At 69.3% G+C, this 115343-nt stretch carries 97 protein-coding genes and 1 tRNA gene (1 of these 98 running past the window's edge); 71 read left to right on the top strand and 27 right to left on the bottom strand.

Going from position 1 to position 115343, the window contains the following annotated elements; genetic code table 11:
* The 15 genes from ASD23_RS08185 to ASD23_RS08115 form a co-directional block, all read left to right on the top strand.
* Positions 1 to 1318: the 3' portion of a DUF885 domain-containing protein gene (locus ASD23_RS08185; RefSeq protein WP_056009242.1), read on the top strand. 359 nt of this gene lie to the left of the window's left edge; the window shows 1318 of its 1677 coding nt (coding positions 360-1677); its start codon lies off the left edge, out of view; its stop codon occupies positions 1316 to 1318.
* 37 nt (positions 1319 to 1355) lie between these two features.
* On the top strand, positions 1356 to 2354 hold the full coding sequence (locus tag ASD23_RS08180) for an epimerase (protein ID WP_056009240.1): 999 nt from the start codon (positions 1356 to 1358) through the stop codon (positions 2352 to 2354).
* A gap of 145 nt (positions 2355 to 2499) precedes the next feature.
* The gene (rpsA, locus tag ASD23_RS08175; protein WP_056009238.1) at positions 2500 to 3951 is read left to right on the top strand and encodes a 30S ribosomal protein S1; all 1452 of its coding nucleotides are present in this window, start codon (positions 2500 to 2502) and stop codon (positions 3949 to 3951) included.
* A 170-nt stretch (positions 3952 to 4121) separates the two neighbouring features.
* Positions 4122 to 4736, top strand: coding sequence for a dephospho-CoA kinase (gene coaE, locus ASD23_RS08170; RefSeq protein WP_056009235.1), 615 nt, complete (start codon positions 4122 to 4124; stop codon positions 4734 to 4736).
* Positions 4737 to 4805: 69 nt separating this feature from the next.
* A complete protein-coding gene (gene uvrB, locus ASD23_RS08165) occupies positions 4806 to 6872 on the top strand; it encodes an excinuclease ABC subunit UvrB (RefSeq protein WP_056009233.1) in 2067 nt (688 codons plus the stop codon).
* Positions 6873 to 6955: 83 nt separating this feature from the next.
* Complete coding sequence (uvrA, locus tag ASD23_RS08160) at positions 6956 to 9847, top strand: excinuclease ABC subunit UvrA (RefSeq protein WP_056009231.1); 2892 nt, start codon at positions 6956 to 6958, stop codon at positions 9845 to 9847.
* A gap of 4 nt (positions 9848 to 9851) precedes the next feature.
* Entirely contained in the window at positions 9852 to 11807 is a 1956-nt protein-coding gene (gene uvrC / locus ASD23_RS08155) for an excinuclease ABC subunit UvrC (protein ID WP_056009229.1), read from the top strand.
* A 37-nt stretch (positions 11808 to 11844) separates the two neighbouring features.
* The gene (gene rapZ / locus ASD23_RS08150; protein ID WP_056009227.1) at positions 11845 to 12720 is read left to right on the top strand and encodes an RNase adapter RapZ; all 876 of its coding nucleotides are present in this window, start codon (positions 11845 to 11847) and stop codon (positions 12718 to 12720) included.
* Between the two features lie 37 nt (positions 12721 to 12757).
* On the top strand, positions 12758 to 13738 hold the full coding sequence (whiA, locus tag ASD23_RS08145; protein ID WP_056009225.1) for a DNA-binding protein WhiA: 981 nt from the start codon (positions 12758 to 12760) through the stop codon (positions 13736 to 13738).
* Positions 13739 to 13931: 193 nt separating this feature from the next.
* A complete protein-coding gene (locus tag ASD23_RS08140) occupies positions 13932 to 14558 on the top strand; it encodes a superoxide dismutase (protein WP_056009223.1) in 627 nt (208 codons plus the stop codon).
* Positions 14559 to 14654: 96 nt separating this feature from the next.
* On the top strand, positions 14655 to 15659 hold the full coding sequence (gap, locus tag ASD23_RS08135) for a type I glyceraldehyde-3-phosphate dehydrogenase (RefSeq protein WP_056009221.1): 1005 nt from the start codon (positions 14655 to 14657) through the stop codon (positions 15657 to 15659).
* A gap of 11 nt (positions 15660 to 15670) precedes the next feature.
* Positions 15671 to 16885 (top strand): phosphoglycerate kinase, encoded by a 1215-nt coding sequence (locus ASD23_RS08130; protein ID WP_056009219.1) that lies wholly within the window; start codon positions 15671 to 15673, stop codon positions 16883 to 16885.
* Positions 16876 to 17664: a triose-phosphate isomerase gene (tpiA, locus tag ASD23_RS08125; RefSeq protein WP_056009217.1), complete on the top strand. Its 789-nt coding sequence runs from the start codon at positions 16876 to 16878 to the stop codon at positions 17662 to 17664. Before ASD23_RS08130 ends, tpiA begins: the two co-directional genes overlap by 10 nt.
* A 104-nt stretch (positions 17665 to 17768) precedes the next feature.
* Entirely contained in the window at positions 17769 to 18020 is a 252-nt protein-coding gene (gene secG / locus ASD23_RS08120; protein ID WP_056009215.1) for a preprotein translocase subunit SecG, read from the top strand.
* A gap of 11 nt (positions 18021 to 18031) precedes the next feature.
* Positions 18032 to 18397: an RNA polymerase-binding protein RbpA gene (locus tag ASD23_RS08115; protein WP_056009211.1), complete on the top strand. Its 366-nt coding sequence runs from the start codon at positions 18032 to 18034 to the stop codon at positions 18395 to 18397.
* 72 nt (positions 18398 to 18469) lie between these two features.
* Here the strand turns inward: ASD23_RS08115 and pgl are convergent, their stop codons facing one another.
* Genes pgl through tkt form a run of 6 tightly spaced genes read right to left on the bottom strand, consistent with a single transcriptional unit; the run spans position 18470 to position 26579 of the window.
* Positions 18470 to 19240 (bottom strand): 6-phosphogluconolactonase, encoded by a 771-nt coding sequence (gene pgl / locus ASD23_RS08110; RefSeq protein WP_056009210.1) that lies wholly within the window; start codon positions 19238 to 19240, stop codon positions 18470 to 18472.
* Positions 19237 to 20196 (bottom strand): glucose-6-phosphate dehydrogenase assembly protein OpcA, encoded by a 960-nt coding sequence (locus ASD23_RS08105; protein ID WP_056009208.1) that lies wholly within the window; start codon positions 20194 to 20196, stop codon positions 19237 to 19239. Before ASD23_RS08105 ends, pgl begins: the two co-directional genes overlap by 4 nt.
* A complete protein-coding gene (zwf, locus tag ASD23_RS08100; protein ID WP_056009206.1) occupies positions 20193 to 21734 on the bottom strand; it encodes a glucose-6-phosphate dehydrogenase in 1542 nt (513 codons plus the stop codon). Before zwf ends, ASD23_RS08105 begins: the two co-directional genes overlap by 4 nt.
* Before the next feature lie 14 nt (positions 21735 to 21748).
* Complete coding sequence (locus ASD23_RS08095) at positions 21749 to 23353, bottom strand: glucose-6-phosphate isomerase (protein ID WP_056009204.1); 1605 nt, start codon at positions 23351 to 23353, stop codon at positions 21749 to 21751.
* Complete coding sequence (gene tal, locus ASD23_RS08090) at positions 23350 to 24459, bottom strand: transaldolase (protein WP_056009202.1); 1110 nt, start codon at positions 24457 to 24459, stop codon at positions 23350 to 23352. Before tal ends, ASD23_RS08095 begins: the two co-directional genes overlap by 4 nt.
* A gap of 26 nt (positions 24460 to 24485) precedes the next feature.
* Positions 24486 to 26579 carry a transketolase gene (gene tkt / locus ASD23_RS08085; protein WP_056009200.1) on the bottom strand — a complete coding sequence of 698 codons (2094 nt, stop codon included), beginning with the start codon at positions 26577 to 26579 and terminating at the stop codon, positions 24486 to 24488.
* A gap of 328 nt (positions 26580 to 26907) precedes the next feature.
* Between tkt and ASD23_RS08080 the strand changes: the two genes are divergently transcribed.
* Together ASD23_RS08080 and ASD23_RS08075 are read left to right on the top strand one after the other, a co-directional pair.
* Positions 26908 to 27828 (top strand): heme o synthase, encoded by a 921-nt coding sequence (locus tag ASD23_RS08080; protein ID WP_056009198.1) that lies wholly within the window; start codon positions 26908 to 26910, stop codon positions 27826 to 27828.
* A 290-nt stretch (positions 27829 to 28118) separates the two neighbouring features.
* A complete protein-coding gene (locus tag ASD23_RS08075) occupies positions 28119 to 28946 on the top strand; it encodes an endonuclease domain-containing protein (RefSeq protein WP_056009196.1) in 828 nt (275 codons plus the stop codon).
* A 79-nt stretch (positions 28947 to 29025) separates the two neighbouring features.
* Here the strand turns inward: ASD23_RS08075 and ASD23_RS08070 are convergent, their stop codons facing one another.
* Positions 29026 to 29931, bottom strand: coding sequence for a COX15/CtaA family protein (locus tag ASD23_RS08070; RefSeq protein ID WP_056009194.1), 906 nt, complete (start codon positions 29929 to 29931; stop codon positions 29026 to 29028).
* A 251-nt stretch (positions 29932 to 30182) separates the two neighbouring features.
* Between ASD23_RS08070 and sufB the strand changes: the two genes are divergently transcribed.
* Genes sufB through ASD23_RS08045 form a run of 5 tightly spaced genes read left to right on the top strand, consistent with a single transcriptional unit; the run spans position 30183 to position 34298 of the window.
* On the top strand, positions 30183 to 31601 hold the full coding sequence (sufB, locus tag ASD23_RS08065) for a Fe-S cluster assembly protein SufB (RefSeq protein ID WP_056009191.1): 1419 nt from the start codon (positions 30183 to 30185) through the stop codon (positions 31599 to 31601).
* A gap of 14 nt (positions 31602 to 31615) precedes the next feature.
* Positions 31616 to 32785 (top strand): Fe-S cluster assembly protein SufD, encoded by a 1170-nt coding sequence (gene sufD / locus ASD23_RS08060; RefSeq protein WP_235507684.1) that lies wholly within the window; start codon positions 31616 to 31618, stop codon positions 32783 to 32785.
* A gap of 1 nt (position 32786) precedes the next feature.
* Complete coding sequence (locus ASD23_RS08055; protein ID WP_056009190.1) at positions 32787 to 33113, top strand: non-heme iron oxygenase ferredoxin subunit; 327 nt, start codon at positions 32787 to 32789, stop codon at positions 33111 to 33113.
* 52 nt (positions 33114 to 33165) lie between these two features.
* The gene (gene sufC / locus ASD23_RS08050) at positions 33166 to 33948 is read left to right on the top strand and encodes a Fe-S cluster assembly ATPase SufC (protein WP_056009188.1); all 783 of its coding nucleotides are present in this window, start codon (positions 33166 to 33168) and stop codon (positions 33946 to 33948) included.
* A gap of 20 nt (positions 33949 to 33968) precedes the next feature.
* The gene (locus tag ASD23_RS08045) at positions 33969 to 34298 is read left to right on the top strand and encodes a metal-sulfur cluster assembly factor (RefSeq protein WP_056009186.1); all 330 of its coding nucleotides are present in this window, start codon (positions 33969 to 33971) and stop codon (positions 34296 to 34298) included.
* 74 nt (positions 34299 to 34372) lie between these two features.
* Here the strand turns inward: ASD23_RS08045 and ASD23_RS08040 are convergent, their stop codons facing one another.
* Positions 34373 to 36394 (bottom strand): M3 family metallopeptidase, encoded by a 2022-nt coding sequence (locus tag ASD23_RS08040; protein ID WP_056012769.1) that lies wholly within the window; start codon positions 36392 to 36394, stop codon positions 34373 to 34375.
* Positions 36395 to 36447: 53 nt separating this feature from the next.
* Here ASD23_RS08040 and ASD23_RS08035 point away from each other — a divergent pair, with 53 nt between their 5' ends.
* Positions 36448 to 37275 (top strand): methyltransferase domain-containing protein, encoded by an 828-nt coding sequence (locus ASD23_RS08035; protein ID WP_056009182.1) that lies wholly within the window; start codon positions 36448 to 36450, stop codon positions 37273 to 37275.
* A gap of 27 nt (positions 37276 to 37302) precedes the next feature.
* On the opposite strand, the gene ASD23_RS08030 is transcribed toward ASD23_RS08035, so the two are convergent.
* The 7 genes from ASD23_RS08030 to ASD23_RS08000 all read right to left on the bottom strand — a co-directional run bounded on the left by ASD23_RS08030 (position 37303) and on the right by ASD23_RS08000 (position 45840).
* The gene (locus tag ASD23_RS08030; RefSeq protein WP_056009180.1) at positions 37303 to 37527 is read right to left on the bottom strand and encodes a hypothetical protein; all 225 of its coding nucleotides are present in this window, start codon (positions 37525 to 37527) and stop codon (positions 37303 to 37305) included.
* A complete protein-coding gene (locus tag ASD23_RS08025) occupies positions 37527 to 37973 on the bottom strand; it encodes a GNAT family N-acetyltransferase (RefSeq protein WP_056009179.1) in 447 nt (148 codons plus the stop codon). Before ASD23_RS08025 ends, ASD23_RS08030 begins: the two co-directional genes overlap by 1 nt.
* Positions 37974 to 37981: 8 nt before the next feature.
* The gene (gene valS, locus ASD23_RS08020; protein ID WP_056009177.1) at positions 37982 to 40564 is read right to left on the bottom strand and encodes a valine--tRNA ligase; all 2583 of its coding nucleotides are present in this window, start codon (positions 40562 to 40564) and stop codon (positions 37982 to 37984) included.
* A 126-nt stretch (positions 40565 to 40690) separates the two neighbouring features.
* Positions 40691 to 42349, bottom strand: coding sequence for a dipeptide ABC transporter ATP-binding protein (locus ASD23_RS08015; RefSeq protein ID WP_056009175.1), 1659 nt, complete (start codon positions 42347 to 42349; stop codon positions 40691 to 40693).
* The gene (locus ASD23_RS08010; protein WP_056009173.1) at positions 42346 to 43221 is read right to left on the bottom strand and encodes an ABC transporter permease; all 876 of its coding nucleotides are present in this window, start codon (positions 43219 to 43221) and stop codon (positions 42346 to 42348) included. The genes ASD23_RS08015 and ASD23_RS08010 overlap by 4 nt, the downstream gene beginning before the upstream one ends.
* On the bottom strand, positions 43218 to 44201 hold the full coding sequence (locus tag ASD23_RS08005; protein WP_056009172.1) for an ABC transporter permease: 984 nt from the start codon (positions 44199 to 44201) through the stop codon (positions 43218 to 43220). Before ASD23_RS08005 ends, ASD23_RS08010 begins: the two co-directional genes overlap by 4 nt.
* Positions 44179 to 45840, bottom strand: a complete 1662-nt coding sequence (locus ASD23_RS08000; RefSeq protein WP_056009169.1) for an ABC transporter substrate-binding protein — start codon at positions 45838 to 45840, stop codon at positions 44179 to 44181. Before ASD23_RS08000 ends, ASD23_RS08005 begins: the two co-directional genes overlap by 23 nt.
* Before the next feature lie 124 nt (positions 45841 to 45964).
* Here ASD23_RS08000 and ASD23_RS07995 point away from each other — a divergent pair, with 124 nt between their 5' ends.
* From ASD23_RS07995 to ndk, 5 genes are all read left to right on the top strand, one after another.
* Positions 45965 to 46360 (top strand): GntR family transcriptional regulator, encoded by a 396-nt coding sequence (locus ASD23_RS07995; protein WP_056009166.1) that lies wholly within the window; start codon positions 45965 to 45967, stop codon positions 46358 to 46360.
* 277 nt (positions 46361 to 46637) lie between these two features.
* Positions 46638 to 49955: an isoleucine--tRNA ligase gene (gene ileS / locus ASD23_RS07990; RefSeq protein WP_056009163.1), complete on the top strand. Its 3318-nt coding sequence runs from the start codon at positions 46638 to 46640 to the stop codon at positions 49953 to 49955.
* Complete coding sequence (locus ASD23_RS07985; RefSeq protein WP_056009159.1) at positions 49952 to 51322, top strand: bifunctional folylpolyglutamate synthase/dihydrofolate synthase; 1371 nt, start codon at positions 49952 to 49954, stop codon at positions 51320 to 51322. Before ileS ends, ASD23_RS07985 begins: the two co-directional genes overlap by 4 nt.
* Complete coding sequence (locus ASD23_RS07980) at positions 51319 to 51756, top strand: DUF4233 domain-containing protein (protein ID WP_235507683.1); 438 nt, start codon at positions 51319 to 51321, stop codon at positions 51754 to 51756. Before ASD23_RS07985 ends, ASD23_RS07980 begins: the two co-directional genes overlap by 4 nt.
* Positions 51753 to 52172, top strand: a complete 420-nt coding sequence (gene ndk / locus ASD23_RS07975) for a nucleoside-diphosphate kinase (protein ID WP_056009153.1) — start codon at positions 51753 to 51755, stop codon at positions 52170 to 52172. The genes ASD23_RS07980 and ndk overlap by 4 nt, the downstream gene beginning before the upstream one ends.
* A gap of 86 nt (positions 52173 to 52258) precedes the next feature.
* Here the strand turns inward: ndk and ASD23_RS07970 are convergent, their stop codons facing one another.
* Positions 52259 to 52885, bottom strand: a complete 627-nt coding sequence (locus ASD23_RS07970) for a vitamin K epoxide reductase family protein (RefSeq protein WP_056009150.1) — start codon at positions 52883 to 52885, stop codon at positions 52259 to 52261.
* A gap of 274 nt (positions 52886 to 53159) precedes the next feature.
* Between ASD23_RS07970 and ASD23_RS07965 the strand changes: the two genes are divergently transcribed.
* Positions 53160 to 55910: an Rne/Rng family ribonuclease gene (locus tag ASD23_RS07965; protein ID WP_056009147.1), complete on the top strand. Its 2751-nt coding sequence runs from the start codon at positions 53160 to 53162 to the stop codon at positions 55908 to 55910.
* On the opposite strand, the gene ASD23_RS07960 is transcribed toward ASD23_RS07965, so the two are convergent.
* Positions 55899 to 56192: a DUF4031 domain-containing protein gene (locus tag ASD23_RS07960; protein ID WP_056009144.1), complete on the bottom strand. Its 294-nt coding sequence runs from the start codon at positions 56190 to 56192 to the stop codon at positions 55899 to 55901. The two genes, ASD23_RS07965 and ASD23_RS07960, sit on opposite strands and share 12 nt — an antisense overlap.
* 267 nt (positions 56193 to 56459) lie before the next feature.
* Here ASD23_RS07960 and rplU point away from each other — a divergent pair, with 267 nt between their 5' ends.
* From rplU to ASD23_RS07905, 11 genes are all read left to right on the top strand, one after another.
* Positions 56460 to 56768: a 50S ribosomal protein L21 gene (rplU, locus tag ASD23_RS07955; RefSeq protein ID WP_074258992.1), complete on the top strand. Its 309-nt coding sequence runs from the start codon at positions 56460 to 56462 to the stop codon at positions 56766 to 56768.
* A 19-nt stretch (positions 56769 to 56787) separates the two neighbouring features.
* Positions 56788 to 57045, top strand: coding sequence for a 50S ribosomal protein L27 (gene rpmA, locus ASD23_RS07950; protein ID WP_056009138.1), 258 nt, complete (start codon positions 56788 to 56790; stop codon positions 57043 to 57045).
* A 72-nt stretch (positions 57046 to 57117) separates the two neighbouring features.
* Positions 57118 to 58695, top strand: a complete 1578-nt coding sequence (gene obgE, locus ASD23_RS07945) for a GTPase ObgE (protein WP_056009134.1) — start codon at positions 57118 to 57120, stop codon at positions 58693 to 58695.
* Positions 58692 to 59510, top strand: coding sequence for a glutamate 5-kinase (gene proB / locus ASD23_RS07940; protein WP_056009131.1), 819 nt, complete (start codon positions 58692 to 58694; stop codon positions 59508 to 59510). The genes obgE and proB overlap by 4 nt, the downstream gene beginning before the upstream one ends.
* 9 nt (positions 59511 to 59519) lie before the next feature.
* Complete coding sequence (locus tag ASD23_RS07935) at positions 59520 to 60788, top strand: glutamate-5-semialdehyde dehydrogenase (RefSeq protein ID WP_056009126.1); 1269 nt, start codon at positions 59520 to 59522, stop codon at positions 60786 to 60788.
* A 51-nt stretch (positions 60789 to 60839) separates the two neighbouring features.
* Complete coding sequence (locus tag ASD23_RS07930; protein WP_056009123.1) at positions 60840 to 61061, top strand: hypothetical protein; 222 nt, start codon at positions 60840 to 60842, stop codon at positions 61059 to 61061.
* A gap of 16 nt (positions 61062 to 61077) precedes the next feature.
* Positions 61078 to 61677, top strand: a complete 600-nt coding sequence (nadD, locus tag ASD23_RS07925) for a nicotinate-nucleotide adenylyltransferase (RefSeq protein WP_056009119.1) — start codon at positions 61078 to 61080, stop codon at positions 61675 to 61677.
* Positions 61674 to 62801 (top strand): hypothetical protein, encoded by a 1128-nt coding sequence (locus ASD23_RS07920; protein ID WP_056009116.1) that lies wholly within the window; start codon positions 61674 to 61676, stop codon positions 62799 to 62801. The genes nadD and ASD23_RS07920 overlap by 4 nt, the downstream gene beginning before the upstream one ends.
* Positions 62802 to 62835: 34 nt before the next feature.
* Positions 62836 to 63210, top strand: coding sequence for a ribosome silencing factor (rsfS, locus tag ASD23_RS07915; protein WP_056009113.1), 375 nt, complete (start codon positions 62836 to 62838; stop codon positions 63208 to 63210).
* 93 nt (positions 63211 to 63303) lie between these two features.
* A tRNA-Ala gene (locus ASD23_RS07910) sits at positions 63304 to 63379 on the top strand.
* 165 nt (positions 63380 to 63544) lie between these two features.
* A complete protein-coding gene (locus ASD23_RS07905; RefSeq protein ID WP_056009110.1) occupies positions 63545 to 64078 on the top strand; it encodes a helix-turn-helix domain-containing protein in 534 nt (177 codons plus the stop codon).
* On the opposite strand, the gene ASD23_RS19235 is transcribed toward ASD23_RS07905, so the two are convergent.
* Positions 64050 to 64403, bottom strand: coding sequence for a hypothetical protein (locus ASD23_RS19235; protein ID WP_082571308.1), 354 nt, complete (start codon positions 64401 to 64403; stop codon positions 64050 to 64052). The genes ASD23_RS07905 and ASD23_RS19235 overlap by 29 nt on opposite strands.
* A gap of 351 nt (positions 64404 to 64754) precedes the next feature.
* The gene (locus ASD23_RS07895) at positions 64755 to 66998 is read right to left on the bottom strand and encodes a hypothetical protein (protein ID WP_129230411.1); all 2244 of its coding nucleotides are present in this window, start codon (positions 66996 to 66998) and stop codon (positions 64755 to 64757) included.
* 459 nt (positions 66999 to 67457) lie between these two features.
* Between ASD23_RS07895 and ASD23_RS18810 the strand changes: the two genes are divergently transcribed.
* Complete coding sequence (locus tag ASD23_RS18810) at positions 67458 to 67847, top strand: hypothetical protein (RefSeq protein WP_129230410.1); 390 nt, start codon at positions 67458 to 67460, stop codon at positions 67845 to 67847.
* Positions 67848 to 68360: 513 nt separating this feature from the next.
* Here ASD23_RS18810 and ASD23_RS07885 read toward each other — a convergent pair.
* Complete coding sequence (locus ASD23_RS07885; RefSeq protein ID WP_056009099.1) at positions 68361 to 69281, bottom strand: LysR family transcriptional regulator; 921 nt, start codon at positions 69279 to 69281, stop codon at positions 68361 to 68363.
* A gap of 89 nt (positions 69282 to 69370) precedes the next feature.
* On the bottom strand, positions 69371 to 70438 hold the full coding sequence (locus ASD23_RS07880) for a LacI family DNA-binding transcriptional regulator (protein WP_235507682.1): 1068 nt from the start codon (positions 70436 to 70438) through the stop codon (positions 69371 to 69373).
* Positions 70439 to 70628: 190 nt separating this feature from the next.
* Here ASD23_RS07880 and ASD23_RS07875 point away from each other — a divergent pair, with 190 nt between their 5' ends.
* The 5 genes from ASD23_RS07875 (at position 70629) to ASD23_RS07855 (ending at position 78694) form a co-directional block, all read left to right on the top strand.
* Complete coding sequence (locus ASD23_RS07875; RefSeq protein ID WP_082571306.1) at positions 70629 to 71933, top strand: ABC transporter substrate-binding protein; 1305 nt, start codon at positions 70629 to 70631, stop codon at positions 71931 to 71933.
* A 73-nt stretch (positions 71934 to 72006) separates the two neighbouring features.
* On the top strand, positions 72007 to 72891 hold the full coding sequence (locus ASD23_RS07870) for a carbohydrate ABC transporter permease (protein ID WP_056009097.1): 885 nt from the start codon (positions 72007 to 72009) through the stop codon (positions 72889 to 72891).
* Positions 72892 to 72894: 3 nt separating this feature from the next.
* The gene (locus ASD23_RS07865) at positions 72895 to 73761 is read left to right on the top strand and encodes a carbohydrate ABC transporter permease (RefSeq protein ID WP_056009094.1); all 867 of its coding nucleotides are present in this window, start codon (positions 72895 to 72897) and stop codon (positions 73759 to 73761) included.
* Complete coding sequence (locus ASD23_RS07860; RefSeq protein WP_082571305.1) at positions 73758 to 76409, top strand: family 78 glycoside hydrolase catalytic domain; 2652 nt, start codon at positions 73758 to 73760, stop codon at positions 76407 to 76409. The genes ASD23_RS07865 and ASD23_RS07860 overlap by 4 nt, the downstream gene beginning before the upstream one ends.
* The gene (locus tag ASD23_RS07855; RefSeq protein ID WP_056009089.1) at positions 76406 to 78694 is read left to right on the top strand and encodes a glycoside hydrolase family 3 C-terminal domain-containing protein; all 2289 of its coding nucleotides are present in this window, start codon (positions 76406 to 76408) and stop codon (positions 78692 to 78694) included. Before ASD23_RS07860 ends, ASD23_RS07855 begins: the two co-directional genes overlap by 4 nt.
* On the opposite strand, the gene ASD23_RS07850 is transcribed toward ASD23_RS07855, so the two are convergent.
* Positions 78606 to 79499, bottom strand: coding sequence for an IclR family transcriptional regulator (locus tag ASD23_RS07850; RefSeq protein WP_082571520.1), 894 nt, complete (start codon positions 79497 to 79499; stop codon positions 78606 to 78608). The genes ASD23_RS07855 and ASD23_RS07850 overlap by 89 nt on opposite strands.
* Before the next feature lie 120 nt (positions 79500 to 79619).
* On the opposite strand from ASD23_RS07850, the gene ASD23_RS07845 reads away from it, so the two are divergent.
* Positions 79620 to 80591 carry a PDR/VanB family oxidoreductase gene (locus tag ASD23_RS07845; RefSeq protein ID WP_056009086.1) on the top strand — a complete coding sequence of 324 codons (972 nt, stop codon included), beginning with the start codon at positions 79620 to 79622 and terminating at the stop codon, positions 80589 to 80591.
* Between the two features lie 70 nt (positions 80592 to 80661).
* The gene (locus tag ASD23_RS07840; RefSeq protein ID WP_056009083.1) at positions 80662 to 81876 is read left to right on the top strand and encodes a cytochrome P450; all 1215 of its coding nucleotides are present in this window, start codon (positions 80662 to 80664) and stop codon (positions 81874 to 81876) included.
* 159 nt (positions 81877 to 82035) lie between these two features.
* On the opposite strand, the gene ASD23_RS07835 is transcribed toward ASD23_RS07840, so the two are convergent.
* Positions 82036 to 83070, bottom strand: coding sequence for a VOC family protein (locus ASD23_RS07835; protein ID WP_056009080.1), 1035 nt, complete (start codon positions 83068 to 83070; stop codon positions 82036 to 82038).
* A 265-nt stretch (positions 83071 to 83335) separates the two neighbouring features.
* On the opposite strand from ASD23_RS07835, the gene ASD23_RS07830 reads away from it, so the two are divergent.
* The 16 genes from ASD23_RS07830 (at position 83336) to ASD23_RS07755 (ending at position 99661) form a co-directional block, all read left to right on the top strand.
* Positions 83336 to 84328, top strand: coding sequence for a fumarylacetoacetate hydrolase family protein (locus ASD23_RS07830; RefSeq protein WP_056009077.1), 993 nt, complete (start codon positions 83336 to 83338; stop codon positions 84326 to 84328).
* Positions 84325 to 85356, top strand: coding sequence for a cyclase family protein (locus tag ASD23_RS07825; protein ID WP_056009074.1), 1032 nt, complete (start codon positions 84325 to 84327; stop codon positions 85354 to 85356). Before ASD23_RS07830 ends, ASD23_RS07825 begins: the two co-directional genes overlap by 4 nt.
* A 73-nt stretch (positions 85357 to 85429) precedes the next feature.
* On the top strand, positions 85430 to 86563 hold the full coding sequence (locus ASD23_RS07820) for an FAD-dependent monooxygenase (RefSeq protein ID WP_056009067.1): 1134 nt from the start codon (positions 85430 to 85432) through the stop codon (positions 86561 to 86563).
* Positions 86560 to 87621 (top strand): amidohydrolase family protein, encoded by a 1062-nt coding sequence (locus ASD23_RS07815; protein WP_056009062.1) that lies wholly within the window; start codon positions 86560 to 86562, stop codon positions 87619 to 87621. Before ASD23_RS07820 ends, ASD23_RS07815 begins: the two co-directional genes overlap by 4 nt.
* Positions 87618 to 88649 (top strand): fumarylacetoacetate hydrolase family protein, encoded by a 1032-nt coding sequence (locus ASD23_RS07810; RefSeq protein ID WP_056009059.1) that lies wholly within the window; start codon positions 87618 to 87620, stop codon positions 88647 to 88649. Before ASD23_RS07815 ends, ASD23_RS07810 begins: the two co-directional genes overlap by 4 nt.
* Before the next feature lie 82 nt (positions 88650 to 88731).
* Positions 88732 to 89976, top strand: coding sequence for an MFS transporter (locus tag ASD23_RS07805; RefSeq protein WP_056009056.1), 1245 nt, complete (start codon positions 88732 to 88734; stop codon positions 89974 to 89976).
* Between the two features lie 166 nt (positions 89977 to 90142).
* Positions 90143 to 91099: a LysR family transcriptional regulator gene (locus ASD23_RS07800; RefSeq protein WP_056009053.1), complete on the top strand. Its 957-nt coding sequence runs from the start codon at positions 90143 to 90145 to the stop codon at positions 91097 to 91099.
* Positions 91086 to 91838 carry an IclR family transcriptional regulator gene (locus ASD23_RS07795; RefSeq protein ID WP_056009050.1) on the top strand — a complete coding sequence of 251 codons (753 nt, stop codon included), beginning with the start codon at positions 91086 to 91088 and terminating at the stop codon, positions 91836 to 91838. Before ASD23_RS07800 ends, ASD23_RS07795 begins: the two co-directional genes overlap by 14 nt.
* A gap of 139 nt (positions 91839 to 91977) precedes the next feature.
* Positions 91978 to 93159 (top strand): 4-hydroxybenzoate 3-monooxygenase, encoded by a 1182-nt coding sequence (locus tag ASD23_RS07790; RefSeq protein WP_056012754.1) that lies wholly within the window; start codon positions 91978 to 91980, stop codon positions 93157 to 93159.
* 2 nt (positions 93160 to 93161) lie between these two features.
* Entirely contained in the window at positions 93162 to 93956 is a 795-nt protein-coding gene (pcaH, locus tag ASD23_RS07785) for a protocatechuate 3,4-dioxygenase subunit beta (RefSeq protein ID WP_082571303.1), read from the top strand.
* Complete coding sequence (gene pcaG, locus ASD23_RS07780) at positions 93949 to 94524, top strand: protocatechuate 3,4-dioxygenase subunit alpha (protein WP_056009047.1); 576 nt, start codon at positions 93949 to 93951, stop codon at positions 94522 to 94524. Before pcaH ends, pcaG begins: the two co-directional genes overlap by 8 nt.
* 13 nt (positions 94525 to 94537) lie before the next feature.
* Positions 94538 to 95719 (top strand): lyase family protein, encoded by a 1182-nt coding sequence (locus ASD23_RS07775; protein ID WP_056009044.1) that lies wholly within the window; start codon positions 94538 to 94540, stop codon positions 95717 to 95719.
* The gene (pcaDC, locus tag ASD23_RS07770) at positions 95716 to 96933 is read left to right on the top strand and encodes a bifunctional 3-oxoadipate enol-lactonase/4-carboxymuconolactone decarboxylase PcaDC (protein WP_056009041.1); all 1218 of its coding nucleotides are present in this window, start codon (positions 95716 to 95718) and stop codon (positions 96931 to 96933) included. Before ASD23_RS07775 ends, pcaDC begins: the two co-directional genes overlap by 4 nt.
* A gap of 12 nt (positions 96934 to 96945) precedes the next feature.
* Positions 96946 to 97794 carry a CoA transferase subunit A gene (locus tag ASD23_RS07765; protein ID WP_056009038.1) on the top strand — a complete coding sequence of 283 codons (849 nt, stop codon included), beginning with the start codon at positions 96946 to 96948 and terminating at the stop codon, positions 97792 to 97794.
* Positions 97794 to 98450, top strand: a complete 657-nt coding sequence (locus ASD23_RS07760; protein ID WP_056009035.1) for a CoA transferase subunit B — start codon at positions 97794 to 97796, stop codon at positions 98448 to 98450. The genes ASD23_RS07765 and ASD23_RS07760 overlap by 1 nt, the downstream gene beginning before the upstream one ends.
* Positions 98450 to 99661: an acetyl-CoA C-acetyltransferase gene (locus ASD23_RS07755; RefSeq protein WP_200941700.1), complete on the top strand. Its 1212-nt coding sequence runs from the start codon at positions 98450 to 98452 to the stop codon at positions 99659 to 99661. The genes ASD23_RS07760 and ASD23_RS07755 overlap by 1 nt, the downstream gene beginning before the upstream one ends.
* A 64-nt stretch (positions 99662 to 99725) precedes the next feature.
* On the opposite strand, the gene ASD23_RS07750 is transcribed toward ASD23_RS07755, so the two are convergent.
* The 3 genes from ASD23_RS07750 to rhaI are packed head-to-tail and all read right to left on the bottom strand — an operon-like array spanning position 99726 to position 104405.
* On the bottom strand, positions 99726 to 101162 hold the full coding sequence (locus ASD23_RS07750) for a rhamnulokinase (RefSeq protein ID WP_056009026.1): 1437 nt from the start codon (positions 101160 to 101162) through the stop codon (positions 99726 to 99728).
* Positions 101159 to 103195 carry a bifunctional rhamnulose-1-phosphate aldolase/short-chain dehydrogenase gene (locus ASD23_RS07745; RefSeq protein WP_056009025.1) on the bottom strand — a complete coding sequence of 679 codons (2037 nt, stop codon included), beginning with the start codon at positions 103193 to 103195 and terminating at the stop codon, positions 101159 to 101161. Before ASD23_RS07745 ends, ASD23_RS07750 begins: the two co-directional genes overlap by 4 nt.
* Before the next feature lie 43 nt (positions 103196 to 103238).
* Positions 103239 to 104405, bottom strand: a complete 1167-nt coding sequence (gene rhaI / locus ASD23_RS07740; RefSeq protein ID WP_056009022.1) for an L-rhamnose isomerase — start codon at positions 104403 to 104405, stop codon at positions 103239 to 103241.
* Positions 104406 to 104509: 104 nt separating this feature from the next.
* Between rhaI and ASD23_RS07735 the strand changes: the two genes are divergently transcribed.
* Positions 104510 to 105517, top strand: a complete 1008-nt coding sequence (locus ASD23_RS07735; protein WP_056009019.1) for a LacI family DNA-binding transcriptional regulator — start codon at positions 104510 to 104512, stop codon at positions 105515 to 105517.
* An 81-nt stretch (positions 105518 to 105598) separates the two neighbouring features.
* Here ASD23_RS07735 and ASD23_RS07730 read toward each other — a convergent pair whose 3' ends face one another.
* A complete protein-coding gene (locus tag ASD23_RS07730) occupies positions 105599 to 106279 on the bottom strand; it encodes a TetR/AcrR family transcriptional regulator (RefSeq protein WP_082571302.1) in 681 nt (226 codons plus the stop codon).
* 184 nt (positions 106280 to 106463) lie between these two features.
* On the opposite strand from ASD23_RS07730, the gene ASD23_RS07725 reads away from it, so the two are divergent.
* Genes ASD23_RS07725 through ASD23_RS07700 form a run of 6 tightly spaced genes read left to right on the top strand, consistent with a single transcriptional unit; the run spans position 106464 to position 115287 of the window.
* Positions 106464 to 107840 carry an MFS transporter gene (locus tag ASD23_RS07725; RefSeq protein ID WP_442854320.1) on the top strand — a complete coding sequence of 459 codons (1377 nt, stop codon included), beginning with the start codon at positions 106464 to 106466 and terminating at the stop codon, positions 107838 to 107840.
* Between the two features lie 52 nt (positions 107841 to 107892).
* Positions 107893 to 110586, top strand: coding sequence for an alpha-L-rhamnosidase (locus ASD23_RS07720; protein WP_056009013.1), 2694 nt, complete (start codon positions 107893 to 107895; stop codon positions 110584 to 110586).
* 49 nt (positions 110587 to 110635) lie between these two features.
* Positions 110636 to 111874, top strand: a complete 1239-nt coding sequence (locus ASD23_RS07715) for a glycoside hydrolase family 1 protein (protein ID WP_056009010.1) — start codon at positions 110636 to 110638, stop codon at positions 111872 to 111874.
* Entirely contained in the window at positions 111871 to 112698 is an 828-nt protein-coding gene (locus tag ASD23_RS07710) for an SDR family NAD(P)-dependent oxidoreductase (RefSeq protein ID WP_056009007.1), read from the top strand. The genes ASD23_RS07715 and ASD23_RS07710 overlap by 4 nt, the downstream gene beginning before the upstream one ends.
* A gap of 2 nt (positions 112699 to 112700) precedes the next feature.
* Positions 112701 to 113534, top strand: a complete 834-nt coding sequence (locus ASD23_RS07705; RefSeq protein WP_056009004.1) for a sugar phosphate isomerase/epimerase family protein — start codon at positions 112701 to 112703, stop codon at positions 113532 to 113534.
* A gap of 10 nt (positions 113535 to 113544) precedes the next feature.
* Positions 113545 to 115287, top strand: coding sequence for a family 43 glycosylhydrolase (locus ASD23_RS07700; protein ID WP_056009002.1), 1743 nt, complete (start codon positions 113545 to 113547; stop codon positions 115285 to 115287).
* The last annotated feature ends 56 nt before the right edge of the window (positions 115288 to 115343 follow it).

Below are 115343 nucleotides of genomic sequence, written 5' to 3'. Positions count from 1 at the left end.
CGACGCCCCCGAGGAATGGGACCGCGTGGCGACTCGTCTGGCGGCGGTTCCGGGCGCGATCGACGGGTACATCGAGACCCTGCGCGAGGGCATCGCCCGTGGCACCGTGCCCGCGGTTCGCCAGGTGCGCGAGGTTGCAGCGCAGGCCCGGCGCATCGCGAAGCCCGACGGCTTCTTCGGCACCTTCGCCGGTTCGGCCAAGGCCGCCGGTGGCGCCGACCTCCCCGTCTCCATCACGAGCCGCCTCGGCACCGGTGCCGAGGCTGCCGCAGCCTCGTACGGCCGGCTCGCCGAATTCCTCGAGGCCGAGCTGCACCCCGTGGCGGGAGAGCGCGACGGCGTCGGGCGTGAGATCTACGCCCTGCAGTCGCGCCATTTCCTCGGCGCGGTGATCGACCTCGACGAGACCTACGAGTGGGGCATCGAGGAACTCGCCCGCATGGTGGCCGAGCAGGAGTCCATCGCGAACGAGATCCTGCCAGGGGCATCCGTCCATGAGGCGATCGCCTTCCTCGACGGCGACCCGTCCCGGAAGTTGCACGGCACGGATGCGCTGCAGCACTGGATGCAGGAGACGAGCGACCGCGCCGTCGCCGAGCTTGCGGGAACGCAGTTCGACATCCCCGCCGAGATCCGCACGCTCGAGTGCATGATCGCGCCGACGCAAGAGGGCGGCATCTACTACACCGGGCCAAGCGACGACTTCTCGCGCCCGGGCCGCATGTGGTGGTCGGTGCCCGAGGGCGTCACCGAGTTCGACACCTGGCGAGAACTCACGACCGTCTACCACGAGGGCGTTCCCGGTCATCACCTGCAGATCGGCCAGGCCGTCGTGAACCGCGGCCAGCTGAACACCTGGCGGCGCCAGCTCGCCGGCACGTCGGGCCACGCCGAGGGCTGGGCGCTGTACGCGGAGCGGCTCATGCAAGGCCTCGGCTACCTCGACGACCCGGCCGACCGACTCGGCATGCTCGACGGCCAGCGCATGCGCGCCGCGCGCGTCGTGCTCGACATCGGCGTTCACCTCGGCAAGCAGCGGCCAGACGGCCAGGGCGTGTGGACGGGCGAGTACGCCTTCGAGTTCCTCGGGCAGAACGTCAATATGAACGCGGGCTTCGTGCGCTTCGAGGTGAACCGGTACCTCGGCTGGCCCGGCCAGGCGCCGTCGTACAAGGTCGGCCAGCGCATCTGGGAGCAGCTGCGCGACGAGGTGGCGCGCCGAGAGGGCGCGTCGTTCGACATCCGCGAGTTCCACCGCAACGCGCTCTCGCTCGGCGGCGTCGGGCTGGACACCCTGCGCTCGGCGCTTCTCGGCTGATCGCGACCGTGTCGACACCGCACCGGGCGAGGCCAGCATGACGCGCGTCGTCATCGCCGGGGCATCCGGCTTCATCGGCGCGCACCTCGTCGCGAGGTATCGGGCGGCGGGCATCGAGGTGCGCACGATCGGGCGCGGTGCTTCGGCGGACGCCGCGTGGGGCGACCCTGCGGCGATCGCGCGTGCGGTCGACGGCTGCGACCTGCTCGTCAACCTCGCAGGCAAGAGCGTGAACTGCAGGTACACGCCGGGTAACCGCGCCGAGATCATCAGGTCGCGGGTCGAGACCACCGCGGCGCTGCGGGCGGCAGTGGCATCCGCAGCGGCGCCACCGCGCGTCTGGGTCAACTCGTCGACGGCGACGATCTACCGGCATGCCGAAGACCGACCCATGACCGAACGCGACGGCGAACTCGGTCGCGGGTTCTCGGTCGAGGTCGCCAAGGCCTGGGAGTCGGAGTTCTTCGCGGGTGAGCTGCCGGCGACGCGACGGGTCGCCCTCCGCATCGCGATCGTGCTGGGCGACGGCGGCGTCATGCGGCCGCTCGTCCGGCTCGCACGACTCGGCCTCGGTGGGCCGCAGCTCGACGGTCGGTGGCCGTCGACGCGCGCTCGCAGGCACGCCGGCACCCAGCACGAGTTCGGGGCCCGCGGCGGCCGGCAGCGCTTCAGCTGGGTGCACCTCGACGACGTAGCCGGCATCATCGACTTCCTCGCTGCGCGATCCGATCTCGACGGCGTCGTCAACGTGAGCGCTCCGCACCCCACCGACAATCGCACGCTCATGCGCACCATCAGGCGGTTGCTCGGGGTGCCGTTCGGCATGCCGGCATGGCGTTGGATGCTCGAGCCCGGATCCGCGGTGATCCGCACCGAGACCGAACTGGTGCTGAAGAGCCGGTGGGTCGTCCCCGAGCGACTGCTCGACGCGGGCTACGAGTTCGTGCATCCCGATCTCGAACCGGCGCTCCGCAGCATCCTGAGGCCCGAATCGGTGCGTTCCGAGGCCGTACCGGCGTCGGCGCCGGGGGAGTGACGCGGCCGTTTGCCAACACGGGAGCGATTCCGTTAGGATTGAGCGTCACTCGTGTGACATCCCTGTCCGCATGCCCATCGCGGAATCAACATATCGCTCTCCCTCGCGATGGGCTCGATTTTGTCCTTTACGGAGCATTCACTACATGACAACCGCAACGACCAAGGCACCCAAGCAGGTCGCGATCAACGACATCGGATCTGCTGACGATTTCCTCGCCGCGGTCGAGAAGACTTTGAAGTTCTTCAACGACGGCGACCTCATCGAGGGCACCGTCGTGAAGATCGACCGCGACGAGGTTCTCCTCGACGTCGGCTACAAGACCGAGGGTGTCATCCCCTCGCGTGAGCTTTCGATCAAGCACGATGTCGACCCCAGCGAGGTCGTCGGCGTCGGCGACACCGTCGAGGCCCTCGTCCTCCAGAAGGAAGACAAAGAAGGCCGCCTCATCCTGTCCAAGAAGCGCGCTCAGTACGAGCGTGCGTGGGGCGACGTGGAGAAGATCAAGGAAGCCGATGGCGTCGTGACCGGTTCGGTCATCGAGGTCGTCAAGGGCGGCCTGATCGTCGACATCGGCCTGCGCGGCTTCCTCCCGGCGTCGCTCATCGAGCTCCGCCGTGTGCGCGACCTCACGCCGTACCTCGGTCAGGAGATCGAGGCGAAGATCCTCGAGCTCGACAAGAACCGCAACAACGTCGTGCTCTCGCGCCGCGCGCTCCTCGAGCAGACGCAGTCCGAGTCGCGTTCGACGTTCCTCGCGAACCTCCACCCGGGACAGATCCGCAAGGGTGTCATCTCGTCGATCGTCAACTTCGGTGCGTTCGTCGACCTGGGTGGCGTCGACGGTCTCGTCCACGTCTCCGAGCTCTCGTGGAAGCACATCGAGCACGCCTCCGAGGTCGTCGAGGTCGGTCAGGAAGTCACCGTCGAGGTGCTCTCCGTCGAGCTCGACCGCGAGCGCGTCTCGCTGTCGCTCAAGGCGACGCAGGAGGACCCGTGGCAGGTCTTCGCCCGTACCCACGCGATCGGTCAGGTCGCCCCGGGTAAGGTCACGAAGCTCGTTCCGTTCGGTGCGTTCGTTCGCGTCGCAGACGGCATCGAGGGCCTCGTCCACATCTCCGAGCTGTCGGGCAAGCACGTCGAGCTCGCAGAGCAGGTCGTGTCGGTCGGCGAAGAGGTCTTCGTCAAGGTCATCGACATCGACCTCGAGCGTCGCCGCATCTCGCTCTCGCTGAAGCAGGCGAACGAGGGCGTCGACCCCGAGGGCACCGAGTTCGACCCGGCGCTCTACGGCATGCTCACCGAGTACGACGAGCAGGGCAACTACAAGTACCCCGAGGGCTTCGACCCCGAGACCAACGAGTGGCGCGAGGGCTTCGAGGCCCAGCGCGAGAAGTGGGAGCAGGACTACGCTGCTGCCCAGGCTCGCTGGGAGGCTCACAAGAAGCAGGTCGCCGCGGCGAACGCTGCTGCTGTGGCCGACGACTCGTTCGCCTCGGCTGGTGCTTCGTACTCGAGCGACACCGCCGGCGCGGGCACTCTCGCCGACGACGCGTCGCTCGCGGCGCTGCGCGAGAAGCTCTCGAGCAACAACTAGTCGCTCCCGCGATTCGTCGCGGTTCGACACGGAAGGCCGGTCCCCTCGGGGGCCGGCCTTCCGGCGTCTCACCCGCGATCGGCACGCGGTCGAACTGCCGACCGAGACGCCGAGGGCATCATCGTCGCCGCCGGCCGTCGCGTCCGGTGTCGCGCCGTTAGAGTGGAGGCGTGTATCTGATCGGTCTCACGGGCGGCATCGCCTCTGGCAAGTCCACGGTCGCGCGTCGACTCTACGAACACGGCGCCGTGCACATCGACGCCGACCAGCTCGCGCGTCGTGTCGTGGAGCCGGGCACGCCGGCGCTGGCCGCGATCGTCGAGGAGTTCGGCACCGACGTGCTGCGCCGCGACGGCTCGCTCGACCGCGCGAAGCTCGGCGAGCGCGTCTTCGGCGATGGCGAACAGCTCGCGAAGCTCAACGCGATCGTGCACCCCGCGGTTCGCGAGCTGTCGGCCCGACTGATCGCGAAGGCCGAGCAGGAGGACCCCGACGCCGTCGTGGTCTACGACGTGCCGCTGCTCGTCGAGGCATCCGTCGATCACCCGTTCGACCTGATCGTCGTGACCAACGCGCCCCGGCGCGCCCAGGTCGAGCGACTCGTCGAGAACCGCGGTCTCGACCGGGGTCAGGCGGAGGCCCGCGTCGATGCCCAGGTCGACAACACGGCCCGCCTCGCGATCGCCGACGTCGTGATCGACACGGATGGCTCGCTGGCTCATACGATGAGCCAGACCGACGAGCTCTGGCACCGCATCGTCGAAGAGCGTCGCGCACGAGCCTGACCGGCCCTGTCATGAGCTGACAGCCGGCACACAGGGGGAGTGTCGGCGGGCGCTCCTAGACTGGAGAGCATGCAGGCCACCCGTTCAGTCCGGCCGTTCGAGGTCATCAGCGACTACACGCCGAGCGGCGATCAGCCGGCGGCGATCGCCGAGCTCGCGGCACGCATCAACGCCGGTGAGACCGACGTCGTGCTGCTTGGCGCGACCGGCACCGGCAAGTCCGCCACGACCGCCTGGCTCATCGAGCAGGTGCAGCGGCCGACCCTCGTGCTCGCGCACAACAAGACCCTCGCGGCGCAGCTCGCCAACGAGTTCCGCGAGCTGCTGCCGAACAACGCCGTCGAGTACTTCGTGTCGTACTACGACTACTACCAGCCCGAAGCGTATGTCCCGCAGACCGACACCTTCATCGAGAAAGACAGCTCGATCAACGCCGAGGTCGAGCGACTTCGCCACTCGACGACGAACTCGCTGCTCAGCCGTCGCGACGTCGTGGTCGTGTCGTCGGTCTCGTGCATCTACGGCCTCGGCACGCCCGAAGAGTACCTCGGCGCGATGATGCCGTTGCAGGTCGGCCAGAAGGTCGATCGCGACTGGCTCATCCGCAAGTTCGTCTCGATGCAGTACCAGCGCAACGACGTCGACTTCTCCCGCGGCAACTTCCGCGTGCGCGGCGACACGATCGAGATCATCCCGATCTACGAAGAGCTCGCGATCCGCATCGAGATGTTCGGCGACGAGATCGAGGCGCTCTACAGCCTGCATCCGCTGACCGGCCAGGTCGTGGCGAAGCTCGACTCGGTACCCGTCTTCCCCGGCTCGCATTACGTCGCGAGCACCGAGGTGATGCAGCGCGCCATCGGCACGATCCGCATCGAACTCGAGGAGCGGCTCGCCGAGCTCGAACGCGAGGGCAAGCTGCTCGAGGCGCAGCGGCTGCGCATGCGCACCACCTTCGACCTCGAGATGATGGAGCAGATCGGGTTCTGCTCGGGCATCGAGAACTACTCGCGCCACATCGACGGACGACAGGCGGGTGAGGCGCCGCACTGCCTCCTCGACTACTTCGCCGACGACTTCCTCGTCGTGATCGACGAGTCGCACGTCACGGTGCCGCAGATCGGTGCGATGTACGAGGGCGACTCCTCGCGCAAGCGCACGCTCGTCGAGCACGGCTTCCGCCTGCCGAGCGCGCTCGACAACCGGCCGCTCAAGTGGGATGAGTTCAAGGCGCGCGTCGGCCAGACCGTCTACCTCTCGGCGACCCCCGGACGTTACGAGATGGGCATCGCCGACGGCGTCGTGCAGCAGATCATCCGCCCCACCGGCCTCGTCGACCCGCAGATCGTCGTGAAGCCCTCCAAGGGCCAGATCGACGACCTGCTCGAAGAGATCCGCACCCGCGCCGGCCGCGACGAGCGCGTGCTCGTCACGACGCTCACGAAGAAGATGGCCGAAGAGCTGACCGACTTCCTGACCGAGGCGGGCGTGCGGGTGCGATACCTCCACTCCGACGTCGACACGCTCCGCCGCGTCGAGCTCCTCACCGAACTCCGAGCCGGCGTCTACGACGTGCTCGTCGGCATCAACCTCCTCCGTGAGGGCCTCGACCTGCCCGAGGTCTCGCTCGTCGCGATCCTCGATGCCGACAAAGAGGGGTTCCTCCGCTCGTCGACCTCGCTCATCCAGACCATCGGTCGAGCTGCTCGAAACGTCTCGGGCGAGGTGCACATGTACGCCGACGTGCTCACCGACTCGATGAAGTCGGCGATCGACGAGACGACGCGTCGCCGCGACATGCAGCTCGAGTACAACCGGGTCAACGGCATCGATCCGCAGCCGCTGCGCAAGCGCATCGCCGACATCACCGACGTACTCGCCCGAGAAGAGGCCGACACGGCGGCGCTCCTCGCCGGTCGCGACGCGAAGAAGAAGACCTCGGTGCCGAACCTCCGTCGAGAAGGCATCGCGGCCGCAGGTGCGAACGATCTCGAAGACATCATCCGCGACCTCAACGACCAGATGCTGGTCGCGGCCGGGGAGTTGAAGTTCGAGCTCGCGGCGCGCCTGCGCGACGAGGTCTCCGATCTCAAGCGCGAGCTCCGCCAGATGGAGAAGGCCGGCCACCTCGGCTGACCGCCGCCCGATTCGAACGTATGTTCGCTCAGAGCACGCGTGCTCGAGGCATCCGTGTCGGTGGGTCTCCTTAGACTCGTAGGGTGCCAGTTTCACGTCTCGATGCCCATTCGCACCTGAGTGTCCGCGGTGCTCGCGTGCACAACCTGCAGAACGTCGACGTCGAGATCCCTCGCGACGCGATGGTGGTCTTCACGGGGCTCTCGGGCTCCGGCAAGTCGTCCCTCGCGTTCGACACGATCTTCGCCGAGGGACAGCGTCGGTACGTCGAGTCGCTCTCGGCCTATGCGCGGCAGTTCCTCGGGCAGGTCGACCGGCCCGACGTGGACTTCATCGAGGGGCTCAGCCCCGCGGTGTCGATCGACCAGAAGTCGACCAACCGCAACCCGCGCTCGACCGTCGGCACGATCACCGAGATCTACGACTACATGCGACTGCTCTGGGCGCGCATCGGCGTGCCGCACTGTCCGGTGTGCGGTGAGCGCATCCAGCGCCAGACGGTGCAGCAGATCGCCGACCAGCTCATGGAGCTGCCCGAGGGCACGCGTTACCAGGTCGTCAGCCCCGTCGTGTCGAAGAAGAAGGGCGAGTTCGTCGACCTCTTCCGCGACCTCGCGGCGCAGGGCTACTCCCGCGCCGTCGTCGACGGCGACGTCATCCGCCTCGACGACCCGCCGAAGCTCAAGAAGCAGATCAAGCACGACATCTCGGTGGTCATCGACCGCCTCGTCGCCGCCCCCGAGTTGCTCGGCCGGCTTACGGACTCGCTCGAGACCGCATTGCGCCTGACCGACGGGCTCGTGCAAGTGAACTACGTCGACGAGACCGGCCCTGCCGCGTGGGTCACGTTCTCCGAGAAGCTCTCGTGCCCGAACCAGCACCCCATCCAGCTCACCGAGATCGAGCCGCGCACCTTCTCGTTCAACGCCCCGTTCGGCGCCTGCCCCGAGTGCTCGGGCCTCGGCACGCGCATGTCGGTCGACGACGCGCTGCTGCTCGGCGACCAGAGCCTCAGCATCGCCGACGGCGTCATCATCCCGTGGACCTCGCAGGGCAAGAGCCTCTACAACTACTACGAGAAGCTCCTCGGCGGCCTGGCACGAGACCTCGACTTCTCGCTCGACACCCCGTGGGAGGAGCTCGACGAGGTCGCCCGCCAGGCGGTGCTCCGCGGAGACAACTTCGAGGTCAAGGTCAAGTGGCGCAACCGCTACGGCCGTGAGATGAGCTACACCTCGGGCTTCGAGGGCGTCGTGCCCTACATCGAGCGCCAGTACCTGCAGGCCGAGACCGACGTGCAGCGCGCCCGGTGGTCCGAGTACCTCCGCGAGGTGCCGTGCCCGGTCTGCGACGGCAAGCGGCTGAAGCCCGAAGTCCTCTCGGTGCTCATCCACGACCACAGCATCGCCGACGTCGGGCTGCTCAGCCTCACCGACGCGCGTTCCTTCATGGACCGTCTCGCACTCACCGACCGCGAGCAGGCGATCGCCGCACAGGTGCTGCGCGAGATCAAGCTGCGACTCGACTTCCTCATCCGCGTCGGGCTCAGTTACCTCGACCTCTCGCGAGCCGCAGCCACGCTCTCCGGCGGTGAGGCGCAGCGCATCCGTCTCGCGACGCAGATCGGTTCCGGGCTCACCGGCGTGCTCTACGTGCTCGACGAGCCGAGCATCGGGTTGCACCAGCGCGACAACCGTCGCCTCATCGACACGCTGATCGCGCTCCGCGACCTCGGCAACACGCTGATCGTCGTCGAGCACGACGAAGACACGATCCGCACCGCCGACTGGATCGTCGACATCGGCCCCGGCGCCGGCGTCAACGGCGGCACCGTCGTGCACTCGGGCAGCTACGCCGACCTCGTGAAGAACACGCGCTCGCTCACCGGCGACTACCTCTCGGGGCGCCGCGAGATCCCGATTCCCGAGCAGCGCCGCACGATCGACTCCGAGCGCATCATCACCGTGCAGGGTGCCGAGGCCAACAACCTGCGCGGCGTCGACGTCGAGTTCCCGCTCGGCGTGCTGACCGCCGTCACCGGCGTGAGCGGCTCGGGCAAGTCGTCGCTCGTCAACGACATCCTCTACCGGGTGCTCGCCAACCGTCTGAACGGCGCCCGCAAGGTTCCCGGCAAGCACCGCCGGGTCACCGGCCTCGACCAGCTCGACAAGGTCGTGCACGTCGACCAGGCGCCGATCGGGCGCACGCCGCGGTCGAACCCGGCGACGTATACGGGCGTCTTCGACCGCATCCGCACCCTGTTCTCCGAGACGACCGAGGCGAAGGCGCGCGGCTACCTGCCGGGCCGGTTCAGCTTCAACGTCAAGGGCGGCCGCTGCGAGGCGTGCTCGGGTGACGGCACGATCAAGATCGAGATGAACTTCCTGCCCGACGTCTACGTCGCGTGCGAGGTGTGCGGCGGCCAGCGCTACAACCGCGAGACGCTGCAGGTGCACTACAAGGGCAAGAACATCGCCGAGGTGCTCGAGATGCCGATCAGCGAGGCGGCCGAGTTCTTCGAGCCGATCTCGGCGATCCACCGCTACCTGAAGACCCTCGTCGACGTCGGCCTCGGCTACGTGCAGCTGGGCCAGAGCGCCACGACGCTCTCGGGCGGCGAGGCGCAGCGCGTGAAGCTCGCGACCGAGCTGCAGCGCCGGTCGAACGGCCGCAGCGTCTACGTGCTCGACGAACCGACCACCGGACTCCACTTCGAAGACGTGCAGAAGCTCCTCAAGGTGCTCGGCAAACTCGTCGACAAGGGCAACACCGTCATCGTGATCGAGCACAGCCTCGACGTGATCAAGTCGGCCGACTGGATCATCGACCTCGGCCCCGAGGGCGGTTCGGGCGGCGGTCAGATCGTTGCGACCGGCACGCCCGAACAGGTCGCCGCAGTGCCCGACAGCCACACCGGGTTCTTCCTGCGCGAGATCCTCGACGCGGCGTCGGTGCGAGCCGCGGTCGCCAGCTGAGGCGATGAGCACCTCAGTGTCGCGACGGGACGACACCGTCCCGTACCGCCCGAAGAAGGGCGAGATCCCCACTCAACCCGGGGTGTACCGGTTCCGCGATGCCGATCGACGCGTGCTCTACGTCGGCAAGGCGAAGAACCTCCGGGCCAGGCTCTCGAACTACTTCGCGCCGCTGCGCACACTGCACGAGCGCACACGGCGCATGGTCACGACGGCGGCCTCGGTGGAGTGGACCGTCGTCGCGAACGAGGTCGAGGCGCTCCAGCTCGAGTTCACCTGGATCAACGAGTTCGATCCGCCGTTCAACGTGCAGTTCAAGGACGACAAGTCGTACCCGTATCTCGCGGTCACGCTCGCCGACGAGGCGCCCCGAGCCGTCGTGACGCGCAACCGCAATATCCGCGGCGCCAAGTACTTCGGGCCCTACCCCAAGGTGTGGGCGGTCAACGAGACGCTCGAGATCCTGCTCAAGCTCTTCCCGATCCGCACCTGCAAGGACTCCGACTACCGGCGGGCGATGGCGAGTGGCAAGCCGTGCTTCGCCGGGCAGATCGGCCGTTGCTTCGGCCCGTGCTCCGGACTCGTGACGATCGAGGAGCATCGCGAGAGCGTCGACCGCTTCGTCTCGTTCATGCAGAACCAAGACCGTCGCATCCTCGGCGAGCTCACCCAGCGCATGCGCTCGGCCGCCGCCGTGCAGGACTACGAGTCCGCCGCACGGCTGCGCGACCGGCTCCAGGCCGCGACGTCGTTCTTCGAGAAGAGCGCCGTGGTGCTCGGCGAGAAGGTCGACATCGACGTGTTCGGCATCGACCACGACGAACTCGCGGCCGCGGTGCAGCTCTTCATCGTGCGCGGTGGCCGCATCCGAGGCGTGCGCTCGTGGACCGTCGACAAGGAGCTCGACGTGCCACTCGGCGAACTCGTCGACTCGGTCGTGCAGAACGCCTACGGCGACGGGGGAGTCCCGGCGGCCGAGGTCGTGATCCCCGAGCTCCCCGACGACGCCGAGGCGCTCGAGACGTGGCTCGGCACGATCGCGGGCCGCAAGGTGCGCCTGCGGGCCGCGCAGCGCGGCGACAAGGCGGCACTGCTCGCAACAGCGACGCAGAACGCCAAGCAGACCCTGATGCTCTACAAGACGCGACGCAGCGCCGACTTCACGACGCGCTCGCGCGCCCTCGAAGACATCCAGGAGGCGCTCGGCATGGCCGACGCCCCGCTCCGCATCGAGTGCTACGACGTCTCGCACCTGAGCGGAACGAACATCGTCGCCTCGATGGTCGTGTTCGAAGACGGGCTGCCTCGCAAAGACGAGTACCGCCGGTTCACGATCCCGAACTCGACCGACGACACCGATTCGCTCCACCAGGTGCTCACGCGTCGCCTCGCCTACCTGAAGACACCCGACTCGATCGGCTCGCCCATCGAACCGAGCGTCACCGACGGCGCCGACGTCCCCGAGGGCGAGACGGATGCCGCGGCATCCGAGCGCCGCAAGAAGTTCGCCTACCGGCCGAACCTGCTCATCGTCGACGGTGGCCAGCCCCAGGTGGCGGCGGCGGCGCGAGCACTCGAGGAGTCCGGCGTCGAGGGCATCTACCTCTGCGGCATCGCGAAGCGTCTCGAGGAGATCTGGACGCCCGACGGCGACTATCCGGTGATCCTGCCGCGCAACAGCGATGCGCTCTTCCTCTTCCAGCGGGTGCGCGACGAGGCGCACCGCTTCGCGATCACCCACCAGCGGCAGCGCCGCAAGCGCGACATGGGCAGTGTGCTCTCCGAGATCCCCGGTCTCGGGCCCTCGCGTGTGAAGGAGCTGCTTCGGCACTTCGGCTCCGTCAAACAGCTGCGCGCGGCATCCGAGACCGATATCGCCGAGGTGAAGGGCATCGGCCCGGCCCTCGCCTCCACCGTGCACCGCTCCCTGCACGCCGATGGGGCCCCCGCACCCAGATAGGCTTGGGTGTCGACACGCGGAAGGGGGCCTCGACACGATGACCGCAGATTCCGAGCAACAGGAGATGCTGATCGTCACCGGCATGTCCGGTGCAGGGCGCTCGACGGTCGGCAACGCGCTCGAAGACCTCGGCTGGTACGTCGTCGACAACCTTCCGCCGCAGATGCTGCGTCCGCTCGTCGAGCTCGTCGAGCGCGCCGGCACCTCGCTTCCGCGCATCGCGGCGATCGTCGACATCCGCGGCCGCGACTTCTTCTCCGAGCTCCGCGAGATCATCCAGGCCCTCCGCACCGGGGTGAGCGTGCGCGTCGTCTTCCTCGACGCCACCGACGCCGTGCTCGTGCGCCGGTTCGAGTCGGTCCGCCGTCCGCACCCGCTCCAGGGCAACGGCACGCTGCTCGACGGCATCGGCGCGGAGCGCGCCCGCCTGGCGGAGCTGCGCGAGGCGAGCGACATCGTCGTCGACACGTCCGACCTGAACATCCACCAGCTCGCGACCCTCATCACCGAGACCTTCGCCGAGGCCGGCCACGCGGGTCTCCGCGTCACCATGCAGAGCTTCGGGTTCAAGTACGGCGTGCCCTCCGACGCCGATCTGGTGGCCGACGCGAGATTCCTCCCGAATCCGTTCTGGATCCCCGAGCTCCGCCACCTCACGGGCGACGACGCCGTCGTCTCGGAGTACGTGCTGAGCCAGCCCGGGGCGATGGAATTCGTCGACGCCTACGTGAAGGCGCTCGAACCCGTGCTCGCCGGCTACCAGCGCGAGAACAAGCGGCACGCGACGATCGCGATCGGATGCACCGGCGGCAAGCACCGCTCGGTCGCCCTCGTACGCGAGCTCGCGAAGCGCATCGCCGCGCTGCCCGGCGTCGCAGTGAGCGTGAAAGACCGGGACCTCGGCCGCGAGTGATCGCCGGCCCTGCAACACATGAGAGATGGGACGACAAGTGGCACTGACCGCTGACGTGAAAGAAGAACTGGCGCGCGTCGAGGTGTCGAAGACCGGGGTCAGGGTCGCCGAGCTGGCGTCGATCCTCCGGTTCGCCGGGGGCCTGCACATCATCTCCAACCGCATCGCGATCGAAGCCGAACTCGACTCCCCGACGCTCGTGCGCCGCGTGACGCGAGACCTGGGGGAGATCTACGGCGTGCGCCCCGACGTCTCCGTGATCTCGCCGACGGGCATGCGACGCTCGAACCAGTACCTCGTGCGCGTGCTCGAGGGCGGCGAGACGCTCGCCCGTCAGACGGGCCTCCTCGATGCGCGTCGCCGCCCGGTGCGCGGCCTGCCGAACAAGCTCACCACTGGATCGCGCGACGAGGTCGCGGCGATCTGGCGCGGCGCATTCCTCGCGAAGGGCAGCTTGACCGACCCCGGTCGTTCGGCCGCACTCGAGGTCACCTGCCCGGGCAACGAGACCGCGATGGCCCTCGTCGGCGCGGCGGGCCGTCTCGGCGTCTCGGCGAAGGCGCGAGAGGTGCGCGGGGTGCACCGCGTCGTCATCCGCGACGGCGAGGCCATCAGCGCGATGCTCGCCGTGATGGGTGCCACCGACACGGTGCGCAACTGGGAGGAGCTGCGTCAGCGCCGCGAGGTGCGTGCGACGGCGAATCGCCTCGTGAACTTCGACGACGCGAACCTCCGGCGATCCGCACAGGCCGCGGTCGCGGCGTGCGCCCGCGTGGAGCGCGCGATGGAACTCCTCGGTGAGGGCATCCCCGATCACCTGAAGTACGCGGGCGAGCTGCGTCTGGCCCATCGCGAGGCGAGCCTCGACGAGCTCGGCCACTACGCCGACCCGCCCATGACGAAGGACGCGGTCGCCGGACGCATCCGTCGACTCCTCGCGATGGCCGACAAGAAGGCCGCCGACCTCGGCGTGCCGGGCACCGAGGCGAGCCTTCCCGCCGATCTCGACGAGGTCTGAGCGGATGCTCCGGCGGCCGAGCCGCTCGGAGCATGCACGTTCGGCCGGGCAGGTCGCCGCGGCATCCGTCACAGTGTGTCAAGCCGGCAGCGCACCACGGGTGCCGCGGCGGCGACGGGCATAGACTCGAGAGGCAGCCGCGGAATCCCGGGGATACGCCCGGAGGACCAGGCGCATCTGACAAGGAGAAGCAATGGCCGACTACACCCTCCCCGATCTGCCCTACGACTACTCGGCGCTCGAGCCGGCGATCAGCGGCACGATCATGGAGCTGCACCACTCGAAGCACCACCAGGCGTACGTGACGGGTGCGAACACCGCGCTCGCACAGCTCGCAGAGGCCCGCGACTCGGGCAACCTCGCGAACGTCAACAAGCTCGAGAAGGACCTCGCCTTCAACCTCGGCGGCCACGTCAACCACTCGATCTTCTGGACCAACCTCTCGCCCGAGGGCGGCGACAAGCCGACCGGCGACCTCGCCGCGGCGATCGACGACCAGTTCGGGTCGTTCGACAAGTTCCAGGCGCACTTCACGGCGACGGCGCTCGGCGTGCAGGGCTCCGGCTGGGCCGTGCTCGCGTGGGATTCGCTCGGCGAACGCCTGATCATCGTGCAGTTCTTCGACCAGCAGGGCAACCTCCCCGCCGGTATCGTGCCCCTCCTGATGCTCGACGTCTGGGAGCACGCGTACTACCTCGACTACAAGAACGTGCGCGCCGATTACGTCAAGGCGTTCTGGAACATCGCGAACTGGGAGAACGTCCAGAAGCGCTTCACGACCGCTGGTGAGAAGACCTCAGGGCTGCTGCTACTGTCGTAAACGGATGGTGTCCCCGGACCTGTCCGGGGACACCGCCGTCCGACCAGTTCACCCGTGAAAGTGCGCGTTCGCGCCATCGTCAATCAGGAGACTTCTGTGTCTGTTAAGATCGGCATCAACGGCTTCGGCCGTATCGGCCGCAACTACCTCCGTGCCGCCCTCGCTCAGGGCGCCGACCTCGAGATCGTCGCCGTGAACGACCTCACCGACAACAAGACGCTCGCACACCTCCTGAAGTACGACTCCATCACCGGTCGTCTGGACGCAACGGTCGACTACGACGAGAACAGCATCATCGTCGACGGCAAGGCCATCAAGGCGTTCTCGGAGCGCGACCCCGCGAACCTCCCGTGGGGCGAGCTCGGCGTCGACATCGTCATCGAGTCGACGGGCTTCTTCACCAAGGCCGCCGACGCGCGCAAGCACATCGAGGCCGGCGCGAAGAAGGTCCTGATCTCGGCCCCCGCGACCGATGAGGACGCGACCTTCGTCATGGGCGTCAACGAGCACGAGTACGACCCCGCTTCGCACCACATCATCTCCAACGCATCGTGCACGACGAACTGCCTGGCGCCCCTCGCGAAGGTCTTCAACGACGCGTTCGGCATCGAGCGAGGCCTCATGACGACGGTGCACGCCTACACGGCCGACCAGAACCTCCAGGACGGCCCCCACAAGGATCTGCGTCGTGCGCGTGCCGCCGCGATCAACATCGTCCCGACCTCGACGGGCGCGGCAAAGGCCATCGGCCTCGTGCTCCCCGAGCTCGTCGGCAAGCTCGACGGCTTCGCACTGCGCGTTCCGGTCCCGACCGGCTCGATCACCGACCTCACCGTCACCTCGTCGCGCCCCGTGACCGTCGACGAGGTCAAGGCCGCGTACAAGGCTGCGGCTGAGGGCCCCATGAAGGGCATCCTCAAGTACACCGAAGACGAGATCGTCTCGAGCGACATCGTCTCCGACCCGCACTCGTCGATCTTCGACGCCGGACTGCTCCGCGTCCTCGGCGACCAGGTCAAGCTCTCGAGCTGGTACGACAACGAGTGGGGCTACTCCAACCGTCTCGTCGACCTCACCGAGTACGTCGCCGACCGACTCTGAATCGAGCCCCTGTGACCCTGCGAACGATCGATTCCCTCGGTCCGCTCGCCGGCAAGCGCGTCGTCGTCCGTTGTGACCTGAACGTCCCCCTCCGGGACGGGGTCATCACGGACGACGGCCGCGTGCGGGCATCGGTCCCCACCCTGGCAGCGCTCGTCGCCCAGGGCGCCCGCGTGATCGTGGTCTCCCACCTCGGTCGACCCGACGGCGCACCCGACCCCCAGTACAGCCTCGGCCCCGTCGCGCGCCGCCTCGGCGAACTCCTCGACGCACCGGTCGCCTTCGCGACCGACACGGTCGGCGAGGATGCCGCGGCGAAGGTCGCTGCTCTCGCCGACGGCGAGGTGCTCGTGCTCGAGAACCTGCGCTTCAACGCGGGGGAGACCTCGAAGAACGAGGCTGAGCGCACGGCGTTCGCCGGCGAGCTCGCCGAGTTCGCCGACGCCGTCGTCTCCGACGGCTTCGGCGTCGTGCACCGCAAGCAGGCGAGCGTGTACGAGCTCGAGCAGCTGCGTCCGAGTGCCGCGGGCCTCCTCATCGCGGCCGAGCTCGACGTGCTCGACCGGCTCACCGAGAAGCCCGAGCGCCCGTACACGGTCGTGCTCGGCGGCTCGAAGGTCTCTGACAAGCTCGGAGTCATCGCGCACCTGCTGCCGCGCGTCGACGCGCTCCTCATCGGCGGCGGCATGCTGTTCACGTTCCTCGCCGCGCAGGGCCACAAGGTCGGCTCGAGCCTCCTGGAGGCAGACCAGATCGACACCGTCAAGGGCTACCTCGCCGAGGCCGCCGAGCGCGGCGTCGACATCGTGCTGCCGACGGATGTGGTCGTGGCCGCGTCGTTCTCGGGTGAAGCCGAGCACGTGGTCGCTCCGGCCGACGCGATCGAGCAGACCCCGTTCGGGGCATCCGGCCTGGGCCTCGACATCGGCCCCGACACGGCCGCCGAATTCGCCAACCGCATCCGCGGCTCGAAGACGGTGTTCTGGAACGGCCCGATGGGCGTGTTCGAGCTCGCTCCGTTCGCGGCCGGCACGCGGGTGATCGCGGCAGCCCTGACCCAGGTCGACGGCCTCAGCGTCGTCGGCGGCGGCGATTCGGCGGCCGCCGTACGTCAACTCGGCTTCGAAGACGCTCAGTTCGGTCACATCTCGACCGGCGGAGGCGCGAGCCTCGAGTTCCTCGAAGGTAAGAAACTTCCCGGACTGGAGGTCCTCGGATGGCAGTGAAGCGCACCCCGTTCATCGCAGGCAACTGGAAGATGAACCTCGATCACCTGCAGTCGATCGCGTTCGTGCAGAAGCTCGCCTGGGCTCTCGCCGACGCGAAGCACGACTTCGCCGACGCGGAGGTCGCGGTCTTCCCGCCGTTCACCGACCTGCGTTCGGTGCAGACGCTCGTCGCGGCCGACTCGCTGCCGATCGGCTACGGCGCGCAGGATGTCTCGGCCCACGACTCGGGCGCCTACACGGGCGAGATCTCCGGCGCGTTCCTCAAGCAGCTCGACTGCCGCTACGTGATCATCGGCCACTCCGAGCGGCGTACGCTGCACGCGGAGTCCGACGCCGAGGTCAACGCGAAGGTCAAGGCCGCGCACCGGCACGGCCTCGTGCCGGTCGTCTGCGTCGGCGAGACGGCGGAAGACCTGGAGGCGCACGGTCCGAGCGCCGTTCCGGTCGCGCAGCTGCGTGCCGCCCTCGACGGCGTCGACGGCTCGAAGGGCCTCGTCGTCGCGTACGAGCCCGTCTGGGCGATCGGCTCGGGTCAGGCGGCGACGCCTGCACAGGCCGAGCAGGTCGCGGCGGCGTTGCGTGCACTCCTGGTCGAACTCGTCGGCGAAGAGGTCGCGCAGTCGACTCGCGTCCTGTACGGCGGTTCGGTGAAGGCGGCGAACATCGCCTCGTTCCTGCGGGAACCGAACGTCGACGGGGCTCTCGTCGGCGGCGCGAGCCTCGACATCCCCGAATTCGCGAGCATCGTGCGGTTCAAGAAGCACGTCGGAGCCTGATTTCCCGTACCCGGGAGCGCGAGCGCTCCCGGGTACGGTCATGCTTCCGGCTATACTCGAGTGTCGGCATCGACCCATCTGTCGTGCCCGGAAAGGTTCACCCCGTGGAGATTCTCCAGGTCGTCCTGCAGGTGCTGCTCGGTCTCACGAGCCTGCTGCTGACGTTGCTCATCCTGCTGCACAAGGGTCGTGGCGGCGGTCTGTCCGACATGTTCGGCGGCGGTGTCACCTCCAGCCTCGGAGCATCCGGTGTCGCCGAGCGCAACCTGAACCGGATCACGATCATCCTCGCGCTCGTGTGGATCACCTGCATCGTCGTGCTCGGCCTCATCACCAAGTTCGACTCCGGAATCTGACGGGAAGCATCATGGCATCAGGAAACAGCGCCATTCGCGGGTCGCGCGTCGGCGCGGGCCCCATGGGCGAGCAGGATCGCGGGTTCCACGCCGATCGTGTCGCCATCAGCTACTGGGACGCGCACGGCAACGAGACCGTGCGCTACTTCTCGGCGACGCTCCCCGAAGAAGAGATCCCCGAGACGATCGACAGTCCGTCGACCGGCCTGCCGGCCGGCCGCGACCGCGAGAACCCGCCGTCGGTGTCGAAGCTCGAGCCGTACAAGACGCACCTCGCGTACGTGAAGGAGCGCCGCACCGATGAAGAGGCCGCGGCCCTGCTCGACGACGCACTCACGCAGCTGCGCACGCGCCGCGGTCAGGCTCCCAAGGCCTGATCAGCGACGACGTACGCAGAAGGGGGCGGCCTGTGGCCGCCCCCTTCTGCGTACGTCGCGATGTCGAGCGCGTCAGTAGTCGCGCGCGATGAGCGATTCGGGCACCTCGGATGCCGCGTCGGCATCGACGAAGAACACGGTGCGTCGCCGGCCCTTGATGCCCGCGACGGGAACCTCGTCACGGCTCGCGCCGGCGAGGGCCAGACCGAGTGCCGATGCCTTGTCGGCGCCGGCGAGCACCATCCAGACACGCTGGGACGCGTTGATGACGGGTCGGGTGAGGCTGAGTCGCTCGGGCGGGGGCTTCGGCGAGTTGCGCACCGCGATGACAGTGCGATCGGTCACCTGGATGCCGGAGCGATGCGGGAAGAGCGAGGCGATGTGCCCGTCGGGCCCGACGCCGAGGAAGGTGATGTCGAAGATCGGGTGCGGCAGCCCGTCAACGCCATGTGCCGCGAGTTCGGCCGCGTAGACCTCTGCAGCCGTGTCGAGGTCGAGCTCGCCGTCGGCGGCGGGGAACGGGTGCAGGTTCCCGGCCGGCAGGTCGAGCGCGTCGAGCAACGCGACACGTGCCTGCTCGTCGTTGCGCTCGGCGTCACCGGCGGGCAGCCATCGCTCGTCGCCCCACCAGAAGTGCACGCGCGACCAGTCGATCGAGGTGTGCGCGGGCGAGGCTCCCACCGACTGCAGCACCGTGGCGCCCATCGAACCCCCGGTGAGGACGACGTGCGCCACGGCCTGGGTGTCGAGGATGTCGAGGAGCTTCGTGATGAAGCGCGCCGCGACCGACCCCGCGAGCGAGGCCTTGTCGGGGTGCACGAGCACGCGTCGTTCGTTGGTCATGCAGTTCCTCCTTCGCCGCCGGCGTCGAGGAGCTCGAGCCCGCGGGTGATGACCTCACCGTACAACTCATCGGGGTCGAGGCGGCGGAGCTCGTCGGCGAGACAGTCGCGGAGATTGCGACGCGCGAGCGCGAGGTCGTGCCGCGGCTGGCCCGGTTGACGGAGAGTCGCGATGCCCGGGACGTCGCGGATGAGCTCGATCGCCCCGCCGTCGCGCTCGAGGCGCACGCCGTGGATGCCGTGGTACCCGGCCTCTGGCCCGGCGAGCTCGTACTCGGTCGGTGCGTTGAGCTGCAGTCGGAGCCATGCCGCGAGGAGCGTGGTCGAGGGCGAGTCGACCGCCCCGCTGACCTGCACCCTGGTCACGGGTTCGAACGGGGGCTGGTCGAGCACCGCGGCGAGCTGCGCACGCCAGAGGGTGAGCCGGGTCCACGCGAAGTCGGCGTCGCCGGGCGTGTAGTTGCCGGCGAGTGCGCGTAGCGCGGCCTGCGGGTCGGGCTGCGCCGAGGCATCCGTGATCCTGCGATGCGCGATGCGACCGAGCGGTGAGCGTCCGGGAACCTCGGGTGCTGCGCCGGGCCACCACGTGACGACCGGGGCATCGGGGAGGAGGAGCGCCATGATGAGGCTCTCCTCGTCGCGCGCGGCATCGCCGCAGGCGCGGAGCACGATGACCTCGCTCGCACCGGCGTCGCCGCCGACACGGATCTCGGCGTCGAGCCGCGGCGCGACCGCCGAGGTCTCGGTGCCGGGCTCGGTCGAGACGACGATGACGCGCATCGGGTGCTCGCGAGAGGCGTCGTTGGCCGCTTCGATCGCTTCTTCCTCGACCCCGGGGGAGGTGGCGATGACGAGCGTGAGGACGCGGCCGAGGGCGACGACGCCGCCCTCTTCGCGGATCTTCACGAGGGTCTTCGAGACCTGACTGGTCGTCGTGTCGGGCAGATCGACGATCATGGGCGTCTCCAGCTTCGTCCGTCGCGTTCGAGGAGTTCATCGGCGGAGGCAGGGCCCCAGGTGCCGGGGCGGTACTGCTCTGGCTGTCCCTGCGTCGCCCAGAACTCCTCGATCGGATCGAGGATCTTCCAGGAGAGCTCGACCTCCTCCTGGCGGGGGAAGAGGGGCGGGTCGCCGAGCAGCACGTCGAGGATCAGGCGCTCGTAGGCCTCGGGGCTCGCCTCGGTGAAGGCGTGGCCGTAGCCGAAGTCCATCGTCACGTCGCGGACCTGCATGCCGGCACCCGGCACCTTCGAGCCGAAGCGGATCGTGACGCCCTCGTCGGGCTGCACGCGGATCACGAGCGCGTTCTGCCCGAGCTGCGAGGTCTGGCTGTCGGCGAACACCTGCTGGGGTGCGCGCTTGAACACGACCGCGATCTCGGTGACGCGTCGGCCGAGGCGCTTGCCCGCGCGCAGGTAGAACGGCACGCCCGCCCATCGGCGCGTGCCGATGGTCAGCTTCATGGCGGCGTAGGTCTCGGTCGTCGACTCGGGGTTCATGCCGTCTTCGTCGAGGAATCCGATGACCTTCTCGCCGCCCTGCCAGCCGCCCGCGTACTGCCCGCGCGCGGTGCCCGCCGCGAGGTCCTCGGGCAGACGCACGGCCGCGAGGATCTTCTCCTTCTCGGCCCGCAGGTCGCCGGCCTCGAACGAGATCGGCTCCTCCATCGCGGTGAGGGCGAGGAGCTGCAACAGGTGGTTCTGGATCACGTCGCGCGCTGCGCCGATGCCGTCGTAGTACCCGGCACGTCCACCGACGCCGATGTCCTCGGCCATCGTGATCTGCACGTGATCGACGTGATTCGCGTTCCAGATGGGCTCGTAGAGCTGGTTCGCGAACCGGAGCGCCAGGATGTTCTGGACCGTCTCCTTGCCGAGGTAGTGGTCGATGCGGAACACCGAGTCGGGCGGGAAGACCGAGGCCACGACGTCGTTCAGCTCGCGGGCCGTCTTCAAATCGCTGCCGAACGGCTTCTCGATGACGACGCGGCGCCACTGGTCGTCACGCTGCTCGGTGAGCCCGGAACGCTTCAGCTGCTCGGTGACGAGCGGGAACGACTTCGGCGGGATCGAGAGGTAGAACGCGTGGTTGCCCATCGTCCCGCGCTCGCGATCGAGGTCGGCGACCACCTGTCGAAGCCGGTCGAACGCCGCGTCGTCGTCGAAGTCGCCGGGCACGAAGCGGATGCCTCTGGCCAGCTGCTTCCAGACGTCTTCACGGAACTCGGTGCGTGCGTACTGCTTCACCGAGTCGTGCACGACCTTCTCGAAGTCCTGGTCGGCCCATTCGCGCCGAGCGAAGCCGACGAGCGCGAAGCCGGGAGGCAGGAGCCCGCGGTTCGCGAGGTCGTAGACCGCGGGCATCAGCTTCTTGCGCGACAGGTCGCCGGTGACTCCGAAGATGATCAGACTCGACGGCCCCGCGATGCGGTTGAGCCGGTAGTCCTTGGGGGAGCGGAGCGGATTGTGCTTCGCGGTGATCTCGGCCGGTTGCATCGTTCCTCCGGTTCTCAGGCGACGACGTCGAACAGCGTCGCCGCGCCGGCCGAGGGGTCGGCGAGGGTGAGGGTGAGCACCGGTCGACCGTGTTCGGCGAGAACGCTCGCATCACCGGAGGCCTGAGCGGCGATCAGCTGGCCGAAGGTGAACGGGCGATCGGGGATCGCGAGGTCTTCGGCCGGCTTCTGCGTGATCTGGAGGAACGCGCCGACGGCTGGACCGCCCTTGTGGAACTGGCCGGTCGAGTGGAGGAAGCGCGGGCCCCAGCCGAACGTGACCGGGCGGCCGGCACGCGCCGCGAGGAGGCCGCGGAGCCGCTCGAGCTCGGGGTGGGCGACCCGGTCGACGTAGGCCTGGATCGAGAGGTAGCCGTCGGCCGGCAGCTCTTCGAGCAGCACGTCGATCGCCGAGGCGAGATCGCTCGAGGCGCCGATGACCTCGGGAGTGCCGCGCACCTCGATACCCTGCTCGACGAAGGCGGCGGGCGTCGGCTCGGGGCGTGCATCGAGGAGGCCGCGCGCAGCGATCTTCGCCGACTCGACATCGGGCTGGTCGAACGGGTTGATGCCCAGGAGGCGTCCGGCCACGACCGTCGCGTACTCCCAGACGAGGAGCTGCGCGCCCAGCGTGCCCGACACGCGGATCTCCCCGGAGTGGTCGCGGCCGAAGATCTCGTCGCCCGCGTCGTCGACGATGCGCACGATCTGCAGGTCGGCGAGGTCCTCGCCGAGCTCGGGTGCATCGGCGTCGAGCACCACGGGGAGGAGGCCGGTGCCGTTCTTGCCCGTGGATTCCGCGATCAGCTGCTCGGCCCAGTCGGGAAGCCCCACGATGTGCGTGCCGTCGGCGATGATGCCGAGCTTGTCGCGGAGGGGGACCGTCGCCGCGATCGCCGCGCCGAGCACGAGGCCCGGATTCTCGGGGCTGTCGATGGCGAGCGAGAGCTCGATCGTCTCGGCCTCGTCGAGCACCTCGGAGATGTCGACGCCGGCGAGGCCGGAGGGCACGAGGCCGAAGGCGGTGAGCGCGGAGTAGCGGCCGCCGACCTCGGGGTCGGCGTTGAAGACGCGATAGCCTGCGGCCCGGGCCGACTCGTCGAGCGGCGAACCAGGGTCGGTCACGACGATGATGCGGGTCGCGGGATCGATGCCGGCGTCGCGGAAGGCCTGCTCGTACGCGCGGCGCTGGCTGTCGGTCTCGACGGTCGAGCCCGACTTCGACGAGACGACGAGTGCCGACGTCTCGAGGCGGTCGGCGAGAGCGGCGCGAACCTGCCCCGGCTCGGTCGAGTCGAGCACGGTGAGGTCGACGCCCGTCGTACGCGTGATGACCTCGGGAGCGAGCGAGGAACCGCCCATGCCCGCGAGCACGATGTGGTCGACGCCCGCCGCCTCGAGCTCTTCGCGCAGGGCTTCGATCTGCGGGACGAGCGGTCGGGAGATCGCGACGGCCTCGGTCCAGCCGAGGCGCTTGGCGGCCTCCGCCTCCGCCTCGGGGCCCCAGAGGGAGGCGTCCTGCGCAGTGATGCCGCTCGCGACGAGGTCGGCGACGAGCGTGGGAACCGTGCTGCGCACCGCCTCGGCCGCGGCTCCGCTCACCGAGATGCGGAAGCTCATCGTGCGGCCTCCAGCGCGCCGCGAACGGTGTCGAGCAGTTCGTTCCACGAGACGATGAACTTGTCGACGCCCTCGTTCTCGAGCAGCAGGGTCACGTCGTCGTAGTCGACGCCCACGCCCGCGAGCGCGTCGAGCACCGTGCCGGCCTGCGCGTACGCGCCGGTGACGGTGTCGCCGATGATGACGCCGTGGTCGAAGGTGGCCTCGAGCGTCTTCTCGGGCATCGTGTTCACGACGCCGGGTGCGACGAGCTCGGTCACGTACAACGTGTCGGGCAGCGAGGGGTCCTTGACACCGGTCGACGCCCAGAGCGGGCGCTGGCGGTTCGCACCCGATGCCAGGAGCGCCGCGGCACGCTCGCCGCCGAACTCCTGCTCGAAGAGCTCGTAGGCGAGGCGCGCGTTCGCGATGCCGGCCTTGCTCTTCAGCGCGAGCGCTTCGTCGGTGCCGATGGCCTCGAGTCGCTTGTCGATCTCGGTGTCGACGCGCGAGACGAAGAACGAGGCGACCGAGTGGATGGTCGACAGGTCGATGCCGGCGGCCTTCGCCTGCTCGAGCCCGGCGAGGTAGGCGGCGATGACCTGTCGGTAGCGGTCGAGGCTGAAGATCAGCGTGACGTTGACGCTGATGCCCGAGCCGATGGCCTCGGTGATCGCGTCGAGGCCCTCGGCGGTCGCGGGGATCTTGATCATGGCGTTCGGGCGGTCGACCTTGGCCCAGAGCGTCTTGGCCTCGGCGATCGTGCCGGCGGTGTCGCGAGCGAGCGCGGGGGAGACCTCGATCGAGACGCGCCCGTCGAAGCCGTTCGACCGGTCGTACACGGGACGGAAGACGTCGGCCGCGTCGCGCACGTCGTCGGTCGTGATCTCGAAGACCGCGGTGTCGACGTCGGCGCCGGCGGCGGCGAGCTCGTGCACCTGCGCGGCGTAGCGCTCGCCCTTGGCGAGGGCGCCGGCGAAGATCGTCGGGTTGGTGGTCACGCCGACGACGTCGCGTTCGGCGATGAGTCGGGCGAGGTCGCCGGAGGCGATGCGCTCACGTGAGAGGTCGTCGAGCCAGATGCTGACGCCCGCCTCCGACAGTGCTGCAGTGGGGGAGCTGGTCATGGGAGTATCTCCTCTTCTGGCGCGCGTCAGGCCGACGCGAGCGATTCCTTCGCGGCGGCGACGACGGCTTCAGCCGTGATGCCGAACTCGCGGAACAGGGTCTTGTAGTCGGCGGAGGCGCCGAAGTGCTCGATCGACACGGCTCGGCCGCGCGAACCGAGGTAGCGGTGCCACGACAGCGCGAGGCCGGCCTCGACCGAGACGCGGGCCGTGACGCCGGCGGGCAGCACCTGCTCGCGGTACTCGGCCGGCTGCTCCTCGAACCACTCGAGCGACGGAGCCGAGACGACGCGTGCGCCGATGCCCTCCGCTGCGAGCGTCTCGCGGGCCGCGAGCGCGAGCTGCACCTCGGAGCCGGTCGCGATGATGATCACGTCGGGCGTGCCCGATGCCGCCTCGGCGAGCACGTAGGCGCCCTTCGAGACGTTCGATGCGGCAGCGAGGGTGTCGCCGGATGCCTCGGCCGCGCCCCGCTCGAACACGGGGATGTTCTGGCGGGTGAGGGCGATGCCCGCCGGGGCATCCGTGCGCTTCAGGATCTCGAGCCAGGCGTGCGCGACCTCGTTGGCGTCGGCGGGACGCACAACCGTGAGGCCCGGGATCGCCCGGAGCGTCGCGAGCTGTTCGATGGGCTGGTGGGTCGGGCCGTCTTCGCCGAGCGCGACGGAGTCGTGGGTCCAGACGAAGATCGACGGCACCTGCATGAGCGCCGCGAGGCGCACGGCGGGCCGCATGTAGTCGCTGAAGATGAGGAAGGTGCCGCCGAAGGCGCGCGTCTTGCCGTGCAGCACGATGCCGTTGACGATGGCGCCCATTGCGTGCTCGCGGATGCCGAAGTGCAGCACGCGGCCGTAGGGGTTGCCCGAGAACTCGTGCGTGGACCACTCGGCCGGGATGAACGACGCCGCCCCGTTGATCGTGGTCAGGTTCGACTCGGCGAGATCGGCCGAACCGCCCCAGAGCTCGGGCAGCACGCCGGCGAGGGCGTTGATGACCTTGCCCGACGCGGCGCGCGTGGAGACCTCGGTGCCGCCCTCGAAGACGGGGAGGACGGATTCGACGTCGGCGGGGAGCTCGCCGGCCTCGAGGCGGTCGAGGAGCGCCTTGCGGTCTGGGTTCGCCGCCGCCCATGCGTCGAAGGCGAGCTGCCACTCGGCGTGCTCGGCTGCTCCGCGCTCGACGGCGCCACGCGTGTGGGAGAGCACCTCTTCGGCGACGACGAAGCTCTGCTCGGGGTCGAAGCCGAGCACCTCCTTCGTCGCGGCGAGCTCGGCGGCGCCGAGGGCCGAGCCGTGGATCTTGCCGGAGTTCTGCTTGCCGGGCGAGGGCCAGCCGATGATCGTCTTCAGGATGATGATCGACGGCTTGTCGGACTCGCCCTTGGCGGCCTCGATCGCGGCGTGCAGCTCGGCGACGTCTTCGACGTACTCGCCCGTCTTCTTCCAGTCGACGGTCTGCACGTGCCATCCGTAGGACTCGTAGCGCTTCGCGACGTCTTCGGTGAAGGCGATGTTGGTGTCGTCTTCGATCGAGATCTGGTTGGAGTCGTAGATCACGACGAGGTTGCCGAGCTGCTGGTGGCCTGCGAGCGAGGATGCCTCGCTCGTGATGCCCTCCTGCAGGTCGCCGTCGCCCGCGACGACGTAGACGAAGTGGTCGAACGGGCTCGTGCCCGCCGCGGCATCCGGATCGAAGAGGCCGCGCTCGAAGCGAGCGGCGTACGCGAAGCCCACGGCCGAGGCGAGGCCCTGGCCGAGCGGGCCGGTCGTGATCTCGACGCCGGCGGTGTGGCCGTACTCGGGGTGGCCGGGGGTCTTCGAACCCCAGGTGCGCAGCGACTCGAGGTCGGACAGCTCGAGGCCGTCGCCGGCGAGGAAGAGCTGCACGTACTGGGTCAGCGAGGAGTGACCCGCGGAGAGGATGAAGCGGTCGCGGCCGAGCCACGCGTGATCGGACGGATCGCGGCGCATGACCTTCTGGAAGAGGAGATAGGCGGCGGGCGCGAGGCTCATCGCGGTGCCGGGATGCCCGTTACCGACCTTCTCGACGGCGTCGGCCGCGAGGACGCGGGCCGTGTCGACCGCCTGGTCGTCGAGAGATTCCCACTGCAGAGTTGCCACGATGTGCTGTTCCTTCCGGTCATGGACGGCGCCGGGAACCGATGTTCCCCGTCACCGCCGGAGTCGCTACGGCGCGATGTGCCCGGCGGATGACCCGTTGGTCGTCGGCACCGGACGGCAGTTCGAATTCGCGCCGTCGGGCGCGCAATGCCAAGTATATGGACTCCTCACGTTTCGTGACCGTGACGGGAAGTTCACGCGACCCGTCGGGGGGAGTGAGGCGCGAGGCAGGGCGGGAAAACGCTTACCTGCACCATCGACACATGATGTCATAGAATCGAACGCGGGCGTGGCGGCACATGCGCGCCCGCGCGCCGGAAGAGGAACGATGCAGGCAGCCGTAGAGACCCGACACGACCGACCGGCGATGACCGTACGGCGAAAGCTCGCCGCCTACCTCGCGCTCACCAAGCCGCGCGTGATCGAGCTGCTGCTCGTCGTGACCGCACCGACGATGATCCTCGCCCAGCAAGGGCTGCCGAGCCTCTGGCTGCTCATCGCGACCCTCATCGGCGGGGCGATGAGCGCCGGTTCGGCCGGAGCGTTCAACTGCTACATCGACCGCGACATCGACCGCGTCATGAAGCGCACGCAGGGGCGCCCGCTCGTCACCGGCGAACTGAGCGACCGAGAGGCCCTCGTGTTCGCCTACGGACTCGGCATCGCGTCGATCGTCTGGCTCGGCCTCTTCACGAACTGGCTCGCCGCGACGCTCTCGCTCGGGGCGATCCTGCTCTACGTCGTCTTCTACAGCCTGATCCTGAAGCGCCGCACGGCGCAGAACATCGTGTGGGGCGGCGTCGCTGGATGCATGCCAGTGCTCATCGGCTGGGCCGCGGTCACCGGCGACCTCAGCTGGCCGCCGTTCATCCTCTTCCTCATCATCTTCCTCTGGACGCCGCCGCACTACTGGCCGCTCTCGATGAAGTACAAGGACGACTACGCGGCTGCAGGCGTGCCCATGCTCGCCGTCGTCCGCGGTCGCGCGCAGGTGGGGCTCCAGGTCATCCTCTATGCGTGGGCGACCGTGGCGTGCTCCCTGCTGCTCATCCCGATCGCCGGCATGGGGCTCGTCTACTCGACGGTCGCCGTGGTCACCGGGGTCTGGTTCATCTACGAGACCCACCGGCTGTACAACCTCGCGATCCGCCACCAGCAGGTCTCGCCGATGCGGGTCTTCCACGGCTCGATCGCCTACCTGTCGCTGCTGTTCCTCGCGGTCGGCATCGACCCGCTGCTGCCGTTCTAGCCGCACCGTCCGCGTAGCCTCTGCCTACCGGCAGCCGGCGGACGGCGGCCGGCCGCCGGTTCGGCCCGCGCCCGCCGACCGGCCCGTCGTCCTGCCGTCAATTCGGCGGCCGCCACCGTATCGGAGATCTGCGCAGAATCGGAGCGATCCGGCTGCCGCGTCCGATCCGGCGCGGATCGCCGATCTGGCGTTGGAGGCGACTCCTCCTCCTCTGCCCCGTTCCTCACCGTCTCGCCACAGATCGCCTCGCGCCGCGTCTCGTCGGTCGCCGCCGCGGCATCGTCGTCGACATGAGAGACCTCGAACACGCGATGCGACGTGCAGGTGGAGTCGCCAGGGCGACGAGCCTCCAGGCGGTCGGGTACTCACGCCATCACCTCCGGACCGCGGTCGACCAGGGCATCGTCATTCGAGTGCGCCGCAACTGGCTGGCCCTGCCCGACGCCGATCGCGACCTCCGCGCGGCAGCGACGGCGGGAGTGGTGCTCTCGTGCATCACCCAGGCGCGTCGCCTCGGGCTCTGGGTGCTCGCGCATCCGAGGCTGCACGTCGCCGCCGCTCCGCACGCTGCCGTGCCCGAGCTCCACGGCACTGTGCACTGGGCGCGACCGGTGCTGCCGCGGCATCCGGACTCGCTCGTCGATCCGATCGAGAACGTGCTCGCGCTGGTCGCTGCGTGCCAGCCGTTCGAGGCGGCGCTCACGGTGTGGGAGTCGGCCCTCCGGAAGGGGATCGTCGATCTCGAGGGGCTCTCGCGGCTCGCACTGCGCGGTCGGGCGCGCGATCTGCTCGTCGCCGCGAACCCGTTCGCCGATTCCGGGCTCGAATCGATCGTGCTGCCGCGACTTCGATGGCTCGGCATCCGAATCGTTCCGCAGGCGTGGATCGAGGGTCACAGGGTCGACTTCCTGCTGGGCGATCGCCTGGTGCTGCAGATCGACGGCGGGCATCACATCGGCAGCCAGCGTGTCGCGGACAACGCCCATGACGCGGCGTTGCTGCTGAGCGGTTACCGTGTCATCCGTGTCGGGTACCGACAGGTGGTCGACGATTGGCCGGGTGTGCAGCACGTCATCGTCCGTGCAGTCGGCCAGGGTCTGCACCTTCGCGCGGCATGAGGCAGGTGGCCTGCACGAGATCGGAGGAGATCGGCGAACGGAGTCCGGTCGGATGCAGATCTCCGAAGCTGCGGCGGCGTCAGTGAGCGGATGCCTCGACGGGCGACGCTTCGGCCGCGGCATCCGCCGCCACCGGGCGCTTCAGCCGCATGATGACGATCGTCATCGCGGCCGCCGTGAGCGCTGCGAGCACCATGTGCACGCCGACCGCGAACGCCGGTAGGCCGTTCCGCGCCTGGTAGAGGCCGACGGCGACCTGCACGAGCTCGACCGCGAGCAGTGCGATCGACCAGCGGAGCGTCGGCAGCTTCAGCCGCCACGCCGCGACGACGAGCACGAGGGTGAGCACGAGCAGCGCGTAGCCGGGCCACGCGTGCACGTGCTCGAGGATCTCGGAGTCGAAGCCCGTGCGACCGGCTTCGGCGTCGCCTGAGTGCGGCCCAGAGCCGGTGGTCAGCACGCCGAAGACGATCGAGACGAGCAGCACCGCGCTCGTGAGGTGGGTGAGGCCGGCGTACCATCCGGGGACCGCGGATTCGCGCGGACCGGCGGGGGAGTCCATGCGGGCGAGGAACGCCGCGGTGACGCAGACGAGCGCGAGGGACGAGACGTAGTGGAACCCGACGATGAACGGGTTCAGCCCGGTCCACACAGTGATGCCGCCCACGATCGCCTGCGCGACGATGCCGACGCCGACGATGAACGACAGGGTGAAGAGGTCGCGCCGCTCGCGACGGATGCGCCAGACGAGCACGAACACGACGAGCGCGATGATGCCGACCACGCCCGTCATCATGCGATTGCCGAACTCGATGAGCGAGTGGTACGTCAGCTCGTCGGTCGGCACCAGGGACTCGGCCGTGCAGGTGGGCCAGGTCGGGCAGCCGAGGCCGGACCCGGTCAGCCGCACCGCGCCGCCCGTCGCGATGATCGTGACCTGCGCGACGAACGAGGCCCAGGCGAAGAAGCGGAGAGAGCGGGTCACGCGGGTCGTTCCTGATCCGGATCGCGCTGTGACGGCACTGGGAGTCCTGCCCGGCGCCTGCCGCGACCCTATAGACTTGAGGGGTTGGTAGGCCCGCCGACCGCGCGAGATCGCGCGCCACGGGCCGCATACCATCTTAGGTTGGCACTAGCGCCACCGGGCACATCATCACCCACTCAACGAGCACCTCGACTCACGAGGGGAATGAGCCGGCCTGATAGCCGGTTGCACGGGAGGAGAAGAGGGAGAGCATGACGGACGTACTGATCGACCGACCGGAACTCGAAGGACTCGGCACCTACGAGTTCGGCTGGGCCGACTCCGACGCCGCGGGGGCATCAGCCCGACGCGGCATCTCGCCGGAGGTCGTCGCCGACATCTCCGCGCTGAAATCGGAGCCCGAATGGATGCTCCAGCGTCGCCAGCGCGCCCTGCAGCTCTTCGAGCGCAAGCCGATGCCCACGTGGGGCGCCGACCTGTCGGAGATCGACTTCGACAACATCAAGTACTTCGTGCGCTCGACCGAGAAGCAGGCCCAGACCTGGGAAGACCTGCCCGACGACATCAAGAACACGTACGAGAAGCTCGGCATCCCCGAGGCCGAGCGCCAGCGCCTCGTCGCCGGCGTCGCAGCCCAGTACGAGTCCGAGGTGGTCTACCACCAGATCAACGAAGAGCTCGAGCGCCAGGGTGTCATCTTCATGGACACCGACACCGCGCTGAAGGAGCACCCCGAGTTCTTCGAGGAGTACTTCGGCACCGTCATTCCCGCCGGCGACAACAAGTTCGCGGCGCTCAACACGGCCGTGTGGTCGGGCGGTTCCTTCGTCTACGTCCCGAAGGGCGTGCACGTCGAGATCCCGCTGCAGGCCTACTTCCGCATCAACACCGAGAACATGGGCCAGTTCGAGCGCACGCTGATCATCGCCGACGAGGGCAGCTACGTGCACTACATCGAGGGCTGCACGGCACCGATCTACAAGAGCGACTCGCTGCACTCGGCCGTCGTTGAGATCATCGTGAAGAAAGACGCACGCGTGCGCTACACGACGATCCAGAACTGGTCGAACAACGTCTACAACCTCGTGACCAAGCGGGCGACCGCTGCCGAAGGCGCCACCATGGAGTGGGTCGACGGCAACATCGGCTCGAAGGTCACGATGAAGTACCCGTCGATCTTCCTCATGGGCGAGCACGCCAAGGGCGAGACCCTCTCGGTCGCCTTCGCGGGCCCGGGCCAGCACCAGGACGCGGGCGCCAAGATGATCCACATGGCGCCGTACACGCAGTCGTCGATCGTCTCGAAGTCGATCGCGCGCGGCGGCGGCCGGGCCGGCTACCGCGGCGAGGTGCGCATCGACGCGAACGCGCACCACTCGGCGAACAGCGTCGTCTGCGATGCCCTGCTCGTCGACACGATCTCCCGTTCCGACACCTACCCGGCGATCGACATCCGCGTCGACGACGTGAAGCTCGGACACGAGGCGACCGTCTCCAAGGTCAGCGAAGAGCAGCTCTTCTACCTGATGAGCCGCGGCATCGACGAGACCGAGGCCATGTCGATGATCGTGCGCGGCTTCATCGAGCCGATCGCGCGCGAGCTCCCCATGGAATACGCGATGGAACTCAACAAGCTCATCGAAATGGGCATGGAAGGATCGGTGGGCTAGTAGTGACCGCCCAGATGACCAGCACAGCCATGCCCACCGCGGAGCAGCACGGCCTCGTCGCGCACTCCGACGGCGCCTTCGTGCCCGTGCAGACCCGCTCCGAGCGCTTCCGCTCGGTGAACGTCGACGAGTTCGCACCCGTCACCGGTCGCGAGCACGAGTGGAAGTTCTCCCCGATCGCGACCTTCGCCGACCTGATCGGCGGCGAGCTCGACGGGTCGCGTCTGCCGATCGAGACGACGGATGCCTCGGGCATCGCCTTCTCGTACATCCCGCGTGACGACGTCCGCATCGGCACGGCGGGCACGCCCGAAGAGCGCGCGAGCGCCAACGCGTGGTCGACGTTCGACGAGGCCCTGCTCGTCTCCGTCACCGGTGAAGACGAGAAGATCGCGTTCGTGACCCGCACGGGACTCGGCGACGCGCCGCGTGCCGCGCACACCGTCATCGAGTCCGCACCGAACAGCCGCGGCTTCGTCGTGCTCGCCGGCACGGGCACTGCCCGCCTCAGCGAGAACGTCGAGATCCTCGTCGGCGCCGGGGCATCCCTCACGGTGGTCTCCCTGCAGGAGTGGGACGACGAGGCCGTGCACCTCTCGAGCCAGTTCGCCCGCCTCGGCCGCGACGCGTTCCTGAAGCACATCGTGGTCTCCCTCGGCGGCAACGTCGTCCGGGTGAACCCCTCGACCCACCTCGCCGAGCAGGGCGCCGACATCGAGGCCCTCGGCCTGTACTTCGCCGATGCCGGCCAGCACCTCGAGCAGCAGGTCTTCGTGCACCACGACGCCCCGCACACCAAGAGCCGCGTGACCTACAAGGGCGCCCTGCAGGGCGCCGGTGCGCGCACCGTGTGGATCGGCGACGTGCTCATCGGCAACGCCGCGGTCGGCACCGACAGCTACGAGCAGAACCGCAACCTCGTGCTCACCGAGGGCACGCGGGCCGACTCCGTGCCGAACCTCGAGATCGAGACCGGCGACATCGAAGGCGCCGGACACGCGAGTGCCACGGGTCGTTTCGACGACGAGCAGCTGTTCTACCTCATGGCACGCGGCATCCGCGAAGACGAGGCGCGTCGTCTCGTCGTGCGCGGCTTCCTCACCGACATCGTGCAGAAGATCGGCTCGGCCGACCTCGAAGCCCGCCTCACGGCGGCGATCGAGGCTGAACTGGAAGGTCGCTGACGTGACATCCGTGCGTGTGTGCGCCATCGACGACCTCGCTGTCAACGAAGCTTCGCGCTTCGTGCTCGAGGGCGTTCCCATCGCGGTCGTGAAAGACGCTGCGGGTGATGTCTTCGCGATCGGAGACACCTGCACGCACGGCGACATCTCGCTCGCCGAGGGCTTCGTCGAAGACGACACCCTCGAGTGCTGGGCCCACGGCTCCATGTTCTCCCTCAAGACGGGCAAGCCGCTGACGCTGCCCGCGTATGAGCCCGTCCCGGTCTACCAGGTCGAGCTCAAGGACGGCGACGTCCACATCGATCCCGCGGTCACCCTGGCCGTCTGACACACCTTCTCCGGCCCGGAACGGCCGGCAACCGAAAGAGATCATTACGAACATGTCCGTTCTCGAGATCAAGAACCTCCACGTCAACGTCGAGACCGAGCAGGGCACGCGCGAGATCCTGCGCGGCGTCGACCTCGTCATCAACGAGGGCGAGATCCACGCGATCATGGGCCCCAACGGCTCGGGCAAGTCGACGCTCGCGTACACGATCGCCGGCCACCCCAAGTACCAGGTCGTCGAGGGCGAGATCCTCCTCGACGGCGAGAACGTGCTCGAGATGTCGGTCGACGAGCGCGCACGCGCCGGCGTCTTCCTCGCGATGCAGTACCCCGTCGAGATCCCCGGCGTGACCGTGACGAACTTCCTCCGCACCGCCAAGACGGCGATCGACGGCGAGGCGCCTGCGATCCGCGGCTGGATCAAGGACGTCCGCGAATCGATGTCGAACCTCAAGATGGACTCGGCGTTCGCCGAGCGCAACGTCAACGAGGGCTTCTCGGGCGGCGAGAAGAAGCGCAACGAGATCCTCCAGCTCGAGCTGCTGAAGCCGAAGTTCGCCGTGCTCGACGAGACCGATTCCGGCCTCGACGTCGACGCACTGAAGATCGTCTCCGAGGGCGTCAACCGCGCGCACTCGAACACGGGCCTCGGCGTGCTGCTCATCACGCACTACACGCGTATCCTCCGCTACATCAAGCCCGACTTCGTGCATGTCTTCGTCGCGGGCAAGATCGCCGAGCAGGGCGGCGCAGAGCTCGCCGACCGCCTCGAAGAAGAGGGCTACGACCGTTACCAGGTCGCGGAGTCGGCGGCCGAAGCGGTGACGGCGGAATAGGCCGAGAGTAGAATCCCAGCATGGTCACCTCCCTCGCACCAGAGCGCTACGACCAGGTCGAAGAAGCGCTGAAAGACGTCATGGACCCCGAGCTCGGGGTCAACATCGTCGACCTCGGCCTCATCTACGACCTCGGTTGGGATGAGGAGAACGACGCGCTGGTCATCCACATGACGCTCACGAGCGCCGGATGCCCGCTCACCGACGTCATCGAGGAGCAGACCGCCGAAGCACTCGACGGCACCGTGGATGCGTTCCGCATCAACTGGGTGTGGATGCCGCCGTGGGGCCCCGAGCGCATCACCGACGACGGCCGCGACATGATGCGGGCTCTCGGCTTCGCGATCTGAGTCCCGCGACGCGAGCCACCCGCTCGAGACCTTCGGATGCCCCGTGCAGCACGCTGCACGGGGCATCCGCCGTCTCAGGCGAGGCCGCGGCGCTCGAGGAGCGCGCCGATCTCGGGTTCGCGCCCGAGGAGGCGCCGGATCGACTCCCGCGGATCGCGTGATCCGCCCGGGGCCAGGATCTCGGCCCGATAGCGTTCGCCGTTCTCCCTGGTCGCGCCGCCGTTCGACTCGAACCACGCCATGATGTCGGCGCCCGGCACCTCGCTCCAGATGTACGAGTAGTACCCGGCGTCGTAGCCGCCCGCGAAGACATGCGCGAAGTAAGTGCTCGAGTAGCGCGGCGGCACGAGGGGATCGTCGAGTCCGGCCGCGGGGGGGGGGGGGGGGGGGGGGGGGGGGGGGGAGAGTCGGTGCCACGCCTGGTCGAGCACCGCCGCGGCGAGGTACTCGGTCGTCGAGAACCCCTCGTTGAACGTGCGCGACGCCAGCAGTCGGTCGACGAGCTGTTGCGGCATCCGCTCGCCCGTCTCGTGATGCACCGCGTACTCGCCGAGCACCTCGGGCCGCAGCACCCACAGCTCGTTGACCTGGCTCGGCAGCTCGACGAAGTCGCGGTACACGTTCGTGCCCGACATCGAGGGATGCACGACGTCGGAGAGCAGCCCGTGCAGCGCATGGCCGAACTCGTGGAAGAGCGTCTCGGTCTCGTCGAGCGTGAGCAGGGTCGGCTCGCCCGCGGCAGGCCGGGCGACGTTCATGTTGTTCACCACGACCGGCAGGGTGCCCTCGAGCTTCGACTGCTCGACGAGGGAGCTCATCCATGCGCCGCCCCGCTTCGAGTCCCGCGTGTACAGGTCCAGCAGGTAGAGGCCGACGGGCGTTCCGTCCTCCTCGAACACCTCGAACACGCGGGTCTCGGGGTGGTAGCCGACGAGGTCGGTGCGTTCGGCGAACGTGAGCCCGTAGAGCAGGTGCGCAGCGTGGAACACGCCCCGCGTCAGCACCCGATCGAACTCCAGGTATGGACGCATCTCGTCGAGGTCGACGGCGTAGCGTTCGCGGCGCACCGATTCGCTCAGCAGCGCCCAGTCGGATGCCTCGATCGGGCGCCGGCCGGTGGCTGCGGCCCGCTCGGCGAGGGCGAGCGCTTCGCGTCGGGCGTTCGCCGTCGCCGCGGGCGTGAGTCGGTCGAGCAGTTCGGCCACGGCGTCGGGCGTGCCCGCGGTCTCGTCGACGGTGACGGCAGCGGCGTGGCTGGTGAAGCCGAGGAGCGCAGCACGGTCGGCGCGGAGCCGCACGATCTCGAGCAGCGTCTCGCGGGTGTCGTGGGCGCCGCCGCGGCATCCGCGTGCCCGTGATGCGGCGAGCAGGCGATCGCGCACGGCGTCGCGCTCGAGGGCCGCGAGCGTCGGCTGGCCCGTCGGCAGCACGAGCGTGATGAGCCAGCCGTCGAGGCCTCGGGAGATCGCGGCCTCGCGCGCGGCTGAGCGCCGCCCCTCGTCGAGTCCTGCGAGGTCGTCGGGGTCGGTGAGGTGCAGCGCGAGATCGTTCGCGTCGGCGAGGAGATGCTGCTGGAACGCCGTCGTGAGCTCGGAGATCCGGGTGTTGAGTGCCGTGAGCTCGCCGCGCTCCGCTTCACCGAGCGCGGCGCCCGCGAGCGTCGCGGTGCGGTGGTACTTGTCGAGCAGCTCGACCGACTCGGCATCGAGCTCGAGACCGTCGCGTGCAGCCTGCAGCTCGGAGAGTCGGGCGTAGAGCCGAGGATCGAGCCTGATCGCGTCGCGATGGGCCGAGAGGAGCGGTGCGAGCTCGACCTCGATGGCGTCGATCGCGGAATCACTGTCGGCCGAGCTCGCGTTCTCGAAGACCGGGAGCACTCGGCGCAACAGCTCTCCCGAGCGTTCGAGGGCGACGATCGTGTTCTCGAACGTCGGCGCCGCGGCATCCGTGGCGATCGATTCGATGGCCCGGCGCTGCTCGCGCATGCCGGCATCGATCGCCTCGCGATAGTGCTCGGGCCGGATGAGGGCGAAGAGGGGGAGGCGATACGGCAACGGACTGGGCTCGAGGAAGGGATTGGAGTGCTCGGTCGTCATCCGTCCACCGTAGTTCGCTGTCACGCCGGCGGACATGAGCCTAGGCTCGGAACATGAGCACCGAACGCCCTGCACCCGGTCTTCGAGACGCCTACACGCACGGCCACCACGCCAGTGTGCTGCGCACGCACTCGTGGCGCACGGTGGAGAACTCGGCCGCCTACCTCGTGCCGCATCTGCGCGAGGGAGCACGCGTGCTCGACGTGGGGAGCGGACCGGGCACCATCACGATCGACCTGGCCCGTCGTGTGCGACCGGGAACGGTCGTCGGCATCGACGCCTCGGCCGAAGTGGTCGCCGCAGCGACCGGACTCGCGGAGAGCGAGGGCGTGGAGAACGTCGGTTTCGCCGTCGGCGACGCCTATGCGCTCGACTTCGACGACGACACCTTCGATGTCGCACATGCCCACCAGGTGCTGCAGCACCTCGCACGACCCGTCGACGCGCTGCGCGAGCTCCGCCGCGTCGTGAAGCCCGGCGGCATCGTCGCCGTGCGCGACGTCGACTACGGCGGCGTCATCTGGAATCCCGCATCACCCGGTCTCGCTCGCTGGCTGGAGCTCTATCACGCGGTGCACGAATGGAACGGGGGCGAGCCCGATGCCGGCCGCCACCTGAAGGGCTGGGCGCGCGACGCCGGCTTCGTCGACATCGCCACGACCGGCGCCGTGTGGGTCTTCTCCACCGCCCTCGAACGCGAATGGTGGGGCGGCGCCTGGGCCGAGCGCGCGACGGAGTCGCAGTTCGCGGCGCACGCGATCGAATCCGGGCACTCGAACCCCGATGAGCTCCGGCGCATCGCCGACGCCTGGCGCAGCTGGGCCGCCGATGACGACGGCTGGCTGCTCATGCCGCACGGCGAGATCATCGCGCGGGTGTAGAGCGCAGAGCGCGTGCGCTGGTGCCCGCTACCAGTCCTCGTCGGCGTCGTGCGCGTCGACGATGGTGTCGCGCACGACCGTGCCGTCGTCGAGCTCGGCGATCGGTCGGCCCTCGAGCCAGGTGAGGGTCCAGTGACGGTCCGCCCCGTCGCCGGTGAACGCCGTCTCGGCCGCGGCGATGCGCTCGCGCAGCTCCACGGGCACGGATGCCGGCGGCTCGGCGCCGAACGCCCAACGGGTGCCGAGCCGCATCAGGCGTCCATCTCGTACGTCACCCAGCTCGTACGCTTGGCGAGCTGGTCGTAGACCTGCTGCGCGGGCGCGTTGTCCTCAGCCGTGATCCAGCTGACGCCGCCTTGGCCGATCTCGGCCGCACGGGCGTGCACGTACTCGATGAGCGCTCGACCGATCCCCGACCCGCGAGCGCCCTCGTCGACGTAGAGGTCGTCGAGATACATACCCCGCGTCGCCGTGAGCGAGTTCGGCACCGCCCGGTAGTGGGCGAGCCCCACGGGGCGACCCTCGTCGTCGACGGCGAGTGCGGCGTGCAGCGGCTCGGACTCGTCGCGGATCCAGTTCCAGACGATCAGCGCCTTGGCGTCGTCGAGTTCGGTCTCGTAGAAGCGGCAATACGCCTCGAACAGCGGCAGCCAACCGAAGAAGTCGTCGTCACCGGCCGATCGGATCTCGTAGTTCATGGTTCCCCCTATTCCGACGGCGCCTCGAAGACGACGTCGCGGACTTCGAACGACTCGGCTTCGACGAAGCCGAGCTCGGCGATGCGCCCCACCGCACGCAGATCTGATGCGACCGACTCCAGCAACGCGATCGTCGCGGCCGGCGCTGCGATCACGGCACTCGCGACGGGCGTCTTCTGCGACGCCTTCGCGTCGGTCTTGGCCCGTCGGATGCCCGTCAGCGCGAGGCCGGCGATCTCGAGGAGCTCGACACCGGCTTCACCCCGCGCGGCCAGTTCGTCGACGCTCGGCCACGACGCCACGTGCACCGAGCCCTCGTGCGACCAGCGCCACGCCTCTTCGGTCGCGAACGGGATGACGGGAGCGAACAGACGGAGCAGCACGTCGAGTGCGGTCTTCAGCGCCGCCACGGCCGACGCCTGCTCGGGGCTCGGCTCGCCGTAGGCGCGCTCCTTCACGAGCTCGAGGTAGTCGTCGCAGAACGTCCAGAAGAACGTCTCGGCGAGTTCGAGCGCACGTGCGTGGTCGTAGGCCTCGAGCGATCGCGTGGCGCGCTCGACGACGCCGGTGAGCTCGGCGAGCATGCTGCGATCGACGGGCATGGTGACCGGGGCATCCGCTCGGCCGTCGAAGCCGAGGATGAACTTCGCCGCGTTCAGCACCTTGATGGCGAGGCGGCGGCCGATCTTGACCTGCGTCGGGTTCTGCGGGTCGAACGCCGCGTCGGTGCCGAGGCGCGAGGATGCCGCCCAGTAGCGCACCGCGTCGGAGCCGTGCTGGTCGAGGAGCCCGGCCGGCGTGACGACGTTGCCCTTCGACTTCGACATCTTCTTGCGGTCGGGGTCGACGATGAAGCCCGAGATCGACGCGTTCGCCCACGGCACGACGCCGTGCTCGAGCTCGGCGCGGAGCGTGGTCGAGAACAGCCAGGTCCGGATGATGTCCTGGCCCTGGGGCCGGAGCGAATACGGGAACACCAGGTCGAAGAGCTCGGGGTCGCGTTCCCAGCCCCCGGCGAGCTGCGGGGTCAGCGACGATGTCGCCCAGGTGTCCATGACGTCGTGCTCGCCGATGAAGCCGCCGGCCTCGCCGCGCTGCGACTCGTCGAAGCCGGGCGCGGCGGCCGACGACGGGTCGACCGGCAGCATCTCGCGGGTCGCGACGATCGGCTCGTCGAACTTGGGGTCGCCTGCGGCGTCGAGCGGGTACCAGACGGGGATCGGCACGCCGAAGAACCGCTGCCGCGAGACGAGCCAGTCGCCTGAGAGGCCGCCGACCCAGTTCTCGTAGCGCACGCGCATGAAGTCGGGGTGCCAGTCGATCTCGCGGCCGTGCGAGAGGAGTCGCTCACGCAGTGCCTCGTCGCGAGCGCCGTTGCGGATGTACCACTGGCGCGTCGAGACGATCTCGAGCGGCTTGTCGCCCTTCTCGAAGAACTTCACCGGGTGGGTGATCGACTTCGGGTCGGCGAGGAGGTCGCCCGAGTCGCGGAGCTGCTGCACCACGGCCTGCTTCGCCGAGAAGGTGGTCTTGCCGGCCAGCTCGGCGAACGCCGCTTTGCCCGCGTCTGAGGTGATGACGTCGGGGGCCTCGGCGATGACGCGGCCGTCGAAGCCGATGATCGCGCGGTTCGGCAGGTCGAGCTCGCGCCACCACACGACGTCGGTGATGTCGCCGAACGTGCAGATCATGGCGATGCCGGTGCCCTTGTCCTTCTGGGCGAGATGGTGGGCGAGGACGGGCACCTCGACGCCGAAGACGGGCGTCGTGACGGTCGTGCCGAAGAGCGGCTGGTAGCGCTCGTCGTCGGGGTGGGCCACGAGGGCCACGCAGGCGGGGATGAGCTCGGGACGGCTCGTCTCGATCTCGATGATGCCGCCGTCGGGGCGGTGGAACGAGACGCGGTGGTAGTGGCCCGGCTGCTCGCGGTCCTCGAGCTCGGCCTGGGCGACGGCGGTGCGGAACGTGACGTCCCACAGGGTCGGGGCGAGCGCCTGATACGCCTCGCCGCGCTCGACGTTGCGCACGAAGGCGAGCTGCGACGCGAAGAGCGACTCGTCGCCGATCGTGCGGTAGGTCTGGGCCCAGTCGACCGACAGGCCGAGCTGGCGCCAGAGCGCCTCGAACTGCTGCTCGTCTTCGACCGTCAGCCGCTCGCAGAGCTCGATGAAGTTGCGCCGGCTGATCGGCACCTGGTCGGCGGCCTTCGTCGACTTGCCGTCGCCGCCCTCGAACGGCGGCACGAAGCCCTCAATGTAGGCGAGGGTGGGGTCGCAGCGCACGCCGTAGTAGTTCTGCACGCGGCGTTCCGTCGGCAGGCCGTTGTCGTCCCAGCCCATCGGGTAGAAGACGCTCTTGCCGCGCATGCGCTGGAATCGTGCGACGACGTCGGTGTGCGTGTACGAGAAGACGTGGCCGATGTGGAGCGATCCCGAGGCCGTCGGCGGCGGGGTGTCGATCGAGTAGATGCACTCGCGCGTCGCCGACTTCCGGTCGAACCGGTACGTGCCCTCGCGCTCCCAGGCGCCGCCCCAAACCGATTCGAGGCCTTCGAGAGCGGGCTTGTCGGGAATGCGCGCGGTGTCGGTCATGATGCTCCGGTTCGATATCGGCGGCACCGTGTCGGTGGTGAGGTGCCTGAATGTGCGACGATCCAGCCTACCGGAGAGCGCGCCGCGAGACGGCTGGACGGCATCGGTGTGCCTCGCCCGACCGGTTCAGCGGGGGAGGCGAGGCGAATCGGCGACGAGCCTGGCGGTGTACGGATGCTCCGGGCGTGCGAACACCTCGTCGGCGGCGCCGCTCTCGACCACGCGGCCGGCCTGCATGACGGCGACCCGGTCGGCCATGTGCGCTACGACTCCGAGGTCGTGCGAGATGAACAGCAGGGCGAGGCCGCGCTGCCGCTGCAGCTCGTCGAGCAGGTCGAGGATCTGCGCCTGGATCGTCACGTCGAGCGCCGACACGGGTTCGTCGCAGATGAGCAGCTCCGGCGACGCTGCCAGCGCCCTCGCGATCGCGACGCGCTGGCGTTGGCCGCCCGACAACGTCAGTGGCCGCCGATCGGCGACGGATGCCGCGAGGCCGACCTGCGCGAGCAGCTCCGGCACGTCGGGCCGGACGGCATCAGGGCGGGCGGCCCCGTCGCTCGCAGCGCCGTTCGCGGCATCCGCGATGAGGCGCCCGACCTTCCACCTCGGGTCGAACGAGGCGAGCGGGTCCTGGTAGATCGCACCGATGCGGTGACGGCTCTGGCGCCGGTCTCGTTCGGCCAGCTCCGACCACGCCCCTCCGTCGAAGCGCACCGTGCCGCGGTCGGGCGCCGTGAGGGCGAGCGCGAGTCGTGCCACCGTCGTCTTGCCCGAGCCGGATTCGCCGACGAGTCCGAGCGTTTCGCCGCGCCGGAGCGACAGCGACACATCGTCGACGGCGGTGAAGCGGCCGCCGGGCACGGCGAACGTCTTGGTGAGGTGCGCCAGCTCGAGGAGCGGAGCCGCCTCGGCCGCGGAAGCCGCGGCCGGCGGCATCGGCACGGCCGTCGTCGCGATGATCGCCGGTTGCTCCGGTGTCATCGACAGCCGTGCGCCGCGCGGGCTCCGCGCCGGGACCGCCGCGATGAGGGCCTTCGTGTAGTCCTCCTGCGGCGACTCCAGCACGGTGCGCGTGGAGCCCTGCTCGATGATCCGCCCCTCGCGCATGACGAGGATGCGGTCGGCCATGCGCGACACCACGGCGAGGTCGTGGCTGATGAGCAGCACCCCGGTGCCTCGCCCGCGGATCTCGTCGAGCAGCGCCAGGATGCGGGCCTGCACCGTGACGTCGAGTGCGGTCGTCGGCTCGTCCGCGATGAGGAGCGGCGGAGCGAGCGCGATCGCGGCGGCGATGAGCGCGCGCTGTCGCAGCCCGCCCGACAGCTCGCCCGAACGGCGCCCGACGGCGAACGCCGGGTCGGGCATGCCGACGTCGGCGAGGAGTTCGAGCACTCGGGCCGATCGCTCGGCCGCCGACAGTCGCAGGTGGATCCTGAGCGGGTCGTCGATCTCGCGGCCGACGGTCCTGAGCGGATCGAGGGAGCCGAGCGCGTCCTGCAGGATGAGTCCCGCCCGACGCCCGCGAACCGCCCGCCACTCGCGTTCACCCGCCGCTCGCAGATCGAGGCCGTCGATGTGCAGTCGCTCGGCCGTGGCCTGCGAATGGGCACCGGCGAGGCCGAGCAGTGCGCGAGCCGTCACCGACTTGCCCGAGCCGGACTCGCCGACGATGGCGACGCATTCGCCGGGGGAGATCGTGAGATCGACGCCGTGCACGACCTCGATCCCGTCGAACGCGACCCGCAGTCGCGAGACGTCGAGCACCGGAGCCTGTTCCGTGTTCATCGCTCACCCCGTCCGCGACGTGTGAGTGCGCGACCGAGCACGGTCGTGGCGATGGTCGTGCCGACGATCATGAGACCCGGGAACACCGTCATCCACCAGGCCGTCGCGAGGTACGTGCGCCCGGCGGCGAGCATGGCACCCCACTCGGCGGCGGGCGGCTGGGCGCCGAGCCCGAGATAGCTGAGGGCGGCCGCCCAGACGATCGCCTGGCCGATGCCGAGCGTCGCTAGCACGAACAGTGGGATGAGGGCGTTCGGCAGGACGTGCCTCGAGATGATGCGGGCCGGCGAGCGGCCGAGCACCCTCGCGGCCTCGACGTACTGCGATGAGCGGATCGCGACCAGCTGGCCGCGGATGATCCGGGCGTAGCCCGGCGCCGTGGAGAGTCCGACCGCGACCGTCGCGGTGACGGGCCCGGGGCCGTACACGACGATGACGAGCAGCGCGAGGAGCAGGCCGGGGAAGGCGAACAGCACCTCCACGAGCCGGTTGACGCTGAAATCGGCGATGCGCCCGCCGAAGCTCGCCAGCACGCCGAGCCCGAGCCCGAGCGCGAGTCCGATCGCGGTCGCCGTGACCCCGATCAGCAAGGAGGTCGCGGTGCCCGCGACGACGCGGCTGTAGACGTCTCGACCCGACTCGTCGGTGCCGAACCAGTGCGCGAGGGACGGCGACTGGAAGGCATCGCCGGGGGCGATCTCGTTCGGGTCCTGCGTGGCGACGAGTTCGGGGGCGACGGTGGCCGCAAGGAGGAAGACGACGAACGCCGCTGCGAGGACGGTGCCGATCCGCGGCATCCGACCTCGGCGCCGTGCCGGCGCATGCGATGCCGCCGAGACGGCCGTGGCCTGCTGCAGCTCCAGATCGCTCATCGGCCGGCCTCCTGACGCAGTCGGGGGTCGGCGATGCGAGCGGCGAGGTCGGTGAGGACGGTCATGAGCACGTAGACGAGCGCGACCAGCAGCACCACGCCGGTGACGACCGGGATGTCGCGGAGCGTCACCGCCTGCAGCAGCGTGCGACCGAGGCCCGGCATCGCGAAGATCGTCTCGACCACCACGGCCCCGGAGAGGAGCCAGCCGAGCGCCCAGCCCGACAGGCTGATGGCCGGCAGTGACGCGTGCCGGATCGTGTGACGCGCGCGCACGCCGAGCGCGCTCTCGCCGCGAGCGCGGGCGGAGACGACGAACGGCTGCTGCATCGCGTCGAGGAGGCTCTCGCGCATGACCTGGGCGAGGAAGCCCGCGAGCGGGACCGCGAGCGTCACGACCGGCAGCACGAATCCGGCTGGAGTGCCGGTGGCGACCGGCGGCAGCCAGCCCAGCCCGACGCTGAAGACCGCGATGAGCACGGCAGCGAGCCAGAAATGGGGGAGCGCCGCCGCCGTGATCTCGACGCCCTCGCCAAGGGCACTCGCGACCCGCCCGCGTCCGGTCGACCAGATCGCGAGGCCGAGCGCCAGGATCCATGCCAGCATCAGGGCGAGTGACGCGAGGAGCAGCGTGCCGCCGAGCTGGGCTCCGAGCAGGTCGGCGACGGGCAGCTTCAGGGCGTACGACACGCCGAGGTCGCCCGTGAGGAGCCGGCCGAGCATCGCGAAGTACTGCGCGATGAGCGGCTGGTCGAGCCCGTAGTCGCGGCGGACCTGGTCGAGCGCCTCCTGGGAGGCCTGCGAGCCCGGGCCTCCGAGGATCGCCTGCGCCGGGTCGCCGGGGATCAGGCGGATCGCGAAGAAGGTGAGCGTGGCGACAGCCCACAGCACGAACACCGCGCCGGCCACGAGCAGGCCGGCGCGGCGAAGGGTCGCGCCGCGGATCGAGCGGCGCTCGTCAGTCGGCGAGCCAGGCGTCATAGAAGGTCGGCGTCGAGACCGTGGGCATCGCTCGCGCGCCCTGCACCGAGGTGCTGAGGAGGAAGCTGTTCTGCTGGTCGTAGAGCGGCAGCAGGTAGTACCCCTCGAGGATGAGCTGCTGCGCGCGTTCGTAGAGGTCGGCGCGGGTGTCGGCGTCGCTCGTCGACGCGGCGTCGGTCAGGAGCGAGTCGACCTCGGGGTCGTCGAGCTGTGCGAGGTTCGCGAAGTAGCCGCTGGGCGCCGGAGTGATGCTGTCGGAGTGGTACAGGATGCGCAGCACGTCGGGACCGACCTTCGTGTACGGCGCGCTCACGATCTCGTACTCGTGCTCGGCGAGTGCTCCGTACCAGCTCGAGAGGTCGAGGAGCTCGATCACCACGTCGAAGCCCGCGGCCTTCGCCGTCGCCTGCACCTGCTCGAACAGGGACTGCTCGGCCGGGATCGACTGGTTCGTGCTGACCGGGAACCGCAGCGTGAGCCGGGCGCCGTCCTTCACGCGGTATCCGTCGGCGTCGCGTTCGGTCCAACCGGCCTCGTCGAGCAGCGCGTTCGCCCGGTCGAGGTCGGGCTCGAAGAGCGCTTCGTCGGAGTACGCGAGCGCCTCGACCGAGGAGAGCGGCGAGAAGGAGCGCTCCGCCGTGCCGAAGAAGAGCGCGTCGATGCCCTCGTCGACCTCGACCGCGCGGATGAACGCCTCGCGCACGCGCTCGTCGTCGAACGGTGCCTGGCCCGAGTTGAGTTCGATGCGGTTCGCCGCACCGGGGCGGGGCGCATCGAGCCAGACGAGCGAGTCGTTCGACTTCGCCGCCGAGATGGTGTCGGGCTGCGGGTTGTCGATCACGTCCACCTGGCCCGCCTGCAGCGCGGCGTATCGCGACGCGGAGTCGGGCACGAAGCGCCAGTCGATGGCCTTGAGATAGGCGGGCCCGTCGTGCGCGGCATCGGCCGGCGGAGACGTGTAGTCGTCTTTGCGCACGAGCGACACGTGATCCTGCTTGACCCACTCGTCGACGATGAACGGCCCGGTGCCGATCGGCGCCTGGCAGTTCTCGTCCATGCCTCGGGCGAGCCCGGCGGGCGATTCGATGGCGACCCACGGCTGCGTGAGGGACTCGAGCAGCGCGCTGTCGGGCGAGCTCATGACGAACCGCGCGACCTGCTCGTCGACGACCTCGACGCGGTCGACCTTGCCGAGCGCGAGGTAGCCGGTGGAGGACTGCGTGGCCGGGTCCTTCAGGTGCTCGACGTTGGCCTTCACGGCCTCGGCGTCGAGCGGCGTGCCGTCGGTGAAGGCGACGTCGTCGCGCAGCGTGAACTCCCACGAGAGCCCGTCGTCGGCCGCCGTCCACGACTCGGCGAGCCAGGGGATGATCTCGCCCGAGTCGTCGCGCGAGACGAGGGACTCGAGGAACTGCCCGGCGAGGAGGGCCTGCGGGTAGTTGCCGCCCACGTGCGGGTCGAGGCAGGTGGGCTCCGCGTCACCGCTCGCGTAGGCGAGCGTGCCGCCGGAGACCGGTTCGCCGGATGCCTCGGGCGCGGGTGCCTGGCACGCGGTGAGGGCGATCGTCGAGACGACGGCGACGGCGGCGATGCCGATCCGTCGCGGAGTCGGGGAGGTGGTCACGGGTGCAGCACGCATCGGGGTCCTTGCGGTGGGGATATGGGCGGGCTCGCGTCGGCGTGGGCCCGGACTCATCCTGACAGCGCAATGCGGCCACGACAAGCAACTTGTTCGCATTTCACTAGAACAATAGACTTTGGGGATGCTGATCCGTCTCGACCCCACGCTCGATGCGCCGCTCTTCGAGCAGCTCGCCTCGGGCGTGCGCGCATCGATCATCGACGGTCGGCTCTCGGGCGGCGAGCGCCTGCCCGCAGCCCGCGAGCTCGCCGATTCGCTCGGCGTCAACGTGCATACCGTGCTTCGCGCCTATCACCGGCTGCGCGACGAGCGCCTCATCGAGCTCCATCGCGGCAGGGGTGCGGTCGTCGCCGTCCGCGTCGGCGGGCACGTCGCGCTCGCGGGCGCGGTGTACGACCTCGTCGACGAGGCGAAGAACCACGAGCTGCCCGAGGCCGCGCTGCTCGCCCTCGTCAGCGAGGCGTATCGCTCGGCGCCGCGCGCCTCGGGCGTGCTGCGTCCCTTGCCGACGCGGTAGTCTTGAGGGCGACGATGTCGATCCGGCTGCTGGCCGGAGAAGCCGTCGTCAGCAGTTCGGCGTCGATCCGGCCATCACCGGGGAGCCTTCGGAAGAACCCACGCGGGCGCCACGCGGCATCCGCTCGGCAGTAGAACCGAACGGGGCGGCCCGTCACAGCCGGCAATGAGGGGCGAGTCGGTCGCAAGGCGCGACTCGCAAGCGAGGTGGTACCGCGGCGGCGCTCGATCGAGCACCGGCGTCCTCGTGAGAGCATCCGTCCCCGCAAGGAGCGAGCGTGTACCCCCGTACCCCAGACGACCACGGTGTCGCCGCCTCACCCGAGTTCCCCGCCGTCGAGCGCGACGTGCTGGCCTTCTGGAAGGCCGACGGCACGTTCCAAGCCTCGATCGACCAGCGCGAGGGCGCTCCCGAGTGGGTCTTCTACGACGGCCCGCCGTTCGCCAACGGCCTGCCCCACTACGGGCACCTGCTGACCGGCTACGCGAAAGACCTGTTCCCGCGGTTCCAGACCATGCGCGGCAAGCAGGTGCACCGCCGCTTCGGCTGGGACACCCACGGCCTGCCCGCGGAGCTCGAGGCCGAGCGCCAGCTCGGCATCACCGACAAGAGCGAGATCGAGGAGATGGGCATCGCGGCCTTCAACCAGGCCGCCCGCGACGCCGTGCTCCGCTACACCAAGGAGTGGCAGGAGTACGTCACCCGCCAGGCGCGCTGGGTCGACTTCGAGCACGACTACAAGACGCTCGACGTGACGTTCATGGAGAGTGTCATCTGGGCGTTCAAGACGCTGCACGAGAAGGGCCTCGCCTACGAGGGCTACCGCGTGCTGCCGTACTGCTGGCGCGACCAGACGCCGCTCTCGAACCACGAGCTGCGCATGGACGACGACGTGTACAAGATGCGCCAGGACCAGACGGTGACGGTCACGTTCCCGCTCGTCGGCGCGAAGGCCGAGACCCTCGGGCTCACGGCGGTGCGCGCGCTCGCGTGGACGACGACCCCTTGGACCCTGCCGACGAACTTCGCCCTCGCGGTCGGTCCCGACATCGAGTACGCGGTCGTGCCCGCCGGGCCGAACGGCACGCCCGACGCGACCGTGCTGCGTGAAGAGGCCGGCACGGCCGAGACGGGCGCCGCGGCATCCGACACCGAGGTGCTCGGCGGCGAGTACCTGCTCGCGATCGACCTCGTCGGCAACTACGCGAAGGAGCTCGGCTACGACTCCGCCGACGACGCGCGCGCCGCGGTGTCGCGCACCGTGCGCGGTCGCGAGCTCGAGGGCGTGGCCTACGACCGGCTCTTCGACTACTACGCCGACGTCGAGGAGCACGGCCTGCAGAACGCCTGGCGCATCCTCGTCGCCGACTACGTCACGACCGAAGACGGCACCGGCATCGTGCACCAGGCTCCGGCCTACGGTGAAGAGGACCAGAAGATCTCCGAGGCCGCCGGCATCCCGGTCATCATCTCGCTCGACGAGGGCGGCCGCTTCCTGCCGGCGGTGACGGATGTCGCGGGGCTTCTGTGGAGCGACGCGAACAAGCCCCTCACCCAGCTCCTGAAGGCCGAGGGGCGCCTGCTCCGCCAGGCGAGCTACGAGCACTCGTATCCGCACTGCTGGCGCTGCCGGAACCCCCTCATCTACAAGGCCGTCTCGAGCTGGTTCATCCGCGTGCCCGAGTTCAAGGGCCGCATGGGCGAGCTCAACCAGGACATCAACTGGGTGCCCGACAACGTCAAGGACGGCCAGTTCGGCAAGTGGGTCGCGGGCGCCCGCGACTGGTCGATCAGCCGCAACCGCTACTGGGGCTCGCCGATCCCGGTGTGGAAGAGCGACGACCCCGAGTACCCGCGCATCGACGTCTACGGCTCGCTCGAGGAGCTCCAGCGCGACTTCGGCCGCCTGCCGGTGAACCCCGACGGCGAGCCCGACCTGCACCGCCCCTACATCGACGATCTCGTGCGCCCGAACCCCGACGACCCCACCGGTCGCTCGATGATGCGGCGCATCCCCGACATCTTCGACGTGTGGTTCGACTCGGGTTCGATGCCGTTCGCACAGGTGCACTACCCGTTCGAGAACCAGGAGTGGTTCGACAGCCACAACCCCGCCGACTTCATCGTCGAGTACATCGGGCAGACGCGCGGCTGGTTCTACGTCATGCACGTGCTCTCGACCGCCCTGTTCGACCGGCGCGCCTTCTCGAACGTCGTGAGCCACGGCATCGTGCTCGGCAGCGACGGGCAGAAGATGTCGAAGTCGCTGCGCAACTACCCCGACGTCTCGGAGGTCTTCGAGCGCGACGGCTCCGACGCGATGCGCTGGTTCCTCATGTCGAGCTCGGTGCTCCGCGGCGGCAACCTCATCGTCACAGAAGAGGGCATCCGCGAGGGCGTGCGCCAGTTCATGCTGCCGCTCTGGAGCACGTGGTACTTCTTCTCGCTCTACGCCAACTCGGCGCGCGAGAGCGGCTACGAGGCATCCGCTCGCACTGATTCGACCGACGTGCTCGACCGCTACCTGCTCGCGAAGCTCGGTGCGCTCGTCACCGAGGTGACCGCCGACTTCGAGGCGTTCGACTCGCCGCTGGCGGCGGCGAAGCTGCGCGACTTCGGCGACGTGCTGACGAACTGGTACGTGCGCCGCTCCCGCGACCGCTTCTGGGCGGGCGTCGGCGAAGACGGCTCCGGCAGCGAGGCGTTCGACACGCTCTACACGGTGCTCGAGACGCTCACACGGCTCTCGGCACCGCTGCTGCCGCTCGTCTCCGAGCAGGTCTGGCGCGGTCTCACCGGCGGGCGCAGCGTGCACCTGGCCGACTGGCCCGACGCGGCGGCCTTCCCGGTCGACCACGACCTCGTCGCCGCGATGGACTCCGTGCGCGAGATCAGTTCGGCCGCCCTCTCGCTGCGCAAGCAGTCGGGTCGTCGGGTCCGGCTCCCGCTCGCGCGCCTCACGGTCGTCGCGACGGATGCCGCGGCGCTCGCGCCCTTCGAGGCGATCCTGCGCGACGAGCTGAACGTCAAGGCCGTCGACCTCGTCACGCTCGACGCCTCGAGCGCTGAGCGCTTCGGGGTCACGAAGCGGCTCACCGTCAACGCCCGCGCCGCGGGCCCGCGTCTCGGCAAGACCGTGCAGCAGGCGATCCAAGCAGCCCGTTCGGGCGACTGGACCGTCGACGGCGACGCGGTCGTCGCCGGCGGCATCGCCCTCGAAGCGGGCGAGTACGACCTCGTGCTCGAAGCCGGCGGCTCGGGCGACGGATCGAGTGCGCTCGCGCTGCTCGCCGACGGGGGATTCGTGATCCTCGACACGGCGACGACTGCCGAGCTCGAGGCAGAGGGCCTCGCTCGCGACGTCGTGCGCGCCGTGCAGGAGTCGCGCAAGGCGGCGGGCCTCGAAGTGGGCGACCGCATCAACCTGACGCTCCGGCTCGACGAGACCGGAGCCGCGGCGGCCGAGCGTCACCGCGAGCTCATCGCGGGCGAGACGCTCGCGACCGAACTGTCCGTGATCGCCGGAGACCCCGGCGACGACGCGAAGTCCGTCGGCGAGTCCTCCCGGCTGACCGTGGAGGTGGCGAAGGCATGACCGACGAACTCGACTTCACCGACGCCGCCGACGCGGTGTACCGCAGCCTCCTCGAACGGGTCGGCGAAGCCGCTCCCGAACGACGGCTCGACGCCACGCGACGCGCGGTGGAGATCCTCGGCGACCCGCATCGCGCAGCACCCGTGATCCACATCACCGGCACGAACGGCAAGACCTCCACCAGTCGCATGATCGAGTCGATCCTGCGCGCCGGCGGCCTGCGCACGGGCCTCATGACGAGCCCGCACCTCGAGCGGTTCACCGAGCGCATCCTGATCGACGGCGCGCCGGTCGCCGATGAGGCGGTCGCCCGCAACTGGGAGGAGATCGAGCCGTTCGTCGCCATCGTCGACGCCGAACTCGAGGCCGCAGGCACGCCCCGGCTGACCTTCTTCGAAGCGCTCACGGTGCTCGCGTTCGCGTGCTTCGCGGACGCGCCCGTCGATGTCGTCGTGCTCGAGGTCGGCATGGGCGGCGAGTGGGACTCGACGAACGTGGCCGACGGCCAGGTCGCCGTGTTCACGCCGATCGCCCTCGATCACGAGTCGGCGCTCGGCACGACGATCGAGCAGATCGCGCGCACGAAGGCGGGCATCATCAAGCCCGAGGCTGCGGTCGTCACGGCGTTCCAGTCGCCTGAGGCGCTGACCGTGCTGCGCGACGCGACCGCCGCTCGGGGCGGCACGTTCGCCGTCGAGGGCGGCGCCTTCGCGGTGCTCGACTCCCGGGTCGCCGTCGGCGGTCAGCTCATCTCGGTCAAGGGTCTCGCGGGGGAGTACCGCGACCTCGCGCTGCCGCTCTTCGGCCGCCACCAGGCCGAGAACGCCGCCGTCGCGATCGCCGCGGTCGAGTCGTTCCTCGGCGCCGGCACGATGCGCATGGCCGACGAGGTGCTGCAGCAGGGGCTCGGCGCCGTGACGTCGCCCGGCCGGCTGCAGATGGTCGGCACCGAGCCCCCCGTGCTCGTCGACGCGGCCCACAACCCGCATGGGGCCGCATCGCTCGCGGCCGCGCTCGAGGAGTACTTCGACTTCGACGAGGTGGCGTTCGTGCTCGGCGTGCTCGCCGGCAAGGACGTCGCCGGCATCGCGGGTGCGCTCGCACCGCACGCGACCCGGTTCATCGTCACCGCCCCCGACTCCGACCGCGCGATCGGGGCCGAGGAGCTCGCGGCATCCGTCGCCCGAGCGGTCGGGCCGGAGCTCGCAGCGAACGTCGAGGCCGTCGAGCGACTCGACGACGCGCTCGACGAGGCCCGCGCCTGGGCCGAGGCCGCTCCGAAGCGAGCGGTCGTGGTCGCCGGGTCCATCGTGCTCGTCGGCGAGGCCATCGCCGTGGCCGCCGACCGCGAATGGGGGCGCTCGTGAGCGACTCGACGTCCGTACCCGAACCCGACGAGACGGCAGCCGACGCGCCCGTCCGACCGCTTCGCTCCATCCGTCAGAGCCTCGCCGCCATCGTGCTCGGCTTCGAGGTCATCGTGGTGTTCCTCGCGGCGCTCGTCATCTGGGGTCTCTCCCAGGGCGGCGTCGAGGGCTCGCTGCCGTCATGGGTCGCGCTCGCGGCCGGCGGCGTCATCATCCTCGCCCTGATCGTGACGATCGGGCTCCTGCGGTTCAGCTGGGCGTATCCGCTCGGCTGGGTCATCCAGGTGCTCATCCTCGCGTCGGGCTTCCTCAACCCCGCGATGTTCGTCGTGGGCGCGCTCTTCGGCGGCATGTGGTGGTACTGCATGGTGACCGGCGCACGTATCGACCGAGACCGAGCGGCCGCGGCCGCGCAATGGAAGGAACAGCAATGACCAGCCCCATCGAAGAGACCCTCGTGCTCGTCAAGCCCGACGGCGTGGCTCGCAACCTCACCGGCGAGATCCTGCGCCGCATCGAGGCGAAGGGGTACTCGCTCGTCGACATCCGCCTCGTGCAGCCCGACCGCGAACTGCTCGCCCGCCACTACGCCGAGCATGAGGGCAAGCCCTTCTACGAGCCGCTCATCGAGTTCATGGAGTCCGGCGCGATCGTCGCCATGCGAGTCGCGGGCAACCGCGTGATCGAGGGCTTCCGCGTGCTCGCGGGCACCACCGACCCCACGACGGCGGCACCCGGCACGATCCGCGGCGACTTCGGCCGAGACTGGGGCCTCAAGGTGCAGCAGAACCTCGTGCACGGCTCCGACTCGGTCGAGTCGGCCGAGCGCGAGCTCGCCCTCTGGTTCTGAGGCTCCGCGCCTCGAGGCGGCTTCCCGCCTCGCACCCCTGAACGACGTCGCGGCGCCCGGGTCACCGGGCGCCGCGACATCCAGAATCAGCTGAACGCGTTCTGCAGGTCGAGGATCACCCTCGGGATCGCGTCCATCTGCGCCTGCGCGAGCAGCACGACCACGGCGAAGCAGATCACCGTGATGAGCGGCACCCACGAGAGCCAGCTGCCCGCGAGGCGGCGGATGCGTGCCGATGCCGGAATATGCCCCTCGCGGAGGTTGTAGAGCGTCAGCGCCCAGAACGTCGGGATCGTGACGGCCCACGTGAGCATGCACCAGGGGCACAGCACGTCGAGCACGTAGATGCTCTGGTAGATGAGCCAGCCCACGAAGACGAGCGCGCCGGCGACGCCGACGTTGAACGCGGCCCAGAACCAGCGCGCGAACGTCGCGCCGGCGAGGATCGCCACGGCGATCGTGATGACCACGGGCCAGGCCATCAGGCCGAGGAACGGGTTCGGGAAGCCGAAGACCCCGCCCTGCCATGACGCCAGGTTGGTGCTGCAGCCGACGAGCACTCCGACATTGCACGAGGGGATGTGCGATGGATCGCTGAGCGAGAGCACCTTCTCGATGGAGAGCTCGAACGCGGCGAGGAGGCCGAGGCCCCCGGCGATCAGCAGGAAGACGGCGAGGCCGACGGGTCTGGAGCGACTGGGGGAGTCCGGCATGCTCGGATTATGGCATGCCGATTCCGCCCTCAGCTGCGAGAGCATGCGATAATCGAAGGAGTCGTCCGGGCCGCGCCCGGCACGACGCCAATGAGGGCTTTGAGGATGCAGCGCATCCGAGTAGGCGGTGAAGGCACCGCAAGACGTGGCGACACAGGCAACCTGCCGGTCGCAGTAATGAAGGATTCGGCGGCTCGGCGCACGCGCGGAGCTGCTCCAGACGAGTACGGGACGACGGCGCGGCTGTCGGAACCGGCGTAGGAGTGCACCAGAGATGGTGGAAGGCAACGAGAAGAACACGAACGAACCCGAGGCCGGCAGCGGCGGGGCACGGCGACGCGGAGGCCTCTTCGGCGCGCGGCGCGCGAGTCGCGCGAAGACGGTCGAACCCCGCGTGACGCCCGAGGTCGAGGTGCCGGCGGTGCCGGTGGCCCAGACTGCGGATGCCGCGGCGCCGGTCGCTCCCGAGCCGGCCGACGCCACGAGCGTCGACGCGGCTGCGGCGACCCCGCCGGCGACGAACCCGACCGCGACGTCCGACGTCGTGCCGGCCGCCGCGGAGGGTTCCGACGCATCGGCTGCGACCGTCGAGGTCGACGTCGAAGCCGTGGTCGAGGCCGTCGAGGTCTCGCCGATCCCCGCGACGCTCACGACGACATCGCTGATCTTCCACGCACCGCCGGTGCTCGTGGGCTTCGATCGCGACGAGCGCGACGAGCGCACCGGTCGTGACGACCGCGGCGGCCGTGACGAGCGGGGCGGCGACCGGGGCGGTCGCGAGTCGGCCCGTGACGAGCGAGCGGGCAGCCGCGAGCGCGACGACGACGAATCGTCGACCGTTCGTCGGCGTACGCGCCGTCGCAGCGGCGAAGAGGGCCGCGCCAACACCGACGAGCCCGCCAACACCGTCGTCAAGGTGCGCCGGCCGCGCGAGGTCGAGCTCATCACCGAGCCCCAGAAGGTCAAGGGCTCGACGCGACTCGAGGCGAAGAAGCAGCGTCGTCGCGACGGTCGCGATGCCGGCCGTCGCCGCGCGGTGATCACCGAGGCCGAGTTCCTGGCGCGTCGCGAGTCCGTCGACCGGTCGATGGTCGTGCGCGAGAAGGGCGGCCGGATCCAGATCGGCGTGCTCGAAGACGGCGTGCTCGTCGAGCACTATGTCGCGCGCAACCAGGAAGCGTCGCTCATCGGCAACGTCTACCTCGGCCGCGTGCAGAACGTGCTGCCGAGCATGGAGGCCGCATTCGTCGACATCGGCCGCGGCCGCAACGCCGTGCTGTACTCGGGCGAGGTCGACTGGGATGCCGCCGCCGAGAACGGCGAGAAGAACCAGCCCCGCCGCATCGAGCTCGCGCTCAAGCCCGGCGACCGCGTGCTCGTGCAGGTCACGAAGGACCCGGTCGGCCACAAGGGCGCCCGACTGACGAGCCAGGTCTCGCTGCCCGGCCGCTACCTCGTGTACGTGCCGAACGGCTCGATGAACGGCATCAGCCGCAAGCTGCCCGACACCGAGCGCGCGCGCCTCAAGAAGATCCTCAAAGAGGTGCTGCCCGACAACCAGGGCGTCATCGTGCGCACCGCGGCCGAAGGCGCGACCGAAGAGCAGCTCACCCTCGACGTGAACCGCCTCATCGCGCAGTGGGCCGACGTCTCGACCCAGCTCGAGAAGGTCCAGGCGCCCGCGCTCCTGCACTCCGAGCCCGACCTGCTCATCAAGATCGTCCGCGACGTCTTCAACGAGGACTTCCAGAAGATGGTCATCGAGGGCGACGAGGCTCGCCAGACGATCGAGCGGTACCTCCGCGCCGTCGCCCCCGACCTGCTCGAGCGCGTCGAGGCGTATGCCGGTGAGCGCGACTCCTTCGACGAGTTCCGCATCAGCGAGCAGATCGAGAAGGCGCTCGACCGCAAGGTCTGGCTGCCCTCCGGCGGTTCGCTCGTCATCGACCGCACCGAGGCGATGACGGTCGTCGACGTCAACACGGGCAAGTTCGTCGGCTCCGGCGGCAACCTCGAGGAGACCGTCACGAAGAACAACCTCGAAGCTGCTGAAGAGATCGTGCGCCAGCTCCGCCTGCGCGACATCGGCGGCATCATCGTCGTCGACTTCATCGACATGGTGCTCGAGTCCAACCGCGACCTCGTGCTGCGCCGTCTGGTCGAGTGCCTCTCACGCGACCGAACGAAGCACCAGGTCGCCGAGGTCACCTCGCTCGGCCTCGTGCAGATGACCCGCAAGAAGCTGGGGCTCGGCCTCCTCGAGTCGTTCAGCGAGCCCTGCGACATCTGTGCGGGTCGCGGCATCATCGTGCACCACGAGCCCGTCGTGAAGCACCGCAGCGCCCAGCAGTCGCAGCAGCCCGAGCGCCGCGGCCGTGGTCGCGGCGGCAACGGCCAGCAGCAGCCCGCGCAGGCTCCCGCCGAGCCCAAGGCCCACACCGGCACCCACGCGATCACCGATGACGTGAAGAATGCGCTCGCGCAGATCGCCGCGTCGACGATTCCGCACACCGAGCACAAGGCCGAAGAGCCTGCAGCGGATGTCGCGGGCGAGCAGCCCGCTGCCACGGCCGACGCCGGTCGCGCACCGAAGGCCGACGCCGACGAGAAGTCGGCCGAGACCTCGGGAGGTGGCCGCCGTCGCGGTCGTCACCGCAGGGTGTCGCAGGATCAGGCGGCAGCGACTGCAGCTCCCGAGTCCGACGCCGAGCCGGCCGCCGCCGCATCGGCTGACGTTGCTCCGCCGGTCGAGGCGCCGGCGGCACCGCCGTCGGCAGAGATCCCGCCGATCCTCGACCTGCCGGTTCCCCCGGTCTCGCGCAAGCGCCCGGTACGGGTCGCCGAGACCGAGGTGCTCCTCGACTCGGTGCTCGACGCGCTGCCCGCTCCGAAGAAGGCGGGAGAGGGGCGCACGCGCAGTCGTCGCGTCTCCACCGCTGCGCTCAGCACGACGGCCGGCGGCCAGCCCGTGATCACCAGGGCCGACGGCTCCGGCGACTCCGCGGCATCCGACTCAGCCGAGTGATGTCCGGGCTGCGCGCTCACGCCGTTCACGCGGCGTGACGCGCAGTCCGCTTCGCCGAAGGCGCTCGACGAGCTCCCTCGGCGAGACCGGCTCGGCGCCTGCGGCGACGAGGTCGTCGTAGCGTTCGATTGGGACGTCGTAGTGGTCGAGGTCGAACGATCTCGGCGGCAGTCCCGTCCTCTCAGCGAACTCCCGGAGTTCGCTGATCGACTCGTCGCTGACGAGGTGCGCCCAGACGGTGCCGTGCTTCGGCCAGAGCGGCGTGTCGATGAGCACGGTCATGCGCCGATCCTACGCGTGACGAGTGCGACTCGCCGGTGGAGTGCGTTTGACCGGCCCCCCGAGATCCGGTAAACTCGACCGTTGGTGCCGCCGCTTATCACGGTGCGCCCACCCGTAGGTCTCCGGTGTTCGGTTCTCCGAGCTCCAGAATCGCCTGCACATCAGTTTTCTGCCAGTCACCACCCTTCTTCCCGCTGGGGCGACCGCGCAGTGACACCCCATCAGACAGTCGGAGCCCCTCGGGTTCCCCAGAGATAGGTACGAGTAGTGGTTTACGCAGTAGTGCGCGCCGGCGGTCGGCAGGAGAAGGTCGAAGTCGGCACCATCGTGACGATGGACCGCATCAAGGCAGACAAGGACGGAAACGTCAAGCTCGCCGCGGTGCTCCTCGTCGACGGCGACAAGATCACCTCCGACGCCAAGGCGCTCGAGAAGGTCACGGTCACGGCCGAGGTCCTCAACGACCTCCGCGGTCCGAAGATCGTGATCCAGAAGTTCAAGAACAAGACCGGATACAAGAAGCGCCAGGGGCACCGTCAGGACCTCACGCGCGTCAAGGTCACCGGAATCAAGTAGAGCCTGAGGAGAGCAGCTAATGGCACACAAAAAGGGAGCTAGCTCCACTCGCAACGGTCGTGACTCCAACGCGCAGCGCCTCGGCGTGAAGCGCTTCGGTGGCCAGGTCGTCGGCGCAGGCGAGATCATCGTCCGCCAGCGCGGCACGCACTTCCACCCGGGCGCAGGCGTCGGTCGCGGTGGCGACGACACCCTGTTCGCGCTCGAGGCCGGTGCAGTGCAGTTCGGCAACAAGGGCGGCCGCAAGGTCGTCAACATCGTGGCGGTCGGCGAATAGTCGATCGACGTTCATCGTGAGGGCGGGCTTCGGCCCGCCCTCACGTGTTTTACTGGGTTTGGAGAGTGCAGCATGGTCAGCTTCGTCGACGAGGTGACGCTGTTCCTGCGTGCAGGTCACGGCGGGAACGGATGCGTCTCCGTCCGCCGTGAGAAGTTCAAGCCGCTCGCCGGTCCCGACGGCGGCAACGGCGGCAACGGCGGCGACATCGTGCTCATCGCCGACCCCCAGGTGACGACGCTGCTCGGCTACCACGGGCGACCGCACCGCTCCTCCGCGAACGGCCAGCCCGGCATGGGCGACCACCGCGCCGGCGCCGTCGGCGAGACCCTCGAACTGCCCGTGCCCGTGGGCACCGTCGTCAAGAGCACCGACGGCGTCGAACTCGCCGACCTCACCGAGCCCGGCGCCCGCTTCGTCGCGGCGGCCGGAGGCCTCGGAGGCCTCGGCAACGCCGCCCTCGCGACCACGAAGCGCAAGGCCCCGGGCTTCGCGCTGCTCGGCACCCTCGGCGACGAGGTCGACATCACGCTCGAGCTCAAGTCCATCGCCGACGTCGCGCTCGTCGGCTACCCGTCGGCCGGCAAGTCGAGCCTGATCGCCGCCATGTCCGCCGCGCGGCCGAAGATCGCCGACTACCCCTTCACGACGCTGCACCCGAACCTCGGCGTCGTCCAGGCCGGCGACCACCGGTTCACGGTCGCCGACGTTCCCGGGCTCATCGAGGGCGCCAGCGAGGGCAAGGGCCTCGGCCTCGAGTTCCTCCGGCACGTGGAGCGATGCTCCGCCCTGCTGCACGTGCTCGACTGCGCCACGCTCGAACCGGGCCGCGACCCGATCTCCGACCTCGAGGTCATCCTCGCGGAGCTCGCCGCCTACCCGGTGCCCGACGGGCAGCTGCCGCTCCTCGAGCGCCCGCAGATCATCGCGCTCAACAAGATCGACGTGCCTGAGGCACGCGAGCTGGCCGAGTTCGTGCGCCCCGACCTCGAGTCGCGCGGCTACCGCGTGTTCGAGATCTCGACCGTCAGCCACGAGGGCCTGCGCCAGCTCGGGTTCGCCCTGGGCGAGCTCGTCGACACCGCCCGTGCAGAGGCCGAAGCCGCGACACCGCCGGCACCCGAGCGCATCGTCATGCGGCCGAAGGCCTCCAACGACCCCGGCTTCACGGTGCGCGCAGAGGGCGGCAGCTACGGCACCATGTACCGCGTGCTCGGCCACAAGCCCGAACGCTGGGTCCAGCAGACCGACTTCACGAACGACGAGGCCGTCGGCTTCCTCGCCGACCGCCTCGCGAAGCTCGGTGTCGAAGACGCCCTCGTTCGCGCCGGCGCCGACGCCGGTTCGACCGTCGTGATCGGCAAGGGCTCGGGCGTCGTCTTCGACTGGGAGCCCACGCTCACCTCGACGGCCGAGCTCATCACGGCGCCGCGCGGCACCGACGTCCGCCTCGACGAGAACCGTCGCGCCACGCGTGCCCAGCGACGCAGCGAGTACTACGAGCGCATGGACGCCAAGGCGGAGGCCAGGGCCGAGCTCGAGCGCGAGCGCACCGCGGGCATGTGGACCGAGCTCGACGAGCAGACCGACGCCGAGGCCGCTGCAGGTGCCGAAGCCGGGAAGGACTCGAACGGCGAGGATCGGGAATGACCCCCGCCAGCCGAGCAGAGGTCCCCGCAGCGTCGCGCATCGTCGTCAAGGTCGGCTCCTCGTCGATCAGCGGTGAGAACTCCGATCAGATCGGGCCACTCGTCGATGCACTCGCGGCTGCGCATGCGAGGGGCGCCGAGATCGTGCTCGTCTCATCCGGAGCGATCGCGACTGCCATCCCGTTCCTGAGCCTCGACGGGCGACCCACCGACCTCGCGACCCAGCAGGCCGCGGCGGCGGTCGGTCAGAACGTGCTCATGTGGCGCTACCAGACGAGCCTCGACCGCTACGGCGTGCTCGCCGGCCAGGTGCTGCTCACGGCGGGCGACCTCGAGAACTCCACCCCCCGATCGAACGCCCAGCGTGCGATGGACCGGCTGCTCGCTCTGCGTATCCTCCCGATCGTCAACGAGAACGACACCGTGGCAACGCACGAGATCCGCTTCGGCGACAACGACCGCCTCGCAGCCCTCGTCGCCGAGCTCATCGGCGCCGACCTCCTCGTGCTCCTCTCCGACGTCGACGCGCTCTACACGAAGCCGCCGCACCTCGAGGGCGCGCGCCGCATCGAGCACGTGCCGTATGGCGACGAACTGGCCGGCGTCGAGATCGGTTCCGCCGGTCGCGCCGGCGTCGGCACCGGGGGAGCGGAGACCAAGGTCTCGGCGGCACGCATCGCGGCCGAAGCGGGCACCGCCGTGCTGATCACGGCGACACCGCTCGTGGCGGAGGCGCTCGCGGGGCACGACATCGGCACCTGGTTCGATCCGGTGCCGCCTCGTCACACGGCGGAGCGCGACGCACCGCTCGCCTAGGCTGGGGGCATGGAGCAGCCCGACCTCGACGTCTCGGTGATCGACGCCCGTCTCGCCGCGGCGAAGGACGCCTCACGGCGCCTCGCCCGCGCCTCGACCGCCGAGAAGGACGCCGCGCTCGAGCAGGTGGCGGTGCTGCTCGCCGCGCGCTCGGCCGAGATCATCGCGGCGAACGCACTCGACCTCGAAGCCGGTCGCGCCGGTGGTCTCGGCAGCGGCCTGCTCGATCGACTCGCACTCGACGAGCGACGCGTGACCGCACTCTCCGACGCGGTGCGCGAGGTCATCGGACTCACCGACCCGGTGGGCGACACGGTGAGCGGTCGCTCCCTGCCCAACGGCGTGCGCATCGACCAGATCCGGGTGCCCCTCGGCGTCATCGGCGCCATCTACGAGGCACGACCCAACGTCACGATCGACATCGCCGTGCTCGCACTGAAGAGCGGCAACGCCGTGGTCCTCCGCGGCGGCACGGCGGCCGAGCAGACGAACCGGGTGCTGCTCGGCGTGCTCCGCGACGCACTCGCCGCGGCCCGGCTGCCGTCAGACGCGGTGCAGACCGTCGACGACTTCGGCCGAGCCGGTGCCAGGCACCTCATGCAGGCCCGCGACTACGTCGACGTGCTGATCCCTCGCGGCAGTGCCGGACTCATCCGCGCCGTCGTCGACGAGGCGAAGGTGCCCGTCATCGAGACGGGCGCCGGCGTGGTGCACATGTTCCTCGACGAGAGCGCTCGTGAAGACTGGGCGGTCGACCTCGTGCACAACGCCAAGACCCAGCGGCCGAGCGTGTGCAATGCGCTCGAGACGCTGCTCGTGCACGTCGGCTCGGCCGAACGGCTGCTGCCGCCGGTGATCGAGCGCCTCGAGGCATCCGGCGTCACCGTGCACGGCGACGAGCGCGTTCGGGCGATCCGGCCGGAGGTGGCGCCGGTGACCGACGATGACTGGGCGACGGAGCACATGTCGCTCGACATCTCAGTGGGCGTCGTGGACTCGATCGACGATGCGATGGCGCACATCCGCAGGTATTCGACGAAGCACACCGAGTCGATCGTGACGAACGACCTCGGCAACGCCGAGCGATTCCTCAACGAGGTCGATGCCGCCGCCGTCATGGTGAACGCGTCGACGAGGTTCACCGACGGCGCCGAGTTCGGATTCGGTGCCGAGGTCGGCATCTCCACGCAGAAGCTGCACGCGCGCGGCCCGATGGGACTGCCCGAACTGACCAGCACGAAGTGGATCGTGCGCGGTGCCGGACATGTGCGCGGCTGACCTCGCTAGACTGTCTGGAGCACGACCCGCAGGATTCGAAAGGAACGGCGAATGAGCCTTGTCACCGCAGTGCAGACCGCGACGGTGTTGACCGAGACGGTGCACGCGAGGGAGCTGCCGATGGAGTCCTGGGTCTACGGTCTCATCGCCCTCGCCATCTTCGCCGCCCTCGGGTTCGTCGTCGCCTCGTACCGCGACGTGGCCAACCGCCACGCCGCCAAGGCCGCGGCGTACGCCGCGCGCCACGCCGGAGACGAGCACGGCGGCCACTGAGGCTGGCGAGCGCGCGATGACGGTCGCGGAGCGCCGGCCTCGCATCGGAGTCATGGGCGGAACGTTCGATCCCATCCACCACGGCCACCTGGTCGCGGCGAGTGAGGTCGCGCAGTCGCTCGACCTCGACGAGGTCGTCTTCGTGCCGACCGGCCAGCCGGGCTACAAGTCGAACGTCACGCAGGCGGAGCATCGGTATCTGATGACCGTCATCGCCACGGCGTCGAACCCGAGGTTCACGGTGAGCCGCGTCGACATCGATCGCGAGAAGCCGACGTTCACGATCGACACCCTCCGCGACATCCGCCGCGAACGCCCCGATGCCGACCTCTACTTCATCACGGGCGCCGACGCGATCGCGCAGATCCTCTCCTGGAAAGACGTGCAGGAGCTCTGGGATCTCGCGCACTTCGTTGCTGTGAGTCGTCCGGGACATGTGCTTTCTGTTTCTGGATTGCCGGAGCAAGACGTAAGCTTGCTGGAAGTTCCGGCTCTGGCGATTTCGTCGACCGATTGCCGGAGCAGGGTGCGCCGGGGTTTCCCGGTGTGGTACTTGGTGCCCGATGGGGTCGTCCAGTACATCTCCAAGCACCATCTCTACCGGAGTGTCGAATGACGTCGTCGCAGGATCCGCCGCTGACGCGCCGCGAAATGCGCGAACGCGAGCGACTGCTGGAGCAGCAGGAGCCTTCGGCGACCCCGGATGCCGCCGGCCAGGCGCGACCCGTTGCCGACGCCCTTCCTCCGGCCCCGCCGCAGCAACCCCTCCCGCCCGCGCCGGCGCAGTCCGTGCCCGCGCCCTCGTTGCCCGTTGCCGCGACGAGTCCCGCGTACGCGGCACCCCGCCCGGCCGGCACCTTCGGCGAGTCCGCCGTGTCGTTCCCCTCGGCTCCGCCCGCAGCGGTGCCTCAGCAGAGTCCGTTCGCGCCGCGTCCGGTCGCTCCTGCTCCCGCTCCTGCGGTACCGATCCAACCGCCCGCGGCCGCTGCGGCATACGGCCGGCCGGCCGTCGAACAGTCGCAGCCGCAACCGCCGCAGTTCGGCCTCGGCGAGTCGACGACGCCCGAGCGAACACTCACCCGTCGCGAACTCCGAGCGATGCTCGACGCGAACCAGCTCGACGAGTTCGATCTCGAAGACGACGAGATCGACGACCCGGCGCCGCATCAGCAGCTGCCCGGGGGAGTCGCCCCCTTCCCGGCGGCCGCGAGCCCGGTGCATCCGGTTCGCCCTGACGAGGAGATCTCGTCGCCGTCGCCGGCTGTCGGCCACTGGACCTCGCAGCTGAACGCCCCGATCGAGACGGCCGAGCCGTTCGACCAGATGCTGTCTCGCGGTGGTGTCAGCCATGGAGTGCCGACGACGACCAACGCCCTGATCCTGCCGACGCTGCCCGACCACGGTTCGCTCGGCGGCGCTCCGCTCGCATCGAGCGGCGAGATCATCGCCACGGGTTCGATCGACCTGCCGCGCTCGTACGGCGCGACGGGCGTCCACCCCAACCGCATCGATTCCTCAGACGTCGACCGCCTCTTCGATCAGATCGAAGAGGTCGGCACCGGTGCGGCGCCCGTCGCGGCGACGCGCGCCATCAGCACCCAGGGCGCAGCCCGCGCCATGATCGCCCCGCCGAAGAAGGAGGGCATGAACGTTCCGCTCGTGCTCGCCGTGACCGCCGGAGTGCTCGCACTCGGTGTCGTCGCCACCCTCGTCATCGGTGCCGTCGCAGGGCTGTTCTGATCCGAGACAACCACAACGCACCGGAAGTGAGCGCATGACTGCATCCGACCAGGCCCTCGAGACGCTCGCGCTGGCAGCGCGTGCGGCTGATTCGAAGGGCGGCGACGACCTCGTCGCCCTCGACGTGTCGCGCCAGATCCCGTTCGCCGACGTGTTCCTCATCGTCACCGGCAACTCCGAGCGCAACGTCATCGCGATCGCCGATGAGATCGAAGACGTGCTGGGCCGCGCCGGCACGCCGACGAAGCGCCGTGAAGGGCACCAGGTCGGGCGCTGGATCCTGCTCGACTTCGGCGACCTTGTCGTGCACGTCTTCCACCAGGAGGAACGGTTGTACTACGGCCTCGAGCGGCTCTGGGCGGACTGCCCGGCGCTTCCCGTGGCGCCGTTGCTCGCCGCGAGCAGCTGATCGGATCGAGCTTCACCGGTCGAGGGTCCCTCGATTTCGTCTGCGGGCGGAGGCTGGTGTAAGCTCAATTCGTTGCCTCGAACGAGGCAGAACGGGTCTGTGGCGCAGCTGGTAGCGCACCTGCATGGCATGCAGGGGGTCAGGGGTTCGAGTCCCCTCAGATCCACCAAAAACCCCTGATGAATCGCAAGATTCGTCGGGGGTTCTTTCGTTGAAAATTGCGGAAAATGGGCCGTTGGGGCCTTTTTCGAAGCGATGACGGGTCGCCACAGGCATCCACATGCGAAGTCCTGAGACGGCAAGTATTTCGGCGTGATGCGCACTCCTGAGGAGTATGAGCACATCAACCCAACCCACCGTTCCGGCATCCCGCTTCGTCGACAAGCTCGGGGACTATCTGAGCGTCGACGAACTGGCGCAGTACCTGCAGCTGTCCAAAGAGACGATCTACCACTGGCGTCTCGAAGGAACCAGCATCTTTCGTCGCATCGACGGGAGCTACGGCACGCTCCGCATCCGCGCGACCTCCAAGGCGCGCGCACGGCGGACGCTCATCGAAGCTGTTGGTGAGGAGTACGAAGCCGCCCACGCGACGGGTGACGGTCTGACGCCGGACTCGTTCTTCGTCGAGCTCGCCCATGAGTACATGGAACAAACGGCGTTCACCGGCGATCAACGCGATACAACGCGGCACGAGAACCGGCGACTGATCCAGAAGAAGATCGCGCCGCTGATGGGAGCCCTTTCACTTCGGGACATCAAGGCGAGCGCGATCCTGCGGGTCTACAAGTCCATCCACAGGGAGATGCACAGACAGGCGGATACATACAAGGCGCTGATCAGTCAGATCCGTTCGTATGCGTCATGAACGATCTCATGATCGCCAATCCAGCTCGAGAGGTGAGGAGCGTCAAGAAACGGCCGAAGCCGATCACGCGCCCGATGCGATTGATTTGGAGCACTTTCGGGCGATCATTCGCGACTACCAGAATCGCGAGGACCGGATGGGGCCGCGGCCGTCGGATCTTCTTGGCGATGTGCACCGACTTCGCCCGTACGCCCGGCGTGCGTTGGCCGGACAAGTAGGCCCGGATCGTTCTACGGTCATGGATGGTGCGACGGGCGATTTCGCTGATCGTCATCGCCTGTCGTTTGAGCGCGTGGATGTCCACGTCGGCCTCTTCCGAGAGCATGAGAGCGGGCCCTTCTCGTGCTGGTGTGTGGTCGAAGACCATCAGCATCGAGAAGGGCCCGCCCTCATGAGCGGAAGCGACCCGGAGTTGGGAATTTCGATGAGCGAAACTGAGGAATTCACTGAGCGCCGTCAAGCATCAACGACACTCGTGGTGAGCGGCGCAATCGAGGCGCGCGCGGATAGGTGCGCCCTAGTCGATGCCGGCGAGTTCGAGTAGTGCGTCAACCACGCGCGCGCGGGTTCGGACTCGCTTCGCGATCGCAGGACCGAGACTCATTCAACGAACGCGATCGAACACGAGCCGAGGGCGCGACACCGATGTCGCAGCCGGGCCCTGGGGAGGGGCTAGCTATTGGCGGATGTCGACGTGATCGATCTGGAAGTAGCTGCCTCCTGTCTTTTTCAGTTCCAGTGTGTGGGGGCCGGCCGACAATCCAGTTGCCGAGTAAGTCAGCACCCGCGCCCTGTACCCGCCTGAGTTGCTGGCAGTGAAGGTGCCTGGTTGGCTCACGCCGTCGACCTTCACCGTGAAGGTTCCATACGACGGGTTGGTCGGCATGTACACGTATGCCGCCGCGCCCGAGAACGTGATGGTTGCGGTGTCGTTGTTGGTCATCGTGTACCGGACATCGTCGTTCCAGTCGCCAGCGTTTCGGTTGCTTGCCGTGGTCCACGATCCGCTGTACGCGATGGAGGCGTTGTCGTTGTTCATACGGGTGCACGCCGACGTGCCGCAATCGTCGTACTGGATTGAGTCGACTTGGAAGTAGCTGCCTCCGGTCTTGGTGATCGTGAGCGTGTGCGGGCCGTATGCCAACCCGTCGATGTCGACCGTCTTCTGCTTCGGGTTGTATCCGCTCGCGGCGTATGCGGTGAATGTGCCCGGTTTGGCGACCCCGTCGACTGTGACTGTGAATGCTCCGTAGGAACTGTGGGTCGGCATGAAGACGCGCGCTCCCGTTCCAGTGAACGTCACCGTCGCCGCGTCGCCATTCGTGGTCGTGTACTGCACATCGTTCTGATAGTCGCCCGCGTTGCGGTTCGCGGAGTGGGCCCACGAGCCCGTGTAGGTGATCGACGACGCGGTGTTGTTGAGCTCGAAGCAGCGCGTTCCACATGTCGCGGCTCGATACCTCTGGCCAACCTCACGGAGCAGCGCGAGGGTTTCCGGATCCCAGACGCCCCCCTCCCACATCATCGGCACGAAACTGATTGTCTTGTGATCCGATCGCGCGGTCTGCAGGTCGTTCAGTACCCTGTCGGTGGTGAGCCCGCTGCTCAGCGAAATGGGTGTGTTTGGCTGGTAGACCCCCCAGCCGCCATTGAGAAGATAGTTGCAGTGCGCGCGCAGCGTTGCAAAGGGTCCACTCGTGTAAACCCCTGTCGAACCCACCGGCGAGCCGGCGCGGGGACCGAGTGGTCCGCAGCTGTCGACGTTCAGCCAGTCCGAGAACGGGGTGTATGCCGCAGCCTCCCAATTGTTCCAGGAAACCAGCCGATCCGGGTTTCCTACCCGGGCCGTCTCCTGCAGCTCCTCGAACTTCGCCGGGTAGTAGTACGAGGCGTCGTCAAAGAACCAGCCGTCAAGATCGGTTCCAAATTGATTTCCGATCGCCGTGATCACGTTCTTCCAGTTGGTGAAAAACGTCGCGCGATCACCAACACCCGTGAGCCGGAACGACGAGGGGAAGTCCTGGCGGTCCCACCAGTTCGCGTCCTGATCATGACCGTTGTGGTAATAGAGCATGAACCGGATCCCCTGCGCAGTGAGTGCGGCCCCGATCTTGCGGTTCAGATCGGCTGAGCTTCCGTCCGAACACGTCTGACCCGTGAGGGTGTTGCTGTTCGGCGCCCCCCCGAGAATCGTGTCGATTGCAGAGTTCCCTCCACTGATTTGATAGGTCCACCAGGTGTACGACCAGACGACGTAGGCCGCCCCCGTGGACTTCACGTTGTTCACGAACGCTGGCACATCGAAGTCGCAAGCTTGGTCGAGCATTGACTTCTTTGCGCCGGACTGCGGATACCCCCACGCTCCGTACTGGAAGAACAAGCCATACCCGGCGTCGCTGAACCACTGATTGGCAGGGCGCTTGGAATCGGCAACGGCAGCATCGAAAGTCGACTGCTGCGAGGTCGCCAAGAACTCGAGAGACTTGATGTCCATGGCCGAGCTGCCCACGGAGGTCCGCTTCAACTCCAGGGTGCTGGTTCCCTCGGGGATCGTGATCGATCCCATACTGAGCCGATCCCATCCGAAGGAGTGCGTCGCAACGTCGAGAGTCCTCGTCGGCTGCCCGCTCTTGGTGCTGGTCAGCCGAAGGGCTACGGATGAGGAAGACGACAACAGAGCGACGATGTTGTACGAGACAGCCGCATCCGAGGTGACCGTCCACGTCAGCGTGGCGCCCGAGTCGTTGAAGCCCTCAACCCAGTAGTGGGCGTCGGCTTGATGGACCTCGACTGCCCCGTCGGTGCGAGCCGCAGCACCGGCCATCAGCATCGCTGGAGACGCCGCAGTACTACTTAGCGAACCATGAGCATCAGGTTCGCCATCGCTGGCATACGCCGCACCCGGCGAGCCAGTGATCATCGCGACAGCGAGTGCGGCCGTGACCGCGACCGCAACGGTCGGGGCCAAGCGCCTGCGCGCCCGGTCCCTCTGAAGTGACAGAGACGTCATTGAACTGCGCCCTTCATTCGAATGGAAAGTCGACCGCAGACCCGTCACCGTCGACGAGGGCAAATATCCAATGGAATGCCCGTAGCCGCATGGTACGCGTATCATGACTTGACCCGCAAGGATTCTAGCCGCTGCAACTCGCCGACAATCAAGGCGAATTGCGCTAGATCGGGATTGCCCCCATGGACCGGGCGCGCTCGCCGTGCCGTGGCTCGACAACCGGCAGATATCACGCATCACAGGTCTCGCTGCGCCAGTTGGGCTGCGCCGCTTCGATTGGATCACGCATGCCAACGAACTCACTACCCCGACCCTTATCCTCCACGGATCTGCTGATATGTCGGCGCCGATCGGTGGCGGCGCATCTCGATGGCTACCGCAAAGGAAGGCGCCCTCAAACTCATGGAGACGAATGCGATCGCCGCCTCTGGCTGGAGCGCGGCCGATGCGACGCATGGACCGCTCGGGCAAGTCGTGCGAGGGACAGGTGTGGTTGCGTTGACCAGCGGCGAAGCAGGTCGCGATTCGGTCATCTCGTTCGCCGATGCAGCGCGCCGACTGGGCGGCGTGATTGCCGAAGTCGGTGGCTGCGTCATCGATGTCGCGCAGGTGCAGGTGCCGACGGCAATGGTCGCATCTGAACTCTCGCCGCTCGTCGATATTTTCCCGCTGCAACGGCTGGCTCTCGAGCTTGCCTTGCGCCGTGGACTCGACCCGGATCGCCCCGCCGGACTAGCCAAAGTAACGAAGACTACCTGAGTATGCGTCTACCCACCGGTGAACAATACGAGCTCTCATTCAGCACGCCTAATCATGAGCTGAGCGCGACGATCACACAGGTCGGGGCCGGAATCCGTGGGCTGCAGATCGACGGTATCGACATCGTCACCGGGATGCGTCTGCCATGTCTCGGGTACGAACTGTCTGGTCGGGCGTGGGACTGCTCGATGTGGATCCGGTCGCACGAGTCGGCATGAGGTCGGCGCGGATTGCGTGGGACGCTTTTGGGTCCCTTTTCATCCGCAGGCAACGGCAATTGACCGCAGCCAACGGACACCACGGCGTCTCTCGCGCGGCCGCCTGGGGCTTATGATTACTGGCATCCACAACCAAACACGTGCGCTCAAGCGATATGCAGCACTGTCAGGGGGTCAGGGGTTCGAGTCCCCTCAGATCCACCAATTACCCCCGAAGAACTCAGGTTCTTCGGGGGTTTTCGTGTATTGAGAGCCGCATCGGCTGACGGCCCCACCGGATGCGGAGAGGGACCTGTCACGGGCCCGCACGCATCTCAGCGGCCACCGCGGCGACCTGTGTCCGGAGCCATCGGTGCCCCGCGTCCTCATCGTGCGAGGCGCTCCACCAGAACGCGTGGCGGATCTCTGGCAGTTGCAGTGGCGACTCGACGACGACCACGTCCGCCCTGGTGGCGAAGCGGGTGGCGAGCGATTCGGGCACGAACGCCACGCGATCGGTGCCCGCGACCATGTCGGGCAGGGTCAGGAAATTTCGCGTGACGACTTCCGTGCGCGGCGAGAGTCCGAGGGTGAGCAACTGGCGCGTGGCGCTCGTCACGGCGGTGCGCCCGCTGTAGGTCACGGCCCATGGACGCTCGCCGAGTGCGTCGACCGTCAGTGCCGGGGCATCCGCACCGTCTTGGGGTGCTGCCACGATGCACGTCCACGCATCGATGAAGAGGTCGAGGTGCTCGGCGTGTTCGAAGTACCCGTGCGGCAGGACGAGCCCGTCGATGTCTCGGAGCGACTCGGGTGCGTTGTCGACCACCTGGTCCTGCACGTGCTCGAATCGCAATTGCGTGTGGGGCGCAGCGCGGGCGACCGCGCGGGCGAGCGGTGCACCGAAGATCGCGGCGATGTAGTCGGAGCAGACCAGGCGGAACTCGCGGTGGCTCTCGGACGGGCGGAACTCGGCCTGCGTTCCGAACAGCCGGCTGAGAACGCCAGTCGCACTGTGCACCTCGTCGAGCAGTTCGGCCCCGAGAGAGCTCAGCACGTATGCGTTGCCCGAGCGGATGAGCAGCTCGTCATTGAAGTGCCGGCGGAGCCTCGAGAGCGCGGCCGAGAGCGCTGGCTGGCTCATGAACATGCGCTCGGCCGCCCGGCTGACGCTGCGCTCCTCGAGCAGTGCCTGCAGCGGCACGAGCAGGTTGAGGTCGATGGATCCAAGCTGCATCGGGGCGCGGTGCCGGTCGCCTGGCTCCGCTGCGCCTGGTCGTTGCGTTCCCTCTGTCGCCATCGACACGGTCCCTTCACCTCGGCGGGCTAGCGCCCCGTGCTCTGTCGTACCACGAGCGAAGGTTCCAGTCGAACGGCGCGATGCTCGTGTTCGCCCGAATCGAGGTCGTCGAGGAGCAGGCCCACGCCCGCATACCCCAGCTCGGCACCCGGCTGGCTGATGGTCGAGATCTGGATCGGCGAATCCCAGGCTGCTTGGTTGTTGTCGTACCCGATGACCCCGACGATGTCTGGGACGCCGATGCCGCTCGATTCGGTGAAGGCCTGCACGATGCCGGCGGCGAGCAGGTCGGATGCCGCGACCACGCCGTCGATCTCCCCGGTGACGACGCGGGCCGCGAGGGCGTGGCCGACCTTCCACCCGTCAGCCCGATTGATGCCGTCGGGCGAGAGCTCGTCGACGGGGCGGATGCCGCTCGCTGCGAGCGTTCTCCGGAAACCCTCGCGGCGGTCGGCCACGGGTTGGAGCGCGCTGGGACCGCCCACGAACACGAGCCGGGAGCGGCCCGTGTCGAGCAAGTGCTGCGTCGCCAATCGGCCGCCGGCCTCGTTGTCGAAGTAGGCGCTGCAGAACGCCGCGGCATCCGCGTGGAAGTTGAGCAGGGTCAGCACAGTGCCGCGCGCCCGGCGCGTCGAGAGCGCCCTGTAGTGCGTTTCGTCGTTCAGCGTGAGCAGCGTGCCGAGCACGCGCGACTCGGCGAACAGGTCGACGTACCGGTCCTCGCGCTCGAGGCGGCCGTCGGCATTGGCGACGAGCAGCGACAGCCCGTGCTCCTCAGCTGCGCGTTCAGCGCCGCGGGCGATGTCGACGAACAGTGAGTTGCCGAGGTCGGAGAGCACGAGCCCGATGGACCTGGAGCGCCCGGCGGCGAGGGATCGAGCGGCCCCGTTCGGCACGTAGCCCAGCATCGAAATGGCACGTTCGACGCGGTCGATCGTCTCGGCGGCGACCCGTTCGCGGTGGTTCAGGACGTTCGACACGGTCGACTGGGAGACGCCTGCGAGGGAGGCGACATCGGCGATGCCCGCGGTTCCGGTGCTCGTCGCACCGGGTGCCCTCTGGCCGCCGGAACTCATCGTCGAGGTGATCGTCATGAGCACAGCGTACGCGATCGTTGCAGCGTTCCAAGCCACGCAACGACGCGGGTATTCGTGGGTTCGATAGCGGGTATCAGGATACGCATGCCCGAAATCACGGCTGAGCCGCGGCGGAGCACGGCGCATCCGCCTAGCATCCTCTTGCAGCGCTACAACTCGATGGCGCGGCCGCATTCAAGGAGGAACTGTGACCACAGCACGTATCCGAGCGCGACGACTCGCGCCGCTCATCGCGGGACTCGGGGCCACCGCGCTCCTGCTGACCGCCTGTTCGGGCGACAGCGGCGGCGAGACCGCGGCGCCGACGGACTTCACGTACCTTTCGTTCGCTGAGAACACGAGCATCCAGGACACGCTGACCTCGCTCAGCACCGGCAGCTGCTCTGCTGAGAACGAGGCGCTCCCGCTCGACATCACTACCCAGCCGCAGGCCAGTTACGACCAGCAGCTCCAACTGCTCGCCGGTCAGAACGCGCTGCCGGTGCTCTTCGCCAGCGGCAATTCGCCGCAGGTCGCCAAGGACCTCAATGACGGCGGCAAGCTCGTCGATGTCGATGCGGCACTCGAGGAACTCGACCAGAGCGACGCGATCATCCCCGCAGCTCGCTCCACCATCGAGGCACTCTACGGCGGGGACGTCTACGTGCTCCCGACCGAGTTCAACGTCGAGGGCATCTGGTACAACAAGCAGCTCTTCGCCGAGAACGGCATCGAGGAGCCAACCACCTGGGACGAGCTCGTCGATGCTGCGGCGAAGCTGAGCGCGGCGGGCGTCACGGCGTTCTCCGCCGACGGTCAGGACGGCTGGCCGCTCACGCGTCTCGTCGGCAACTACCTGTTCCGCACCATCGGCCCGGATGCCCTGCAGAAGGTTATCGACGGCGAGGCCTCGCTCACCGACCCCGAGTACGTCGAAGCGGCGGCAGCTGTCGCCGACCTCGGCAAGGAAGGGTACTTCGGCCCGTCGGTCGGCTCGATCGACTACATGACCGCCGTCAACCAGTTCCTCACGGGCGAAGCCGGCATGTTCTACATGGGCAGCTGGATCCTCGCGAACTTCAACGACCCCGAGCAGAACAAGATCGGCGCCGAGAACATCGGCTTCATGCCGTTCCCCGACGTCGAAGGTGGCGAAGGCAGCCGTGACCAGCTCGCGGCAAACGTCGGCGTGCCGCTCGCGCTCTCCGAGGCGAGCTACGGCGACGACGTCTCGGCGTGGCTCGGCTGCTTCGCCGAGAACTTCGGCTCGACCTCGCTCGGCGAGCAGGGCGTCATCACCGGCTTCGCCGTCAACGAACCGGTCGAGGACCTGCCGCCGCTCACGCAGGCGGTGCAGGAGAAGATCGACGCGACCACGCAGAGCGTGCTCTGGTTCGAGGCCCTGTTCAACGCGAAGGCGGCCACCACGAGCCAGACCAACGCGTCGCAGCTCGTGACCGGTGCGATCTCGCCCGAGGAGTTCATGGAGATGGTCCAGGCGGACCTCGAGTAGCTCCCCACCCGAACAGGCCGGAGGTCGCGCCCGCACGCGACCTCCGGCCCACATCCCGATCGAAAGCAACCCTGTGAACCGCGTCCTCGGCGACCCGCGCGCCATCCTCATCCTCCTGGGCCCCGCCCTGCTCGTCTACACGCTCGTCATGCTCGTGCCGATCTTCTGGTCGCTCGGCTACACGGTGTTCGAAGGCAACCCGATCACGGGCTTCGAGTTCGTCGGAATCGACAACTTCGTCGAGCTCTTCAACGATCCGAAGATCGCCGACGCGCTGGTGTTCACCCTGAAGTACGCGGTGGTGCTGACCGTCGCCCAGGTCGGCTTCGGCTACCTGCTCGCGCTCATCTACGTGTTCTGGCTCCGCAAGGCGTCGAGCCTCATTCGAACCTTGGCGTTCTTCCCCGTCGTGCTGCCCACGGTCGCCGTCGCCCTGCTCTTCCAGGAGCTGTTCAAGATCGCGCCGGTCAACGGCCTGGTGAACGACCTGCTGAACCTCGTCGGCATCCCGTCAGTCGACTGGTTCGCCTCGCCCGACACCGCGTTCCTCGTGCTCATCCTCATGGACCTCTGGCGCTCGATGGGCTTCTACGCGGTGCTGCTCTACGCCGGCCTCGTCGACATCCCCGACGACCTGTTCGAGTCCGCACGGCTGGACGGGGCATCTGGATGGCGGCTCGTGCGCCACATCGTGATCCCGCTCTCACTCCCCGTGCTGCTCTCCTCGATCATCTTCAGCGTCAACGGCACGCTCAAGGTCTTCGACTCGGTGCTTGCGCTTACGGGCGGCGGGCCGGGCAACACGACCACCCCGCTGACCCTGTACATGTACCAGACCTCCTTCACCTACGGCGAGTACGGGTACGGAAGCTCGATCGCACTGCTGCTGACGATCATCTGCCTGCTCGTCACGATCTTCATCTTCCGTTCCTCGCGCCGCGATCTGACCAAGGGCTGAACCATGACCGCCACCTTCACCGATCGCTCGCCACGCCTCATCCGCTTCGTTCGACGCATCCCCGTCTGGATCATCGTCGGGATTCTGCTCGTCGTCGTGGTCTATCCGCTGTTCTGGCTCCTCACCGGCTCCCTGAAGACGCAGGAGGAGTTCCTCAACAACCCGACGTGGGCGCTGCCTGAGGACTGGACGAACTTCAGCAATTACGTCGAGGCGTGGACCACCGGCAACCTCGGGGTCTACATCCGCAACAGCGTGCTCGCGGTCGTCCCCGCGCTCTTCTTCACCATCGTGTTCGGCGTGGCCGCAGGCTTCGCCCTCGAGGTGATGGTGTGGAAGGGTCGCGGGCCCGTGCTCCTGGCGTTCCTCGCGGGCATCATGATCCCGGGCCAGATGATCCTGCTGCCGCTGTTCACGATCTACTTCCGTGCCGGCCTCACCGGTTCGCTCTGGCCGCTCATCATCACGTACACCGCGATCGGCCTGCCGCTCACGGTATTCATGATGGCGACCTACTTCCGCTCCGTGCCGCGCGAGATCTTCGAGGCCGCGACCCTCGACGGGGCGAACATCTTCCGAATGTTCTGGACGATCGGCTTCCCGCTCGTGCGCAACGCGATCTTCACCGTCGCGCTCGTGCAGTTCTTCTTCATCTGGAACGACCTGCTCATCGCCCTGACGTTCACGACCCGCGACGACCTCCGCACCATCCAGGTGGGCCTCCTGAACTTCACCGGGCAGTTCGGGCAGATCCAGTACGGCCCGACGTTCGCGGCCATCGCGGTCAACGTCATCGGCACGCTGGCGATCTACCTCTTCCTGAACCAGCGCGTGATGAAGGGCCTCACGGCGGGCTCGGTGAAGGGATGACCGGCATCGAGGGCCTCCGGCTCGAGCACGCTGCCGCCACACTCGGGATCGGCGTCGCCGCCCCTCGCCTGAGCTGGGCCCTGAGCGGCGAGCGTTCGCAGCGCGCGTACGAGGTCGAGGTGAGCTTCATCGGCACTGATGAATCGACGACGGTCGTCGTGGATTCCACCGACACGCTCTACCAGCCCTGGCCTGCACGGCCGCTCCGGTCCCGCGAAGCGGCACACGTGCGCGTTCGCTCCCATCTCGTCGGCGACGAGGCGCCCACCGCCTGGAGCGCACCGGTCCGGGTCGAAGCCGGACTCCTCGACGCCGTGGACTGGGTCGTGGACTGGGTCTCCCCGTCCCTGCGTGCGCCGCATGACAGCGCGCGAGCCGCAACCCTCCTGCGTGCGGAGTTCGACGTCGAGGGACGCGTGCGCCGGGCACGGGTCTACGCGACGGCGCACGGCGTCTACGATCTCGAGGTGAATGGCACCGCGGCATCCGACGAGGTGCTCGCGCCCGGATGGTCGAGCTACCTCCATCGCCTCCGCTATCGCACGCTCGACATCACCGAGACGCTGGCCGAGGGGCGGAATGCGATCGGCGCATGGCTCGCCGACGGCTGGTACCGCGGCAGGCTCGGGTTCAACGGCGGGCTGTGGGACAACTACGGCACGGATGTCTCGCTCCTGCTGCAGCTCGAGATCGAAGACGACCGCGGCGTGCGCGTCGTTCCGCTGCACTGGACGCACGCACCAGCGCCCATCGTCGCCACCGGGCTGTACGAGGGCGAACGCCACGATGCCCGCCTCGAGCCCGACGGCTGGTCCGCGCCGGGATTCGCCGCCGACGACTGGGAGGCCGCGAACACGCTTCCGCGTCGGCAGTTCTCCGCCGAACTCGAGGCGCCGACTGGACCACCCGTGCGGGTGATCGAGTCGATCCGTCCCGTCACCGCGGAACGGCGAGACGACGGCCGCCTCCTGCTCGACTTCGGCCAGAACATCGCGGGCAAACTGCGATTCACCGTGGCCGGAACGCCGGGGGAGACCGTGACCCTTCGGCACGCCGAGGTACTCGAGGCCGGGGAGCTGGCGCTCCGCCCGCTCCGTTCGGCCACGTCCGAGGACGCCTATACGTTCGCCACCGCCGAGCCCGTCACCTGGACCCCGAGGTTCACACTGCACGGCTTCCGGTACGCCGAGATCATCGGATGGCCGGCCGATGCCGGCACCGACGGCATCGAGGCCCTCGTCGTCCACTCCGACATGCGCCGGACCGGCTGGTTCGAGGCAGACCACCCGTTGCTCGACCGCTTCCACGAGAACGTCGTCTGGAGCATGCGCGACAACTTCGTCGACCTGCCGACCGACTGCCCCCAGCGCGACGAACGGCTCGGCTGGAGCGGTGACATCCAGGTCTTCGCGCCGACTGCGTCGTACCTGTTCGATGCCACGGGCGTGCTCGAGAACTGGCTTCGGGACCTCGCCGCCGAGCAGCAGGCAACGGGATCGGTGCTGAACTTCCACCCGTGGATCGACTGCGGCTTCCCCGTGGACCCCGCCGCGGCCTGGGGTGATGCGGCCGTGATCGTGCCGTGGACCCTCTACCGCCGCACCGGGGATCTCGAGCTCCTGCGCACCCATTTCGACAGCATGCGCGCGTGGGTGGAGCAGGTCTTCGCGCTCACACACGAGACGGGCCATTGGAACGAGGGCTTCCAACTCGGGGACTGGCTCGATCCCGCGGCACCGCCCGAACGCCCAGGCGACTCTCGAACAGATGCCAGCCTCGTCGCGACGGCGTACCACGCGCGCACCGCGCGGTTGGTGCTGGCTGCCGCGGAACTCCTCGGCGACACGGCCGCGGTGGCGCGCTACGCGCACATCGCCGACCTCGCAGCGACGGCGTTCCGCACGAACTACGTCGCGCCCTCGGGCAGGGTCGTCAGCGACACGGTGACCGCCCTTTCGGTGGCGATCGCCTTCGAACTGCTCGAGGGCGACCAGTATCGCGAGGCAGGTGAGCGCCTCGCGGTCCTCGTTGCCGAGGGCGATCACCTGATCGCCACGGGATTCGTCGGGACGCCGATCGTGTGCGATGCACTCACCTCGACCGGCCACCTCGACGACGCCTATCACCTGCTCCTCCGCACCGAAGCGCCATCGTGGCTGTACGCCGTGACGATGGGAGCGACCACGGTCTGGGAGCGCTGGGACAGCATGTTGCCCGACGGCCGCATCAACCCCGGCGAGATGACGTCCTTCAACCACTACGCCCTCGGAGCGGTGGCGGACTTCCTCCACCGCGTCGTCGGCGGGCTCGAGGAGTTGGAACCCGGCTACCGGCGGGTGCGCATCGCGCCGCGGCCCGGCGGGGGACTCGGACGCGCGTCGGTGCGTCACGACAGCCCATTCGGCACGATCTCGTGCGAATGGGTCCGCGAGGGCGGCCGCATGACGGTCGAACTTCGTATCCCGGTCGGGGTCACCGCCGAGGTGGTCCTGCCGGATGGAACCGACCAGGTGGAGACCGTGGGGGCCGGTGCCCACCGGTTCGAGTTCGCCCATCGGACACCCGACGAGGATGCTGCTCGACCGCGAAGATGGAACATCCACAATCCCGAGGAGCGCGCGCAGATGATGCTGGAGGGTGCACGATGAGCGCGAACGCGAACGCGAGCGCGAGCGCGAGCGCCGAGGCGCTCTCTGCCGAGCTCCCACTCGAAGATGCGGCGAGCCTGCTGTCGGGCGCCGACTTCGCCTCGACGAAGGCGTTGCCGGAGCGCGGCATCCGCGCCGTGATGATGACCGACGGATCCAACGGCGTCGCCATGAACCTGCCCGACTGGTCGGGAAAGATGCCCGCGACCTGTTTCCCGACGTCGTCCGCGTTGGCGTCGAGCTGGGATCCGGAGCTCGTCGAACGCGTCGCCCGTGCGATCGGTGACGAGGCACGCGCTGCCGGCGCCGACGTGCTGCTGAGCCCCGGCATGAACCTCAAGCGCTCGCCGCTCGGCGGCCGCAACTTCGAGTACTACTCCGAAGACCCCCTGCTCACCGCTCGCCTCGCAACGGCCTTCGTCCGCGGCGTGCAGGATGCGGGCGTCGGCGCCTGCGTCAAGCACTTCGTCGCGAACAACCAGGAGACCGACCGCATGCGCGTGAGCGCCGAGGTCTCCGAACGCGCCTTGCGGGAGCTCTACCTCGCGGCCTTCGAGGCCGTCGTCACCGAGGCGAAGCCCTGGCTCGTGATGGCGTCCTACAACCGGGTGAACGGCTCCTACGTGAGCGAAGACCGACGCTTGCTCACCGGCGTCCTGCGCGAGGAGTGGGGTTTCGACGGGGTCGTGGTCTCCGACTGGGGTGCGGTCGAGGACCGCGTCCGCGCCGTCAGCGCCGGTCTCGACCTCGAGATGCCGTCGACCTCGGGGGCATCCGACGCGCAGATCGTCGAGGCGGTGCGAGCGGGCGTGCTCGACGAGTCCGTCGTGCGTCGGTCCGCCGAGCGGATCATCGCACTCGGCGAACGGGTCGTGGCACGAGCTGACGCGCGCCCGGTCGACCGCGAACGTGCCGCCGCGCTCGCCGTCGAGGCGGCTCGGAAGGCAGCCGTGCTCGTCAGGAACGAGCACGAGACGCTGCCCTTGGGCGGTGCCGCTCGGGTCGGCGTCATCGGCGCCCTCGCCGACGAGCCGCGGATCCAAGGCGCCGGAAGCGCCGGCGTCAACGCTCCCGCGGCCGGTTCGATCGTTGAGGCGCTCCGCCCGCTCGTCGGCACCGTGGATCACGCGCCCGGGTACCTGCCAGATGCCGTCACGACGAGCGATGAACTGCTCGCCGAGGCGGTCCGCGTCGCCGCTGCATCCGATGTCGCCGTCGTCATCGTCGGACTTCCCGAGACCGCTGAATCTGAGGGCTACGACCGCACCACGATGGACCTGCCGGAGGCGCAGGTCCGACTCATCAGCAGGGTCGCCCTCGCCGCTCCCAGCACGGTGGTCGTCGTGATCGCCGGCGGCGTGGTCTCGCTCGAGCCCTGGCGCCCGTACGTCGATGCGATCCTCCTGGCCGGACTGGCCGGACAGGGCGTCTCCGACGCCCTCGCCGGACTGCTCGTAGGCGCGGCGGCGCCCTCCGGTCGGCTCGCCGAGACGGTGCCGCTCGCGCTCTCGGATTCGCCGAGCTACCTGAGCTTCCCGGGTGAGGCCGGCCGCAGCGTCTACGGCGAGGGCGTGTTCGTTGGATACCGCGGGCACGACAGCGCCGGGTCGCCGGTCGCGTATCCCTTCGGCCACGGACTGACCTACACGACGTTCGAGTTCGACGACGCGGATGTCACGCCCGACGGCTCCGGCTGGGTCGCTAGCACGACCGTCCGGAACACCGGTACACGGGCCGCTCGTGCGGTCGTGCAGGTGTACGTGTCCCCGCCCGAGTCCCAGGTCCGCCGGCCCGTGCGAACGCTCGCCGGGTTCGCGGCCATCGAGCTCGAGCCGGGCGCGTCCGGATCGGTCTCGGTACGCGTCGACCGCCGCTCGATCGAGCGTTGGGATGAGGCCGCGGGGCAGTGGGTCGCCGACGGCGGAACGCACGTGTTCGCCTTCGGGGCGTCATCTCGCGACCTCCGCCAGAGCGTCGCCGTCGAGATCGACGCAACGGAACCCGACCTGCCGCTGACCCCGCATTCGACCCTGGTCGAATGGCTGGACCACCCGATCGCCGGCGCGATGCTGCTCGACGAGCTTCGCGCCGCGGATCCGACCGGCGCGACGGTCGGGATGCTGACGAATCCGACCGCGTTGCTCATGATCGGCGGGCTTCCCATCCACCGGCTCGCAGTGGATGCCGGCAACGCCCTCAGCGAGGAGTTGCTCCTGCGGGTGAGTGCGGCTGCCGCCGGTTCGCAGGACCGGCCAGGTACTGCATCGACTCGTCCGACGAGCTGACGAGCGCGCGGTAGCGTCCGCCGGGGCTCGCCTCTGGATGGGCCTGAGGCAGCGTTGCCGCGCGGAGTGCTGCCGAGATGTGCTCGGCGGCCGACTGCAGCGAGTCGACGAGCGGGATCCATGGTGCGTCGTCGTTCGGCACGACCGCGCCGACGGACGCGACGGTCTCGCCGGCCGCGCCCGTGACCGGCACCGCGATGCCGCGGGCGCTCGGGTGGATGTACCCGTCGGCGACGGCGAAGCGCTGGGTGTGAACGCGGTGGAGGACACGGCGCAGCTCCGCGGCATCCGCGATGGTGGCGTCGGTGAGGGAGCGCAGGGGGCCGGCCAGCACCTCGTCGCGGGTGGCGGCATCGGCGTCCGCCAGCAGCACGAGGCCCGCGGCCGAGGCATGCAGGGGGAGGCGTCCGCCGATGATCGTCGCGTTCACGACGGCGTCGCGGCTCGAGAGCCGTTCGAGGAAGAGCACGTCGCCGCCGCTCAGGATGCCGAGCTGGACGTGCTGGCCGATCGAGCCGTGCACCTCCTGGAGGTGCGGCATGGCGATCTCGCGCAGCCCGAGTGCACCGGGGGTGCGGCAGGCCAGCTCCCAGAGACGGATGCCGAGACGGTAGGTGCGATCGGCGCCGCGCTCGACGAGCCGCTGTTCCTCGAGGTCGGCGAGCAGGGCGTGCGTCGTGCCGACCGGCAGCCCGCTGCGCCTCGAGAGCTCGGAGAGGCTGAGGAACGGCGAGTCGATGCTGAACGCGTCGAGCACCTGCAGTTGGCGACTCAGCGTCGATCGGCCTGCGGATGCGCGTGCCATCATGCCTCCTTCGCACGTCGAGCCTATTCGGCTTTCGATTGATTCGAAAACGCCCACCATCGTGGTCTCGCTCGACCTACCGTGTCCCTACCGATCGTCGACGAAGACAGGGAGGCAGCGATGGCGCTGATCGAGACCGGGGACGACGTCCTCGTGGTCGCCGCGAAGACGAAGGTCGCCGACGATGTCGTCTCCCTCGTGCTGCAACGCCGCGATGGGGGTCGCCTCCCCGATTGGACGCCCGGCGCGCACCTCGACCTGGTGCTGCCCGATGGCACCACGCGCCAGTACTCCCTGCACGGCGACCCCCGAGAGGCCGCCGCCTATCGCATCGCCGTCCTTCGCGAAGCCGAGGGGAGCGGTGGCTCGCGCTACGTCCACGACGAGCTGCGTGAGGGCGATCTGGTGAGGTTCGGCGGCCCGCGCAACAACTTCCGCCTGACCCCTGCGCCCGCGTTCGCGTTCGTCGCCGGTGGCATCGGCATCACGCCGATGCTCCCGATGCTGCGCGCGGCGAGCCTGCTCGGCTCCGACTGGCGGCTGCTCTACCTCGGCCGCTCGCGCTCGCGCATGGCGTTCGTCGACGAGCTCGCCGGGTACGGCGACCGGGTCACGGTCCGGGCGTCCGACGAGGTCGGTCCCACCGACATCCGCTCGTGGCTCGAGTCGGGGCCGGATGCCGCGGCGCCGGCCGAGACGAAGTTCTACGCGTGCGGGCCGACGCGCCTCATCGAGGCGATCTCCGAACTCGCCGCCGAGCGCAGGCCCGGTTGGACGAGGGTCGAGCGGTTCGCGGCGGCCGACCGCGGCGAGCCTGCTCGCACCACGGCGTTCGACGTCGAAGTCATCGGCACCGGGCGGAGCATCCGCGTCGTGCCGGGAGTGCCGGTCGCCGACGCGCTCCGAAGCGCGGGCTTCGACCTGCTCACCTCGTGCTCGCGCGGCGTCTGCGGCACGTGCGAGACCAGGGTCGTCGCCGGCGTGCCCGACCACCGCGACTCGATCCTCGACGACGCGGAGCGCGCCGACGGCACCTGCTTCTTCCCCTGCGTCTCGAGGGCGAAGAGCGACCGCCTGGTGGTCTCCCTCTGAGGCGGCGCCCTCCGCGGACCGCCTGCACGACCGACCCACCACGACACCCGCCTCGACGAAGAGAGCCCAGATGACCACCCGTACGCCACCATTCGCCACGGCGATTCCCACCACGGACGAGGACCCGTTCAGCCAGGAGGTCCTCGCCGACCCCCTTCCCTTCCAGCATCGGCTCCGCGAAGCGGGGGAGGTCGTCCTCCTGGAGCGCTACGGCGTCTACGCGATGGGACGCTACGAGACCGTGCGAGCAGCGCTGCTCGACTGGCAGGGGTTCGAGTCCTCGGCCGGCGTCGGGATCACCGACTTCCGGAGCGAGGCGCCGTGGCGACCGCCGAGCCTGCTGTTGGAGGCCGACCCCCCGCATCACGATGCGCCGCGTTCGGTACTCGAGAAGATCCTGGGCCCGCGTGAACTCCGCGAACTGGCGCCTCGCTGGCAGGCCGATGCGGAGGGCCTCGTCGACGAGGTGCTCGGGCAGGGGCTGGAGTTCGATGCCGTCGAGGCGTTCGCGGAGGCCTTTCCGCTTCGCGTGTTCCCCGATGCGGTAGGGATCCCGGCCGAGGGTCGAGAACATCTGTTGCCGTACGGCGACCACCTGTTCAACAGCTTCGGGCCCGAGAACTTCCTCGTGCAGCACGGAGCGCCGCACATCGGCGAGCACTCGGCCTGGGTGAACGCGCAGTGCCTGCGGGATCGCCTCAGCCCCGGCGGCTTCGGGTCTGGGATCTGGGCCGCCGCCGACCGCGGCGACCTGACCGCCGCCCAGGCACCGCTCGTCGTGCGGTCGCTGCTCTCGGCGGGCGTGGACACCACGGTGCACGCGATCGGGGCGGTCCTGCACGCGTTCGCGACGCATCCGGAGGCGTGGGCGCAGCTTCGGTCCCAGCCGGGGCTGGCCCGCGTGGCCTTCGATGAGGCGATCCGGCTCGAGGCGCCAGTGCAGACGTTCTTCCGGACCACCACGCGGGACATCGAACTCGGCGGCGTGCGCATCCCCGCCCGCAGCAAGATCCTGATGTTCCTCGGTTCGGCCAACTCCGACCCGAGACGTTGGACCGATCCCGAGCGCTTCGACCTGTCCCGTGACCCCTCCGGCCACGTCGGGTTCGGCATGGGCATCCACCAGTGCGTCGGCCAGCATGTCGCGCGCCTCGAGGCGACGTCGCTCATCACGGCGCTGGCGCGCCGGGTCGCGTCGGTCCAGCTCATCGGAACCCCGGAGCGCCACCTGAACAACACGCTCCGGGCGTGGAAGCGCATGCCGATGCGCGTGGAGCTCGCGTGATCCCGGGCCGTGACGCCGCCGCCGAGCCGGCCGGGCACGGCGCGACGGAGCACGCGGGCCGTACCTGTGTGATCGCATGACCGCGTTCCGCATTGGAGCATGAACGAGGCCGCCCGTCCCGGTCTCCCGGGGCGAGCGGCCCGACTCTGCTGGGAACGATCAGCCGCGACCCTGCTTCGCGTACGGGTTCGCGAGAGCGTCGGCGATGATCACCTCGGCCGTGTCGGGGTGCAGTCCCTCCTCGGTGGCCGACGGTGCGGCATCCGGCGGGAACGACTCGGTCATCGACATCGGCATCGCGCCGTTGCGGTAGAGGTTGTTCGAGCCCTGTGACGGCTTCCAGTCGTTCGGCTCCCAGTCGGGCACGTAGTTCCGGTAGCCGCCGGTGTTGACCTCGACGCGCATGCCGCTCGGGTCACGGAAGTAGAGGAAGTTCTGCTCGCCGATGCCATGGATCGAGGGGCCGTATTCCATTGCGACGCCGTTCTCCATGAGCACGTCGGCAGCCTGGAGGAGGTCTTCGCGGGTGTCGACCCAGTAGGCGTAGTGGTTCACCCGGCCGGCGCGCTGCGAGGTGTCGAGCACCACCCCGAGGTCGTGCGACTTCTCGTTCGTCGTGATGACGCCGAAGACGGTGACCGGCGCCTCGTCGAGCACGGTGTACGCCATGATGCGGAAGCCGAGCACGTCGCGGTACCACTCGGCGAAGCCGCGCACGTCGCGGGCGGCGACGGTCACGTGGTCGAGTGAGCGCGGCCCCACCGCATGCCGGCTGCGACGCTCGGGGCGGTCGGGGAAGACCGAGGCGAACTCGCCCTCGCCGCGGTACTTGTCGACGTCCCAGAAGAGCTTCATGGTGTGGCCGAAGGGCCCGGTGAACGTGTACGAGCGACCGTGGCCGAAGCCGGAGTCGTGCCAGACACCGGTCACGCCGGCGGCCTCGATGCGGCGAGCCGCCTCGTCGAGGGCCTCGTCGCTCGTGGTGCGCCACGCCATCTCGACGAGGGCCGGCTCAGCGCCGTGCGAGATCACGAGGCTGTAGTCGTAGTAGTCGCCCCACGAGCGCAGGTACGTCTTGCCGCCTTCGCTCGCGATCGCACGAACGCCGACGAGGCGCTCGTAGAAGGCGACGGATGCCGCGGGGTCGGGTGCCGCGATCTCGACGTGCGCGAGGTGGGAGAGGAGTTTGATCATCGTTGATCCTTCGGTCGTTCCGGTTGGGCTGTGCGCACGTGGCGCCACAGAACCACCCTGAGCGCCGCAGTGGTATCCGGGAAGGTGAATCTACGGATACCGCGCATCGATGGCGGTGATGCTCGTGAGTTCACCGCCGACTGGGGCGGAGTATCACTCAGGCTGATGTGTCGCATCAGCGATCTCCGCTTTCCTGATGCGCACGGACGCACTTGGATCGAGCACACCGGATGCACCGAAGCATCCGGCGAACGGAGATCCACACGTGACGACGTCGTCAGGCCCGACCGTCCCCTTCGCCCTCGCACGCTTCGCCTCCGACACCGGCCCAGTGCCCGGACTCGTCGTCGGTGATCGCATTCGCCAGCTCTCCGCCGAGGAGCTCGGTGCCGAGTCGCTCAACGACTTCCTCGCTGAGGGCGAAGCGGCCTGGGATCGCATCGCCGCCCTCGCCGCGGCAGGTGACCGGTCCTCGGATGCTGCCTGGCAGCCCCTCGAGGCCGCCACCCTGCTCGCGCCCGTCGAGCCGCGCCAGGTGCTGCAGACCGGCGCCAACTACCGCACGCACGTCATCGACCTCGTCGTCGCCGGCCGTGCGAAGCAGGACCCCCGCCCGGTCGAGGAATTGCGCGAATGGGCCGCCGAACTCATGGATCGGCGCGCCCGCGAGGGCATCCCGTACTTCTTCATCGGCCTGCCCGCGTGCGTCGTCGGTACCGAGGAGATCCTCGAGCTGCCCGCCTACAGCGACCAGCACGATTGGGAGCTGGAGCTCGCGGTCGTCATCGGCGCGCCGGCCTTCCGGGTGAGCCGGGAGGACGCGCTCGCGCACGTCGCCGGCTACACCATCGTCAACGACGTCACGACGCGCGACCTCGTGTTCCGCCAGGACATGAAGGAGATCGGCACCGACTGGTACCGGGCGAAGAATGCGCCCGGGTTCCTGCCCACCGGACCGTTCCTCGTGCCCGCACGGCACATCGCGGACGCGGGAGGCCTCCGCCTCACGCTCACCGTCAACGGGGAGACGATGCAGGATGCCACGACGGACGACCTGCTCTTCGACATTCCTGCCCTGATCGCCGCAGCCTCCGAGACGATGCCGCTCCTGCCCGGCGACCTGCTGCTGACCGGAAGTCCAGCGGGCAACGGGGTCGTGCACGGCCGGATGCTGCGCGACGGCGACGTCATGGTCGGCACCATCGAGGGCCTCGGCTCGCAGGTCGTGCACGCCGCGGCTGCACGGGTGCCGGCATGAGGACCACGAGCGAGCATCCGAGCATCCTCACCGAGGATCCACGCGAATTGGACCGCGCCGACCCGCTGAGCCACATCGCCGCCGCCGCCGAGGCATACCGCAACTGGGGCCGCTGGGGCGAGGACGACCGGCTCGGCACGCTCAACCTCATCGACGACGACGCCCGGGCCAGGGCAGCGGCGCTCGTGCGACGCGGTGCATCCTTCTCGCTCTCGCAGCCGTTCGACATGAACGGCCCCCAGCAGGGCTGGCGCCGCCGCACGAACCCCGTGCACACCATGCTCGACACGGGCACCGACGCCGAGTACATCGGCCAGGGGTTCCCGCACGGCCTCGGCGGCGCCGATGACGTCATCGCGATGCCCCTGCAGTGCTCGACGCAGTGGGACGGCCTCGGCCACATCTTCGATCGCGGCATGGCCTGGAATGGCCGGCCAGCCGGCCGGGTCGTCACGAGCGAGGGCGACCTCGTCACGGGCATCGAGCACGCGGCATCCGCCATCGTCGGACGAGGCGTGCTGCTGGACCTCGGCCGATTCCTCGGGCCCCGGCTCGACGAGGCCGGCCGCGACGAGCTGCCCGACGGCTACGCGATCACGGTCGACGACCTCGAGGCGTGCATCGATGCGCAGGGGCCGACCTCGCGCGTCGGGCGCGGCGACCTCGTCCTCGTGCGGACCGGCCGCTACACCCGTGCTCGTCGCGAAGGCTGGAACGGGTACGCCGGGGGCCCGAGCGCCGGCCTCTCGTTCACGACGGCCGGCTGGATCCACCGCACCGAGGTCGCCGCGATCGCGACCGACACGTGGGGCTTCGAGGTGCGGCCCAACGAGTTCGACGACGCGTTCCAGCCGCTGCACCAGGTCGTCATCCCGAACATCGGGCTGACCGTGGGGGAGATGTGGGACCTCGACGCGCTCGCCGAGGACTGCGCCGCCGATGGTCGCTACGAGTTCCTCCTCACCGCACCGCCGCTGCCGATCACCGGCGCAGTCGGGTCACCCGTGAACCCCATCGCCCTCAAGTAGCCCGCTCAGCGACGGCGCGATTGCGCCGCAGAACCACCACGACGCACCACCGCAGAACCACAAGGAGTCAACGATGACCGCAGTCTCACGAGTCGCCATCGCCGGGGGCGGGGTCGCCGGCATCGCCGCCGCGATCCTCCTGGCAGAGGGCGGCGTGCACGTCGACGTGTTCGAGCAGAAGCCCGACCCCGGCGCGCTCGGTTCCGGCATCACCCTGCAGGGCAACGCGCTCCGCGTCTTCGGACGGCTCGGCATCTGGCCGGCCGTGCAGGAGGAGTCCTACTCCTTCGACGTGCTCGGTATCCGTGCGCCCGGACCGGAAGCACCCGTGCTCGCGCAGATCCCCGACCAGCGCACCGGCGGGGACGAGTACCCGGCCACGGCGGGCATGTACCGGCCCGACCTCGCCCGCATCCTCACCGAGCGCGCGCGGGAGGTCGGGGCGAACATCCACCTCGCCGCGACGGTCACGTCGTTCGAGCAGGACGACGCCGGCGTCGACGTGACGCGCTCCGACGGGCGCACCGACCGCTACGACCTCCTCATCGGCGCCGACGGCCTGCATTCCGGCATCCGCGCGAAGCTCGGCATCGACGTGGCTCCGCACCGCACCGGCATGGGCATCTGGAGGGCGTTCGTGCCCCGACCCGAGTCGGTCACGCACACCGACCTCTACTACGGCGGCCCGGCATTCATCGCGGGTTACTGCCCGACCGGCGCGGACACGATGTACGCGTACCTCGTCGAGGCGGCGCAGGATCACGGCGACCTCGGGGAGACCGAGCGCATCGACCGCATGCGCGAGTTGTCGCAGGGCTACGGCGGGCCGTGGGACGAGATCCGCACCTCGCTCACGGCATCGGCCCGCGTCAACTACACCTGGTTCACCGCTCACCTGGTGCCGGACGCCTGGAACCGCGGGCGCGTCGTCATCATCGGCGACGCCGCGCACAGCTGCCCGCCCACGATCGCGCAGGGCGCCGCGCAGGCCGCCGAGGACGCGCTCGTGCTCGCCGAACTCCTGCTCGGCCGCGACACGGTCGACGCATCGCTCTGGGACGAGTTCCATGCACGGCGGATTCCCCGGGCGAAAGCGGTCGTCGAGGCATCCGTGCAGGTCGGGCAGTGGATGCTCGATCACGAGCGCGACGCCGACGTGCCCGGCCTCATGTACCGGGTCGGCTCGCTCGTGAGCGAGCCGGCATGAGCGCGCGCGAGCCCGTGATCGACGCGCACGAGCCCGTGGTCGATGTGCACGCGCACGTGCTGCTGCCCGCCCTGCGGGGCCTGGTGCAGGCGAGCGATCCCGACGGATTCGCGGCCGCCGCCGACCTCGAGGCCAGACGCAACGGGCCCGAGTCGCTCGCAGCGTCGGGGGTCATGATCCGCGAGCGGTTCGCGAAGCTGACCGACCTGCCGACGCGCCTCGCGGCCATGGACGACGCGGGCATCGACATCCAGGTCGTCTCGCCGTCGCCGTCGCACTACTATCCGTGGGCTGATGCCTCGCTCGCCGACCGCATCGCACGGGCGGCATCCCTCGCGACCGCGGAGCTCGTGGCCGCCGCCCCCGCCCGGCTCCTCGGCCTCGGCCTCGTGCCGCTGCAGCATCCGGCGCTCCTCGTTCCTGCACTCGAGTACGCCGTGCTCGAGCTCGGGCTCGCCGGGGTCGAGATCTCCTCGAGCGCCGGCGACGTCGAGCTCTCCGACGAGCGCCTCGAACCGTTCTGGGCACGGGCCGAGGAGCTCGAGGCCGTCGTCTTCCTGCACCCGTTCGGCTGCACGCTCGACGAGCGGCTCGACCGCTTCTACCTCGCCAACACGGTCGGCCAGCCGACGGAGAACGCCGTCGCGCTCTCGCACCTGATCTTCTCGGGAGTGCTCGACCGGCATCCAGGTCTGCGCGTCGTCGCGGCCCACGGCGGGGGCTACCTGCCCGGGTACCTCGGCCGCAGCGACCATGCGTGGCGCGTGCGGCCGGAGGCGCACGGATGCATCGAGCCGCCGTCGAGCTACCTGCGACGTCTCTGGTTCGACTCGCTCGTGCACGACGCCGCAGGCCTCCGCACGCTCGTCGGCGCAGCCGGTGCCGACCGGGTCGTGCTCGGCAGCGACTTCCCGTTCGACATGGGCGTGGAGGATCCCATTGCACTCGTGCGCGAGGCAGGGCTGGGCGAGGTCGCCGAGCGCGCGATCCTGTCGGGCAGTATCCGGTCGTTGATCCCGGCGCTGTCTCCCGCGCTCGATCGGGCGGTGTCGCCATGAGGATCGCGCGATGGGAGCACCTCGGCGTCCTCGGCGAGGGTTTCGTCGTCGATGCGCACGTCGAGCGGTTCCCCGATGAGCTCACCGTGCTCGATGTACTGCGCATGGGGCTGACCGAACTGCCCGGGATCGCGGATGCTGCGGCCGCCGCTGCCGACTCCGAGCCGGCCCGGCGGACGCCTCTCGGCGACGTGCGGTTGCTGCCGCCCATCGTGCCGCCGAGCGTGCGCGACTTCGTCGCGTTCGAGGAGCATGTCGAGGGCGTCGTGCGCTCGGTATCGGGCGGGCAGGGCGTGGACGCCGAGTGGTACGAGTTCCCGACGTTCTACTTCACGAACCCGCACTCCGTGATCGCGACCGGCGCGACCGTGCACCCGCCCGTGACGGAGCGGCTCGACTTCGAACTCGAGGTCGCGGCGGTGATCGGGGGAGTCGAGGGTAGCGACGGCTCGAACCTCGACCCGGTCGAAGCCGCCGACCACATCTTCGGCTACACGATCTTCAACGACTGGTCGGCACGAGACATCCAGGCCCGCGAGATGAAGGTGCGCCTGGGGCCGTGCAAGGGCAAGGACTTCGCCACGACCCTCGGCCCGTGGATCGTGACGGCCGACGAGTTCGCCGGACGCCACGACGCCGAGGGTTTCCTGCCCATCGGCATGGAGGTGCTCGTGAACGGCGACCGCATCGGCATCGACCTGCTCTCGAACATGGGATGGCCCTTCGCCGAGCTCGTCGCCTACGCCTCGCGCAACTCGCGGGTCGTGCCCGGCGACGTGCTGGGGTCCGGCACGGCCGGAAACGGCGGATGCCTCGGTGAGCTCTGGGGACGGGCCGGAACGCTCGTGCCGGCGCCTCTCGTCGAGGGCGATCAGGTCGTCATGCGCGTGGAGGGGATCGGCGAGATCCGCAACGTCGTCGGGGCGGCGATCGCCGCTCCGCGGATCGGCCCTGCGAGAACCCGCTCGCGCGCGAGACCCGGAGCACCCGTCGATCCGTCGTACGTCTCGCCTGCGGCCGCGCACTGACCGGGACGTGCCAGACCGCCGCCACCCGCCACCCGCCACCACGAACGCACCACCCATCCCCACCACCGATCGAGGAGATTCAATGACGAATACCCGCCCGGCGACGCAGCCCGTCGCCGCCCGCACCGCCGGCTTCTGGCAGGCGGTCCTCCTGCTCGCGGGCAGCTGCATGCCCGTGCTCGGATCGGTGCTCATCACGCCGATCCTGCCCCAGCTCTCCGAGGTGTTCGGCGACCAGCCCGGCTCCGAGGTGCTCGTGCCGATGATCGTCGCGATCCCGGCGCTCATCATCGCGATCTTCGCCCCGTTCGCCGGCCAGATCGTCGACCGGCTCGGGCGTAAGAACCTCCTCATCGTCGCGATGTTCGCGTACGCGCTCGTCGGCACCGCGCCGGCCTGGCTCGAAGATCTGCAGCTGATCCTCTTCAGCCGCGTGCTCGTCGGCGTCTGCGAGGCGGCGATCATGACCGTCTGCACGACCCTGATCGTCGACTACTTCCACGAGGAGAAGCGTCGCACCAGGTACCTCGGCCTGCAGACCGTCGTGACGACGCTCGCGGCAACGGTCTTCATCGCCGTCGGCGGCGCGCTGGGCGTCGCCGGCTGGCACACGCCGTTCTGGGTGTACGCGATCAGCATCCTCATCGCGGTCCCGATGATCTTCCTGCTGTGGGAGCCTCGCCGCGACGACCGCACCGACGCGCACGTGGCGGGCATCGCCGCAGGCGAGAAGGTGCGCGTGCCCTGGAAGCTGCTCGCGGCTCCGCTCGTGGTGACGCTCTTCGGCGGCTTCACGTTCTACGTGCTCATCATCGAGACGAGCTACCTCGTCGTCGGCACGGGCGTGGCGGCGACCGACACTGGCGTCATCGGGCTCGCCGCAGCGCTCGCCTCGCTCGCCACCGCGGCCGGAGCGTTCACGTTCGCGCGGATCGCCAAGCTGGCGCCGCGGGTGCAGCTGCCGATCGCGTTCGGCCTGCAGGCGATCGGCATGCTCGTGATCTGGCTGGGCGGGGCGCTCCCGGCAGTGATCGTCGGCGCGATCATCGCCTCGGCGGGTTCGGGCCTGCTGCTGCCGACGCTCCTCACTTGGGCGCTGTCGAAGATCGCGTTCGAGCAGCGCGGTCGTTCGACCGGATGGTGGCAGACCTCGTTCTACCTCGGCCAGTTCCTCACGCCGATCCTCATGGGCGCGCTCGGGGCCGCGGTCGGCGGCCTGTCGGTGGCGGTCGGCGTCGTCGGCATCGCGGCCGCCGTCGTCGCGATCGTCCTCGGAGTGCTGCTGCGACGGCCCGCCCTGGTGGACTCCGAGACGGTCTCGGCCTGAGCCGGCCACGCCCGGCGTCCGCCACCAGCGCGGCGCCGGGCGTGCGGGCCTGCTGTGCAGGCCGAGCCGTCGATTTCTCATCGACGGCTCTGATACTCAACCCATGGCCCATCGCGGGGATTGATAAGCTCGGATTCCGCTCCACCCGATCCGAAAGCACGATGCCGTGTCCGATCGCTCCCTCTCGCGCCTCGACCTGAACCTCCTCATCTCGCTCGACGCCCTGCTGACCGAACGCAGCGTGACGCGCGCCGCCGAGCGCCTACGGCTCAGCCAGCCGGCACTGAGCGCCTCGCTCTCACGGTTGCGCGCGCACTTCAACGACCCGATCCTCGCAAGGCAGGGCAACACCTACGAGTTGACGCCGCTCGCGTCGCGCCTCGCCGAGCACACCGCCTCGGCCCTCGACGCCGCCCGTCGCGTCTTCGAGTCGCAAGCGGAGTGGGACCCGCGCGAGTCGACCCGCGAGTTCGCCGTATACGGCTCCGACTACGCATTCGCCACCATCGGGCGTCGTGTCTCGATGCTCGCCGCCGAGCGAGCGCCGGGCGTGCGATTCCGCTTCCTGCTGCACACCCCGCAGATCGTCGACGACGCGGCCACTCGGCTCCGGAGCGCCGACGGCATGCTGATGCCGCACGGATTCCTCGACGGACTTCCCTACACCGACCTCTGGACCGACGGCTGGGTCATCGTGGCTGCCGACGACAATCCCGACGTCGGCGAGTCGCTCAGCATGGAGGATCTCGCCGCGCTGCCGTGGGTCTTCACGTACCAGTCGCGATCGGCGTTCACGTCGGCGACCCGGCAGATCCAGCAGCTCGGCATCGAACCGCGCGTCGAGGTCGTCGTCGAGAGCTTCTTGAGCCTTCCGGGATTCGTCGCCGGAACGCGTCGCCTCGGCCTCGTGCAGGCCGGCCTCGCCGGCATCGTGCGCGCAATGCCCGGGCTCCGCGTGCTGGCGCCCCCGTTCGAGGCGACCGAGATCCACAACGCCCTCTGGTGGCATCCGGTGCATCGACGTGATCCCGAGCACGAGTGGATGCGCGGTCTGTTCGCCGAAGCGGGCACCGCACTCGCCGCCGCGCCCGCCCTCGACGGGCCGGCCCATGCCCCGCGGTGACGACGACCGCCGGGTCGCCGAGAAGCTCTTCGCGATCGCCGACGCGTTCGAGCGCGGCGACGAACTGACGCTCAGCGAGATCGCCGAGCGGGCGGGGCTTCCGATGTCGACCGCGCACCGGCTGCTCGGGGAGTGGGTGGCCTGGGGCGGCATCACGCGCTCCGGCGACGGCCGGTATCGCGTGGGCATCAAGCTGTGGCGGCTCGCGGTACGCCAGCCCTCGTCGAGGCGGCTCCGCATCGCAGCGAAGCCCTACCTCGAGGACCTCTTCCAGTCGACGGGCGAGCATGTGCACCTCGCGGTTCGCGAGGGACTCGGCGCGGTCTACCTCGAGCGGATGTCGGGAGCTCACGCCGTGCCGTCCATCACCGACATCGGTTCCCGGCTGCCATTGCACGCGACCGGAGTCGGCCAGGCGTTGCTGGCGTTCGCGCCGCCGGGGGTCTTCGAGGATGTCATCGCCGCGGGTCCGCGGAGATTCCTTCCCGGCACGATCATCGACGAGGATGCGCTTCGCGAACGGATGGCCCGGATCCGCGCATCGGGCATCGCGACGTCCGTCGAGGCGCTGACGCGGGGCGCCTTCTCGGTCGCCGCCCCGGTGCGCGACGCCACCGGCGACGTGGTCGCGGCGGTGTCGATCATCGCGCACGTCGAGCGCCTGGACGAGCCGCAGTTCGCCCTCGGAGTGCGCATCGCGGGCCGGGGCATCTCCGCGGCGCTCGGACACCGACCGTAGGCGCACGTCCGTCGTTCCGCCCGGTGTGCAGGGCTCTCGCGACGTCGCACGATTCCATCGGATGGAATCGGGGATGCGGTGCGACCCTCGTGCGACGCACGATGGCAGCACCTTCCCACAGACGCGAGAGGATGCAGCGTTGCGATCCCAGGTGGTCATCATCGGAGCCGGCCCGGCCGGACTCCTGCTCGGGCACGTCCTGCACCGAGCAGGCATCGGGTTCACGATCCTCGAGGCCCGGTCGCGCGAGTACGTGCTCGGCCGCATCCGTGCCGGCGTGCTCGAGCAGGGCTCGGTCGATGCGCTGGCCGAGCTCGGCCTCGACTCGGATCTCCGCGAACGCGGGCTGACCCACCACGGCATCCACCTGCAGTTCGAGGGCGGCCGCCACCACGTCGACTTCGTCGAGCTCGTGGGCCGCACGGTCACGATCTACGGCCAGCAGGCCCTCGTTCGGCACCTGCTCGCCGAGCACGACCGGCTCGGCAGCGACATCCGGTTCGAGGTCGCCGACGTCACCCCGACCGGGCTTGAGGGCTCGAGCCCGAGCGTGAGCTTCACGGATGCCGGTGCGACGACGTCGATCGACGCCGAGGTCGTCGTCGGCGCCGACGGGTTCCACGGCGTCTGCCGACCGGCGATCCCCGGCATCAGGGCGTTCGAGCGCTCGTTCCCGTTCGGGTGGCTCGGCATCCTCGCCGACGTCCCGCCATCGACCGACGACCTCATCTACGCGCTGCACCCCGACGGCTTCGCGATGCACTCGATGCGCTCGCTCGAGGTCTCGCGCCTCTACCTGCAGGTCGGTCACGACGAATCCATCGACGACTGGTCCGACGCCCGCATCTGGGACGCGCTGCAGACCCGGCTCGGCGTCGACGGCTGGACCCTGCACGAGGGCGCGGTGCTCGAGAAGTCCATCACGCCGATGCGCTCGTTCGTCGCCTCGACGATGGCGCACGGCCGGCTCCTCCTCGTCGGCGATGCCGCGCACATCGTGCCGCCGACCGGCGCGAAAGGCCTCAACTCGGCCATCGCCGACGTCGTGCTCCTCGGGCGCGCGCTCATCGCCGCCCTGCAGCTCGGCGACGAGCGCGGACTCCTGGCTTACAGCGACGCGGCCCTCGCCCGCCAGTGGAAGGTGCAGCAGTTCTCCGAGTGGATGACCGACCTCCTCCACGTCCACGAGGGGGCGGATGCCGCGGCGCGGGCCTTCTCGTACCGCAGCCAGGTCGGCCGGCTCGAGTACGTCACCGGGTCGCGCGCTGCGCGGCAGAGCCTCGCCGAGCAGTACGCCGGCCTCCCCTTCACGACGGAGTGACCATGCATCCGACCGTCTCCCACCCCGACCCGTCGCAGCAGGCCATCAGCGACGGGATCGCCGACCGGCATGACCGCGAACGTCGGGTGGCGACATCCGACCGCGAACTTCGAGCGCACCCGCGCCGCGACTTCGCGCCGTACCGCTCGACCCTCCTGCGGCATCCGACGCACGAGCTCGTGCGCGCCGATCCCGAGGACATCGAACTCGTGTCGCCCGCGTTCGGGCACACGGACGTCGCGCCCGAGGAGGCCGATCTCACCATCCAGCATGCGGGCGAACCGCTCGGCGAGCGCATCATCATCACGGGGCGCGTGCTCGACGGCGAGGGGCGGCCGGTGCGGCGACAGCTCGTGGAGATCTGGCAGGCCAACGCCTCCGGGCGCTACGTCCACAAGCGCGACCAGCATCCGGCCCCCCTCGACCCGAACTTCACGGGCGTCGGGCGGATCGTCACGGGCGACGACGGCTCGTATCGCCTGACCACGATCAAGCCGGGCGCCTACCCCTGGAAGAACCACCGCAACGCCTGGCGGCCGGCGCACATCCACTTCTCGTTCTTCGGTTCGGCGTTCACGCAGCGCCTGGTCACCCAGATGTACTTCCCGGGAGACCCGCTCTTCGCGCTCGACCCGATCTACCAGTCGATCGTCGACCCGGCCGCTCGGGAGCGACTCGTCGCCGGGTACGACCACGAGGTGAGCGAGCCCGAGTGGGCGATCGGCTACCGCTGGGACGTCGTGCTCACGGGTCCGCGCTCGACCTGGATGGAACCGGAGGACGCCGACCATGCCTGAGCAGCACCGACCGCTCGGGCAGACCCCGTCGCAGACGGTCGGCCCGTTCTTCGGCTACGCACTGCCGTACCCGGGCGGGCCCGAGGTGCGAGCGCCATGGCAGCCTGACGCGGTGCGCGTCCACGGCACGGTCCTCGACGGTGCAGGTGAGCCGATTCCCGACGCGATCGTCGAGATCTGGGGTGCGGATGCCGCGGGGCTGGCCTCGACCGAACGCGGATCCCTCGACCGCGATCGGCACGCCTTCACCGGTTTCGGGCGTGCCGCGGTCGACCGCGACGGGCACTACTCCTTCACGACGATCAAGCCCGGTGCCATGCGCGACGGGTCGGCCCCGTACCTGCTCGTGACGGTGTTCGCCCGCGGTGTGCTGCATCACCTCTTCACGCGGGCGTACTTCGGCGACGAGCCGGAGGCGAACGCCGTCGACCCGCTCCTCACGCGCATCGACCCCGACCGTCGTGGCACGCTCCTGGCCGAGCCCGACGCGGCCTCGTCGTACCGGTTCGACGTGCGCCTGCAGGGCGAGGGCGAGACCGTGTTCCTCGACTACGGCACCGAACGATGATGGAGGCGCGGCGATGACGGACTGGGGACTGCTGGATCCCGGAGGAGCCGACACCGTCGGGACCGACGACGATGCCGTGCTCGCGGCGATGGTCGAAGTCGAGCGCGCGCTGCTGCGAGCGTGGGGGAGCGAGCTCGCCGAATCCCTCGACGCGCAGGCCGACGCGCTCGATGCGGCCGCGCTCGATCGGGCGGCGCTCGTCGCAGGCGTGTCCCGCGACGCGGTTCCGGTCGTGGCCCTCGTGCCGTCGCTCCGGGCGCAGCTCGACGCGGCCGGCCTCGCGAGCGACCGACTGCACCTCGGCGCCACGAGTCAGGACGTGCTCGACACCGCGCTCGTGCTCGTCGCCCGCGACGCACTCCGCGCAACGCGGGCGTCGCTCGTCGAGGCGGGTGAGCGCCTCGCCGAGCTGGCCGATGCCGAGCGGCAGAGCTTCCGCATCGCCCGTTCGGTCGCGCGGCACGCCGAAACGAGCACGATCGGGGTGCTGGCCGCCGGCTGGCTCGACGGCGTCTCCTCGTCCATCGAGGCGATCGACGTCCTCGGGTTCCCGGTGCAGTTCGGCGGTGCGGTCGGCACCGGAAGCGCGGCGGATGCCGCATCCGGGCGGCCCGGCGCCGTCGAGGCCGTGCGAGCGGAGCTCGCCGCCCGGCTCGGGCTCGGCGATCCGCATCGCTCGTGGCACGCGGAGCGGACCCCCGTCCTCGCGATCGCCGCCGCGAGCGCGAGCGTCGTCGGGGCACTCGGGCGCATCGCAGGCGACGCAACCTTCCTTTCGAGACAGGAGCTCGGCGAGGTGCGCCTCGCCGGAGGCGGCGGCTCGTCGGCGATGCCGCACAAGCGGAACCCGGTCGACGCGGTCGCCGTCACCGCAGCCGCGGTCGAGGCTCCCGGCCTGCTGCAGGTCGTCGCCTCAGCGATGATCTCGGGCGACGAGCGGTCGTCGGGCCGCTGGCATGCGGAGTGGGTGCCGCTCCGCCGCCTCGTGCGCCTCGCGCGCTCCGCCTCGGTCGCTGCAGTACGACTCATCAGGGGTCTCGAGTTCGACGGCGACCGTGCCGGGCGCATCCTCGCCGGGTCCGGCCCAGCCGGCGAACGTCCGGATCGCCGCGTGCTCGCAGCCTCATCCGACCGCATCGTCGACCGGGCCGTCGCCCGGTTCTCCGCCGTCTCAGAAGAGAGCCCTCGCCCATGACCGTCCCACGCCTGCTCGGCTCCTTCGCTCCCGGCACCGCGCCGGCCGCCTCGAACCCGCTCCTCGTGCTGCTGCCGTCGCTCGGCACGACCACGGCCATCTGGGACGGGGTCGTCGGTGCGCTGCGCGCCGACCCGCGCACCGCTGCCCTCCGGATCCTGCGCGTCGACCTCCCGGGTCACGGGGCGAGCCCGGCAGCAGCGGCCCCGTTCTCGATCGCCGACCTGGCCGCGGCCGTCGTGGCCGTCGTCGACGAGGCGGGCGGGGGCGCCTTCCACGTCGCGGGCGTCTCGCTCGGCGGCACGGTCGCCCTCGAGCTGGCCGTCACGCGACCCGATCGCGTGCAGGGGCTCGTCATGAGTTGCAGCGGCGCCCGCATCGGCACGCGCCAGAGTTGGGCAGCCCGGGCGGCCACGGTCCGGTCGAGCGGCACCGCGTCGCTCGTGACCGGGAGTGCCGAGCGATGGTTCGCACCCGGATTCCTCGACCGCGAGTCGGGCGGACCGGGTGCACGCACGCTCGCAGCGCTCGTCGACGTCGACGACGAGTCGTACGCCCGCTGCGCCGAGGCGCTCGGCGGCTTCGATCGCACGCACGATCTCGCCTCGCTCGGCGTGCCCGCCCTCGCGCTCAGCGGCGAGCACGATGCCGTGACGACACCGGCCTCGATGCAGGACCTCGCCGACGACATCCCCGGCGCCCGGCACGTCGTGCTCGACGGCGCCTCGCACCTCGCCGTGCTCGAGGAGCCGCAGGCGGTGGCCGAGCTCATGGCGGAGCACCTCGTCGCGATCGAGCGGTCCGTCGAGACATCCGTCGCCCTCGACCGCGGCATGCGGGTGCGTCGAGCCGTGCTCGGCGATGCGCATGTCGACCGAGCGGTGGCCACCACCACGTCCGAGACGGCCGCGTTCCAGGACTTCCTCACGCGCTACGCCTGGGGCGAGGTCTGGGATCGGCCCGGCCTCGCTCGCCGCGAGCGCTCGATCGCGACCCTCGCGAGCCTGACGACCGGCGGGCACGAGCACGAGATCGCCATGCACGTGCGTGCAGCCCTCCGCAACGGCCTCACGCGTGAGGAGATCTCGGAGGTGCTGCTGCACACCGCGCTCTACGCGGGCCTCCCTGCAGCGAACTCGGCCTTCGCGATCGCTCGAACGGTCTTCGCCGAAACGGATGCCGCATCCGAACCCTCACCCGACTCGAACGACTGAACCCGGAGCACCATGGACAAGACCTTCGCGACCGCTGCCGACGCGGTCGCCGACATCCCCGCGGGCGCATCGCTCGCGGTCGGCGGCTTCGGCCTGTCGGGCGTGCCGATCGTGACGATCCGCGCGTTGCTCGCGCGAGGCGTCGGCGACCTCGAGGTCGTCTCGAACAACTGCGGCGTCGACGGCTGGGGCCTCGGCGAGCTGCTCGCCGCCGGCCGGATCCGTCGGGTCATCGCGAGCTACATCGGCGAGAACAAGGAGTTCGCGCGGCAGTACCTGAGCGGTGAGGTCGAGGTCGAACTGACCCCGCAGGGCACACTCGCCGAGCGGCTCCGGGCCGGAGGAGTCGGCATCCCGGCGTTCTACACCGCAACAGGCGCCGGCACGGCCGTGTCGGAGGGCGGGATGCCGCTGCGGTACGCCGTCGACGGGTCGGTCGCGCTCGCCTCCGAGCCGAAGGAGCTGCGCCCGTTCGACGCGTTCGGCCGCACTCGGGAGTACGTGCTGGAGCGGGCGATCAGCACCGACTACGGCCTGGTGCGCGCCGCGGTCGGCGACCGGCACGGCAACCTCCGGTTCGAGAAGTCGACTCGCAACTTCAACCCGCTCGCCGGGATGGCCGGCCGGGTCACGATCGCGGAGGTCGACGAGCTCGTCGAACCGGGCGTGCTCGGCCCCGACGACATCCACCTGCCGGGCATCTACGTCGATCGGCTGGTCGTGCTCACCCCGGAGGAAGCGGCCGAGCTGCCGATCGAGAAGACGACCGTGCGGGCCCGACCGGGGGCATCCGCCGAGCCCGCGGCATCCGGATTCAGCGCCGCGGAAGCCGGCCGAGACGAGATCGAAGGAGCCCGCTGATGCCGTTGACGCGTGACGAGATGGCCGCCCGCGCCGCCCGTGAGCTCGTGGACGGCACGTACGTGAACCTCGGCATCGGGCTGCCGACGCTCATCCCGAACCACTTGCCCGACGACGTCGAGGTGGTGCTGCACTCCGAGAACGGGATCCTCGGGGTGGGCCCGTACCCGTGGGAGGGCGAGGCGGATCCGAAGCTCATCAATGCGGGCAAGGAGACGGTGACCGTGCTTCCGGGCGCCGCGTACTTCGACTCCGCGGCGAGCTTCGGGATGATCCGCGGCGGTCGCATCGGCACCGCGGTGCTCGGTGCGATGCAGGTCGCCCAGTCCGGCGACATCGCCAACTGGGCCGTTCCGGGCAAGATGGTCAAGGGCATGGGCGGGGCGATGGACCTCGTCAACGGCGCCGAACGAGTGATCGTCGTCATGGAGCACGTCGCGAAGGACGGTACCGCGAAGCTCGTCGAGGAGTGCACCCTGCCCCTCACCGGCAGGGCGTGCGTCGACCGGGTCATCACCGACCTCGCCGTCTTCGATGTCACCGAGCACGGGTTCGTGCTCGTCGAACTTGCACCCGGCGTCAGCATCGACCAGGTCGCGGATGCCACGGGGGCGCCGTTCACCGTCGCCGACGCACTCGTCACCTCGGCCGCCTGATGACCGAGCTGCGCGACGTCGTCATCTGCGCACCGCTGCGCACGCCCGTCGGGCGAATGGGCGGCGCACTCGCACCCGTCACCGCCCTCGAGCTGGCGACCACCGTGCTGCGTGCGCTCCTCGAGCGCACGGGCATCGACCCGGCCGGGGTCGACGGCGTGATCGGTGCCCAGGGCTACGCGACCATGGAGGCGCCCGCGTTCGGACGCGTCGCCGCGCTGGACGCCGGATTCCCGGTCGAGACGACGGGCTACCAGCTCGACCGCCGCTGCGGTTCCGGGCTGCAGGCCGTGCTGAACGCCGCCATGGAGGTGCAGACCGGTGTCGCCGACGCGGTGATCGCGCTCGGCGTGGAGTCGATGTCGAACGCGCCCCTGTACACCGTCGAGGGGCGCCGAGGCGTGACCGGCGCCGGCCTGCTGCTCCGGGACGCACTCTCGCGCGGTCGCGAGACCGTCGGTGGCGACCGGTTCCCGACGCCGGAGGGGAACGTCGGCTCCGCGGAACTCCTGCGAGCCGAGTACGGCATCTCCCGTGATGCCCAGGACGCCCTCGCGCTCCGCTCCCACCGTCGGGCGGTCGCCGCGCAGGAGTCGGGTGCCTTCGCCGCCGAGCTCGTGCCCGTGCCGGTGCCGGGCCGACGCGGCACGGTGCTCGTCGACCGCGACGAGCATCCGCGAGCCGACACCGGCCTCGAGGCGCTCGGTGCGCTGCGTCCGATCCTGCGCCGCGATCCCGACGCGACCGTCACCGCGGGCAACTCGAGCGGCCAGAACGACGCCGCGGCCGCATGCATCGTCACGACTCCCGGCCGTGCCGCCGAGCTCGGCCTCGAGCCCATGCTGCGCCTCGTCTCGTGGGCTGTGGCGGGCAACGATCCACTGCGCTTCGGCGTGGCGCCCGTGCCGGCGACGAACCTCGCGCTCGCGCGCGCCGGCATCCGCTTGGACGACCTCGACGTGATCGAACTCAACGAGGCCTTCGCGGTGCAGGTGCTCGCCTGCCTCACCGACTGGGGCGTCGACGCCGAGGACCCGCGTCTCAACCCGCGGGGGAGCGGCATCTCGATCGGCCACCCGATCGGCGCCACCGGCATCCGCATGCTCGCGACACTCGCGCACGAGATGGTCGACCTGGACCGCGAACTCGCCGTCGAGACGATGTGCATCGGCGGCGGCCAGGCGCTCGCGGCCGTGTTCGAACGGGCCTGACTCGTCGACGAACCCGGTCTCCTGGTCGGGACCCGGGCAGTCTGCCCGGGCCGACCGGCTGAGATCAGGTGCGGGGTTCGTAGCGCAGGGGCGGGAACGCGCGCGTGACCAGGCCGCGCAGCGATTCGAGGTCGCCCTTCGCGAATCCCTGCGCTCGCGCCTGCACGAGGACATTGCCGATCGCGGTGGCCTCGACGGGGCCGGCGAGCACGGGGAGTCCGGAGCGGTCGGCGGTGCGCTGGCAGAGCAGCTCGTTGAGCGCTCCGCCGCCGACGACGTGGATCGTCAGGACGTCGACGCCCGAGAGGATCGATGCCGTGCGCACGGTCGTCGCGAACGCCTCGGCGAGGCTCTCGACGATCGAGCGGGCGAACTCGGCACGGCTCGCTGGCGCGGCGAGGCCCCGTTCGGCGCACCACTCGGCGATCCTGCCGGGCAGGTCGCCCGGTGCCAGGAAGCGAGGGTCGTCGGCGTCGAAGACCGCGACGGGCACGGTGACGGATGCCGCGGCGGCGAGCAGCTCCGACAGGTCGATGCGATCGCCGTCCCGCTCCCACCAGCGCACCGACTCCGACAACAGCCAGAGGCCCATGACGTTGTGCAGGAACCGCACGCGCCCGTCGACGCCGCCCTCGTTCGTGAAGTTCGCCTCGCGCGCGGCATCCGTGGTCACCGGCTGCTCGAGTTCGACGCCGACGAGCCCCCACGTGCCGCACGAGATGTAGGCGGCCGACTCGGCGCGCATGGGCACCGCGACGACCGCCGAGGCGGTGTCGTGCGATCCGACCGCGACGACCTCGACGCCCGAGGGAGCGCCGAGTTCGGCGGCGACGGGGGCGCGCAGCGGGCCGAACCGCTCGCCCGGGCTCACGAGCGGTGCGAACACGGATGCAGGCAGCCCGAGCTGCTCGATGAGCTCGTCGTCCCACTCGCCCGATGCGACGCCGAGGAGGCCCGTGGTCGAGGCGTTCGTGCGCTCGGCCAGGCGGGCCCCGGTGAGCTGGAACCCGACGAGGTCGGGCACGAGGAGGAGCGAGTCGGCGAAGCCGAGCCATCCGCTCTCCCGCTCGGCGGCGAGCTGGTACAGGGTGTTGAACGGCAGGAACTGCAGGCCGTTGCGACGGTAGAGCTCGTCGAACGGCACGAGCTCGTGCACGGCCGCGACGCCCCGGTCGTTGCGGCTGTCGCGGTAGTGGAACGGCTCGCCGAGCATTCGGTCGCCGCGCAGGAGTCCGTAGTCGACCGCCCATGAGTCGACGCCGATCGACGAGACGCCCGGTTCGCGCCGGAACGCCTCGGCGAGGCCCGCGTTCAGGTCGCGGGTGAGGCCCGTGAAGTCCCAGTGCAGTCCCGACGCCAGCCGCACCGGTCCGTTCGGGAAGCGTGCGACGTGGTCGAGCGCGAGCGTGCCCGCGCGGCCGTCGACATGACCGAGGATGACGCGTCCGCTCGTCGCCCCCAGGTCGACCGCTGCGACGGAGCCCGCGCTCGAGCGGGTCATCGCAGGAAGGCGGCGGCGACGCCCGCGTCGACGGGGATGTGCAGCCCGGTCGTGTGCGAGAGTTCTGGCCCGGTGAGCACGACGACCGCGTTGGCGACGTGCTCGGGGAGCACTTCACGCTTCAGGATGGTGCGCTGGGCGTAGAACTTGCCGAGGTCCTGTTCCTCGATGCCGTAGGTCTTCGCGCGGTTCGCGCCCCAGCCCGACGCGAAGATGCCTGAGCCGCGCACGACGCCGTCGGGGTTGATGCCGTTGACCTTGATGCCGTACTCGCCGAGCTCGACCGCGAGGAGGCGCACTTGGTGGGCCTGGTCGGCCTTCGTCGCCGAGTAGGCGATGTTGTTCGGCCCGGCGAAGACCGAGTTCTTCGACGAGATGTAGATGATGTCGCCGCCGAGGCCCTGGTCGATGAGCACGCGCGCGGCGGCCTTGGAGACGAGGAAGGAACCCTTGGCCATGACGTCGTGCTGCAGGTCCCAGTCGGCCTCGGTGGTCTCGAGGAGAGGCTTGGAGAGAGAGAGGCCGGCGTTGTTCACGACGAGGTCGAGGCCGCCGAAGGCGAGCACGGCGTCGTCGATCGCACGCTGGATCGCCGCGGCATCCGTCACGTTCGCCTGCACGCCGATCGCGACATCTGTGGTGCCGAGCTCGGCAGCGGCGGCCTGCGCCGTCTCGAGGTCGAGGTCGGCGATGACGACGCACGCGCCCTCCGCCGCGAGGCGGGTCGCGATCGCCTTGCCGATGCCGGATGCCGCGCCCGTGACGAGGGCGATGCGGCCCGCGTGCGGCTTCGGCTTCGGCATGCGCTGGAGCTTGGCCTCCTCGAGCGCCCAGTACTCGATCGCGAACTTCTCGGCGTCGCTGATGGGGGAGTAGGTCGAGAGCGCCTCGGCGCCGCGCATCACGTTGATCGCGTTGATGTAGAACTCGCCGGCCACTCGGGCGGTCTGCTTGTTCGCGCCGTAGCTGAACATGCCGACACCCGGGATGAGCACGATGAGGGGGTCGGCGCCGCGGATCGCGGGGCTCTCGGAAGTGGCGTGGGCGTCGTAGTACGCCTGGTAGTCGGCGCGGTACGCCTCGTGCAGTTCCTTCAGGCGGGCGACCGAGTCCTCGATACTGGCCGATGCCGGCAGGTCGAGCACCATCGGCTTGACCTTGGTGCGCAGGAAGTGGTCGGGGCAGCTCGTGCCGAGCGCGGCGAGGCGCGGGTGCTCGGCGCGAGCGAGGAAGTCGAGCACCTCGGGGGCATCCGTGAAGTGACCCACCATCGGGCGGTCGTGGCTTGCGAGCCCGCGAATGGTCGCGGCCAGCGCCGCGGCCTTCGCGCGGCGCTCGGCGGGCTCGAGCGGCTCGTACCCCTCCAAGACGGAACCGAACGCGTCGGCCTTCCCGTGCTCGGCGATGTAGGCGGCGGCCGTGTCGATGATCCACAGCGAGTTGCGCTCGGACTCCTCCGAGGTGTCGCCCCAGGCGGTGATGCCGTGCCCGCCGAGGATGCATCCGATCGCCTGCGGGTGCTGCGCCTTGATCTCGGCGATGTCGAGCCCGAGCTGGAAGCCGGGGCGGCGCCACGGCACCCACACGACCTGGTCGCCGAAGATCTGCCCCGTCAAGGCCTCGCCGTCGGCGGCGGTCGCGATGGCGATGCCCGAGTCGGGGTGCAGGTGGTCGACGTGTGCCGCGTCGACCAGGCCGTGCATGGCCGTGTCGATCGAGGGGGCCGCGCCGCCCTTGCCGTGCAGCGTGTAGTCGAACGCGGCGACCATCTCGTCCTCGCGGTCGACGCCCGGGTAGACGTCGACGAGGGCCCGCAGCCGGTCGAGGCGCAGCACCGCGAGGCCCTGCTCGGTGAGCGTGCCGAGGTCGCCGCCCGAGCCCTTGACCCACATCAGCTCGACGGGCTCGCCAGTGACCGGGTCGGTCTCGGTGCCCTTCGCGGAGGTGTTGCCGCCCGCGTAGTTCGTGTTCTTCGGGTCGGCGCCGAGGCGGTTCGACCGCGCGATGAGGTCTGCTGCTGCCTGGTTCGTCATGAGGAGGTTCCTTCGGTGGTGCGGAGGGTGGTCGATGGGAGGCTCAGGCGCCCCAGCCGGCCTGCACGCCGCCGACGCGGTCGGCCGCGATCTGCTGCAGGTAGCCGGATGCCGCGAAGGCGGCCATGGGATCGGCGGGCAGGCCACGCGACTCGCGCCATTCGGCGAGGGCCGGGCGCACGTCGGTGTAGAAGGCGTCCATGAAGATGCGGTTGGCCTCGAGCACGTCGCCCGAGACCTGTGCGGCACGAAGCGCCTCGGTGTCGACGAGGAGCGCGCGCGCCGTCATCTCCTGCACGTTCAGCACCGAGCGGATCTGGCCCGGCACCTTGTCCTCGACGTTGTGGCACTGGTCGAGCATGAACGCGACATCCGGGTTGTTCAGGCCGCCGCCGCGGATGACCTCGAAGAGGATGCGGAACAGCTGGTACGGGTCGGCCGCGCCCACGATGAGGTCGTCGTCGGCGTAGAAGCGCGAGTTGAAGTCGAACGAGCCGAGCTTGCCGAGTCGCAGCAGCTGCATGACGATGAACTCGATGTTCGTTCCCGGCGCGTGGTGGCCGGTGTCGAGGCAGACCATGGCCTTGTCGCCGAGCGCGGCGACCTGGGCATAGCTCGTGCCCCAGTCGGGAACGTCGGTGTGGTAGAACGCCGGCTCGAAGAACTTGTACTCGAGCACGAGGCGCTGCTCGTCGCCGAGGCGCGCGTAGATCTCCTGGAGCGACTCCTGCAGGCGGTCCTGGCGGCCGCGCAGGTCGGCCTGGCCGGGGTAGTTCGAACCCTCGGCGAGCCAGATCTTCAGGTCGCGCGAACCGGTCGCGTGCATGATGTCGATGCACTCGAGGTGGTGGTCGATCGCCTTGCGGCGCACAGCGGCGTCTTCGTGGGTGAGGGCGCCGAACTTGTAGTCGTCGTCCTGGAAGGTGTTCGAATTGACGGTGCCGAGCTGAACGCCGTGCTCCTCCGCGTGGGCCCGGAGCGCCGAGTAGTCGTCGACCTTGTCCCACGGGATGTGCAGTGCCACGGTGGGCGCGAGCGCCGTGAACTTCTGCACCTGCGCGGCATCCGCGATCTTCTCGAAGGGGTCGCGGGGCGTACCCGGCGTCGCGAACACCTTGAAGCGGGTGCCCGAGTTGCCGAATGCCCAGCTCGGGAGTTCGATCGCCTGCTGTTCCAGGGCGAATCGGGTTGTCGAATGGAAGGTGACCATGTGTTGGCTCGTCTGACTTGGCTCGAAGGTGGAATGAAACGATTCAATGGAAGTATGATCATGCGTGCCGGTTGTGTCAAACGAGCCGGGACCCGGGGGTGGCGATGGCAGTCAGTGTGCGAGAGGTCGCTGCAGCGGCGTCCGTCTCGGTCGGAACCGTCTCGAACGTGCTCAATCGCCCCGACAAGGTCGCACCCGCGACCGTCGAACGAGTCCTCTCGGCGATCGACGACCTCGGCTTCGTCCGCAACGACGCAGCACGTCAGCTCCGCGCCGGCCGCAGCCGCTCGATCGGACTCGTCGTACTCGACGTGCGCAACCCGTTCTTCACTGAGGTCGCCCGCGGCGCCGAGGATCGTGCCGACGCCGACGGACTGACCGTGCTGCTCGGCAACAGCGATGAAGACGCAGCCCGCGAGAGCGCCTACGTCGCCTCCTTCGAGGAGCAGCGCGTGCACGGCGTGCTCGTCTCACCGATCGGCGACGATCTGGCCCGGCTCCGGCGTCTCCGCGAGCGAGGCGTGCCGGTCGTGCTCGTCGACCGCGTCGCTCCCGACGGCGTCCTGTCCTCCGTCTCGGTCGATGACGTCGCGGGCGGACGACTGGCCGCAGCTCACCTGCTCGGCCTCGGGCGGCGGAAGCTCGCCTTCGTCGGAGGCCCTTCGGGAATCCGGCAGGTCGCCGATCGAATCGAAGGTGCCGGGCTCGCCGTCGACGACGTGCCTGGTGCGTCGCTCGAAGTGATCTCGACCGAAGCGCTCACCGTGCTCGAAGGGCGTGCCGCGGGGATGGCCGTGTTGGAGCGCGCGGCAGGCGACCGACCCGACGCGGTCTTCGCTGCGAACGACCTGCTCGCCGTGGGGCTGCTGCAGGCGCTCGTGATGCACGGCGAGTTGCGAGTGCCCCAGGACATCGCGCTCATCGGATACGACGACATCGACTTCGCGGCTGCGGCGGTCGTGCCGCTGAGCTCGATCCGCCAGCCTGCTGCGCTCATCGGTCACACGGCCGTCGACCTGCTCCTTCGAGAGGCCGCTGATGCCGAAAGGTTCTCGGCGGAGCAGATCGTGTTCCAACCGGAACTCATCGTGCGGGCGTCGACCATCGGCTGAGGTGGATCTCGGAGAAGAGCAACGTCATCGACCAGTCGGCATCTCGGCTCCAGTACGTCGGCATGACGAACGCCGACGAATTCACGTCCGGTCGTCGTCGGTGACGAACAGTCGCATGAAGGTCTCGAGGAGCGGAAGGGTCGGCCGGCTCGGGTCGAGGAGCGCCTGGATTCGCAGGCCGTCCATCATGGCCATCATCATCGTGACCTTCTCGTCGGCGGTGACCTCTTCGCCGGTCGAAGCCGTCGGCAGTCGTCCGCTCGAGAGGTGCGAGCGCATCCGTTCGCGTCGAGCGATGAAGAACTCGTGCGCGGGGTGTTCCGGATTCGTCGCCGCGACGGTGATCGCGAGCCAGTTGCGCTGATGTTCGGGGTGGGCGAACTCGTCGGCGAGCACGGTCGAGAGCACGCGTTCGGCCGGAACCTGCGACTGCATGATGCGGTGCGCGAGTTCTTCGTCGTCGGCATCGCGTTGGGCGAGGGCGGCGAGCAGGAGTTCGTCCTTGCTCGCGAAGTGACGGAGCAGCGCAGCGTGCGTCACCTCGGCCCGAGCGGCGATGTCGCGGAGGGACGCTCGCTCGTAGCCGTGCTCCGCGAAGCTCGCGAGCGCGGCGCGAACGATCTCGGCGCGCCGGGCGGGCGTCTTGGAGTACGGGCCGCGTCGCGAAGGGCGGGACGTCCCCGATGTCGTCGGGGTGTCGGCCACGGGGCTCGCGGCGCCCGATGGTCGATCCGTCGGCGCGACGGCCGTCGATCCCTGCATCGCTTCTCCTGTTCCCGGTTCCACCGTCCCAGTCTGGCAGTCTCGCCGGTACTGTCGACTTGCCAATTGTAACCGCCATGGTTACAGTTGCCGTCAAGTAACCACGGTGGTTACTTTTGGGTGGTTACCCAGCCGAGTGCGCGTACGATCGCGTGGTCGGATTCACCCCGATAAGGAGTCAATGGTGACGAAGAACGAGCCCGACGCAGAGCAGCTCAGCGCCGTCGGCATCGCCGCGAGCGTGCCGATCGGCGTCGCGGCACAGTCCGATCTGGATGCCACGACGCGCGACGTCGCCGATGGCGAGGTCGGCACCGGACTCGAGCCGACGCAGCTCATGAGCAAGGGGTACATCTTCTGGCTCATGCTGGCGAGCTTCGGCGCGTCGATGGCGATGATGGTGCCGCTGTCGTACGGCATCGCGGTGCGGATCACCGAACTCGCCCCCGGCCACGAGGAGGTGCTCGGATACATCACGGGCATCGCCCAGGTCGCGTACCTGGTGATCAGCCCGCTCGTCGGGATCTGGAGCGATCGAACCCGGTCGCGGTTCGGCCGACGGTCGCCGTTCCTCTTCCTCGGCACCGCGATCGGTCTCGTCGGTCTCCTCATCATCGGTGTCGCTCCGAACCTCCTCCTCGTCGGCGCCGGCTGGATCTTCGGCATGGTGGGCTGGTCGATCGCCGGAGCGGCCCTGCAGACGTTGCAGGCCGACAAGCTGCCGGAACAACAGCGCGGTCGCGTCTCGGCGCTGACCGGACTGATGACGCAGATCGCGCCTGTGCTCGGTATCGGGGTCGCCTATGCGGTCTCGTCGAACACGCTCCTCGTGTTCCTGGTTCCTGGCCTGATCGGCGCGGTGCTGATCGTCCTGTTCCCCCTCGTGAAGCCGGAGGGCAGCTCGAAGGCCCTCGCGCCGACCACCCAGGTCACCGCCAAGTCGGTGTTCATGAGCTACGGCTTCAGCATCCGCAAGTACCCGGACTTCGCATGGAACTGGCTCGGCCGTTTCGTCTTCTTCATCGGCCTCTACTTCAACACGACGTTCGGCACCTTCTTCTACGCCCAGCGACTCGACATGCCGGTTCGCGAGGTCGCCGGGGTGGTCGCCACGGTCGGCATGGTCGGCGTGCTGGCCGCCACGATCGGTGCACTCGTCGGCGGCTTCCTCTCCGACAAGCTGCAGCGCCGTCGCCTGTTCGTGATGATCGCCGCCGTGCTCTTCGTGATCGGCGCGGTGCTCGAGGCGACGGCCTGGTCGCTCCCGCAGATCATCGCCGGTGCCGTGACCATGCAGCTCTCGATCGCCGTCTTCGCCACCGTCGACCAGGCGATCGTGTTCGCGATCATCCCGGAGCGCAACGAGGCTGGCCGCTACATGGCCGTCATCCAGTTCGCGCAGAAGATCCCGAGCGCGATCGCTCCGATGCTCGCCGGCCTGGCGATTACGATCGGCGCGGTCGGCGGCGAGAAGAACTACACCCTGCTGTACCTCGTGGGCGGCGTCTTCGCCCTCATCGGCGGCCTCATCATCCTGCTGAAGGTGAAGTCGATCCGCTAGCGACCGACTCGCCCGACGAACGACGAACACCTCCGAACGGAATCGATCGACCATGCGCAGCGCACCCTACGACCTCGGCGTCGACAGCGGCGGTGACGGGTTCACCGTCACCGGGCCGGCACCACGGCTCTCGTGGAAGGACCCGGTGGATCGCGACATCCGCTCGGCCTATCTCGTGGAATCGATGATCGGTCGTGCAGAGCCGATCGCCGCCGAAGTGACCGGGCGGCGCCTGGTGGCCTGGCCGTTCGAGGCGCTCGGCAGCGGGCAACGGGTGCGGTGGCGTGTGCGCGCCGCCGCGCCCGAGGCCGGCTGGTCGGAGTGGAGCGAGTTCGAGTCGGGCCTCTTGGACGCGGATTGGTCGGCGTCGTGGGTCTCGCCGGTGGAGCCGGAACTCGGCTCGGCTGAGGACGCCGGGTACGGGAAGCGCGCGGCGCACGTGCTCGCCGGTCGGTTCACGATCGACGCGGACCCTGTCTCGGCCCGCCTGTACAGCACCGCACTCGGCGTGTACACGGCGGCCGTCAACGGCGAACGCGTCGGCACGATCGAGCTCGCGCCCGGTTCGACGTCGTACGACCGGACCCTCTACGCGCAGGCATCCGATGTGACGGGAGCGCTGCGCGTGGGGGAGAACCGGATCGAGATCGTCCTCTCCGACGGCTGGTACCGCGGGCAGGTCGGCGCGTTCCGGTTGCCCGCCGGATGGGGGACGGTGATCGGAGCCCGCGCGGAACTGCACCTCGAGTTCGCCGACGGCTCCCGCCGGGTCGTCTGCAGCGATGCGAGCTGGACGAGCGCTCGTTCGGTCATCACGAGCGCCGACCTGATGGGCGGGCAGACCCTCGACCTCTCGGCGCCCGTGGGCGATGCCGCGTCGGTCCTGGTCGATGTCGTGGCGGCGCCGGCCATCGACTGGTCGCCCTCGCCGCCGGTCCGGGTCATCGAGACGCGGATACCGCACGAACTCCGGCAGCTCCCGAGCGGAGCGTGGATCGCCGACTTCGGCCAGAATGCGTCCGGATGGATCAGACTGAGCGATCTCGGTTCGCCGGGAACGCGCACGGTGATCGAATTCGGCGAGGCCCTCGACCGTGACGGCGACCTCTCGACCAGTCACCTGGATTCGGAGCGCCCGGGCGAGGCGCCGCTCGCCTTCGTCCAGCGCGATGAGGTCGTGGCGGGCGAATCCGGTGGTGCCGACGCTGCGTTCGAGCCCCGCCACACCGTGCACGGGTTCCGCTACGCCCGGATCACCCGATCGGACGACGGCCCGCTCGCGCCGGAGTCGATCGAGATGCGGATCGTCCACACCGATCTCGAGCGCACGGGCACCTTCGCGTGCAGCGACGTCGAACTCAACCGCCTGCACGAGATCGCCGACTGGAGCTTCCGCGGCAATGCCGTCGACGTGCCCACTGATTGCCCGACCCGCGAGCGGCTGGCCTGGACCGGCGACTATCAGGTCTTCGCCCCCACCGCGACGCGTCTCTACGACGTGCACGGCTTCAGTCGCAAGTGGCTGCGCTCGGTGCGCGACGATCAACTGGACGACGGCCGCATCGCGAACTTCTCGCCCGACGGGCGCCGCATCAAGCACCACCTCGACGACCAGTTCGCGATGATGACCGGTTCATCGGGGTGGGGCGACGCGATCGTCGCCGTGCCCTGGGAGCTGTACCTGTCGTACGGCGACGAGCAGGTGCTCGCCGAGAACGTCGACGCGATGGTCCGCTGGGTCGAGTGGGCCCTCGAGCAGGCGCGCTCGACCCGTCACCACGCCCGCGTGCAGGCGTCGCCAGAGCCTGAGCCGTTCGAGCGGTACCTCTGGGATGGCACGTTCCACTGGGGCGAATGGACCGAACCCCGGGAACGCGCGGCCGACGGCACCCGCATCGACCCGATCAAGCACAACCCGATGGCGTGGTTCATGGCCGACAAGGGCGAGGTCGGCACGGCCTACCTGTACCGCTCGACCGCGACACTCGCGCGGATCGCCGAGATCCTCGGCCGCACCGACGACGCCACCACCTACGCCGTCGCGGCGGATCGCGTCGCCGACGCGTGGCGCCGGGCGTACCTGCACCCCGACGGCACCACGTCCATCGACACCCAGGCGTCCTACGTCCGGGCCCTGGCCTTCGGACTCATCCCGGAAGACCGCCGCGAACGCGCGCTCGACCGGCTCGTCGAGCTGATCCGTGATGCCGGCACCCACCTCGGCACCGGCTTCCTCGCGACCGGCGACCTGCTCCCGGTGCTCGCCGACGGAGGCCGAGCGGATGTCGCGTACGAACTCCTGCAGCAGCGCACCGCTCCGTCGTGGCGGTACATGCTCGACCGCGGCGCCACCACGGTCTGGGAGGACTGGGAGGGCATCGACGAGCACGGCGACGCCCATGAGTCCCTGAACCACTACAGCAAGGGCGCAGCGATTCGGTTCCTGCACACCCACACGCTCGGCCTCCGACAGGAGGAGGGCTCGATCGCGTGGGAGCAGCTCGTCATCGCTCCCGTTCCGGGCGGCGGTGTCACCTGGGCTCGCGGCACGCACGAGAGTCCGCAGGGGTCGATCGCCGTCGAGTGGCGCATCGAAGGCGAGCGGATGCATCTGAGCACCGAGATCCCGTCGGGAACGACCGCTCGCGTGGTCATGCCCGACGGCACCGAGCACCGCATCGGCGCCGGGCGGTTCGAGGCATCCGCTCTCTTGCCCATCACCCAGGCCGTGCCGATCGCCGGCTGAAGACGTGAACTTCCGACTTCCAATCTCAACGAACGAGAGGACCGATCCCATGACCGCCTTCCCCGATGGATTCCTCTGGGGTGCCGCGACCGCGGGCCACCAGATCGAGGGCAACAACGTGAACAGCGACTGGTGGGCGCGCGAGCAGATGATGCCCGGAATGGAGCTGTCCGGCGACGCCGTCGACAGCTACCACCGCTACCGCGAGGACATCCAGCTGCTCGCCGACGCCGGCCTCACGTCGTACCGGTTCAGCCTGGAGTGGTCGCGGATCGAACCGGTGCGCGGGCACTTCTCGAAGGCGGAGCTCGCGCACTACCGCCGGATGATCGAGTTCTGCCTCGAGCTCGGCGTGACACCGGTCGTGACGCTGCAGCACTTCACCACGCCGCAGTGGTTCGCAGCGCTCGGCGGATGGGACTCGCCGGAGGCGGAAGAGCTGTTCTGCGCATTCACGGAGCAGGCGTGCACGATCCTCGACGGCGTCGAGTGGGTCGTGACGATGAACGAGCCGAACATGCAGGCCGCGATCATGACGGCGATGCGGCACCTCGCGGCATCCGGCGGAAGCTGGACCAGCCCCACGGTCGAGGCCGAGGGCGACCAGGAGCAGAAGCAGTCGCACAGCGACTTCCTGACGTACGCCGACCCCGAGATCGGTCGCATGTTCACCCGCATCCACCACGCGGCACGGGAGATCGTCCGCGCACGCACCGGTGCCAAGGTCGGATGGACGATCGCGGCCGGCGCGCTGACCGCGGCGCCGGGCGGCGAGGAGAAGCTCCTGCAGATCCGGTACGGCAAGGAGGACGTCTACTGGGAGGGCAGCCGCGGCGACGACTTCGTCGGCGTGCAGGCGTACTCGAGCCAGCAGGTCGATGCGAACGGCCTCGTGCCGCACCCGCCGCACCCCGACAACACGCTCGTCGGCACCTCCTACCGTCCGGATTCGCTCGCCATGGCGGTGCGCCATGCATGGGAGGTCAGCGAGCACACCCCGATCGTGATCACCGAGAACGGCATCGCGACCGCCGATGACACCCAGCGCATCCGCTACACCGACGAGGCGTTGCGGGGACTCGCCGGCACCATCGCCGACGGCATCGACGTGCGCGGCTACCTGCACTGGTCGCTGCTCGACAACTTCGAGTGGGGCCACTGGGAGCCCACCTTCGGACTCATCGCAGTCGATCGCGACACCTTCGCACGTACGCCGAAGCCGAGCCTCGCCTGGCTCGGGCAGGTCGCTCAGCGCAATGCGCTCGAGGCGACGGAGGCAGCGGCATGACCGGGGCGTTCGCGGATGTCTCCGCCGTCGCACTCGCCGACCTCCTCTCGCTCCACGGCCGCCGCGCCGTCGTGACGGGCGGCGCGCAGGGCCTCGGCCTCGCGATCGCCGGACGACTGGCCGAGGCCGGCGCCCAGGTCGCGATCGCAGATCTCGACCTGGACCGTGCTGCCTCCGCGGCGGCCGGCATCGCCGAAGCTCGCGGCGCTTCGACCATCGGCGTGCAGATGGATGTGTCCGACTCCGCGTCGGTCGAAGCCGCCACGTCGCGGGTCGTCGCCGAATTCGGCGGCGTCGACACCTGGGTCAACAACGCGGGGGTGTTCCCGAGCGCGTCGGTGCTCGACATGAGCGATGAGCAGTGGGACCACGTGTTCGCGGTCAACACCCGCGGCGTCAGGAACGGCGCCCGGGAGGCCGCCCGCCGCATGGTCGACGGCGGCGTCATCGTGAACGTGATCTCGACCGCCGGGTTCCGGGGGACCGCTCCGGGTCTCGCGGCGTACGTCGGCTCGAAGCACGCCGTGCGCGGCATGACGAAGCAGATGGCGCTCGAGCTCGCGCCGCGCGGCATCCGCGTGCTCGGCGTCGCACCCACGTTCGTACCGACCGAGGGCAACATGGCTGCCGCGGCGGCGGCCCTCGCCGCCATGGGCGACGCCGGCATCGATGCGTCGAACATGCCCTCGGCGATGTCGCAGAGCCTGATCGGGCGCGTCGGAACTCCCGACGACATCGCCCGCGTGGTGCTCTTCGCGGCGAGCGACCTGGCGACGATCATGACCGGCAGCACCCTCCTCGCGGACGCCGGCGAGACGATCTGATGATGGCGCAGGCCATCGCACCCGCAGCGCTCGTCAGCGTGCAGCTCTACTCCGTGCGCACTGAACTCGCAGATCTCGATGCCGCGGTCCGGCGGCTCGCGGCGGCCGGCGCCGACGCGATCGAGCCGTTCTCCGCCTACGACCGACCGGCCGAGTTCTCGGCGGCAGCGGCGGCGAACGGGCTCGCGATCCCGACGGTGCACGCGCCACTGCTCTCCGACGAGATGCAGTACGGGGGGCGGGCGGTGCCGGTGCCTCCTGCCACGGCGGCATTCGCCGCGGCAGGGGCACTCGGCGCATCGCTCGTGATCGATCCGATGGTGGCAGCCGAGCGCTGGCGCACCGCCGACGACGTCGCCCGCACCGCCGATCGCATGAACGCGGTCGTCGAAGCGGCGGCCGCGGAGGGACTCCGCGTCGGCTACCACAACCACTCGTTCGAGTTCCATCACCGCATCGGCGACCTGACGGCGTACGAGTACTTCGTCTCGCTCCTCGACGAACGCGCCGCGCTCGAAGTCGACGTGTACTGGGCGGCGGCAGCGGGGGAGGATGTCCCAGCCCTCGTCGGGCGGCTCGGGTCACGTGTGCATGCGCTGCACCTGAAGGACGCGGCGCGGGCAGTCGACGTCTTCGCCGATGCCGGCGACTACGACCCCGCCGTGCTCGGCCAGTGCGCGCTCGGCAGCGGGAACCTCGAGATCGACGCGATACTCGCGGCCGCACCCGGCGACTACCTCCCGGTGGTCGAGTTCGACCATGTGGACGGTGACGTCTTCGAGGCGATCGCCCAGTCGATCGTGCACCTGCGGGCGACCCTGTCGCAGGCCGACTGAAAGAAGCCCGATGACCCGCGTCGTCTGCAACCCGCTCGATCTCGCCTACCGCTATCAGGACGTGCGGACACCGTTCGCCGGCCGTAGCGTGCACCGTGAGGCGGCCGATCCCACGGTCGTCTTCTACCGCGACCGGTACTACCTGTTCGCCTCGATGACTCGCGGCTTCTGGTATTCCGACGACCTCGTCGAGTGGACGCTCCGCCCGAGCGAGAAGATCCCGGCGGTCGACTACGCGCCCGACGTCCGCGAGGTCGACGGCGCGCTGCTCTTCACGGCGTCCCGTCGTTCGAACGGCCGGTTCTTCCGCAGTGTCGATCCGATGGCCGACGACTTCGAGGAGATCGCGCCGAGCGACATCGCGTTCTGGGATCCCGACACGTTCCAAGACGACGACGGCCGCCTCTATCTCTACTGGGGATGCTCGCACAAGGAACCGATCCAGGGGGTGGAGCTCGATCGGCAGACCTACCAGCGGATCGGCGACCCGGTGCCGCTCATCGCCGCGGACACGTCGAACCGCGGCTGGGAGCGCACCGGCGACGACTACGTGCCCGTGGTTCGCCGCGGCCTCATGGGCAAGGTCATGGACGCCTACATCGGGGACGCCCCCTTCATCGAGGGCGCCTACGTGAACCGGGTCGATGACCGCTACTACCTGCAGTACGCCGGGCCGGGCACGCAGTTCAACACCTACGCCGACGGCACCTACGTCGGCGACGGCCCGCTCGGTCCCTTCGACTACGACCCGCACAGCCCGTTCTCGTCAAAGCCCGGGGGATTCATCACGGGTGCCGGTCATGGCAGCACCTTCCAGGACCGGCACGGCAACTGGTGGCACGTCGCCACCATGCGCGTCTCGGTCAACGCGGACTTCGAGCGGAGGATCGGGCTGTTCCCGGCCGGGTTCGACGACGACGGCGTGCTGTTCTGCAACCAGAACTTCGCCGACTTCCCGATGAACGTGCCCGATCGCGCGTTCGACCCGTGGACCGAGGCATCCGCCGGCTCGATGCTGCTGTCCTACCGGGCTGCGGCCACAGCTTCGTCATCGCTGGTGGGCCATGCGCCCGCGCTCGCGACGGACGAATCAGTGCGCACCTGGTGGGTCGCGGAGAGCGACCGGCCGGGGGAGTGGCTTCGGCTCGACCTGGGTGCCGAGGCAGACGTGCACGCCCTGCAGGTGAACCTCGCGGACCACGACGTCGCCGCGCGTGCCCCGAAGCGTCGGGACCTCGCAAAGGCCACGTTCGGCAGGCGCGCCGTGTTCCCGGACTCGCAAGCGACCGGGATCCGCGTGGAGCTCTCGCTCGACGGAGTCGAGTGGAGCGTCGTGCACGACACGATCGGCGCCGGCACGGATGCGCCGCACGCCTTCATCACCCTCCCGGAGGTGCAGCGAGCACGGTTCGTCCGCGTGACGGCCGGTGAGATGCCGTTCGGCGGGCCGTTCACGGTGAGCGGTCTGCGAGTCTTCGGCGTCGGTGAAGTGCCGCTGCCCGGTGTCACCGACGTCCGGGGCGAACGGCGCGACGCGCGCACCGCCTCGCTGCGTTGGGACGCCGCATCCGGCGCCGTCGGCTACAACGTGCGTTACGGGATCTCGCCGGAGAAGCTCTATCACTCGTGGCTCGTGTACGACCGCACCGACCTCGAGATCGGATCCCTGAACGCAGGTCACTCGTACTGGTTCGCCGTCGACGGCTTCAACGAAGCGGGCGTCACGCCCGGCATCGTCAATCGGCTCGACTGACCCGCGTCCGCGTTCGAACCGATGCTCCGCGATGACCCTCGTCGCGGAGCAGATCA

The organism is Agromyces sp. Root1464 (genome assembly GCF_001427265.1).
Classification (GTDB): Bacteria; Actinomycetota; Actinomycetes; order Actinomycetales; family Microbacteriaceae; genus Agromyces; species Agromyces fucosus.
The sequence above is the reverse complement of the archived record's forward strand: the minus strand, read 5'-3'. Positions and strand labels throughout refer to the sequence as shown.

Coding starts and splice junctions, on each gene's coding strand:
- ASD23_RS08180 (WP_056009240.1), top strand. CDS start 1,356: ATGACGCGCGTCGTCATCGCCGGGGCATCCGGCTTCATCGGCGCGCAC.
- rpsA (WP_056009238.1), top strand. CDS start 2,500: ATGACAACCGCAACGACCAAGGCACCCAAGCAGGTCGCGATCAACGAC.
- uvrB (WP_056009233.1), top strand. CDS start 4,806: ATGCAGGCCACCCGTTCAGTCCGGCCGTTCGAGGTCATCAGCGACTAC.
- uvrC (WP_056009229.1), top strand. CDS start 9,852: ATGAGCACCTCAGTGTCGCGACGGGACGACACCGTCCCGTACCGCCCG.
- rapZ (WP_056009227.1), top strand. CDS start 11,845: ATGACCGCAGATTCCGAGCAACAGGAGATGCTGATCGTCACCGGCATG.
- ASD23_RS08140 (WP_056009223.1), top strand. CDS start 13,932: ATGGCCGACTACACCCTCCCCGATCTGCCCTACGACTACTCGGCGCTC.
- tpiA (WP_056009217.1), top strand. CDS start 16,876: ATGGCAGTGAAGCGCACCCCGTTCATCGCAGGCAACTGGAAGATGAAC.
- ASD23_RS08115 (WP_056009211.1), top strand. CDS start 18,032: ATGGCATCAGGAAACAGCGCCATTCGCGGGTCGCGCGTCGGCGCGGGC.
- pgl (WP_056009210.1), bottom strand. CDS start 19,240: ATGACCAACGAACGACGCGTGCTCGTGCACCCCGACAAGGCCTCGCTC.
- ASD23_RS08105 (WP_056009208.1), bottom strand. CDS start 20,196: ATGATCGTCGATCTGCCCGACACGACGACCAGTCAGGTCTCGAAGACC.
- zwf (WP_056009206.1), bottom strand. CDS start 21,734: ATGCAACCGGCCGAGATCACCGCGAAGCACAATCCGCTCCGCTCCCCC.
- ASD23_RS08095 (WP_056009204.1), bottom strand. CDS start 23,353: ATGAGCTTCCGCATCTCGGTGAGCGGAGCCGCGGCCGAGGCGGTGCGC.
- tal (WP_056009202.1), bottom strand. CDS start 24,459: ATGACCAGCTCCCCCACTGCAGCACTGTCGGAGGCGGGCGTCAGCATC.
- ASD23_RS08080 (WP_056009198.1), top strand. CDS start 26,908: ATGCAGGCAGCCGTAGAGACCCGACACGACCGACCGGCGATGACCGTA.
- ASD23_RS08075 (WP_056009196.1), top strand. CDS start 28,119: ATGAGAGACCTCGAACACGCGATGCGACGTGCAGGTGGAGTCGCCAGG.
- sufB (WP_056009191.1), top strand. CDS start 30,183: ATGACGGACGTACTGATCGACCGACCGGAACTCGAAGGACTCGGCACC.
- sufD (WP_235507684.1), top strand. CDS start 31,616: ATGACCAGCACAGCCATGCCCACCGCGGAGCAGCACGGCCTCGTCGCG.
- sufC (WP_056009188.1), top strand. CDS start 33,166: ATGTCCGTTCTCGAGATCAAGAACCTCCACGTCAACGTCGAGACCGAG.
- ASD23_RS08045 (WP_056009186.1), top strand. CDS start 33,969: ATGGTCACCTCCCTCGCACCAGAGCGCTACGACCAGGTCGAAGAAGCG.
- ASD23_RS08040 (WP_056012769.1), bottom strand. CDS start 36,394: ATGACGACCGAGCACTCCAATCCCTTCCTCGAGCCCAGTCCGTTGCCG.
- ASD23_RS08035 (WP_056009182.1), top strand. CDS start 36,448: ATGAGCACCGAACGCCCTGCACCCGGTCTTCGAGACGCCTACACGCAC.
- ASD23_RS08030 (WP_056009180.1), bottom strand. CDS start 37,527: ATGCGGCTCGGCACCCGTTGGGCGTTCGGCGCCGAGCCGCCGGCATCC.
- ASD23_RS08025 (WP_056009179.1), bottom strand. CDS start 37,973: ATGAACTACGAGATCCGATCGGCCGGTGACGACGACTTCTTCGGTTGG.
- valS (WP_056009177.1), bottom strand. CDS start 40,564: ATGACCGACACCGCGCGCATTCCCGACAAGCCCGCTCTCGAAGGCCTC.
- ASD23_RS08015 (WP_056009175.1), bottom strand. CDS start 42,349: ATGAACACGGAACAGGCTCCGGTGCTCGACGTCTCGCGACTGCGGGTC.
- ASD23_RS08010 (WP_056009173.1), bottom strand. CDS start 43,221: ATGAGCGATCTGGAGCTGCAGCAGGCCACGGCCGTCTCGGCGGCATCG.
- ASD23_RS08005 (WP_056009172.1), bottom strand. CDS start 44,201: ATGACGCCTGGCTCGCCGACTGACGAGCGCCGCTCGATCCGCGGCGCG.
- ASD23_RS08000 (WP_056009169.1), bottom strand. CDS start 45,840: ATGCGTGCTGCACCCGTGACCACCTCCCCGACTCCGCGACGGATCGGC.
- ASD23_RS07995 (WP_056009166.1), top strand. CDS start 45,965: ATGCTGATCCGTCTCGACCCCACGCTCGATGCGCCGCTCTTCGAGCAG.
- ASD23_RS07985 (WP_056009159.1), top strand. CDS start 49,952: ATGACCGACGAACTCGACTTCACCGACGCCGCCGACGCGGTGTACCGC.
- ndk (WP_056009153.1), top strand. CDS start 51,753: ATGACCAGCCCCATCGAAGAGACCCTCGTGCTCGTCAAGCCCGACGGC.
- ASD23_RS07970 (WP_056009150.1), bottom strand. CDS start 52,885: ATGCCGGACTCCCCCAGTCGCTCCAGACCCGTCGGCCTCGCCGTCTTC.
- ASD23_RS07965 (WP_056009147.1), top strand. CDS start 53,160: ATGGTGGAAGGCAACGAGAAGAACACGAACGAACCCGAGGCCGGCAGC.
- ASD23_RS07960 (WP_056009144.1), bottom strand. CDS start 56,192: ATGACCGTGCTCATCGACACGCCGCTCTGGCCGAAGCACGGCACCGTC.
- rpmA (WP_056009138.1), top strand. CDS start 56,788: ATGGCACACAAAAAGGGAGCTAGCTCCACTCGCAACGGTCGTGACTCC.
- obgE (WP_056009134.1), top strand. CDS start 57,118: ATGGTCAGCTTCGTCGACGAGGTGACGCTGTTCCTGCGTGCAGGTCAC.
- proB (WP_056009131.1), top strand. CDS start 58,692: ATGACCCCCGCCAGCCGAGCAGAGGTCCCCGCAGCGTCGCGCATCGTC.
- ASD23_RS07935 (WP_056009126.1), top strand. CDS start 59,520: ATGGAGCAGCCCGACCTCGACGTCTCGGTGATCGACGCCCGTCTCGCC.
- ASD23_RS07930 (WP_056009123.1), top strand. CDS start 60,840: ATGAGCCTTGTCACCGCAGTGCAGACCGCGACGGTGTTGACCGAGACG.
- nadD (WP_056009119.1), top strand. CDS start 61,078: ATGACGGTCGCGGAGCGCCGGCCTCGCATCGGAGTCATGGGCGGAACG.
- ASD23_RS07920 (WP_056009116.1), top strand. CDS start 61,674: ATGACGTCGTCGCAGGATCCGCCGCTGACGCGCCGCGAAATGCGCGAA.
- rsfS (WP_056009113.1), top strand. CDS start 62,836: ATGACTGCATCCGACCAGGCCCTCGAGACGCTCGCGCTGGCAGCGCGT.
- ASD23_RS07905 (WP_056009110.1), top strand. CDS start 63,545: ATGAGCACATCAACCCAACCCACCGTTCCGGCATCCCGCTTCGTCGAC.
- ASD23_RS19235 (WP_082571308.1), bottom strand. CDS start 64,403: ATGCTCTCGGAAGAGGCCGACGTGGACATCCACGCGCTCAAACGACAG.
- ASD23_RS07895 (WP_129230411.1), bottom strand. CDS start 66,998: ATGATCACTGGCTCGCCGGGTGCGGCGTATGCCAGCGATGGCGAACCT.
- ASD23_RS18810 (WP_129230410.1), top strand. CDS start 67,458: ATGGCTACCGCAAAGGAAGGCGCCCTCAAACTCATGGAGACGAATGCG.
- ASD23_RS07885 (WP_056009099.1), bottom strand. CDS start 69,281: ATGCAGCTTGGATCCATCGACCTCAACCTGCTCGTGCCGCTGCAGGCA.
- ASD23_RS07880 (WP_235507682.1), bottom strand. CDS start 70,438: ATGACGATCACCTCGACGATGAGTTCCGGCGGCCAGAGGGCACCCGGT.
- ASD23_RS07865 (WP_056009094.1), top strand. CDS start 72,895: ATGACCGCCACCTTCACCGATCGCTCGCCACGCCTCATCCGCTTCGTT.
- ASD23_RS07860 (WP_082571305.1), top strand. CDS start 73,758: ATGACCGGCATCGAGGGCCTCCGGCTCGAGCACGCTGCCGCCACACTC.
- ASD23_RS07855 (WP_056009089.1), top strand. CDS start 76,406: ATGAGCGCGAACGCGAACGCGAGCGCGAGCGCGAGCGCCGAGGCGCTC.
- ASD23_RS07850 (WP_082571520.1), bottom strand. CDS start 79,499: ATGGCACGCGCATCCGCAGGCCGATCGACGCTGAGTCGCCAACTGCAG.
- ASD23_RS07845 (WP_056009086.1), top strand. CDS start 79,620: ATGGCGCTGATCGAGACCGGGGACGACGTCCTCGTGGTCGCCGCGAAG.
- ASD23_RS07840 (WP_056009083.1), top strand. CDS start 80,662: ATGACCACCCGTACGCCACCATTCGCCACGGCGATTCCCACCACGGAC.
- ASD23_RS07835 (WP_056009080.1), bottom strand. CDS start 83,070: ATGATCAAACTCCTCTCCCACCTCGCGCACGTCGAGATCGCGGCACCC.
- ASD23_RS07825 (WP_056009074.1), top strand. CDS start 84,325: ATGAGGACCACGAGCGAGCATCCGAGCATCCTCACCGAGGATCCACGC.
- ASD23_RS07820 (WP_056009067.1), top strand. CDS start 85,430: ATGACCGCAGTCTCACGAGTCGCCATCGCCGGGGGCGGGGTCGCCGGC.
- ASD23_RS07815 (WP_056009062.1), top strand. CDS start 86,560: ATGAGCGCGCGCGAGCCCGTGATCGACGCGCACGAGCCCGTGGTCGAT.
- ASD23_RS07810 (WP_056009059.1), top strand. CDS start 87,618: ATGAGGATCGCGCGATGGGAGCACCTCGGCGTCCTCGGCGAGGGTTTC.
- ASD23_RS07805 (WP_056009056.1), top strand. CDS start 88,732: ATGACGAATACCCGCCCGGCGACGCAGCCCGTCGCCGCCCGCACCGCC.
- ASD23_RS07795 (WP_056009050.1), top strand. CDS start 91,086: ATGCCCCGCGGTGACGACGACCGCCGGGTCGCCGAGAAGCTCTTCGCG.
- pcaH (WP_082571303.1), top strand. CDS start 93,162: ATGCATCCGACCGTCTCCCACCCCGACCCGTCGCAGCAGGCCATCAGC.
- pcaG (WP_056009047.1), top strand. CDS start 93,949: ATGCCTGAGCAGCACCGACCGCTCGGGCAGACCCCGTCGCAGACGGTC.
- ASD23_RS07775 (WP_056009044.1), top strand. CDS start 94,538: ATGACGGACTGGGGACTGCTGGATCCCGGAGGAGCCGACACCGTCGGG.
- pcaDC (WP_056009041.1), top strand. CDS start 95,716: ATGACCGTCCCACGCCTGCTCGGCTCCTTCGCTCCCGGCACCGCGCCG.
- ASD23_RS07765 (WP_056009038.1), top strand. CDS start 96,946: ATGGACAAGACCTTCGCGACCGCTGCCGACGCGGTCGCCGACATCCCC.
- ASD23_RS07760 (WP_056009035.1), top strand. CDS start 97,794: ATGCCGTTGACGCGTGACGAGATGGCCGCCCGCGCCGCCCGTGAGCTC.
- ASD23_RS07755 (WP_200941700.1), top strand. CDS start 98,450: ATGACCGAGCTGCGCGACGTCGTCATCTGCGCACCGCTGCGCACGCCC.
- ASD23_RS07750 (WP_056009026.1), bottom strand. CDS start 101,162: ATGACCCGCTCGAGCGCGGGCTCCGTCGCAGCGGTCGACCTGGGGGCG.
- ASD23_RS07745 (WP_056009025.1), bottom strand. CDS start 103,195: ATGACGAACCAGGCAGCAGCAGACCTCATCGCGCGGTCGAACCGCCTC.
- rhaI (WP_056009022.1), bottom strand. CDS start 104,405: ATGGTCACCTTCCATTCGACAACCCGATTCGCCCTGGAACAGCAGGCG.
- ASD23_RS07735 (WP_056009019.1), top strand. CDS start 104,510: ATGGCAGTCAGTGTGCGAGAGGTCGCTGCAGCGGCGTCCGTCTCGGTC.
- ASD23_RS07730 (WP_082571302.1), bottom strand. CDS start 106,279: ATGCAGGGATCGACGGCCGTCGCGCCGACGGATCGACCATCGGGCGCC.
- ASD23_RS07720 (WP_056009013.1), top strand. CDS start 107,893: ATGCGCAGCGCACCCTACGACCTCGGCGTCGACAGCGGCGGTGACGGG.
- ASD23_RS07715 (WP_056009010.1), top strand. CDS start 110,636: ATGACCGCCTTCCCCGATGGATTCCTCTGGGGTGCCGCGACCGCGGGC.
- ASD23_RS07710 (WP_056009007.1), top strand. CDS start 111,871: ATGACCGGGGCGTTCGCGGATGTCTCCGCCGTCGCACTCGCCGACCTC.
- ASD23_RS07705 (WP_056009004.1), top strand. CDS start 112,701: ATGGCGCAGGCCATCGCACCCGCAGCGCTCGTCAGCGTGCAGCTCTAC.
- ASD23_RS07700 (WP_056009002.1), top strand. CDS start 113,545: ATGACCCGCGTCGTCTGCAACCCGCTCGATCTCGCCTACCGCTATCAG.